Origin of the sequence: Streptomyces sp. NBC_00104 (assembly GCF_045160825.1) — a bacterium.
Lineage (GTDB): Bacteria > Actinomycetota > Actinomycetes > Streptomycetales > Streptomycetaceae > Streptomyces.
The window spans coordinates 7,523,737-7,638,802 of record NZ_CP108215.1; the positions used below are offsets into that span (position 1 = coordinate 7,523,737).

The window sequence follows — 115,066 nt, forward strand, 5'->3', positions numbered from 1 at the left end:
AGGGAAACAGCAAAACCGAGTGGGCACTAGGTTTTGGACAAGTGGCCACCATCACGCGGCACATGGCTTGAAAGGGAGGGGGTGATGACTCGTGTAACCGCCGGTTAGCGAGGGGCTTCGGGGCCGTGCGGCGAGGACTATGGTGACGGTCATGGTGCGGAACCGGAGGTCAGAGGGGCCCGGTGCGGGCGGGCCGGAAGGGGACGGGGGCCGGAGGCCGGAAAGCTCCGGTGCGCGCGGCTCGTACGCCGTCGGGGACGAGCGGCGGTCGCGCATCCTCGACGCGGCCGTCCAGCACTTCGCCCAGTGGGGCTTCCACGCCTCCTCGCTCGCCCGGATCGCCAAGGACGTCGGCATCACCCAGGGCGGGCTGCTGCACCACTTCCGCAGCAAGGAGGACCTCCTCGTCCAGGTGCTGGAACGCGTGGACGAGACCGATCGGCACCGGTTCTTCTCGCGCGAGTTCGAGTCGGTGGCCCAGATGTTCGAGGCGCTCGTGAAACTCGCCGAGTACAACTGCGCGCGGCTGGGCCGCACCCGGATGTTCAACATCCTGGCCGCCGAGGCCGGCGACCCCGGGCATCCCGCCCACGCGTACTTCGTCAAGCGGTACGCCGAGGTGGTGGGCACCATGTCCCGGGTGCTGCGGCGGGGCGTGGACACCGGTGAACTACGGGCCGACACGGATGTCGTGGCCGTCGCGCAGGAGTTGGCCGCCGTGATGGACGGGCTGCAGATCCAGTGGGTGCTGGATCCGAAGGGGTTCGACATGGCGGGCCGGTTCCGGGCGTATGCGGAGCGCGTCCTGCGGGGGATCGGCGCGGAGGTCCCGTAGAAGCCGTCGTGCTGGCGGGCTGGCGGGCTGGCAGGCTGCCGGGTCGCCGGGTCGCCGGGCTGCAGGACCGACGGGTCGTCGTGCTGTCGGGTTGCTGTGAATCGCGTCGGGGGTGGCGGGGGTCACAGACAAGGGCGTACCGGGGCGTCGAGGGTGAGGCGAAACGGAAGGAGCGCCTCGCCTTGGATGCCGCCAGGACCGTGGAGACCGCGGGGCCCGTCCTCGACGGCATCCCGCGGCAGCCGGGTGCGGCACCCGCGCCGGTGGCGGCACCCGCCCCGGTCGCGGAACAGGAGTCCGCGGGACCCGGACCAAGCGCGCCCGCCCGGTCCACCCGCTCCCCGTTCCCGCGCCCCTGGCGGCTGCTCCCCACCCCCGTCGGCACGCCCTTCACCTTCTGCTACGCCACCGTCCTGGTGATGACCTCGCTCGTCGCCGAGCACGCCGGCCCGGCCCTGGTCCACGCCCTGCACCAGGGCTCCAGTACGGATGTGGCGCACCTGGTCCGGTCCCCGGTGCTCGTGCTGCTCGCGAGCGCGCTGTGGCTGGCGGGCGGGGTCGGCTCCCCGTACGCGACCGGCTTTCTGCTGGTGCTGACCGCGTTGGAACGCCGTATCGGCGGTTGGCGCACGGCCGGTGTCTTCCTGCTGGGCCACATCCTCGCCACCCTCGCGACGGAGGTCCCGGTGGGCCTCGCCGTCCTGGCCGGCCACCTCCCCGCAAGCTCCCTCCACCGCCTCGACTACGGCGTCAGCTTCGGGGTGGCGGCGAGTGTGGGCGCGTTGGCGGGGCTGGTGTCGCCGTGGCTGCGGTGGCCGGTTCTGCTGGGGTTCGGCGGGATGCTGGTGGACGACCTGATCGCGTTCACGGACCCGATGACGAACTGGGGGCATCTGCTGGCCTTGGCGATCGGGGTGGCGACGTGGCCGGTCGTGCGGCGGTGGCGGCGCGCCGGCCCGGGCGGGCGGGGACTCCCGCGGGGCGGCGCGGGTCGGGCTCACGCCGCCACGACCGCCGCGTAGCCGCCGGCCGCGTCGAGGGCGTCGAGCGGGCCGTGGAAGGCGACGCGGCCGCGGGAGAGGACGGTCACGTCGTCGCAGGCGCCCTCCACGTCCTCCATGAGGTGCGTCGACACGACCACGCAGGCGGTCCGTCCCCGTCGCCGTACCAGGCTGTGGAAGTCCGACCGCTGCTGTGGATCGAGTCCGGCCGTCGGCTCGTCGAGCAGGAGCAGGGTGGGCGAGTTGACGATGGCCTGCGCGATGCCGACGCGCTGCTTCATCCCGCCGGAGAGCGTGCGGAGCCGGTGGCCCAGACGGTCCTGCAGGCCGACGGCCTCCGCCGCCCCGGCCACCGCCTCCGGGATACGGCCGCCCGGCATCTCACGCAGCCAGGCCGCGTACGACAGGAACTCCCGGACCGTGTAGCTGCGGAACACGCCGAACTCCTGGGGGAGGTAGCCGAGACGACGCCGGATCAAGTACTTCGCGCTCGTCAGCGGCGCATCCACCCTCCACCCCGGCGACCCGTACGGTGCCCGCCCGTCCGGTGTTCCACCCGGCACCCCTGCCTCCGCGCCCCGTGCGAGCGCCGCCCGTGTGAGGTTCCGCATGACGAGGGTGCCGAGGCCGCGGCGGCGGTGGGCCGGGGACGTCTCTGCCCGGTCGACGACCGCCGTAGCTCCCGGCGGGCCGATCTGGCCCCGCGCGGCCGGGGAGCCGTCCGGCGCGGCCACTATCACCCGGGTCACGCCCCCGCGCGACCAGGTGCGCAGCCGATAGCCATCGGGGACGGGGGCGACCCTCGACGACTCCGCGATGGCCCTTGAGCCATACGCCGGTGCGGTGCCTGTGACGGCCTCCGCGACCTTCCGGACCGTCGCCTCCTCCGCCCCCTCGTCGACCACCGAGAACCCCTTCTCCGTCCCCTGGTGTCCGGTGCCGTTTGTCGTTGCATCGCGACCGGTTGCTTAGGTGCGGGACGAAGAGATGGGCTGCGGTGTGGGCCCGGATTCTCTGCAGCTTGAGTCTGCGTTTTCCGTGCGTTGCTGCGTGGTTTCGTAGGCGAGAGTGGGCAAGGCTTGTCAGCGTGTAGCCACTCGTCGATCACTGCCTTGTGGCAGTGGCTGCATTTCAATGGTTGATGCCGCAACTCTCTTGCGTAGAAGATCCGTTCACGGCGCTGCCGCTGGCTGGCGTGCTTGACTTGCAGTATGTCGATGACTCTTGGCGTCTCTCGGCCTGATCGGGCTGCCCACATGCTGCGAGCTGCTGCGGGCGGATCTAGGCGCGCGTATAATCACCAACTGATCGATCTGCTCGACATCGGACACAACACGGAACGCGCTCAGCTCGCTTCGAGCGGCAAGTCGGTCCTCTCCGCCGTCGGCATCGGCGTGACATTTGGCCTCGTCTGTGGCTCCTACTCCATGACGACGGGGGCGTGATGGCGGACTTCGGCCGTACAGCGCGGCTGAGGCTCCTCGGTATCGGGGTCGCAGCCGGGGCCGTCCTTACCGCCGGCGGCGTCTTCGCCGTCACGTCGCTCGGCGACGGGAGCACTGAGCGTGGGACCGAAGCGAAGCCGTCCCCGAGCGTGTCCAGCACCACCGAGTCGCCGCGCAAGGTCAAGGAGTACACCCCAGCCACCGCTCCCCGCCTGTCGCTGCTCAAGCCCAAGTCGAACGCGGACGGTATCGGTACCGGTTTCGAATACTCCTCATTCGGCGCCACATCCGCCGCAGTCTCCTACTGGGAGGGCCTTGATCTGCTGGACGACGTGATCGCCCACAAGCAGTGGACAGCCATCGCCGCCAAAGACTCCCCGGAAACGATCGACCAGGGCGTCAGCGAGGTGAGGAAGCTCCGCGAAGGCGTGGGACTGCCGCCGTCAGGCGGAACCCCCGACGGCATCACCTTCAGCACCAACGTGAAGGCCGTCCTCACCCGCTCACTCGACAAGAGCGGAGACATTGTCGTCGTGTGGATGTCCTACGACCGGTTCGCGACTATCCGCGGCAAAGGCGCTGACGACGACCCACTGAGGGACGAGACCACCAACCTGATTCTCAAGTGGGATGGCAGTGACTGGAAGGTCACCACAGAGGCCAAGTACACGGCCAAGGTGACAGGACCACGCTCCTACGCCCCAGACAGCAAGTGGGCGTTCGCGGCCGGATGGCGGCAAGTCTCCGGTGGCTAGCCAGACAGCTGCAGACGGCGTTGACGACGTGGGTGATGTTGAAGCGGGTGAGGAAGTCCAGGCCGAAGAAGCCGAGGAAGTCCATGGCGAGCATCTTCGGTGTGGCGGCTGGCGGGACGGTGACGTAGAGGACCGGGAGCCGGGCGCGGGCGCGTGGGTGGCGTTTGCGGACGGCGATCTCGTGGGCCCGCCCGAGCTGGGAGAGGGCGGTGGTCTTGCCGGTGCCGGAGGCGCAGCTGATGATGCCCCGGCGTGCGGAGATCTGCTGGTGGCGGCTGGTGTGTGGGGCGGGGCGGTGTGCCGGTGGTGCGAGCGGCGCCCGCGCGCCGGTCAGGGGCGCGTGGAGGGTGCGTGCGCCTTTATGTGGTGCAGGAGGGCTGTTAGTTGGGGGTGGTGGGTGTGGAGTACGACGGTTGGGGCCTCGCTTTCGCGGAGGGCGAGGGTTACTTCCGCCGCCGCAAGTTCGACGCAGTTGTTGTCCCCCGACCCAGAGTAGGACGACTTCTGCCAGACGAACTTGGACATGTCCCCGCCTTCAGATGCTCTGTGCGATGAAGCGGATGAACTCACGTGACTCCTTCGCGGGAAGCGCCGCCTTGGTGATGCGCTCCATGAGCACACGGTAGTTCGACAACTGGGTCTGCGCATCGAGGAATTCCGTTGCGCTCGCGGTGTCGAGCTGCACTGTGTCGAGCTGGGGTACCGGTCCGGACGCGTATGACACGGTGAGCCCGGGTACTGGAAAGCCGCCTGCGCTGAAGGGGATGACGCGCACGGTGAGGTTCCGGCGGCGTGACGACTCGATCAGCTCCTTGAGCTGGGAGCGCATGACGTCCGGTCCACCGAAGTGCAGTCGCAACGCTGCCTCGTGGATGATGAACATGCACGTCGGTGGGTTGTCCCGATCCAGGATGTCGCGGCGTTTCATGCGGTGAGAGAGTCGTCGGCGCAGCTCGGCTCCGGGCCAGGCGGGCACCTTCTCCGCGAGTACGGCACGGGCGTACTCCTCCGTCTGGAGAAGTCCAGGCACGTGCATGGCGACGAATACGCGCAGGCTCGTCGCGTAGAACTCCAGCTCGGCGAGATCGAGTGCGCCGGTGGCGATGAGTCCCTGGTACTCCTCCCACCACCCGGGCTTGCGGTCTTGGGTCATGCCCACGAGCGCATCGACGTAAGCCTGGTCCGGGGTGTCGTAGATCGAGGCCAGGGTGCGCACGCGCTGCTCGCTCACCCCGAAGCGAGCCAGCTCCACATTGGTGATGTGCGTGCGGCTCACGCCGAGAGCGGCCGCCGCGTCGCTGATGCTGAACCCCGACTGCTCGCGCATGCGCCGCAGTTCGGTTCCCAGTCGCAGCTGTCGCACGGTCGGAGATGTCCTGGGTGGCATGGGTGACAGTCTTGCCCGTGACACACGATCGGGTCCACTTGTAAGAGAAATAATGTGAACTGGTAGCAGATGTTTCCCTGTTGTCCTACGGTGAGTGTCGGGCCGGTTACTGAGTCCTCAGCATCCATACGTCGTAAGAAGTTGCCGTGAACGAACGCCTGTTCGAACCCCCCTCCGAGTGGGAGTACACCCTGAACGTCCCCCACGACCCGCTCGCCCCCGCCATCGCCCGGGCCACCGGCCGGCTCGTACTCGACCGCCACGGACTCCACGAACTCACCGACACGACAGTCCTGTTGACCTCAGAGCTGCTCTCCAACTCCTGCCGCTACGCGCCGGGACCGGCTTCCGTGCGGCTGAGGTGGGCGGACAAGCGGCTCCGGGGCAGCGTCTGGGACACGGGCCCGCTCCTCCCGCGCCCCACGCGGTGCCCCGCGCCGGAAGCGGACGGCGGGCGAGGACTCGTCCTCGTCGACCTGTGTGCGGACGCATGGGGCAGCTTCGCGCTGGGGCGGGAGGCAGGCAGAGATCATGGGAAGGTCGTCTGGTTCGAGTTGGAGGCCGGAGGTGCGGAGCCAGGCGTACACGGCGACGTGGTCGGCGTAGTTCCCCCAAACTGCCGAGGGAGAGATCGTCACTCGCTCCGGGCCTGAAAAGCCGGGGCCTGCCCCAAATGGGGCAGGCCCAGAGTGTCCAGCTCAAGTCATCAGTGAATCGAGGTGAGTTCGATGACTACGTTTCATGCAGGTGAGCAGACCCACCCTGCCGTGCTTCCTCAGCGGCAGGCTCTGGAACCTGCGGTCGCAGACAACCCTGGGAGCAGGGACGAAACGGGCCGCAGGCGCACGACCCGCCAGGGTGGTGCAGCCGGTGTGGAACATGGGCGAGGGGAGACCGCAGGCACATCACCGTCCAGCCTGCGGCGACACGACCCCACCGCTTCGGCGTCCGGGGCAGTAACCGCTGCCGGTGACGGCAGCATCTACCCAGGCAAGAACGACACGACCGGGCAGCGCGCCGGGGCGCAGCTGGTGCCGGTTCTGGACAAGCGGGGCCGCCCGCTGATGCCGTGTCATCCGGCTCGGGCACGTGAAATGCTGCGCAAGGGCCGCGCGGTGGTCGCTCGCTACACGCCGTTCACGATCCGGATCAAAGATCGACTCCTCGATGACTCCGAGGTGGAGGGGGTCGCGATCCGGATCGATCCCGGTTCGAAGGGGACAGGGCTCGCCATCACTGCCGACAGCCCCGCGCTGGACCGGGCTACGGGTGGATTCTCGACGGTGCGGCGAGGCCTGTACGCGGTCGAGCTTCAGCACCGGGGCGCCACCATCCGTAAGGCCATGGAGCAGCGGGCAAACTACAGGCGCAGACGACGCACGGCGAACCTGCGCCATCGCGCCCCGCGTTTCGACAACCGCATCCGACCCGTGGGCTGGCTGGCACCGTCCCTACGCCATCGCGTGGACTCCACCGTCGGTCAGGTCACCCGTCTGATGCGCCTGTTCCCTATCAAGGAGGTGCATGTCGAGTCGGTTGCGTTCGACACTCATGCGCTGAGTCTGGGGGTGAAGGCGTTGGAAGGAGCCGAATACCAGCAGGGGACCCTGGCCGGCTACGAGGTCCGGCAGTACCTGCTGGAGAAATGGGGGCGGACCTGTGCGTACTGCGGGGCGGCGAACACCCCGTTGCAGATCGAGCACATCCAGCCCAGGGCACGTGGTGGCTCCGATCGCATCTCGAATCTGACCCTGGCCTGCGGTCCGTGCAACCGGGCCAAGGCAGCCCAACCACTCAAGGAGTTCCTGGCGAAGAAGCCTGCCCGGCTCGCGAAGTTGCTCGAGCAGGCGAAGGCTCCCCTGCGGGACGCGGCCGTCATGAACGCGACACGCTGGCAACTGGTATGCGAACTCAGGAGTTTGGGCATGCCCCTCTGTACTTGGTCCGGTGGCCGGACCAAGTACAACCGCGTCACCCAGCACCTGGCAAAGACCCACACTCTGGATGCCCTCGCGGTCGGCGAGATCGACGGCACCACGCGCATCGTCCGGCATCCCGATACTGTGCTCGTCGTGAAGGTGACCGGGCGCGGTAGCTACTCCCGCACCCGCACGGACAAGCACGGCTTCCCTCGGCTCCGGCTTCCCCGAAAGAAGCATCACTACGGTTTCGCCACCGGCGACCTCGTCGGCGCGTACATCCTCACGGGAAAGTATGCGGGCGTCCACATCGGCCGTGTCGCCGTACGTGCCACCGGACGCCACCGCGTTTCCGTTCCTGGCGGCTACGCCGACACGAGCCATGCAAACCTCCGCCTGCTCCAACGGGCCGACGGATACGGCTACACCACAAGGAGAGAGGAGATGCGGCCAGGATCTGAGCAGTTTTGAGGGGCGTGCGGCCACGGGGCAATACAGCCACCGGCTGTCCACCCTCATCGCTGGTGCAGGAGCCGGATCCTGGGTTGCTTCATCGCATGGTGGACCCTGGCCGTGTGCAGGATGGCTCTACGCGCCCAACGTCGTGCCGCCACGAGAAGTGTCAGTCCGTAGCTCTGCGTACATGGAGCGTCGGTCGCGTGGGCGCATGTCAACGGAAGTAGGGCATTGGGTGAACGGACATTTCAGGTCCTTGCCGGCGGACGGTTGATCTCCCTGTCCGGTATGACTTCCAATCGTGCGATTGGATGTGTCTCAAGTGCCTGAGCGTGGCTCACGCTGATCCGCGTTGTGCGTGGATCTCCGCTGCCTTCTCCCAGTCGCAAGCGGTGCATCGCTTGAGGTAGTAGTCGCCCACTTCTTCGAGTGCCTCGTACTCTGAGTGCTCGCCGAAGTTGCTGCGATCACGGACGCGGTCGCAGGTGGCGTCGGCCGAGTGGTAGACGGTCTGCCTCGGGCCTGGCGTGTTCCGGACCAGGCAAGACAGGGCGAGGCTGGTGTCCGCCAACAGAGCCATCTCTCGGTCGACTCCCGCCAGATCGGCTGTCAGCTTCTCGCGCCTCTTCATGTCCTCCTCGTAGTACTCGCTGAGGATCTTGAGCTTTCGCACTCTGAGCTCGTTGAACTTGCTGTCATCCATGACGACTCCTAAGAAGTGTTAGACCTTATTAATACTTCTTATCGGCTCATGGCCTCCCGCGTCATGCGTTCACGGAATCTGGGGCTGAGTTCAGCCGCGCTCGGTCAGCGGGATGACACCCTGGCTGTTTTGGTCTGATCAGCCGGAGGCTGGAGCCTTTGGTGAGGACGAGGTGCGCGAGTTGCAGAAGCCGGTCGACGGCTGCGGCCAACGTCTTAGGTATGAGCGAATCGAAGTCATCTGGGTGCAGGTTCGAGGCGACGATCACCGAGCGGTGTTCGTAGGCGGCGTCGATGGGGCGGTAGAACACCTCGGCGGCGGCTCGTACGGACGGCGGTATCCCGATGGCGTCGACGATGAGATCGCTTCGGGTGATCTTCGCGACGGCCATCTTCGCCCGCATTCTGGGGCGCCGGTGGCCGCCTTGATCAGCCAGGGCTGCGCCCTGAGTCCGGCGCGAGGAAGGCTTCCTCGGCGTCGTTGGCAAGCCTGGGTCTGGGGCGGCGTAGGGAGCCGTCCGTCTTCAGATCCTCGCGACGTTGAATCGGCCTCGCAAGGTTCGCTGTCAAAGGTAGCCGAGGCGTGATCGCTGATAGCGAACATTGCAAGGGAACATCGGGAGGCTCACATGCATTGAGTCCATGTAGCTCAAGTTGATTGTCGAGAGGGAGATCATGGCCACTGAGTACGCTCCGTCCGCACCGCTCACCCTGCCCGTGTTGCCGCTCGACGAGGAGGTCGTGCTGCCGGGAATGGTGGTGCCGCTGGACCTCAACGACACGGATGTTCGGGCCGCGGTGGAGGCCGCGCAGGCCGCGGCGCGGGCGGAGCCCGGGAAGCCGAAGGTGTTGCTGGTGCCGCGGATCGACGGCGCGTACGCGAGCACGGGTGTGCTCGGGACCGTCGAGCAGGTCGGACGGCTGGCCGACGGGGACCCCGGGGCGCTCATCCGCGCGCTCGGCCGCGTGCGGATCGGGGCCGGGACCACCGGGCCCGGCGCCGCCCTGTGGGTCGAGGGGACCAGGATCGACGAGAGCGTGCCGGAGCCGCTGCCCGGGCAGGTCGCCGAACTCGCCAAGGAGTACAAGGCACTTGCCACCAGCTGGCTGCGCAAGCGCGGCGCCTGGCAGGTCGTGGACCGGGTGCAGGCGATCGACGACGTCTCCGCGCTCGCCGACAACTCCGGTTACTCGCCCTTCCTCACCACCGATCAGAAGATCCAGCTCCTGGAGACCGGCGACCCGGTCGCCCGGCTGAAGCTCGCCACCCAGCAGCTGCGCGACCACCTCGCCGAGCAGGACGTCGCCGAGACCATCGCCAAGGACGTCCAGGAGGGCGTCGAGAAGCAGCAGCGCGAGTTCCTGCTGCGGCGGCAGCTCGAAGCCGTCCGCAAGGAGCTGCGCGAGCTGAACGGCGAGCAGGACGGCGAGGAGTCCGACGACTACCGGGCGCGCGTCGAGGCCGCCGATCTGCCGGAGGCGGTCCGGGAGGCCGCGCTCAAGGAGGTCGACAAGCTGGAGCGGTCGAGCGACCAGTCGCCCGAGGGCGGATGGATCCGGACCTGGCTCGACACCGTCCTCGAACTGCCGTGGAACGAGCGGACGGAGGACTCCTACGACATCCGGGGCGCCCAGCGGGTGCTCGACGCCGAGCACGCCGGGCTGGAGGACGTGAAGGAGCGCATCACCGAGTACCTCGCCGTGCGCAAGCGACGCGCGGACCGGGGGCTGGGCGTCGTCGGCGGGCGGCGCGGCGGTGCCGTGCTCGCGCTCGTCGGGCCGCCCGGTGTCGGCAAGACCAGCCTCGGTGAGTCCGTGGCGCACGCCATGGGGCGCAAGTTCGTCCGGGTCGCGCTCGGCGGCGTACGGGACGAGGCGGAGATCCGAGGGCACCGGCGTACGTATGTGGGCGCCCTGCCCGGTCGTATCGTCCGGGCCATCAAGGAGGCGGGTTCCATGAACCCCGTCGTCCTGCTCGACGAGATCGACAAGGTGGGCTCCGACTTCCGGGGCGACCCGGCCGCCGCGCTGCTCGAAGTCCTCGACCCCGCCCAGAACCACACCTTCCGGGACCACTACCTGGAGGTCGAGCTGGACCTGAGCGACGTCGTCTTCCTCGCCACGGCCAACGTGCTGGAGGCGATCCCCGAGGCCCTGCTCGACCGGATGGAGCTCGTCCGGCTGGACGGGTACACGGAGGACGAGAAGGTCGTCATCGCCCGGGACCACCTGCTGCCCCGGCAGCTGGACCGGGCCGGGCTCGGCGCCGACGAGGTCGTCCTCGACGAGAGCGCGCTGCGCAAGCTCGCCGGTGAGTACACGCGCGAGGCGGGTGTACGGAACCTGGAGCGGTCCGTCGCGCGGCTGCTGCGCAAGGTCGCGGCCCAGCACGAACTGGGGCAGCGGGAGCTGCCGTTCACCGTCACCGACGGGGACCTGCGCGGGCTCATCGGGCGACCGCACCACGTGCCCGAGGCGGCCCAGGACCCGGCGGAGCGGCGGACGGCCGTGCCGGGGGTCGCGACCGGGCTCGCGGTCACCGGCGCGGGCGGCGACGTGCTGTACGTCGAGGCGTCGCTCGCCGACCCGGAGACGGGCGCGGCGGGGCTGACCCTCACCGGCCAGCTGGGCGACGTGATGAAGGAGTCCGCGCAGATCGCCCTCTCCTTCCTCCGCTCGCACGGCGCGGAGCTGGAGCTGCCCGTCGCCGACCTGAAGGACCGGGGCGTGCACATCCACTTCCCCGCGGGCGCGGTGCCGAAGGACGGGCCGAGCGCAGGCGTCACCATGACGACGGCCCTCGCCTCGCTCCTGTCCGGCCGGCTCGTCCGCACGGACGTGGCCATGACGGGTGAGGTCTCGCTGACCGGGCGTGTGCTGCCCATCGGTGGCGTCAAGCAGAAGCTGCTCGCCGCGCACCGGGCCGGTGTCACGACCGTCATCATCCCCAAGCGCAACGAGGCCGACCTCGACGACGTCCCCGCCGAGGTCCTCGACAAGCTCGACGTCCACGCCGTCACCGACGTCCGCCAGGTCCTGGAGCTGGCGCTTGCCCCGGCGGGAGTGGAGGTGCCGGTGGCCGCGTGATCCCCGGACGGCGGTTCCCCAAGGCTCCGGCGGTGGTGTGACGGACGCCCGCCGGACGGGTGAAGGCCCGGGTCCCCGAGAGGGAGGCCCGGGCCTTTCCCGTGGACGGGCGAGGCGGGGCGGGGCGGGGAGGCGCGGGCGGTCGTGCGCGCCGTGCCGAAGCGCGCGGGGGCGAGGCGGTCGGTGTCGGCCCCCGCCTGCGAAATACTGAACGGCGTCACCCGCGACGGCGGCCCTGGCGGAAACTTTCAGTAACCCGGAATCGGAATCAGGAGCGCTGACGTGCACGACGAGGGCGGAAACGGTGACGGCGGCGAGGGCGGGACCGACGTGCCGGTGGGTGGTATGGACCAGGCGTTCCTGGCGCTGGAACGGGAGTTGACGGTCCTGCTGCGGCGGGCCCGCGCCAAGTCCGGGGAGATGGCCCGGGCCGTCCATCCCGACCTGGAGTCCGCCGCCTACGGCCTGCTCGCCCGCCTCGACGAGGCCGGCCGCCTCCGCGCCACCGAACTCGCCGCCTACATCGGCGTCGGCAAGGCCACCATGTCCCGTCAGCTCCGCGCCCTGGAACACCTCGGCCTCATCGCCCGCGAACCCGACCCCGCCGACGGCCGCGCCTGGCTCGTCCACCTCACCGAGGAGGGCCGGGCCCGCTTCCGGGCGGTCCGGGACGCCCGCCGGGTCGCGTACGTACGGCAGCTCGCGGGATGGGACCGGGACGAGGTGGCCCAACTGGCGCAGCTGTTGCACCAGTTGAACCGCGGGGTGGAGAGCTGAGCGGCGGCGGAGCCCTCACGGCTCCACGAACACCACACTCGCGTCGTCGTGCGTCTTGCTCCGGCCCAGGAACTCGCGTTCCACATCGGTGACTTCGAGTTCCCGCACCCGCCGCACCAGCCCCTGCGCCCCCGTCTTCCGTACGAAGGTGAAGCAGTCCGTCCAGTCGCCCTCGCGGAACGTCTCCACCCACCGGGTCGCCCCGTCCGTCAGCGCGACCAGCGACCGGACCTCCTCGCGGGGGAGGGTCCCCGTCACGGCGCGGGCGGCCACGGCGGGATCGGCGGCCGCCGTCCAGAAACCGCCCTCCTTGTTCCGGACGGTCGAGTCGGCGATGGCGGCCGTGGCCAACGAGGCCCGGGGCAGCAGGGAGAGGCGGTCGTCCAGTACGGCCGTCACCGCGCCGTCCGGTCGTTCGAACAACAGGGCCGAGTCCGACAACACCAGGTACTCCACGGCCGTTGACGACCAACGGGCGAGGGCCACTGTGGCCTGCGGGGTTCGCGGGTGAGAAAGGTCACAGGTTTGCACGTGCGCTCGGGCGGTACGAGAAATGGCCTGTGAGAGCACGTCGGGCAACGGCGAATCCCGTTCCGAAACGGACAGTTCGGTCAGGGTGCCGCCGAGGCGGGAAGTGAACCATGCGACTGAATGTCGACAGCCGTAGCCGTCGGGCGGCGGGGTCACGCCGTCGAGGAGGACGAGGGCGCCGCCCTGTCCTCCCGCGGGCAGGGCCACCGACGCGAAGTCCTCGTTGGGGCGAAGGGGGTCACCGGGCTCCGAGACGAGTTCCGTGCGCATTCGGCCAGTCTGCACGAGCCCTCCGCAAGATCCGCGAAAGGCCGACAACGGTCGCCGGACGACCCGGACCCTCCAGACGGGCCGCCGGGTTTGGCATGGAATGATCGTGAGCGGTGAAGCGCGGCGGCGAATACTGTCAAAGCGCGTCGCCGACGTCCAACCGGCCCCCCGCACGGGGCATCCGCGTGAGCCGGAGGAACTTGCCCGCCAACTCCCCGGGCATGTTCACTCCTTCGGGTGGCGGGACTGATGATGCGGGACCACTGCCCACCGGCACTGGGAGGGTCGGGAGCCGTACCGGGGGGACGGCTGAACGCGACACACGACATACGTCGTACGTCCTTCGCCTAGTCGACGGATCGTCACCCCGGCCCATGGGTACACGAGTCAGGAATGCGAGCACCGGTGCAGAAGACGCGGCCTCGGCGCGCAGGCAAGCAGGCAGCTTCGAAGGCCTCCGCGGCCTCCCCGAACCAGCAGGGGACGGCACAGGCGCAGGCCCCCGCTGTCGGCACCGGCCGGAAGACGCACGTACGCAACCGGCTCATCGTGGCCGTGGCCGTCGTGGCCGCCGCCATAGCGGGCGCCGGGTCACCCTCGATCCTCGCCGCCTCGGAGCAACTGCACGACACCCAGAGCCTGGTCACGCTCGCCGGGCAGACCCAGGAGACGCTCACCCTCGCGCACGCGCTGGCGGACGAGCGGGACGAGGTCACCGCGTACATCGCCGCCGGGCGGCCCAAGTCGGCCGCGCCCGGCAAGCAGCGCGGTGACCGCGTCGACACCCAGGTCGAGGAGCTGAGGGCGGACACCGGCACCTCCGCCGCGCTGCGGGAGGCCATCGAGAGCGCCGAGTCCATCGCCGGAGTACGGGAAGCGGCGCTCTCCGGAAAGAGCACCGCTCTCGAGGCGCACACGGCGTACACCGCGGTCGTCACCGAACTCCACGCCCTCGCCGAGGAACTGGCCGAGCGGCTGCCGCCCCGCGCGGGCGGCGGCGCGTACGCCCTCGCCGAACTCGACACCGCCGTCCAGCAGGCCGCCGCCGCCCGAGGGCTGCTCGTCGCCGCGCTCAGCGTCCCGACGACCACCGAGACGGTCATCGACCCCACCACCGGGCTGCCCACCACCACGACCGGCGCCTCGGCCGCCGACGCGAAACAGCGCGACGCGCTCACCGCCGCCGCCCAGCAGGCCCGCGTCCGCTCCGACGCCGCCCTCGCCCACTTCCGCGAGACCGCGCCCGCCGCCGGCCGTTCGTCCTACGACGCCACGGTCAGCGGCCCCGAGGCCGACACCGCCGAGAAGTACCTGACGGACCTCACCGACCAGCCCACGCTCTCCGACAGCGAGGCCGGCACCAGCGCGAAGACGGTCGGCGCGGCGCTCTCCGCCCGCGTGGACCTGATGCGCGGCGCCGAGTCCTCCCTCTACGACCGGCGCACCAAGGACCTCGCCGGGCTGCGCGACGAGGACGTCACCGCGCTGGAGATCCGGATCGCCGTCCTCGGCGCCCTGATGCTCCTCGCCGTCGGCGTCGCCACCGGCATGGCCCGCTCCCTCACCCGCCCGCTCGCGGTGCTGCGCATCGGCTCCGCCCGTGTCGCCGGCGACCCGGCCACCGAGGAACCGGTCAAGTTCACCGGCCGCAACGACGAGTTCGCCCAGGTCGTACGCTCCGTCAACGCGCTCCACGCGCACGCCCTGGCGCTGCACGAGCGGCTCGCGCCGTTGGAGGGCGACCGCAAGCACCTCATCGGCCAGCGCCGGACCATGGCCGACGACCGCGACCGGCTGCGTGCCGAACTGGCCGAGGCCACCGCCCACCTGACGAAGGTCCAGCACAGCGTCCACGCCACCTTCGTCAACCTGGCGCTGCGCACCCTCGGCCTCGTCGAGCGGCAACTCGCCGTCATCGAGTCCCTGGAGGAGCGCGAGCAGGACCCCGACCGGCTCTCCACCCTCTTCAAGCTCGACCACTTCGCGACCGTCATGCGCCGCCACAGCGAGAACCTCCTCGTGCTGGCCGGCCACGAGCACATCCAGCACCACGCCGGACCCGTCCCGCTCGTCGACGTCGTCCGCGCCGCGGTCAGCGAGATCGAGCGCTACGAACGGGTCCGTATCGCCGCGCTGCCGCCGGGCGCGCACGTCGCCGGGTTCGCCGCCGACGACCTCAGCCACCTCCTCGCCGAACTCCTGGAGAACGGCACGTCGTTCTCGCCGCCGGAGATGACCGTCGAGGTCTCCGGCTGGCTGATGGAGAACGGCGAGATCACCCTCTCCGTCCAGGACGGCGGCATCGGCGTCGCCTCCGACCGGCTCGCCAGGCTCAACTCCCGCCTCACCGACTTCGACCCCGAGGCGCCCTACGAGCAGGAGGACGGCGAGGGCCTCGGCCTCGGCCTGTACGTCGTGGCCCGCCTCGCCCACCGGCTCGGCACCCCGGTCCGGCTCCAGCAGCACGGTTCGGGCGGCACCGCGGCGGTCGTCGTCCTGCCCATGGGGCTGCTGGCCCCCACGCCCGCCGTACCCGTGGGCACCCCGGTCTCGATCACGCCCTCGCTCTCGCTGCCGGGCGTGGACGCCGAGGCCAACTCGAACGTCCTGCCCGGCCGTTCCGTCGCCGTACGCGAGCCCGAGGGCGACGGCGACCCTCTCATCGAGGCGGCCGAGCGGGCACTGCTGGCGAAGGAGGCCGTGGGGACGGCCACCGACGCCGCAGAGGCCGCAGAGGCCTCCGGGACCGTCGTACCGGAAGACGACGACCCCGGGACAGAGTCCGTGTCCGAGACGACGATGGAGCTCTTCGCTCCGGTGGCCCCGGGGAAGGGCGCCGACGAGGAGAGCGACGGGGACATCGCCGCCGACGTCACCGACGACCCGTACCCGAGCGAACCCGACACCCATGAGCGTGCCGCCGACGAGGGGAACGCGGCGCACACGTCGGAGGTGTCACGGGCCGGGACGGAGGGGGCACGGGCCGAGGAGACCCCGCGCCTCACCGACAAGGGCCTGCCCAAGCGCACGCCCAGGATCACCGCGCCCACGCCCACGACGCCCCGGCCACGGGTCGGGGGCGTGAACGCCGAGGAACTGCGCCGTCGGCTCGGCGGGTTCCACCAGGGGGCCAAGGAAGGGCGCCGCGACGTCGAGGCGGAGATCGCCGAGCAGTCGGGCGAGACGCGGATGCCCGTGACGCATGAGTACCGGACAGAGGCAGTTGACACCACGGGGGGCACTTCCGAGGAGGAAAGCAGTTGACCGCGCCCATTACCTTCGGACTGAGCAGTGAAGCCCGCAACCTGCACTGGCTTTTGACCAACCTCGTCGAGGAGGTGCCGGGACTGCTGTCGGTCGCGGTGGTCTCCTCCGACGGCCTGCTGCTGCTCTCCTCCGACCCCGGCAGAAACGCCGAGGCCCGCCAGGCCCGGGAAGAGCGGCCCCAGGGCCCCCGGGGCTCCGCCGCCGACCTGGCCACCATCGTCTCCGGCATCGGCAGCCTCACCATCGGCGCCGCCAAGCTGATGCAGTTCGGCGGAGTCAAGCAGACGATGGTCGCGATGGCCGAGGGCAGCCTCTTCGTGATGTCGATCAGCGACGGCTCGCTGCTCGGTGTGCACGGCGCCCCCGACTGCGACATGAGCGTGGTGGCGTACCACATGGCGCTCTTCGTCGGCCGCGCCGGCCACGTCCTCACCCCGGAACTCCGCAGCGAACTGCGCAAGTCCCTGGAGGCCGAGTCCCAGAAGGAGACCGAGGCGGCCGGGAGCCACCGATGAGCGGCCCGACGAAGAGCGGGGCACGTGTCCCCGAGCCCGGTCCGGCGAAGCGGCCGGCCACGCCGAAGGGCGCGAAGAAGCTCCCCGTGCGCGGCGGCGACCGCAAACCCGCCCGCGTACGCCCCTACTCGCTCACCGGTGGCCGTACCCGCTTCGGCCATGTCCTCCTCGTGGAGACGTTCGTCGCCGTACTCGAAGCCCCGGCCGAGCGGCCCCAGTTGGCGAATGGTTCACTCAACACCAAGGTGATGCCCGAGATGCGGGCCATCGTCGAACTCTGCCGCCGTATGCGGACGGTGGCGGAGATCGCCGCGCTGCTGAAGATGCCGCTCGGCGTGGTCCGCGTCCTCCTCAGTGATCTCGCGGACCAGGGAAAGATCCGTGTGTACGGAACAGGTCACGGACCGGGACAGCCGGACCGCGCTCTGCTGGAAAGGGTGCTGAGTGGACTCCGCCGTCTCTGACGCCGCCTCGGCCGGCGTCAACCCCGACGCCCCGGCCGGCGTCACCCCGGGCGTCGACGACGACGCCCCCCGCGTCGAGGTCGACGCGGACGCTCCCCGTCTCGACGCGGACGCCGTGCGTGTCGGGCTCGGCGCGCCCGGCGTCGACGTGGACGCGGCCCCGCCCGGGGGCTACGCCAGGGCCGCCTCCCGCGGTCTCGACCGGCTCGCCGACACCGCCGCGGCCGGGCCCGGGGCGGAGCCCGAGGAAGAACTGAAACCCTGGCAGTCCGACCTCAGCCGGGCCCCCATCGCCACGAAGATCGTCGTGGCGGGCGGCTTCGGTGTCGGCAAGACGACGTTCGTCGGCGCGGTCTCCGAGATCACCCCGCTGCGGACCGAGGCGCTGATGACCGAGGCCAGCGTCGGCACGGACGACCTCTCCGCGACGCCGGACAAGCTCACCACCACCGTGGCCATGGACTACGGCCGCATCACCCTCGACGACGACCTCGTCCTCTACCTGTTCGGCACGCCCGGCCAGGAGCGGTTCTGGTTCATGTGGGACGACATGGTGCGCGGTGCGATCGGCGCGGTCGTCCTCGCCGACACCCGCCGCCTCGGCGACTGCTTCCCCGCGCTCGACTACTTCGAGAGCTGCGGACTGCCGTACATCGTCGCGGTCAACGCCTTCGACGGCAGCGTGCGGTACGAACCCGAGGACGTACGGGACGCGCTGACCGTGCCCGACCATGTGCCTGTCATGATCATGGACGCACGCAAGCGGGCCTCCGCGATGGAGACCCTGCTGGCCCTGTGCTCGCACGCGATATCCCTCAGCCCCGAATAGTCCCCCCTCAGCGGGACGACACGGACGAACCAGGAGACCTGTCCGGATGCGGAAGATTCTCGTCGTCGGAGCCGGCCAGTCCGGGCTGCAACTGGCCCTCGGACTCCAGTCGCACGGGTACGAGGTCACACTGATGTCCAATCGGACCCCGGACGAGATACGCGCCGGCCGGATCATGTCCACCCAGTGCATGTTCGACTCGGCACTGCGCCACGAGCGCGATCTCGAACTGAACTTCTGGGAGTCCCAGGCCCCGAGGATCGAGGGCGTCGGCGTGTCCGTCGCCGGCCTCGACGGGGAGCGCGCCGTGGACTGGGTCGGCCGCCTGCGCGGGTACGCCCAGGCCGTGGACCAGCGGGTGAAGATGGCCGGCTGGATGGAGACGTTCGCCCGGCGGGGCGGACAGCTGGTCATCCACGGCGCCGCGGTCTCCGACCTCGACTACTTCTCCCGTGTGTACGACCTCGTGCTCGTCACCGCGGGCAAGGGCGAGCTGGTGCGGATGTTCCGCCGCGATGCCTCCCGCTCGCCCTACACCGAGCCGCAGCGCGCGCTCGCCGCCGTGTACGTGCACGGACTGGGCCCGCGTCCCGAGCACCCCGGGTTCCACGCGGCCCGCTGCAACCTGGTGCCCGGTCTCGGCGAACTCATCGTCCAGCCGGTCCTCACCACCTCCGGGCACGCCGACGCCCTGTTCTGGCTGGGCCTGCCCGGCGGCCCGCTCGACGTCTTCGACGGCGTCCGGGACGCCGAGGAGCAACTCGCCCTGACCCTGGAACTCATGGAGCGCCACACCCCCTGGGAGTACGCGCGCGCCACCGAGGCCGAGGTGACGGACCCGGGTGCCGCGCTGACCGGCCGCTACGCCCCGGTGGTCCGGCACCCCGTCGGACAACTTCCCGGCGGTGGGCTGGTGCTGGGCGCAGGGGACGTGGTCGTGGCCAACGATCCGCTCACCGGGCAGGGGGCGAACTCGGCGACCAAGTGCGCGGCCGTGTACCTCGCCGCGATCCTCGACCACGGGGACGCGGAGTTCGACGAGGCGTGGATGCGGCGGACGTTCGAGCGGTTCTGGCGGATCGTGGGGCCCGTCACCAAGTGGACCAACACGATGCTGGCCCCGCCGGCCGAGCACGTGCTGGAGTTGGTCGGGGCGGCCGAGGGGCTGCCGGTGGTGGCGGATCGTTTTGCCAATGGGTTCGACGATCCGGCGGACTTCGAGAGCTACTTCTACGACGCGGAGAAGACCCGGGCGTATCTGTCGGAGGTCGCCGGGGGGTAGGCGGGCCCTAAGATCCCGGCGTGCTCGGGAGCTTCGGGGGCGTCGGGAGCGTCGGGAGGTCGGACGTCCCGGGTTCCACCTCGGCCGTCGCCCTCTTCTCCGACTTCTTGAGGTCGGTGAGCTGCTCGGGCGTGAGGGAGGCCAGGAGTTTCTCCACCTCGTCGAGGCGGTCGCGTACGGTGTCGTGTTCTCTCCTGCGGCGCTCGGTGAGGGTGAGCTGACGGTCGAGGGCCGCGCGGGCCTTGCGGGCGAGGGTGTCGGTGTCCTGTTCGCTGCCGACCAGCCGCTCGACCGTGTCGGCCCGTTCCCGTGCGACCTGTCCGATCACATGGCCCTGCTCCAGCGCCCGGTGCGGGTCGTGGGTCATCAGCAGCCGTACGTACGGGGAGAGCGCGGTGCTGCTGTTCTGGTACTGCTGCCGGGCCAGTCGGCCGGCCGCGCTCCGGCTGTCGTGCAGGGAGAGGCGGGCCGCCGCGAGCCGCCGGTCGAGCCTCGCCACCTCGGTCCGCTGCTTCGTCAGCTCCTCGCCGGTCGAGTCGTACGCCTCGGTGGCCTCCTCGGCCTCGCGGTGGAGCCGCTGAAGGTCGGTGAGCAGGTCGGCGACCGAGCGCTCGTCGGGGGAGGGGGGCTCGGTGCTGGTGCTGGTGCTGGTGCTGGTTTCAGTGTCCGTGCCGGTTTCGGTGTTCGTGTCGGTGGCGTTCTCCGTCTCCGTCTCCGTCTCCGTCGGCGTCTTCGTCGCCGTGTCCGTGCCGTCGTCCGTCGCCTCCGCCTTTCTGCCCGCTCCCGTGCCGTCGGCGACGGGGGGTTCCGGTGCGGCCATGACCGGTGCGGGCGCCGTGGACAGGAGGGCGCCGGCCGTGAGGGCCGTGACCGTCGCCGTACCGACCAGGCGCAGAAGCCTTGCTGACACGTCATCACCTCCGGTGCGGGGGTGGGCCGTCCACCTCGCACCGGCAGGATCGGGGGACCGTGGGGCGGCCGCGCGCCGGGTGGACCGTCCGGCGCCCGGGTGTCACTCGTCGGTGCGGCGCGGCGTCGCGGGCGGCGTGGCGGATTGCCCGTCCGGCGTGTCCGGGGTCTCGGGGCCGGCCGGGGTGTCCGGCCTGGACCAGGGCCACTTCAGGCGGCGTGCGGGGTCCGCGTCCGGGGCGTACTCGTACTTCCACAGCTGGTGCAGGAAGCCGCCCCGGCCGGCGTCGACCCGGCGGTAGACGAGGACGGTCGGCGGGCCCCCGGCCGCGTCGGGCACCGGGACCCGGTACGTCTTCGGGGGGTGCCCGGTGATGCCGAGCAGCACGGGCAGGACGCGCCCGTCGAGGGGGCCGCCCACGAAGGGGGTGTCTTGGCTCTTCACCGGACCAGTGTCACAGCAGGTGGGCGGCGTCGCCGACCACGGGCAGGATGCGGCGGACCAGGGTGCCGACGGCCCCGGCGGAGGTCTCGACGGCCAGGGCGTGCCGTACGGCGGCGGCGGTCTGCGGGTCGCGGCCGGCGGTGGCGGTGAGACAGGCGACGAACTGCTCGACGAGCCAGTCGCGGAGCTCGTCGACGTCCGGCCGCTTGCCCTCGTCGAGCCAGATCAGGGAGGCCGCCTCCACGGAGGTGATCCACATCCGGACGGTCATCCGCAGCCGCAGGCTCGGCTCGGCCACCTCCAGATGCCGCAGGATGTGGTCGGCGGCGGCCCGCCGGACCCCGTCCACGATGGCCGTCGCCCGCGAGGTCTCCACGACGCTGCCGCCCTGGAGGAGGGCGCTGAAGCCGGTGTCGTGCTCGTCGACGAAGGCCAGATAGCGGTCGAGGGCGCGGGCCAGGCGGCTGGTGAGGGGGCCCTCGGCCGGCTCGTCGAAGCAGTGCTCCAGCTCCTCGGCGGCCGTGCGCAGGGCCGCCTCGTAGAGCTGCTGCTTGCCGCCGGGGAAGTAGCGGTAGACGAGGGGGCGGGAGACCCCGGCCGCCTCCGCCACGTCGTCGAGGGAGACGTCCTCCGGCGCGTGGTGCGCGAACAGCTCCAGGGCCGCGTCGAGCAGCTGGCTGCGCCGCTCTTCCACACTCAGTCGGCGGTACGCGCGGGTGGGAGCCTCGGACGTCATACCTCGCAGCGTAGTCGGGGGCGACGGTTGTTCCGCCGAGATCGCGTCAGGGGGTGGGGGTGTCCGTGCGTCGGCGGGTGCGGGTGGTGTGTGGTTGCTCGCGCAGTTCCCCGCGCCCCTGAAAGACACGGCCCCTGCGGGCCGAAAAGCACGGGGCGCAGCCCCTGCTTTTCAGGGGCGCGGGGAACTGCGCGACCAGCCCCCACCGACCCGCACCCGCCGATGCACAGGAGCCCCCACCCCCCTGACGCGCCCCGGCCAAAAAACTACGCCAGCAACCCCGACGACCTCCACATACGGCGCCCCACACCCTGGAGCACCCCGATGTCGTCCAGGAAGTCGGTCAACCGCTTCGCACCGGTCTGCATGACGTCGCGACGGTGCGCACTGGCCCGTACCTGGGCGACAGCCGCTCGCTGGTCGAGACCGACGTTCGAGTACACCTCGGGATTGACGAAGGCGACGGAGAAGACGCGGGCGAACTCGCCGGAGGTGATCCGGGTGAAGCCGCGGGACATCCGGGGGGCCGTCACCATCTGGCGGCGCAGCTCCTCACGGGCGTACCGGACGTGCCGGGCCTCCTCGACGACATGGATGCGGGTGACGCCCCGGACGAGCGGCTGGACCCGCTCGTCGGGGAAGGTCAGACGCTGCATCCAGTCGAGGATCTCCTCGCCGAGGAGGGTCGCGGTGAAGGAGCCCGGGGTCGTCGAGATCGTCTTGAAGACGCGCCCCAGGTTCTGGTGCAGCCGGCTCACCGGGTAGTACGGAGTGTCGCCCTTGCTGATCAGCCGGGCGAACATCTTCGAGTGCCGGCACTCGTCCTCGATCTCCGTCAGCGCGTAGCGGACGTGCGCGCTGGTCGCGGCCCTGTCGTAGATGTGCCGTACGAGCAGTTGCATGAGGATGATCTCGAACCAGATGCCGAGGGAGGCCAGCGCCGCCGCCTCGTGCTGGGAGAGCGCGATCCGCTGCTCCTCCGACATCTTGCGCCACATCGGCGTCCCGTACAGGGACACCAGCTCCGGCGGCCAGAACCACTTCCCCTCCTCGAAGGGGGCGTCCCAGTCCAGCTCCTTGTCCGGGTCGAAGGAGTGCTTCGCGGAGGACACGAGCAGCCGCTCGGCCACCTGCTCGCGGTCCTTGAGGAGCCCGAGCGCGTCGCGCAGCACCTCCGCCTCCGACACGGGGTTCGTCGCGTTCACCGAGGTCACCGTTGTCATGGTTGTCGCAGCTCCTCGTACGGGAGTTCAGGGAGTCACCAGCGGGGAGTTACCAGCGGTCACCGCTTATGAGACTACTTGTCAGCAAGGCCGTCAATCCTTTGTGCGCCACTTGTTGTCGCCCCGTGCGCCGGAGCGAGGTCGCGCTGGGCGGTGGCCGGTTCCCGACGGTTCCGTCACGTGCAGTAGCGTTCTGGCGTGTCCATGCCTCCACCGCCTCAGCAGCCTCAGCAGCCTCAGCAGCCTCAGCCGTACGGTCAACAGCCGCCGCACCAGGGGCCGTACGGTCAGCCGTACCCCGCCGGGCCGCAGCCGCAGCCTCAGCAGTACGGTCAGCAGCCGTACCCGCCTCAGCAGTACGGTCAGCCGTACCCCGCCGGGTGGCAGCCCGCGCCGCCCCCGAAGAGCCGGGTGGGGCTCGTCCTCGGGATCGTCGGCGGGGTCGTCGCTCTGCTCGTGGTCGGCACGGTGGGGTTGTGGGTCGTCGGGACGCGGGGCACGAGCGGTTTCCCGGAGGCCGAGTACCGGCTGGCGCTGCCCGAGACGGTGCTGGACGGCGAGTACAAGCTGGCCCAGGACCTCTCCGACACGGCGGGGCGGCAGGTGGAGGAGGAGGCGGAGGGCGCCTGGGACGCCCGCGACGTCACGGCCGCCGTCGCGCAGTACACCCCGTCGGCGGACGGGGCCGAGGGCGCCCTGATCGTCTCGGGCATGTATGGCCGGTTCAAGAACACCGACGCCGCCCGCGACAACATGCTGAAGGGCGCGGCCGAGGCCGGCACGATCACGGTGGTCGTGCCGCCCGAGGACTACACCCCGGATGGCTCCGGCCTCACCATCAGCTGCCAGGTCGTCACCCAGGAGCAGGCCGGCAGCGAGATCACGTACCCGATGTGCGCCTGGGCCGACGGCAACACCGGGGCGTCCGTCGCGGAGCTCAGCACGGCGAGCGTCGGGCAGGACCCCTCGGAGGTGGACGTGGAGGCCTTCGCGGAGCGAACCCTGCAGGTCCGCTCCGAGATCCGGCAGCGGATCAGCTGAGGACGCCGTCCGGCGCGGCGGGCTCCGCCGTCGGCTCCGCCGGTCCGGCCGGGAACGACGTGCGCAGGGTGAACGCGTACGGCGTCGCGCCGTGTGCGCGGAGGTGGAGGATCCGTTCCTCCGCCTCGGCCACCGTGGGGTGGTGACCGGCGGGGACCCACCACAGGGCGGTCGCGGCCTCGGCCAGCCGCTCGAACCACTCCCGCCTGCGGGACAGCAGTTCCCTGTGCTGTCCCTGGTACATGAAGGCCGTCAGGGCGTCGGTGTCGCGCCACACCGACATGTTGATGATCAGCCACTCGTCGCCGAGGACGGGGATGTCCGTCGCGTTGCCGGAGTCGCTCTGCAGGCGCCAGACGAAGCCGGCGGAGGTGTCCGCGACCGCGTTCACGGGGTCGAGTGCGTCCACGAAGTCCTTCAACTGCGGGGAATCCAGCGGGGCTTTGAGGCGGGCGATGTTGACCTGGGCGAGTTCGTACGCGGCGGAAGTCATGGACCGGACGATAGGACGGGTGGGTTCGGGGGGTGTACCGCTTATCTCAGCTGATGGTCATGGTTCGTCCGGCTCGCGCCGACTCGCGCCTGTGGGCGCCGGGCGCGCGGTACCCCGCGCCCCCTAGCGGGCGGCGGCCTTCAGTACCGCCCGCATCACCTCCCGCGCGATCGGTGCCGCGTCGCCGCCCCCGCTGATGTCGCCCCGGACCGCCTCCGCGTCCTCGACCACCACCGCCACCGCCACCTGGGGTTCCCTCGCGTCGTCGGACTGGGCCCAGCCGATGAACCAGGCGAACGGGGTACCGGAGTTGCCGATGCCGTGCTGGGCGGTGCCGGTCTTGCCGCCGACGGTGGCGTGGCGGAGGGCGGCGTTGGCGCCGGTGCCGTGCTCGACGACGCCCCGCATGAGGTCGCGCAGGTGCCTCGCGGTGGTGGGGCTCATGGCCTGGCGGAGGGGGTGTGCGCCCGGGGTGGCGACCGTGCGGCCGCTCGCCGTCGTGGTGCGTTCGACGAGGTACGGCGAGCGGACCGAGCCCCCGTTGGCGACGGCCGCCGTGACGAGCGCCATCTGGAGGGGGGTGGCCCGGGTGTCGTACTGGCCGATGGAGGAGAGGGCGAGCTGGGCCCGGTCCATCTCGGTGTCGAAGCTGCTGGGGGCGACCGAGAACGGGATCCGCAGGCCCGGGTCGTTGAAGCCGAAGGCGCGGGCCGTGTCCGTCATGGCGCCGAGGCCGACGTCCACGCCCAGCTTCGTGAACACCGTGTTGCAGGACCACTCGAAGGCATAGCGCAGGGAGGCGTTCTCGCAGCCCTCGACCTCGTTGGACAGAGAGGTCGTGGTGCCCGGCAGGGTGTACGGGTCGGGGGAGCGGGTGGGGGTGTCGAGGTCCGTGACCACCCCGGCGTCCAGCGCCGCCGCGGCGGTCACCACCTTGAAGGTCGAGCCCGGCGGATAGGTCTGCCGCACCGCCCGGTTGAGCATCGGCCTGCTCGTGTCCCCGTTCAGACGCGCCCACGCCTCGGCCACCTCGCGGCCGTTGCCGGAGAGCACGCCGGGGTCGTACGACGGCCGGGAGACCAGCGCCAGGACGCGCCCGGTGGCCGGTTCGAGCGCGGCGACCGCGCCCCGGCGGGCACCGAGCCCCAGGTAGGCAGCCCGCTGGGCCGCCTCCTGGAGGGTGGTGACGACCTCGCCGCCGGCGTTCCGGTCACGGGTGATGTCGTTCCACAGAGGGAGGAAGGACAGCATCGGGTCGCTGCCGTCGAGGACGGAGTCCTTCGCGTGCTCCAGGAACGTCGTCCCGTACACCTGTGAGGCGAAGCCCGTGACCGGTGCGTACAACGGGCCGTCCCGGTACGTCCGTTCGTAGCGGAGCTGCTCCCCCGTGTCCTTCGAGCCGGTGACCGGGCGCCCCTCGACCACGATGTTCCCGCGCGGCTGGCCCCAACGGGCGATCGTGGGGCGGCGGTTGGCGGGATTGGCGTCGTAGTCCCGGGCCTGGAGGACCTGGACGCGGGTGGCGTTGACGAGGAGGGCGAGCAGCAGCAGGGCACAGAGGGCGGCGGCGCGGCGGATGTACTTGGTCATGCGCCCCGGACCTCCGGGCCGCCGAGCGGGCCCCGGGGGAGGGGCCCGCGGTCGTACTGCCTCCTGGCGGAGTCGCTCATGCGCATCAGCAGGGCCACGATGATCCAGTTGGTGACGACGGAGGAGCCGCCCTGGGCGAGGAAGGGCATCGCCATGCCGGTGAGGGGGATGAGGCCGGTGACGCCGCCGGCGATGACGAAGACCTGGAGGGCGACGATCGAGGCGAGGCCGGTGGCCAGCAGGCGGCCGAAGGGGTCGCGCAGGGCGAGGCCGGTGCGGTAGCCGCGCTCCACCAGCAGGGCGTAGAGCAGGAAGATCGCGGCGAGGCCGGCGAGGCCCAGTTCCTCGCCCGCCGTGGCCAGGATGAAGTCCGACTTGACGGCGAAGCCGATCAGGACGGAGTGGCCGAGGCCGAGGCCGGTGCCGAGGAGGCCGCCGGCGGCGAACGCGAAGAGGGACTGGGCGAGTTGGCCCGGGCCCTGCCCCGCCTCGATCGACGCGAACGGGTGCAGCCAGTCCTCGACGCGGCTGTGGACATGCGGTTCGAGCCAGCCGACGGCCACCGCGCCCACACACGCCAGCAACAGCCCCACCGCGATCCAGCCGGTGCGGCCCGTGGCGACGTACAGCATGATCACGAACAGGCCGAAGAACAGCAGCGAGGTGCCGAGGTCCCGTTCCAGGACCAGGACGCCGACGCTCAGCAGCCAGATGGTGACGATCGGGCCGAGGACGCGCCCGGTGGGCAGTTGAAGGCGCTTGAACCGCCAGATCTGGCGCCCGGCGTACGCCAGCGCGTTGCGGTTCGCCGCGAGATAGCTGGCGAAGAACAGCGCGAGCAGCACCTTCGCGAACTCGCCCGGCTGGATGGAGAACCCGGCGATCCGCACCCAGATCCGGGCGCCGTTGACCGGCGGGAAGAGGATCGGCAGCGCGAGCAGCGCCAGCGCGGCCACCACCGAGACGTACGCGTACCGCTGGAGCACCCGGTGGTCGCGCAGCAGGGCCACGACCGTGATGAACAGCGCCACCCCGAGCGTCGACCAGTTCAGCTGCGCGGGCGCCGCCAGGTCGGCCGGCGTCTCCAGGTCGAGCCGGTGGATCAGCACCAGGCCCAGGCCGTTGAGCAGTACCGCGATCGGCAGCAGCAGCGGATCGGCGTACGGCGCCCGCAGCCGCACCACCAGATGGGCCAGCAGGGCGAGCGCGCCGAGCCCGGCGCCGTAATCGGCGGCGCCGGGTGGGACGGTGCCGTTCTTCGCCAGACCGACGGCGCAGTAGCCGTACACGGACAGCAGGACGGCCACGACGGTGAGGGTGAACTCGACGCCTCGGCGCCGGAGCAGGCGTACGGCGGGCGGGGACGGGTCCGAGGGATCCGCCGCCAGGGTCGTTCCGGCCTTGGTGTTCATGCCCGGAACTTACCTAAATGCAATGCTTGGTGCGTCTTGTCGCTCAGGCGCACAGGCGTGGTGTTCCGTAGGCCTCGATGTACTGGGCCGAGCCCCGGGCCCAGGTGCCGTCGACGAGCAGGTACCACTGCCGGTCGCCGCTGACGCTCTGACCCTCGGCCCGGCAGTAGATCTTGACGATCTCGCCGTAGGGCGCGACCCGGACGACCGTACCGCCGCGGGTCGGCGCGCTGCGCAGGACCAGACCGGCGCGGGCGATGACCTCACCCTTGACGATCTGCTTGCTCTCTCTGGGGTCCTCCTGGCCGGCGCCGGCGGCGGGAGTCGTCGCCGCGAACGCCAACAGGGCGCCACCGGCGGCGGCTATACCGAACCGCATGAGCAGAATCCGCAGGGACATCGGTGCTCCTCCACAAAAGGGGTCGAGGCTGACTATTCGCCACGTTAGGAGGAGGGAGGGCGGGGCGCCTTCTGCGATGGGCCATCAGGGAGGCGCGCCTTCGCGGAGGCGCGGGGGTGAATCCGATGTGCGGCTCCGGCCGGGGGTGTGAGTCCGATGCGCGGGTCCGGCCGGGGGGGAGTCCGTTGTGCGGCTCCGGTACGTGGGTGCGATCCGTTGTGCGGCTCCGGCGCGTGGGTGCGATCGGTTGTGCGGCTCCGGCATATGGGTGCGATCAGCCGCCACCGGCCGGCAGCCGCACCACAGCCGACGCACCCCCGTCCGGAGCGTTGTCGAATCTCAACCGCGCTCCCAGAACCTCCGCCTGCCCCACCGCGATCGTCAGCCCCAGCCCGTGCCCCTTGGCGGAGCCCTCCGTACGGAACCTCTGCGGCCCATCGGTCACCAGATAGCCCGGGAACCCGCCCCCGTGGTCCCGCACGGTCACCACGGCCCCCTCCACGGTCAACACCACCGGGGGTGCGCCGTGCTTGTGCGCGTTGGCCACCAGATTCCCCAACACCCGCTCCAGCCGCCGCCGGTCCGTCTCCACACAGGCGTCCTCCACCACCCGCACCTCCGTCTCGGCGCTCGCGTTCGCGGCCACCCGCTCCACCAGCGTCCCGAGCCGGATCGCGTCCAGGTCCAGCCGTTCGCTCCCCGCGTCCAGCCGCGAGATCTCCAGCAGATCCTCGGTCAGCGTCCGCAACGCGGCGACCCGGTCCCGCACCATCTCCGTCGGCCGGCCCGCCGGGAGCAGTTCCGCCGCAGCGTGCAGCCCGGTCAGCGGCGTACGCAGCTCGTGCGCGACGTCCGCGGTGAACCGCTGCTCGCCGATCAGCTTCCGCTGCAGCGTGGACGCCATGGTGTCGAGCGCGGCGGACACCGCGGCCACCTCGTCGCGGTGCCGCGCCGGGTCCGTCGTACGGGGATCGCCCACCCGCGCGTCCAGGTCGCCCGCGCTGATCCGCCGGGCCACCTGGGAGGTCGTGCGCAGCCGCCGGGTCACCCCGCTCACACCGAGCGCGCCGACGATCAGCGTCACCCCGATCGCCAGCGCGGAGGAGCCCAGGATGGCCCGGTCGAGGTTCTCGATCGTGGCCGCGCTCTGCGCGTAGTCGATCTGTACGGCGAGGGCCCGGCCGTCGGCGGGGGCGGCCGCCCACATCGTGGGGTACCCGTCGACGACGCCGACCATCGTGCCGCGCCGCCCGCTCACCGCCAGCTCGCGCAGCGACGTCGGCAGCCCCCGGGCGTCGATCCCCGAGTCGGGCGGCAGCCGGTTCCCGGCCTCGTACGCCCGTACCGCCTCGTCGAGCCGGACGAGGGCCCGGGAGCGGGCGTCGCTGACGGTCCGGTTGGTGACGGAGACATGCACGAGGGCGCCGAGCAGCGCGGCCAGCCCGCAGCACATGACCGTGATGAAGGCCAGCGCCTTCCAGGTGAGCGAGGAGGTCCAGCGACGCAGGCCGAACCGTTTCCGCGCAGGCCTCGCCGCGCTCATCGCGGACCGCCGGACGACGAGGCGGCGAGCGGGCCCGAAGACGACGACGCGGGCGACGGCGTGGTGGACGGCGGGCGCGAGGACGAGGGGGCGCCGACCGGCGGCGACCCGTCGCCGTGGGGGGAGGGCCGTGGCGATCGTCCGCCCACCCGCAGGATCTCGTCGCGGGTGAGCAGCATCGCCAGCTGGTCCTCGTCCCAGGTCCACTGCGTGCGGTACTCGTAGCCGACGATCGCCGCGGGGGAACGGATGATCACGGTACGGCCGGCCAGCTCGACCGCGAGCACCGCGTCGTCACTGGCCAGCACCTGCACCAGCCGGTCCGCCCGGAACGTGTACATCCGCACCGCCGTCTGGTTGCCGGGCAGCAGCCGGAAGCCGAGCACCAGGTCGTCGCGCCCGTCACCGGTGAGGTCCCGGTAGTAGGCCTTGAGGACGGGACACTCGGCGCGGTCCCCACCCTCGCCGCAGTCGGCCATACGCGCGGCCGTCCCGCCGTAGAGGGCCTGCGACCCGGAGTACACGTCGGGGTGCGCGGCGATCTCCGCGCGCACGACGGCCACCGGGTCCACCTTGTGGATGTCCTCGCCGGGGGCCTCGACGCCCTCGACGACCTCCGTCTCGGCCTCGCCGTAGTCGTAGGCGGGGGAGGAGGCAGGCGGCTCCCCGGGCCACAGCCGGGTCGGGCCGCTCGCGGTGGGCGTGGCGCCCGCGCTCACCAGGCCCCCGGAGTCGCCGCACGCACCCAGCAGCAGGACGGCGGCCACGACGGCCGAGGCGCCTCGGGCCGCACGCGCGGGGCGGCTGGGGAACACGGGACTCCTGGGTGTACGGGTACGGGGAGGAAGCGGCTGTGGTCCCGTACACCCTATTCGTGCCCGAGTTCTTCGTCGTGACGGCTCGGTCCCGCACACCGCCCTACTCGGCCAGCTCCTCCAGCTCCTCCAGGAACCGGACCGTCGCCAGCCCCGTGTGCAGGTACTCCACGAACAGCTCGTTGTGCAGCGCCCACGGTGAACGGCGGGTGCGGATCAGACGGATCGCCTCCTCGGCGGAGTGCCCGTCGCGGATCAGCGCGTGCGCCACGACCAGACCGGACCGGTTGTACCCGCTGTAACAGCGGACGAGGACCCGTTTGCCGTCCTCCAGCGCGTCGCACGCCGCCTGCCCGAGCCGCATCACGCCCGCCAGCTGCGTACCGTCCAACGGTCCGTCCGGGATCGGCCACACGTGGTGCTCGACGCCGTCGTCCGGCCCGTACCCCGGCAGCCGCAGCAGGGTCAGCACCAGGTCGAACTCATCGCGTACGACCGCGAGTTCGACGTCCCCGGTACCGGTCCGGCCCGCGAACTCGTGCCCGCCCATCCAGAGCCCGGGCACGATCTCGCTCCAGGGTTCGCCCGGAGCCGGGACATCGGCTTGTTTCCTGCGCGTCCGCAAGGGCGCCTCCCCTAGGCCGTAGCCCCCTGACGACGGGTCGTCACCCCAAAGGTAACCGGGTTCTTGCCGATGGAGCACCCCGCCTGTTCCCATGGTCGTGGGGTGATGGTGCATGAGCGGACTGCGCGTCATACCGACCCGGCGGCACGGACGGGACCGCCTGTACGTGTGCCGGACCGACGGGAGGAACATCGCCTGGTACGACCGTGAGGCCGGCCGGGTGAACCTTCTCAGCGAGGAGCTGAGAGAGGACGTGCTGGCCGTCCTCGGCCCCTTCCTCACCGGCCCGGTCGCCGTGGGCCCGCCGCCCGTGCCGACCCCCGCCGAGCTGGCCCGGCTGAGCCTCCCCCCGGACGACGACCTGGCCCCCAACCGCCCCGGCGAGGCCCTGCTGATCGCCCTCGACCGGGCCCCCGGCCCACCGCGCCGACTGCGCCCCGACCCGCGCCGCCGCGCCCTGGCCGCCGAGCAGAGGGTCGGCGACGCGCTGGACCGGCTGGAGGGCGCCGGCTGGCACACCCTGCACTCCGTGCCGCTGCCCGGCGGCGACCGCATCCACCACCTGGTCATCGGCCCCGGAGGACTGTTCTGCGTCCGCTCCCTCCAGGCCCGCAGACAGCGCGTCGTCGTCACCGATCCCGTGGTCGCCGTCGGCCGCCATGAGCCCCGCGCGCTGCTGCGCTGGCTCCGCGCCACCGCCGACCGCGCCTCCTACGCCCTCACCGCCGAGGTCCACCCCGTCCTCGCCCTCGCCGAACCCTCCGCCCTCGACGTCACCACGCCCCTGCGCGAGGTCCGCGTCCTGCGCGACACGGACCTGTCGGAACTCGCCCGCGCGGGTGGAGTGCTGAAGCCGGCGGACGTGGAGGGGCTGCACGCGATGGCGCGGGATCGGCGGACGTGGACGCGGGTGTAGGCCATCTGCTGGGCGCGGGGCGGTCGTGGTGAACGGTCTTGGGGCTGCGCCCTCGGGCCCTGTCGGCCTGCGCGTGCCGTCTGCGGCCCGTCGGCCTGCGGCCCGTCGGCCTGCGGCCTGCCGCTTGTGGCCTCCTCCTCGGACGCCGGACGCCGGACGCCGGACGCCGGACGCCGGACGCCGGACGCCGGACGCCGGACGGGCTGCGGGGCGGGCCGAATCATGGCAGTGGGTGTGTGGCCGCCGGGTCCAGGAGCGGTGCCAGCAGATCTCCGTGGTCCTGGAGGCGGGGGGCGATGTCCGGGGCGCGGAAGACCAGTCGGTCGGGGGAGGCGCACTCCTCGACCTCGGTCCAGGTCACCGGGGCGGAGACGGTCGGCTCGGGGCGGGCGCGCAGGGTGTAGGGCGTGGCGGTGGTCTTGCGGGCGGCGTTCTGGCTCCAGTCGACGAATACCTTGCCGGGGCGCAGGCTGCGGGTCATCCGGTGGACGACCCGGCGGGGCAGTGCCTTCTCCGCCTCGACGGCGAGTTCCTTGGCGTACTCCGTCACCCGCTCCGACGACGCCCCGCGCACCGCCGCCAGCAGATGCAGCCCCTTGGACCCGGACGTCTTCGCGTACGCCTCGATCCCGTCCGCCGCGAGCCTCTCCCGCAGCCAGCAGGCGACCTCGCAGCACTCGACGACGGTCGCGGGCGCCCCGGGGTCCAGGTCGAGGACCAGCCGGTCGGCCTCGTCGGAGGAGTTGACGGTCCACTGGGGGGTGTGGAACTCGACGACCAGGTTCGACGCCCACATCAGGCTCGGCAGGTCCTGGACCAGCACCATCCGGGCCGGGCCCTCCATCCGCCGCACCTCGGCGGTCGTGACCCAGTCGGGAGTGCCCGGTGGCACGTTCTTGGTGAAGAAGACCTGGCCGCCGGGTCCGTCCGGGTAGCGGAGGAAGGACACCGGGCGGTCGCGCAGATGCGGCAGCAGGGCGTCGGAGGTCGTGGCGTAGTAGTGCAGCAACTCGCCCTTGGTGAACCCCGTCGCCGGGTGGAGGACCTTCTCCAGGTTGGAGAGGGCGACCCTGCGGCCCTCCACCTCGGTGATCGGTGTCATGGGAGCCAGAATCCCACGATCAGGCGTGAAAGAAGATAAAGCACTCAAAGCGGGCGTAGCAGGTAAAGCAGGTAAAGCAGGTAAAGCAGGTGGAGCAGGTAAAGCGGGTGGAGCGGGTGGAGCGCCTGACGGTCAGGCGCCCACGTACGCGGCCAGGTGTTCGCCGGTGACGGTGGAGTGGGCCGCGACCAGATCGGCCGGGGTGCCCTCGAAGACGACACGGCCGCCGTCGTGACCGGCGCCGGGGCCGAGGTCGATGATCCAGTCGGCGTGCGCCATGACGGCCTGGTGGTGCTCGATGACGATCACCGACTCGCCGGCGTCGACGAGCCGGTCGAGCAGCCCGAGCAGCTGCTCCACGTCGGCGAGGTGGAGACCGGTGGTCGGCTCGTCGAGTACGAGGACGGAACGGCCCCTGCCCCTGTCGCCCATGCGGGTGGCCAGCTTCAGCCGCTGCCGCTCGCCGCCGGAGAGCGTGGTGAGCGGCTGGCCGAGGGTGAGGTAACCGAGTCCGACGTCCGCCATCCGCTCGATGATCCGGTGGGCCGCGGGGGTGCGCGCCTCGCCGTCGCCGAAGAACGCCTCGGCCTCGGCCACCGACATCGCGAGCACCTCGCTGATGTCGCGCCCGCCGAAGCGGTACTCCAGCACCGACGCCTCGAACCGCTTCCCCTCGCACTCCTCGCACGTGGTGGCGACGCTCTGCATGATGGCCAGGTCGGTGTAGATGACGCCGGCGCCGTTGCAGGTGGGGCAGGCGCCCTCGGAGTTGGCGCTGAAGAGCGCCGGCTTCACCCCGTTGGCCTTGGCGAAGGCCTTGCGGATCGGGTCGGCCAGCCCGGTGTACGTCGCCGGGTTGCTGCGCCGGGAGCCGCGGATCGCGGTCTGGTCGATCGACACCACGCCCTCGGCCCCTGCTTGCCGGGGCATCGAGCCGTGCACGAGCGAGCTCTTGCCGGAACCGGCGACGCCGGTGATGACGGTGAGCACGCCGAGCGGGATGTCGACGTCCACGTCCTGGAGGTTGTTCGCCTTCGCGCCGCGGACCGCCAGCGTGCCGGTGGGCTTGCGGACCGTCTCCTTCAGGGCGGCCCGGTCGCCGAGATGACGGCCGGTGACGGTGTCGCTCGCCCGCAGCCCCTCCAGGGTGCCCTCGAAACAGACCGTGCCGCCCGCCGTGCCGGCGCCGGGACCGAGGTCCACGACGTGGTCGGCGATGGCGATCGTCTCCGGCTTGTGCTCCACGACGAGCACGGTGTTGCCCTTGTCGCGCAGCCGCAGCAGCAGGTTGTTCATCCGCTGGATGTCATGGGGGTGCAGACCGATGGTCGGCTCGTCGAAGACGTACGTGACGTCGGTGAGCGAGGAGCCGAGGTGGCGGATCATCTTGGTGCGCTGCGCCTCACCGCCGGAGAGCGTGCCTGAGGCCCGGTCGAGCGAGAGATAGCCGAGGCCGATCTCCACGAACGAGTCGAGGGTGTAGTGGAGCTTGGCGAGCAGCGGCGCCACCGACGGATCCTCGATCCCCCGGGCCCATTCGGCCAGGTCGCGGATCTCCATCGCGCAGGCGTCGGCGATGTTGACCTTGCCGATCCGCGAGGAGCGCGCCAGCTCGCTGAGCCGGGTGCCGTCGCAGTCGGGACATTGGGCGAAGGTGACCGCCCGGTCCACGAAGGCCCGGATGTGCGGCTGCATCGACTCGCGGTCCTTGGCGAGGAAGGTCTTCTGAAGCTTCGGGATCAGCCCCTCGTAGGTGAGGTTGACGCCGTTGATCTTCACCTTGGTCGGCTCGCGGTAGAGGAAGTCGTGCCGTTCCTTCTTGGTGTAGCTGCGGATCGGCTTCTCCTTGTCGAAGAAGCCCGACTCGGCGATGACCCGCACCACCCAGCCGTCCCCGGTGTAGGTGGGGATGGTGAACGGGTCCTCGGAGAGCGACTTGGAGTCGTCGAACAGCTGGGTGAGGTCGATGTCGGAGACCGTGCCCCGGCCCTCGCAGTGGGTGCACATGCCGCCGGTGCGGCTGAAACTCACCTTCTCGGTCTTGGTCTTGTCGGCGCCGCGGTCGACCGTGAACCCGCCGCTCGCCGAGACCGAGGCGACATTGAAGGAGAACGCGCCGGGCGGCCCGATGTGCGGCCTGCCGAGCCGGCTGAAGAGGATGCGCAGCATCGCGTTGGCGTCGGTGGCGGTGCCGACGGTGGAGCGCGGGTCGGAGCCCATCCGCTGCTGGTCGACGGTGATCGCGGTGGTCAGCCCGTCGAGCACGTCCACCTCGGGTCGCGCCAGGTTCGGCATGAAACCCTGCAGGAAGGCGCTGTACGTCTCGTTGATCAGCCGCTGCGACTCCGCGGCGATCGTGTCGAACACCAGCGAGCTCTTCCCCGAGCCGGAGACCCCCGTGAACACCGTCAGCCGACGCTTCGGGATCTCGATGCTGACGTCCTTGAGATTGTTCTCCCGCGCCCCGTGCACACGGATCAGATCATGGCTGTCGGCGGCGTGCGGCTCGTAAGACCGCGTCTGCGCCTGCGTCGGCGTCGGCGTCGGCGTCCGCGCCTGCGCCTGCGCCTGCGCCTGTGTCTGCGCCTGCGTCGGCGTCCTCGTGGCCTTCGTCATCGTTCCTCCATCTGTCGGGCGGAGCCGCGTCCCACGGTCCCCGCAGGCGTCGCCTGACCTGATCCGATCCGCTGGGAACAGTGGGAACAGTACGTGCGGTGGTGCGTCTTCCGTGTGGCTACGGCGAAGGCCGGTGGTGCCGGGCGCGGGTCGTGCGCCCGCCCGATCGGCGTACGGTCGCCGGCCCCGGCCCCGCGGACCCCCTCCCCGGATCTCAGACCTCGTGCACGCGGATCAGGTTGCCCGCCGGCTCACGGAAGGCCGGGGGAAGCGCGCGTTGATGGTGAGGCGTGAGGCGTGAGGCCACGGCCTTCAGGCTAGGTGCGCCTCGCCCCTCCGCGCTTCTCGAATCCTGACCGGTCCGGTGACGGGGGCCTGTCGAGGGGCTCCACGGGGTGCCCCGCGGCCGACGGGCAGGGGCCACCGGTCGGAGTTACGGTGTGGACAAACCGGAAGCAGGGACCCGAAAGGTGCGTGCTGCCCCGTGCGATCGATCTGGAACGGCGCCATCTCCTTCGGCCTGGTCAGCATCCCGATCAAGCTGGTGAACGCGACCGAGAGCCACTCCGTCTCCTTCCGCCAGGTCCACCTGGAGGACGGCGGCCGCATCCGTTACCGCAAGGTCTGCGAGCTGGAGGACCGCGAGGTGACGCAGGGGGAGATCGGCAAGGCGTACGAGGACGCGGACGGCACGATGATCCCGATCACGGACGAGGATCTCGCGGCGCTGCCGATCCCCACCGCCAAGACCATCGAGATCGAGGGCTTCGTACCGGCCGAGAGCGTCGACCCGCTCCAGGTGGACGCCGCGTACTACCTCGCGGCGAACGGCGTCCCCGCCGCCAAGCCCTACACCCTCCTCCGCGAGGCGCTCAAGCGCAGCGGGAAGGTCGCCATCTGCAAGTTCGCGCTGCGCGGGCGCGAGCGGCTGGGGATGCTGCGGGTCGTGGACGACGTCCTCGCCATGCACGGGCTGCTCTGGCCGGACGAGATCCGTACGACGGACGGGGTCGCCCCCGACGCGAGCGTCACCGTCCGCGACAAGGAACTCGATCTCGCCGACGCCCTCATGGACACCCTCGGCGAGGTGGACCTCGACTCCCTCCACGACGACTACCGCGAGGCGGTCGAGGAGCTCATCGCCGCGAAGGCCTCCGGCGAGGAGCCGCCCGCCGCCCCCGCCCCCGCTCCGGGCGGCAAGGTCCTGGACCTCATGGCCGCCCTCGAGAAGAGCGTCCGCGAAGCCAAGGAGTCCCGAGGCGAGGACGTCGCCGACATCACTCCCCTCCCGTCCCGCCCCACCCCCAAACAACCCGCGGGCAAGAAATCCACCACGACCGCCAAGAAGACGGCCGCCTCCCCGAAGAAGTCGACGGCCGGATCGACCCAGCCCACGAAAACGACCCAGCCCACGAAGAAGACGGCCGCGAAGAAATCGCCGGCCAGGAAGACGACGGCGACAAAGGCCACGGCGACAAAGTCCACGGCCACGAAGTCCACGTCGGCACAGTCCACGTCGGCAAAGTCCGCAGCAGCGAAGAACACGGCGACGAAGGCCACCGCGAAAAAGCCACCGGCGAAGAAGACAACCGCGCGCAAGCGCTCCGCCTGACACCCCCCGCAGGCGCTCCCCTGACCACCGGGCGGACCACCGGGGACTGGGCCATGGCGGCTGCCCGCCGTCGCGACGGACATACGGACATAAGGTCCTGACGGAACCCGCGGCCACCGCCGACTCCTCACCCGCCGCCCAGCCCTTTCCGCTGTCCACCTCCGTCCCCGCGTTCCTGCCGCCGCGGTGACCCGCCACGACCGCGGAGGTCGGCGGTGCCGACGGCCGGAATGGGGGGGCGCCACTGTCACCGTTCCCCCTCGCTCCCGCTCCCGCTGCCGTCTGCAGCCGATGCCGTACGCCACCCCTCGCTCTCTGCGGCTCCCGCTCCCATGCATCTGTCCTGCTCCGCGCGTGCTGTGCCCTTGACCCCTCACCCGTCGACCCCTTCCCGCCGCAGCGGCGCCCAGCACGGTGGTGGGCGGCGGTGGGAGGCGGTGGGTGGCGGTGCTCAACCGGCCGGAGCGGCGTGGGCTATGGGGCGCGCCGTAGCGCGAGGACCGCGTTGTGGCCGCCGAAGCCGAAGGAGTTGGTGAGGGCGAGGTCGCCGTCGGGCGGGAGGGGACGGGGGCCGGTGGTGACGAGGTCGAGGGTGATGGCGTGGTCCTGGTCGGCGCAGCCGATGGTCGGCGGGATGAGGCCGTGGTGGAGAGTGAGCGCGGTGACGAGGGCCTCCACCGCCCCGGCGGCGCCCTGGAGATGTCCGAGACTCCCCTTGAGCGCCGTCACAGGCACCCGGCGCCCCGACAGCACCGCGGTCAGCGCGTTCGCCTCCGCGAGGTCGCCGTCGACCGTGGCGGTGGCGTGCGCGTTGACGTGGACCACGTCGGAGGGCGACGCCCCCGCGTCCCACAGCGCCCGGCGCAGCGCGAGCGCCACCCCCGAGCCCGACGGATCAGGCGCCGCCATGTGATGCGCGTCGGCGGAGAGTCCCCAGCCCGCCGCCTCGCAGTAGATCCGGGCCCCGCGAGCCCTCGCCCGGTCCTCCGCCTCCAGCAGCAGAAAACCCGCCCCCTCGCCGTTCACGAACCCGTCCCGGTCCTTCGCGAACGGCCGGGACGGGCTCTCCCCGCCGCCGGTCAGCCCATGCCGCGACAGCGCCCTCATCGCCGCGAACGACGCCATGATCGCCGGGGTCACCACGGCCTCGGCCCCGCCCGCGAGTGCCACGTCCACGCGGCCGTACCGGATACGGTCGACCGCCTGCCCGATCGCCTCGGTGCCGGAGGCGCACGCACTGGTGACGGTCCGTGCCTCCCCGGTGATCCCGAGGTCGAGGGAGATCTGCGAGGCTGCCTGCGAGGGCACACACATCGGCGTGGTGAGCGGAGAGACACTCCGGGGCCCCCGGTCCCGTAACTGCCGGTCGCCGGCCACGAGTACCGACGCGTCACCTAGGATCGCCCCGGCGGACACCCCCACCCGCTCCGGATCGAGACCGCTCTCGGCCGCACCAGCGGCATCGAACCCCCCGTCCCGCCACGCCTCGCGCGCCGCCAGTACGGCGAACCGCGCGGCCCGGTTCATCCGCCGGGCCCGGGGCCGGGGGAGCAGGCCGGCGGGATCCACCGGCACCGTCCCCGCGACCCGTACGGGTAACTCCGCGAACTCCTCGCCCTCCAGCTCCCGTATTCCGCAACGCCCTTCCAACAACCCCTGCCACAGTTCGCCCACGCCCACCCCGAGCGGCGTGACAGCCCCCAGCCCCGTGACAACCACCCGCCGCGTCACCGCGTACGCCATGACCCATCCCCCAGCCCGTCCAGCCCCCGCCGATTCCTCCTGCCCCAGAGATTGTTCCCGCTTCAACTGCTTGCTGCACCCCGCGACGGCATGCCGACACCGGGCCCGCCGCCCGAGGGCCACCCGGTGCCCGCACCCGAACGTCGGCCCCGCTCAGAGCACCTTCGCGCGCACCAACGCCGAGAGGACGAGCGTGCCCGGGAGGAGGGGGAGCCAGACGGTGAGGACGCGGTAGCCGATGACGGTGGTGGTGGCCAGGGTCGCCGGCGCGCCGAAGGCGACGAGGGTGAAGACGAGCGCCGCGTCCATCGGGCCCAGTCCGCCCGGCGCGGGGACGGCACCGGCGGCCGTGCTGGCGACGAGGTAGGCGAACAGCATCTGCGTCCAGGACACCTGCAGCCCGAGCGAGGACCCGACCGAGGCGAGCACCGCCCCCTGGCACAGGGGGAAGGCGGCGGCCCCGCCCCACAGGGCGAGCGCGCGGACGGGACGGCTGTGCACGACCCGGGTGTCGGTGAGGGCGGTGCGCAGCCCTCCGATGAGGGGGCGCCGCAACGGTCGTACGGTCGTGATCAGGGTGACCACGGCGGCGAGGCTGACGCCGGTGATCGCGCCGACCAGCGCGAGGGTCTCGCCCTTCGGGAGGAGCGCGGTCAGGCGCAGTGTGCCGGGGAAGGCGACGACGAAGGCGAGGATCACCAGGGTCTTGGCCACCGGTTTGACCGCCGAGTACAGGGCGAGCGACGAGGTGGCCCGGGAGAGGGGTATGCCGCGGCGCCGCAGGAAGCGCAGGACGACCGCGTGGGCGCCGATGTTGCCCGGCAACGCGTGTCCGGCCGCCCCGGCGGCGAACTGCGTCGCCAGCAGCTGCCCCGGCGGCAGCCGCTCCGGCACCGCGCCCTGCCGTACGCACGCTGAGGCCACCGAGCACAGGGCCGTGAAGAAGACCCCGGCCAGCAGCCACCGGAGGTCGGCCGACGCCAGCCGCACCGCCCCCTCGTGCACCGTCCGCCAGTCCACCGCGGCCCACACCGCGAGCAACACCAACGGCAACAACGTGAGAGCGAACCGCAGTCGTCGGCCGTTGACGGGCGAACGGGACGGGAGCAGTGCCCGCAGCCTCGCGGGAAGAAACGCCGCGAGCCGAGCCGGGTGGGCGCCCGCGGCCTGGCCACAGGGAGGGTCGCAGAGGGCGGTGGGGGAGGCGACGACGGGGTCGGACGCCGCTGCGGTGGGGGAGGGGACGGGGGCGATCGCCGCTGCGGCGGAGCCGGGCATCGGGTCGGTGGCCGTGGTGCGGCCGGGGAGTGGGGCGGTGGCCGTGGTGCGGCCAGGGAGTGGGTCGGTGGCCGTGGTGCGGCCGGGGAGTGGGTCGGTGGCCGTGGGGAGGTGGGGGAGCGGGTCGGCGGCGGTGGTGGTGCCGGGGGTGGGAACGGGGGGCGGGCCCGAACCGGCGGCGATGGCGGGACCGCTGGCCGGATCGGGGGCTGGGGTGGGATCTAGGGCTGGGTCGCAGGCGCAGGCGCTGGCACAGGCCGCGGTGGGGCACGGGGGCTTCACCGCGCCAGGAACCGGAGCGTGGCCGTAAGCGGGCTCGATGGTCGCGGTGAGGTCAGGGGCCGGGGCAGGCGCGCAGACCGTGGCGATGGAGGGGACCGGCGTCGATCCCGGGACAGGAGCGAGGGCGCACGGCGAGTCGGAGTGCGCCCTGCGTTCGGTGCTGGTGGTGCCGGTGGTGCCAGAGGTGCCGGTGGTGCTGGCGGTGGTGGTGGCCTGGCTCGGGACTTGGGTGAGGTCCCTGGGCTGGGCCGGGCTGGGTATCAGGGTGATGGGGTCGGGGACCGGGGGCGGGGTGGGCCGCGAGGGGGGCGGCGCGTCGAGCGGGAGCGGGAACAATGGGCACGTCGTCCTTCCGCGTCGCGTCGGTACGGCGGGGGACCGCACCGACGGAGGCAGGGCAAGTCAAGAACGAAGGGAACCTCAGGACCGTTCCCACCCCAAATGACTCCCCGGTATGCACCATCCGAACTCCTGCCACCGTGGGAACGACGACACCGCTTCCGAACAGCGACTCCGCCGCCGAAGCCCACCCGAACCCCACCGCCCCACATGAGACACAAGTCACCTCCCGGCCGCCCCGCACCCGGGCCCACGGACGGCCCACCCTCGCCACCCGCCGACGGGTTCGACGCACGCGCGCAACGATGACCGCCGGACCCCACGAACGCCGAGACGACCACGACGGAACCGAAACCGCCGATGCCCACGCAGCCGCTGGGCCGCTGGGCCGCTGGGCCGCTTGGTCGCTGGGCCGATGGGTCGGCGGGGGCCGCTGGGGCGTCGGGTTGCCGGGCCGCTGGGCCGGCAGGCGGCCGGGTCGTCGGGCCGCCGAACCGGCCTGGCTCCGAGCCGCCGGATGCACCTGCTTCCCGGCCTCGCCCCCGCACGCTGGGTCGCCGAGCCCCACCGCTTCCCGTCTGTTGTGATGTGTGTCACCCGAGGTCTAGGGTTGTAGCGCCTGGCAGGCGGCCCCCGGGGGCACGTCGGGTGGCGGTGTGCGGCGGGGCCGTCCGCAGGTCAGGGAAGTGATCCCGTTGTCCGTCTCCTGGGACGACATCGGCGGTCTCGTCGATGCGCATGAGCGCTTCCTCGCGGGCGCGCGGGTCGACTCGGATGTCCGGGATCCGGTGCTCGACTCGTGGAAGCGTTGCCGTTCCGCCGGCCTCGAACCCCACCGGCTGCTGATCCCCTACGCACCCGACCTCGCCATGGAGGACCCCTTCCTGCGCGCCGCCGACCCGGTGCTCGCGCAGCTCACCACCTCCCTCGCGAACGTCAGCATGAGCATCGTGCTCTGCGACGGACAGGCCCGCATGGTCCAGCGGCACGGCGGCGACCGACAGCTCCTCACCCGCCTCGACGAGGTGAACTTCGCCCCCGGCTTCTGCGCCTCCGAGGCCGCCGCCGGTACCAACGGCGTCGGCACGGCCCTCGCCGAACGCCAGCCCGTCTTCGTCCTGGGCCGGGAACACTTCGCCGACTGCCTCTCCCCTTTCGCCTGCGCCGGCGCCCCCGTCCGCAACCCGCTCAGCGGCCGGGTCGAGGCCGTCCTCGACCTGACCTGTCTGCGCGACGACGGCGACCCCACGATGCTGCGGCTCGTCCGCGAGGCGGCCCACGACATCGAGGCTGGCCTCCTGGAACAGGCCACGGAACGGGAACGGGCCCTGCTCGCCGCGTACCGCCGGGCCGCCCGTACCGCCGCCCGCCACGACACCTGGCCCCGCCAGCCCGAGCACCCGCCCTGGGCGCGGGGCGACGACGGCCGGTACGGCGAGCCCCTCGGCCGCGTGGACCTGGCCGTTCTCCGTGAGAAGGCGGAGGAGCTCATCGCTTCCCCGCACCGCACCCTCGACGAGATCACCCTCTCCGGCGGCCGCGTCGCCACGCTCCTCCGCCGCCCGATCATGAGCGAGTCGGGCGAAACCGGGGTGGTCATCGAGGCCCGCGTCCTGGGCGGCCCTCACCTGCGCCACACGGAACTGACACCCCCGCCCGCGTTCCCGGCAGGGCAGCCGACGACCACCCCGACCCTGCCGCCATCCCGGACACCGCCCGCGCAGCCGCCGACGACACCACCCGCCACCTCCGCCACCACCCCAGACCTCACCACCACCCCAGACCTCACCACCACCCCGCCCGGCACATCCCCGGCCGCGCCCGCCCCACTCCCCACTGCCCCACCCCCGACCGTCGCCCTCCGCACGGTCGTCCCCGCCTCCCCCCACGCCCGCCCGACGCCGGCGCAACCCCCACCACCCGACCCCACCCCGTACGAAACCGACGCGACCACCGGCACCCCCACTACCCCCACTACCCCCACCACGACCGGCACCCCCACCACGACCGGCACCCACCGCCCCACCGACGCCACCCACCGCCCCGCCCCGTCGGCCCCTCCCACCCCACACCCCGACTCCGCCACCGACGCCTGGCTCCTCCTGGTCGGTGAACCCGGTGTCGGTCGGCTCGCCGTGCTCGCGCGCCGGCGTCTGGAGTTGCTGCACGACGCCGGAGTCCGGATCGGAACGACCCTGGACGTCACCCGCACCGCGGAGGAACTCGCGGAGGTGGCCGTCCCCCGGTTCGCCGACTTCGCGGCCGTGGATCTGCCGGTCTCCGTACTGCTCGGGGACGAGCCGGAACCCCTCGGCCCCGGCATGCGGCTGCGCCGGGTCGCGCTGGGCGCCGTACACGAGGAGTCGCATCTGTACGAGGTCGGGGACCCCGTGCGCTTCGTGCCCTCCACCCCGCAGGCCCGCAGCTGGGAGACCGGGCGGTCGGTGCTGGAGCCCGTGCTGGCGGAGGCCGGCGGCTGGCTCGCCCAGGACCCGGCCCGGCTGGAGCGCGCCCTCGCGGCCGGCATCCACTCCCTGATCACCGTCCCGCTGCGGGCGCGCGGCGTGACCCTCGGCGTGGTCAGCTTCTACCGGTCCGAGCAGCCCGCCCCGTTCGAGGACGACGACCTGTCACTGGCCCAGGAACTGGTCGTACGCGCGGCGATCTGCATCGACAACGCCCGCCGCTACACCCGCGAGCACAACACCGCCCTCGCCCTGCAACGCAGCCTGCTGCCCCGAGGCCGGTCCGAGCAGAGCGCGGTCGAGGTCGCCTACCGCTACCTCCCCGCCCAGGCGGGCGTCGGCGGCGACTGGTTCGACGTCATCCCGCTCTCCGGCGCCCGGGTGGCACTCGTCGTCGGTGACGTGGTCGGTCACGGGCTGCACGCCGCCGCGACCATGGGGCGGCTGCGCACCGCCGTGCACAACTTCTGCGCCCTCGACCTGCCCCCGGACGACCTGCTCACCCACCTCGACGACCTGGTCGGCCGCCTCGACCGGGGCGAGGGCTGGGCGGTGGAGAACACCCACCAGGACTCCGGCATCATCGGCGCGACCTGCCTGTACGCCGTCTACGACCCGGTGTCCCGGCGCTGCGCCCTCACCCGCGCCGGGCACCCGCTGCCCGCGGTCGTCGCCCCGGACGGGACGGTGGAGTTCCTCGATCTGCCCTCCGGACCGCCGCTGGGCCTCGGCGGCATGCCCTTCGAGACCGTCGAACTCGAACTGGCCGAGGGCAGCCAGCTGGTCCTCTACACCGACGGCCTGGTCGAGGACCGGCACCGCGACATCGACACCGGCCTCGACAAGCTCCGTACCGTCCTGGCCTGCCCCGACCGTGCCCCCGAGGACACCTGCGAGGCGGTCCTCGACGCCCTGCTGCCGGCCCGGCCGGGCGACGACGTGGCCCTGCTCGTCGCCCGTACGCACACCCTGGGCCCGGAACGGGTCGCCCGATGGGACCTGCCCGGCGACCCGGCCGTCGTCTCCCGCGCCCGCACGGCCGTCACCGAGCGACTCGCCGCCTGGGGCCTGGACGAACTGGCCTTCACCACCGAGCTGGTGGCCAGCGAACTCGTCACCAACGCCATCCGCCACGCCACCGGCCCGGTCCAGCTCCGCCTCCTCCGCGACCGCGCCCTGATCTGCGAGGTCTACGACGGCAGCGGCACCTCGCCCCGCCTGCGCCGCGCCCGCACCGAGGACGAGGGCGGCCGCGGCCTCTTCCTCGTGGCGCAGCTCACCGAACGCTGGGGCACCCGCTACACCCCCGAAGGCAAGACCATCTGGACCGAACAGCCCCTGCCCCGGCGGTGATCCGGCCAGGGCCCCGGGGCGCCCTCAGTCGTCGTCCGGGACACGCGTCCCGCCCAGCGCCGGGAAAATGCCGATCGCGTCGGTGCCGGACCGTCGCCCGTCGGCGAACCGGTCGGTCTCGATGACCGGGTACCCGAGGAGGACGGCGCCGAAGACCGAAGCGGCGTACGGCGACGTGGTGTCGACCGGCACAGCGTTCGTCGATGCCGTGCTCATCGGCGGCCCGCCAGGAAGTCCGCGCACAGCGCGTTTGGAACAGGGGCCGCACGGTCTTCCCCCGGGGCCGCACGGTCCTCCTCCAGGTCCGCGACATCGCGAGCCGCAGAATCGCGGACATCGTCACCGAACTCTTCCCGGACCTGGACGACGACTCCGTGCGCGTCCTCACCACGTACGCGGTGGCCGGCGCCGACGGCCTGTTCGTCCAGCGCGAGATCCACGGCGACGCAGCGGCCTCGGGGGCGCGCTCGCCGGGGACGGTGATCACTGGGGATTGTCTCCTTCGTGCGCTCCGCCAGGTGCCGGTGCGTGGAAGCGGCCCGGATCGGCGTCGTAGGCCGCGGCGCAGCGGGCGGAGCAGAAGTAGAGGCTGCCGGCGTCGGTGTCGCGCCGTTCGGCAGCGGTTGCCCGGTTCAGGCGCATGCCGCACACCGGGTCGACCACGGTCGTGTCGTCGCCGTGCCCGTGCCCGTGCCCGTCATGGTGCGCGGGTTCCGGCTGGGGCTCGGTCCGGTCGGCTGCGGATTCGACCCGGAGTTCGACCGCGGCCGGTGCGGCGGGCGGCGGTGGTGCGGGGTGCCAGCGGCGCAGGCGGGAGGAGTTGGTGACCACGGACAGGGAGGACAGGGCCATCGCGGCGGCGGCGATGATCGGGCTGAGGCGGATGCCCCAGAAGGGGTAGAGGGCGCCTGCCGCGAGCGGGACGCCGATGGCGTTGTAGATCAGGGCGAAGAACAGGTTCTGCCTGATGTTGCGCATGGTGGCGCGGGAGAGCCGGATGGCGGTGACGACGCCGGTCAGGGAGCCGGAGATGAGGGTGATGTCCGCGGCTTCGATGGCGACGTCGGTGCCGGTACCGATGGCGAGCCCGACGTCGGCGGCGGCCAGGGCGGGGGCGTCGTTGATGCCGTCGCCGACCATGCCGACGGTGCGGCCCTCGGCCTGGAGGTGGCGGATCTCGTCGGCCTTGTGCTCGGGCAGCACCTCGGCCAGCACCCGCTCCACCCCGACCTGGGCGGCAATGGCCGCGGCGGTTCGGGGATTGTCTCCGGTGATGATGACTGTCTCGATGCCGAGCCGGTGCAGGGCTGCGATGGCCTGGGTCGAGTCGGCCTTGACCGTGTCGGCGACGGCGAGCACGCCGGCCGCCCGGCCGTCGACGGCGGCGAGTACGGGAGTCTTGCCCTGCGCGGACAACTCCGCCGCGACCGGGGTCACGGAGCTGGTGTCGATACCCACGTCCGCGAGCAGGCGCGCGGTGCCGACCAGCACGGCTCGTCCGTCGACGGTGGCCTGGACGCCCTTGCCGGTGACCGAGTCGAAGCTGCTCGCGAGGGGGACGGCGAGTTTCCGCTCCCGGGCGCCGGTGACGATCGCGCCTGCCAGCGGATGTTCGCTGTCGGCCTCGGCCGCCGCCACCAGGGCGAGCAGCGCTGCCTCGGTGAAGCCTCCGGTCGCCTCGACGTCGGTCAGTACGGGCCTGCCCGCGGTGACCGTGCCGGTCTTGTCCAGCACGACGGTGTCGAGTTTGTGGGCGGTCTCCAGGGCCTCGGCGGAGCGGATGAGGATGCCCGCCTGGGCACCCTTGCCGGTTCCGACCATGACGGACAGCGGGGTCGCCAGGCCCAGCGCACACGGGCAGGCGATGATCAGCACCGCGACCGCGGAGACCAGTGCCAGGGTGAGCGCCGGGGCGGGGCCGACCGTGTACCAGAGCGCGAAGGCGGCGATCGCGATGGCGATGACGGCGGGCACGAAGTAGGCGGATACCGCGTCGGCGAGCCGCTGGATCGGCGCCTTGGACGCCTGGGCCTGCTGCACCAGGCGGATGATCTGGGCCAGCATCGTGTCGGCGCCGACCTTGCTCGCCCGTACCCGCAGGGAACCGGTGGTGTTCACCGTGGCGCCGATGACCGTGTCGCCCGCCCGCTTGGTGACCGGCATGGGTTCGCCGGTGACCATTGATTCGTCCACCGCCGAGGAGCCCGACAGGACCTCGGAGTCGACGGGGACCTTCTCTCCGGGCCGGATCACGATCTCGTCATCCACGACGACGTCCTCGACGAGGACATCGGCCTCAGCCCCGTCCCGTATCACCCGGGCGGTACGGGCCCGCAGCCCGAGCAGAGCCCGGATCGCCTCCCCGGTGCCGGCCTTGGCACGAGCCTCCAGCAACCGCCCGAGGAGGATCAGGGTGAGGATCACCCCGACGGCCTCGTAGTACACCTCGCGCACGTCCTCGGGCAGCAGCGAGGGTGCCAGCGTGACCAGCAGGCTGTAGCCGTACGCGGCCGACGTGCCGAGCGTGATCAGGGAGTTCATGTCCGCGCCGCGATGGCGCAGGGTCAGCCAGCCCGTCGAGTGGATCGGCCACCCGGTGTAGAACATGACCGGTGTGACCAGGGCCAGTTGGAACCAGTGGTTGAGCATCCAGCCCGGCACCCAGTCGGCGCCGAAGAGCTCGTGCGCCATCACGGCGAACAGCACCGGCGCGGTGAGAACGGCGCCGAGCGTCACCCGGCGGGTCAGGTCCTCGATCTCCGCCTGCCGCTCGGCGGCTTCCGCAGCCTCCGCCTCGGCCGCCCCCCGCTCCTCCCCGCCCGGGGGCGCGCCGACGGCCGGTGCCGGAGGCATGATCGCGCCGACGTGCCCGTCGGGCGAGGACGGCGCAGTTGCGGAGTCCTCGGCGGGTTCGACGAGCAGGGTTCCGTGGATCATGTTCATTCCGCAGGCGAACCCGAAGGTCCCGGCCCTGGGCGGATCGACCCGCACGGTGGTGCGGGCATACGCCGGAAGGCCGGCGCTGACGCGCAGGTCGGGGAAGACGACCCGGTTGGTGCACTCCCCGCTCTCCTGCCGGTCGAAGACCAACTCCAGCGGAATGCCCTGGCGGATCCGGATGACGTCGGGGCTGTAGCCGCCGCGCACCGTCACCTCGACTCGTTGGACCCCGCCCTCCAGCCGCGCGCTGCGGGCCCGGTGCGGGCCGAAGAAGAACCAGCCGAGACCGGCGATCAACACGACGGCCAGCGTGACAACAGCAACATCGACGGCATCCATGGCAGACCGTCCCTCCTGCGGGATCACCCAGGCTCAGCGTCAGCCCGCCTACCCCTACGGGGCAAGGGCTGAACGGCTCCGGAGGGGACCGAACAGCCCCGGAGGGGACCGAACGGCCCTGTGCCGAGCGACCCGGCCGGCGCGTACCGTGGCAGGAGAACGCGACAGTGGACCTGTGAGCCTTCTGTCCGCGGCCCCGCAAGCCGGGAAGGTGTGACTCGCGATGATGTTCTGGTACGACCACGATGTCAGCGGGTGGGGCTGGTTCGCCATGTCGGCCAGCATGATTCTGTTCTGGGCGCTGATCATCACCGCCGCCGTCCTGCTCTTCCGGGCCCTGAACCGTGCCCCCGAGCACCCGCACACCCACGTCTCCACCGGGCCCTCGCCCGAGCAGCTGCTCGCTGAGCGGTTCGCCCGCGGTGACATAGATGAAGAGGAGTACCGGCAGCGCCTCGCCGCCTTGCGCTCCTCCGGCCCTCTGACCAAACACCGACCTGACCGAACACCGACCTGACCGAACACCGACCTGACCGAACACCGACCTGACCGAACGCTGAACTGACCTAACCCTGACGCGCCTCCCAAAGAGGAGGACCGGTCATGAAGAACAACAGGAATTACGGCCTGTACGCGGTCGCCGTCGCCATGGTCGGCGCACTCGCGCTCGGCGTGCCGCTGGGCGACCTCGCCCTCCTCCTCATCGTGCTCGCCTGCCCGCTGATGATGTTCTTCATGATGCGCGGCATGCACGGCGGCGATGACACGCACGGCCCGGGTCGGGACCACCACGACACGGCCAAGAAGCTCGACCCGCACGACCACATGCCGTTCCGCTGAGCCCCCCGCACCGGTACAGGCAGAGAATGGTGCCCGCGATGTACACGCTGACGGCGATCCTGATCGGCACCCGGCTCCTGGCCGCCCCGGCCCAGGACATCCTGCGCCGGATCACGCCGCACGAGAGCCGCTGCCCGCCCCCGGCACAACTTCGGGGGCGGCGAGTCGTCCTGAGCAACCGCCCGCGCGGACCCGGCCGGAGGTGACCGGGCATGGAAGCTGTTGCCTGGACCCTTGTCGCGCTCGGTGCCGCGACCACCGCTGCCTGCGCCGCCCATCTCACCCGGCGCCACCGGCGCGACGCCCCCGGCCCGGTTCGCTCCATCCATCGCACGGCTCCCGCCCTCCTCGCGGCCGGCCTGCTTCCCCTCCCCGCCCTCCTGGCCACCGCCATGCCCGCAGCGGCCTGGGGCCTGTGGGGCGCCGTCACCATCGCCGCCGCCCTGGTCCATGCCATCGCCGACGCGATGCGCGACATCCCCGGCCCGCACGGGTCGGCCCGAGCCGGGAGCGGGCCGTGAGCCGCCGCCGGACACTATCCGAGTGCCGGGCCAGGAACGGAGCCGGACAATGGAAGAGGCACAGTCCGAGCAGCGGCGGCCGGAGGTGTCCGTGAACTCGACGGAGCCGTGACCTCAGGCGCGAGGGATGTCACCGACAGGCCCGGCGCGACGGGGCCGGTCACTTTCGGACGGCGGACCGTGCCGGCATCGAGAGGAAGGCGGTCGCCATGACCAGCATCACTCACCGCATCGCCACCCTGTTCCGCGTCAAGGCGAACAAGGCACTGGACAAGGCCGAGGATCCACGCGAGGTCCTGGACTACTCCTACGAGCAGCAGCGGGAGATGCTGCAGCGGGTCCGGCGCGGCGTGGCCGATGTGGCGACCAGCCGCAAGCGGGTCGAGCTACAGGTGAGCCAGCTGAGCCGGTCCACGGACAAACTGCGGGACCAGGCGCAGCAGGCGCTCGCCGCGGGGCGTGAGGACCTGGCCCGCGAGGCGCTCTCCCGGCGTACGGCCGTGGCCGAGCAGATCACCGATCTGGAGGGCCAGCAGGCGTCGCTGAAGGACCAGGAGGAGAAGCTGACCGTGGCCGCCCAGCGGCTGGAGGCGAAGGTGGACGCGTTCCGTACCCGCAAGGAGACGATCAAGGCCACCTACACCGCCGCCGAGGCGCAGACCGGCATCACCGAGGCCGTCACCGGCATCGGTGAGGAGATGGGCGATGTGGGCCTTGCCATGCAGCGGGCCCAGGACAAGACCGAACAACTCCAGGCGCGTGCGGGTGCGCTCGACGAGCTCATCGCCTCCGGCGCGCTGGAGGACGCCACCTTGCCGACCGGGCGTGACGACATCCAGGCCGAGCTCGAACGGGTGACCGCGGGAAGCGACGTGGAAAACGAGCTGGCCCGGATGAAAGCCCAGCTACCGGCCTCTTCCGCCCCGCCAGCGGTGGAGGGCCCCGGGCGGAGGGAGACGTCATGATCATGCGGATTCTCGGCGAAGGCCAGTACGAGATCGCCGAAGGCCACCTGGCCCGGCTCAACGCACTGGACTCCACCCTGCAGGCGGCCGCCGACACGGACGACGACGCGGCCTTCGCCGCCGCCCTGTCCGCCTTGCTGGACGCGGTGCGCAGCCTCGGCACTCCGCTGCCCGACGAGACGATCACACCGTCCGAACTTGTACTGCCCGACGAGGGCACCAGCCTCGCGCAGGTGCGGGAGCTGCTGTCCGACGAGGGCCTGATCCCGGGGTGATGGCGGTGCGCAGTCGTTTCGAGCCCGACCGGCAGCTGACGGCCCGCATGGTGGTGACGATGTTCCTGCTCGGGCTGGTGTACGTGGCGTTCATCGCCGCGCTGATCGCGCTGCTCAAGTCCGTCGTCCTGGTCGTCGTCATCGCCGCCGCCCTGCTGGGCGCGCAGTACTGGTACTCCGACCGGATCGCCCTGTACGCCATGCACGGCCACCTCGTATCGCCCGAGGAACAGCCCCGGCTGCACGGTGTCATCGACCGGCTGTGCGCCACCGCGGACATGCCCAAACCCCGGGTCGCCGTCTCGGACATGGACCTGCCCAACGCCTTCGCGACCGGCCGCAACGCCGACAACGCCGTGGTCTGCGTGACCACCGGTCTGCTGCGCCGCCTGGAAACCGAAGAACTCGAAGGCGTCCTGGCCCACGAGCTCTCCCACGTCGCGCACCGCGACGTCGCGGTGATCACCATCGCCTCGTTCCTGGGCGTGATCGCCGGGCTCGTCGTCCGCTTCGCGTTCTACTCCCAGCTGTTCGGGGGACGCGACCAGCGTGACCAGAACACCGCCGTCGTCTTCATGGCCGTGATGGCGGTCTCCGCCCTCGTCTACGCGGTCAGCTTCCTGCTCATCCGTGCCCTGTCCCGCTACCGCGAACTGGCCGCCGACCGCGCCGCCGCCATGCTCACCGCGAAACCCTCCGCCCTGGCCTCGGCACTGACCAAGGTCAGCGGAGACATCGCCCGGATCCCGACCCAGGACCTGCGCACCGCCCAGGCGTTCAACGCGTTCTTCTTCACCCCCGCACTCGGACCCGGCACGGCAGTGGCGAACCTGTTCTCCACCCACCCCAGCCTGGAACGCCGCCTGGAGGCGCTCGAAGACATCGCCGACGAGCTGAGCGGGCCGGGCGGTCGGCGGGAATGACGAGGAGCTGATGCCCCGTGGGCTTCCTGGATGTCCTGTTCGGCCGGAGCAGACCGGTCAAGCCCGACCTGGACCAGCTCTTCGGCCTGCCCTCGGCCGCGATCACGCTCCAGGCGGCCATCGGCTTCACCCCGACCGGAGCGGGCTCCGTGTGCTTCGCCGCCATCGAAGGCGGGGCCTTCGCCCAAGTCCAGCAGGAAGTACGAGACCTCCTCGACACGGACACCGAACGAGCCGGCTCGCCCGTAGAGTTCAGCCGGGATGAGTACGGGTACTCGTGGCTGCTGTCCCGCCGAGACCCCGACGAGCTGCCCGCCCTGGTCAACGACTTGCACGCGGTGAACGCCGCTCTGCAGGACAGCGGCTTCGGCCCACAGCTCCTGTGTTCCCTGGTCACCTTCCACGACGCCGAACTGCGCTCGCTCGCCCTCGTCTACCTCTACAAGCGCGGCACCTTCTACCCCTTCGCCCCACTGCCCGGCCACAAACGCGACAACCCGCTGGAACTCCAGGTCAAGGGCACCGTCAAGGACGACCTGCGCATCGAGGAGGACCTGGGCCGCTGGTTCCCGCTATGGGGCGCCCCCGGCCTGTGACGAGGTGACGCCGTGACAGCCCGGCGCGGACGGCGTCCAATGCCGCACGGTAGGAAGACTCGGCTTGAGCGAAACCCGCCTCACTGGTGGCCCCTGCCGTGCGCAATGCGGCTTTCATCTGCCATCGGCCCATGAGCACTGTGGCGGGCATCCCGATCAGCGCCACTCCGGCCGCGGAGAGCGCGCCCATCACCTCAAGATCCATGCCCGTCATGGCCCCGCAACCCAGGGAGCCGGCCGACCACGAGACCTGGCCACGCAAGCCGCAGTCGTGTCCCCACACGCCCCTCACACGAGATCAGTGCGCAACAACGACAAAGAGCGGGAGCCAGCAAAACGGGCCTTGGGTCAAGGCCCGTTCCGTCCTCCACCTACTACCGCGTCTGGCAGGAGGCTCGGCTCCTCGCTCTGCCGCCTGCCGCCTGCCGCCTGCCGCCTGCCGCCTGCCGCCTGCCGCCGCGGCCTCGCCGCTCGCAAGCCGGCCGTACGACCTTCGGCACTCGGCGCTGTCTACGTGGCTCAACGCCGGGGTCGACCCCACCGAGGTCGCCGAGCGCGCCGGCAACAGCGTTGAGGTCCTGCTGACCCGCTACGCGAAGTGCCTCGACGGACGGCAGGACGTCGCCAACCCGGCGTATCGAGGACCTGCTTCGCGAGTACGAGTGACTGAGGGCACGATCCTGTGTCTACCGCCTCCGTACCCACCGGCTTCCCAGCCGTCTTCGGCCTGTGCCGCCACCGCTGCGCGCCCGCCGACGTGCCGACCGCGCATGCCGGCTGGCGCGCGTCGATACCTGACCGCCGGTCCTGCCTGTGCCGCGAATGACAGGTTGCGAGCTCGCAGAAAACTGGTCATGGTCGCTGAAGGTGATCAATTGATCACGTACTGCGATATGGAGAAGAAATGCTCAGACGTCAACTAAGCGCCGTGGTCTTGGCTGTGCCGATTGTTGCTGTGCTCGGCATGGGAAGCGTGGCAAGCGCGGAACCCCAGGTGTCCATCCCGTGTGATGTGACTGCGCTCAACAATGCGATCGTCGCCGCGAACAACAACACCGGGCCGCACACCATCCGGCTCGCGCCCAAATGCGTCTACAACGTCACGACTCCAGCGTCGACCGGCGGGCTTGGGGCCAACGCTCTGCCGCAAATCACGGGCACTGTCACCCTGCTGGGTCACAACACCACCATCCGACGGGACCCCGAAGCTGCCGTTGGCTTCCGCATCGCGGAGATCGACGGTCCCAATGGGCGCCTGACCGTGGACGGTGTCACGGCGACCGGTGGCGGCTACCTCGATTACGCCGGCACCTACCTGCCCACCGACGGAGGGACGCTCATCCTCCGGCACAGCACGGTGACCAACAGCACGGCGAACCAAGGGGGTGCCATTTTCGTCAACCAGGGCAGCACCCTCGAAGTCCATGACAGCGTTCTGCGGGACAGCGCGGCACAGCAGGGAGGCGCCATCTACAACGGGCCGCGCAGCACCACCCTGCTCGACAACACCAAAGTGGAGCGGAACCAGGCTACGCAATTCGGGGGTGGCATCTTCACCGCCGGGGTCTCTCTGACCATCAAGAAGTCGTACATCGGCGGCAATCGCGCCTTCGAGCAGGGCGGCGGAATCTACAACGACCGCGCCCCGATGACCATCTCCTCGACGGCCATCGCCGACAATCGCGCAGGCCAGATTGGCGGCGGTATCGCCAACTACGGCACCAGCACGCTGACGAAAACAGTGGTGCGGCACAACAGTGCGCTCAACGGCGGCGGCATCTGGCAAGCGCCGTCCCCCAGCGTCCTGAACCTCGTCAACAGCCGGATCGTCGACAACACCCCCAATAACTGCCGGCCTGTCGGCTCGGTCCCCGGCTGTACGTCCTGACCGCGGAGCGGGCCCATCGACGGTGCGGCCCTCGGTGATCGGTGACCCGGGGGAGGGGATGGAGGGGTCGGAGCTGTGGGCCCCGCCCTTTGCGCCCGATGAACTGGGCCGATGCCTCAAGATCCCATCCACGCCTCGTCCACAGCCCTCGACATAGAGCCGCTTCGGGCTGCATCCGCCTGCACATACGCGAAGACCCCGTTCTCAGCGAAAGCGCTGATGGCGGGGTCTTTGGGCACCTCATGCAAGGTGCCCCCGGCAGGATTCGAACCTGCGCACACGGCTCCGGAGGCCCCGTGGGTCCTGGGCAACATAGCCGGTCACGGGCCTGTACGTCACAGATCAGAGGGGGCAAGTCCACGGATAGTCCACGGCCGACTTAAGTAGAGAATGATCGAGTATGACCCATTTGTCACACTGCGATCAGATATCGTCCATGGATTTCCTGGACTGTACCGCTAAACCGTGAAGATGATGCCAAAGTCCTCTTAACATCGCAGGCTCAGATGAGCCGGGTCCAATGGGGAGCACCACATGTGGCCGCATCGTGTGCGCTGGGCTGCTTGGAGAGCACTGTCGTTATTGGCGCTCGTTTTCATGATCATGGCCGTCTTCTGGCACCGCGAGGTGGTGGCACCGCCCGTCAAGTTGGTCGTCCCGCCGTACACCACACCAGCCGTCGAGCAGAAGCTCCTTGCCACCTCGGATCTGTCTTCGATTGGGCGCAGCTTCTGGCTCCCCATGCAGGACGGCCCTCCAGACGGAGGGCTGTTTGTCGGGTCCGGCCGACTGAGAGCCGACTTCCGGCGCCTGACGGTCGTCGGGGCGTGGCAGCGCACCTGGGAAAGTGCTGACGCCAAAGACGTGGTGCAGATCCGGGCTCTTGAGATGCGGCAAGCCACCTACGCCCAGATGCAGGCGACACAGTCCTGTTCTCCAACCAGTGAAGTACAGGTGCCAAAAGCCGACCGGGCGGGCTTCATTAAACGTGGTGCTGGCTACGCCTCTGCATGCGCGGCGCTGGTGCGGGGGCGGACGGCAGTGGTATTTCTCGTTCAAACCAGCCGAGCTGAAGCGCCGCAGGCCACCGAGGAAATGCTTAGCGATCTCGTCCGACTACAGCAGCCCCGTATGACGGTGCTGCCTGACCTGTCTACCGTAAGTTGGCGCGACAGTGACACCCGCACGGCGCTCAACGCAGAGGCAATGAGCGCAGCCATCGGTCTACCCTTGTTACTCGGGCTGTTGGCTCTCCTGCGTGATCCCGCCAGCTGGCGTCGGCTTCGATCGTTCTTCAGTCGCCCCGTTAGAGACGGCGTCTTTCGTGTGGACCGTCTCGTGAACATGCGGCTGGCCAGCAGTACAGCAGCGGTCCTTGTACGGTTTTGCGTGTACGCCTGGGCTATACGCCTGACCGAGACGCTCTACATGGGCGTCTGGGCCACAATGGCTTTCGCCGTCGCCGCGGTGGTGGGTGTCCTGGTCGTCGAGAGGCTGCTACACAGACGGCATGCCGACCGGTGGAGACCGGCTGTCTTCAAGGGGTATGGGCGTATCCTGGCTGCACTTGGCTCATTCTTCACCGCAGTGATCGCTGGCGGTGGAGTGCTCTTGATCGTGCTGGGTTCAGACCTACAAGCAATGGGAGTCAGCCCCGGTTCGTCGGACTACGTAGCCACTGGCTTCGGGTCTCTCATCAGAGTAATTGGCGTAGTGGTCGTGTTGCTCGCCTTGGTGCCCTTCATTCTGATGAGGCGTCTGGGAATGCGATACCTGCGTCAACAGGTCGAGCAGGATCAGCGCCGCCCAACCCTCATGTTGCGGTCCTTCGCCGATGACCGCCGCACCCTCCGGGCCCGCCGATTGGACCGTGCATCAGTAGTCGAGCGGCTCTTCATGCGCCGCTTCGAGCGCTTCGAGGAAGTCGCAGCTTCCGCGCTAGCAGTGCACGGACCGGTTGAAACACTCAGCCAGGTGGGCGAGAAGTTGCCACCACCCCTGGGAGCGGCACGCCGCAGTTTCTCGATGGCTGACTGGAAAGACGGGGTTCGCGAACTGATCGGTCGATCACAGCTCATCTGTGTAACTGTCGGCCGCTCAGAGTCCCTGCTGTGGGAGATCCGCCAGATCAGAGCAGCTGGCGCCTTGGGACGGACCATCTTCCTACTGCCACCGACTCGCCGTCGTGAACAGCGTCTACGGCTAGCGGTACTCGGTCACGCGCTGGGAATTGAGTGGAGCGAACTCGACCGGGCGCGCGCCGGCACGGAAGTTCTGGCAGTCACCCTTCCCTTCGACTCTCCGGTGATCGTCGTCGGACGTGCGCCAAACGACGTGAGCTACGAAGCAGCTGTTGAGATCGCCGCGCTGGCCGTGACCGGCACGAAGCCAGCATCGGCAGCTGACGTCCGCGAAACCGTTGGCGAATATCTCGTATATGCACGGCGAGTCAGAGGTAAAGGCGGGCAGCATTCCACCCACGCTACGCAGCCAGCCCCCCCGGTATTGATCCACGCACCTGGTGAGGCTCCCGTCTTCCGCCCGTGGTGGCGCCGGTGGTGGCACGTATGGCCCTGGGTGGCCGCAAGCGTCATTCCCGCGGTCTTCGCGCTGGCCTTCGGCACTTCTCGTGACAACGACTCGGATACGGTGAGTTACAACTCCCCAGTCACGGGCATCACGCAGGATGAAGCGTCAAACACCACCTATGCCGTGGTCAGCGGCCACTTCCTATCCAGGTTGGACTTTGGTCAGCACACTGGCCACACGGTCGCGCGCGTCAACGACTACATGGACCAGGTCATCGTCCGAGGCACTGCCGCCTACTACCTGTCTGTGGAGGCGGGCCGCATAGGTCGAGTCGATCTGCATACCGGACACACCCTGTGGACGCAGTCCGCTGGTGGCGGTGCTCGCTCCTTCGTCTTGGCCAACGACCGTGTAGTAGTCGCGTCACCCGCCGTCGGCCGAGTCGACGCGCTCGCTGTGAAGGACGGTCAAAGGTTGGCAAGGCTATCCGTCACAGGTGCTCCGTACGGCATCGCCAAAGCTAGGGGGCGCATTTTCGTCAGCCTCGCTCAACGCAACCAGGTGGTCGAACTAGCTGCGGATGACCTGCGACCAGTGGCCCGCCTGAAAGTCCCCCGAGGCCCGCTTCAGCTGACCACGCGAGGCGAGCAAGTTTGGGTACGCTCGGCATTGGGCCATGTCCTCCAGGTCGCTTGGCCGCAACCCAGCGGCACAGATGCCGGAAATAGGCTGCTGTTGAGCGACCAGAATGCTCGCGTTTCAAGCAGCGGTACATGGTTGGCTGTACAGGGGATGGAGAGGGTGACAGTAATACAGCCAGACGGGAATCGGCGGCGGATTCCCATGCCGGACCCTTCATTCCTCGCCTTGCTTGTCCAACACGATGGGGCGGTAGTTGTAGCGTACGATTCGGGCCGGGTGACTCGAATTCGTTACGCAGATTGAATCCGCGAGATCCGGTGCGTTGATCAGTCCGTCGAGGTCACTGAGAGACCCGGCAGCTTTCGCACGAGCACCTTTCAGAGGGCGGTAGCCTCGATCGGTCATGCGGGCCCGTCAGTAAGCTGGCGAGCTCGCATGACCGATCGAGGCTAGTTCTATAAGATGACCGTGGAAGGTGATGAGAATCTTTGGTTCCACATCACGTTGGATGACCGTTAGGGAGTCTGCTCATGGTCGAGAAGCCCAAGGCGCCCCAGGAGGGGGGCCGTAACCAGCCGCAAAGCAAGCCCTCTTCAGGGGGTAGCCGTGGCCATAAGCCTACGAAACAGCCGGGGCGGACGCCTGCGTCGCCCCCTCCTCCCCCTCCTCCTGCTCAGGGGCAAGGGAGTAGCTGACAAACATCGTGACGATCCGGCGCGCTGAGATACATGCCGCTCCCCACGGAAAGTCATGCGTCTCGGTTGCGCCGGGGGCCCGGTACTTCAGCGGCTGGATCAGCACCAAGTCTCTGTCTGGCAAATCGTCAGAACTTATGTTGAACGATGCCTGTCGCCCCTCGATGTACGAACCGTCATCCAGGATGCACCCCACGAGCGGGTTTTCTCCCGGAAACCATTTCTCAAACATGACCCACCACGCTGACATCGCAGATGAATGTGGTTTGCGCCCTGCGATGGCTGCCATTACCGCAGCCAGAACGCATGCAAGCGCTAGCATGCCTCCCGCCCACCACACCAGCTCGGCATAGTGGGCCCGTGCGTAGGTGGCGCCCTCCCGGATCAGCCGTCCGATATCCGGCGTCAGATCGGGCCTAAGCCCGCGCAGTGCCGCGAAGAGCACCAGTGCAGCAAGCTCGGTCAGAATGCTGCAGAACACCACTGCGCCAGTCTCCCGAAAGGGCGTTGGACGACGTTCACTCCCCTTACGTTCCCGGACGATGACAAACGTGAGGCCCGGCAGCAGCAGGACAACGAGCAGAACCAAACCTGTGATGGTGGTGGGCACAACGGGTCCCTTTGTGCGTAGAGAGGTGGGCAGGCTGTACACCGTACAGTGCCCGCACGGCCGCGCACGGTGCTCATTGACTTGCATGATCGCAATCCGCGCGTCACCCGCCTGCGGGCGCCATGCGCTCAGCCGCCGGCCGGTGGCGTCGTCAATCTGATCAAACCCCACCCCAACGTCGGGGGGCCCTAGTAACCTGAACGATCAAGCCGGATACATCGGCGGCTCACTTGCAAGGAGGTCCTCCTTCGCAGTGCAGCCCGCCAAGCTTAGGGAGACGCAGTGGCAGACAAAAAGGTGGTCTTCGTGGCGTTCGCCATCGAGGATGAGCGCCAGAGAGACTTCCTGAAGGGACAGTCCCTGCACCCGCGAGCTCCTTTCGAGTTCATCGACATGTCGGTGAAGGAGCCCTATGACAGCAACTGGAAAGATCGAGTGCGCACTCGAATTCGGCGCTCTCATGGAGTCATTGTTTTGGTCAGCAAGAACTCCCTGACGTCGAGCGGGCAAAGGTGGGAAATTCAATGCGCCAAAGAAGAGGGAAAGTCAATTCGAGGCATCTGGGCTTACGCTAATGACCGTACGGCAATTCCTGGTGTGAGTACAGTAACGTGGACTGACGTGAACATTGCTAACTTCATCGACTCCCTGTAGGTGTTATGCGTAAGGCCCTTATCGTCGGAATCGACCACTATGAAAACCTCGAAAATCTAACTGGATGCGTAAACGATGCCTTCGCAGTCAAGGCCGCGATCGAGCGTAATTCAGACGGAACACTTAACTTTCCCTCCCCTCATGTCATGACGGGAACAAGCGTTACGCAGTGCGTCACCAAAAGGAGCCTCAAGGAGGAGGTTAGGCGGCTTTTCGCAGATGACTCGGAGATTGCCCTATTCTACTTCGCGGGGCACGGATACATCGAAGACACCGGCGGTTTCCTGTGCGCGAGTGATTCCGAGACCGGGGACGATGGGCTCGCTTTGTCTGAGGTTATGAAACTAGCGAATAGTTCGCAGGCAAGAAACAAGGTGATCATTCTCGATAGCTGTCACAGCGGCGTGGTGGGAAATAATTCGATGACCACAGGCCTTGCTGAAATTTCAGACGGCGTCACCATCTTGACTGCCTCGACGGCCGAGCAGTACTCCTACGAGACGTCCGGTGGCGGCGCGGGTGTATTCACAAGCTTATTCGTTGATGCACTCAATGGGGCAGCGGCGAATCTAGTGGGGGACATTACACCCGGAAGTGTTTACGCTCATATTGATCAATCGCTTGGCCCATGGGCGCAGCGGCCAGTCTTCAAGACAAACGTCAAGACCTTTGTCTCTCTGCGGAAGGCTGAGCCGCCGATCTCCCTTGCTGACCTCCAAGCGCTGACGAAGCACTTCCCGGCACCGGACCACAACCTCCAATTGGACCCGTCGTTTGAACCGGAGCGATCTGCGGAACAGCGGACGGATGCGTCGATTCCGTCACCTGACCCCGTAAACACGGCAAACTTTGCCGTACTACAGAAGTACGTCAAGGTCAACCTTGTTCGGCCTGTAGATGCGCCCCACATGTGGCACGCTGCTATGCAAAGTAAGTCATGTGAACTAACGGTGCTAGGGCAGCATTATTGGGCGCTTGTAAGCAAAGGGTTGATCTAGAGTGACTGACCTCCCAGAAGGCTCACTAAATTCCCGCAAGATGGAAAGAATGGTGGAGGAGCTTGCAAATGTCGAACATGAACGATGGGCGCATTGGCAACGTTATCTCCACTCGAAATGCGTACGCGATGATGATGGTTCGCTGACTATTCCCGCTGAGCTCGTGCGGCGGTGGGAATTGCAGATGAATACGCCGTACTCCGAGCTGTCGGAGGAAGAAAAAGAGAGCGATCGAGAGCAGGTTCGGCGCTATTTGCCGATCGTCTCCAGAATGCTTGAACCTCCTGCCTCCTAGGGGCCAATGATGCATCGGCAGTTCCAGACCGGGCCCTATGCGGTACTCCACCTCGGGAGTTCATGAAAGAGAAGGTCGGTGGAGCGGGTTTGGCCGGTGTCCTGCCCGGTTTGGGGTCGAGCATGACCAGGGGGCCGTACGCTGGTCGGCAACTCGGGCAGGCTTTGCACCTGCCCGGAATTTGAACGAGTGGCCCCCTGGTCTTGCTCGACGCGGGACCCGAATTGGGGAGGTGGCTAAAGCCGTGGAGCCGACCGCCCCAGCCACAGAGGGTGTCTCCCACTTCATGCCCGCAGCCGCCGAGCGCGCCGCCGTGCGCGGCCAGCCGGGGCGCAGACAGGAGGCAGGCCGCGCCGCAGAGGCGGCGCGCGCCCGCGCCGTGCGCGGGCCTTGAACCAGTAGAGAAAGTTTGAATCACGCTCTGCCGACGGCCTGTGTCCGATCCCGGGTGATGCTTGACAGTTCGATCCCAGCTGATGGTTGACGGTGGCCGTGATCGGCTTTTCTGTGCACGTCGTTGCGGCGTGTGGCAGGAGGCCGGGATTGGCGCTGGTGGAGTTGTCGGTTGTCGAGCAGAGATACCGGGCTGTGTTGGCAGTGCTGGCGGGCGCGACGGTGACCGAGGTCGCTGCGTCGCTCGGGGTGTCGCGGCAGACGGTCAGCGGGTGGAAGTCCCGGTATGAGGCCGAGGGGCTGGCGGGTCTGGCGGACCGGTCACGCAGGCCGGCGTCGTGTCCGCATCAGGCATCCGCCGAGGTGGAGACGGCGGTGTGTGAGCTGCGGCGTCAACATCCTCGGTGGGGTCCGCGGCGGATCGCTCATGTGCTGGAGCGGTCCGGGGCGGTGGCGCCGGTGCCGTCGCGGATGACGGTGTATCGGATCCTGGTCCGTCATGGTCTGGTGGAGCCGGGGGTGCGGCGCCGGAAGCGGTCGGATTACAAGCGCTGGCAGCGCGATCGAGCGATGCAGTTGTGGCAGATGGACATCGTCGGTGGGGTGATGCTGGTCAACCCGGTCACTGGCGAGCTGACCGAGGCGAAGATCGTGACCGGTGTGGACGATCATTCCCGGTTCTGCGTGATCGCGTCGGTGGTGGAGCGGGCGACCGGGCGGGCGGTCTGCGCGGCCTTCGTCCGGGCCTTGCAGGCGTTCGGGGTGCCGGAGGAGGTGCTCACCGACAACGGCAAGCAGTTCACCGACCGGTTCGGGCATGGCGGTGAGGTGTTGTTCGACCGGATCTGCCGGGAGAACGGGATCGCGCACCGGCTCACCCAGCCGGCCTCGCCGACCACGACGGGCAAGGTCGAGCGGTTCCATCAGACGCTGCGACGTGAACTTCTCGACGATTGCGGTGCGTTCGAGAGCATCCAGGCGGCGCAGTCGGCGCTGGACGCGTGGGTGCAGGAGTACAACTCCGTCCGGCCGCATCAGGCGCTGGACATGCACTCTCCGGGTGATCGGTTCACGCCGGTTCCCGAGGAGGAGCGGGATGTGCTGGGGCTGAGGGTGCCGGGGGTGCTGGCTCTGGTGCCGCAGCAGCGGACTGCGCCTGCGGAGCGGGGTCCGGCTGAGGCGATGGCCGTCCGTGCCGGGCTGCCCGAGGAGGTCCCGGCATCGGCGGCGATGGAGCCCGGTGGGCCGGTGGAGTTCGAGCGGGTGGTGCCTGCGAGTGGAAATCTGCAGGTCGCGGGGAAGCAGTTCTGGCTGGGGCCGTCCCGTTCGGGGCTGACGGTGACGTTCTGGGCGGACACATCGGTGATCCATCTGCTGGTCGCCGGGGCGCGGATCAAGAGTGTGCGGTCGCACCTGTCGGTGGCGGATCTCGTGCAGCTGGCCGCCCGGGGAGGTCGCGCGGCCGGTCCCTCTCCACTGCCTGCCGGGGACGGGGAGGCGTTCGAGGTGGACCGGGTGGTGAACAACAGCGGGCTGGTGAACCTGGGCGGGCGCCAGGTGCTTGCGGCGGAGATCCTCGGCGGCCGTCAGGTGGGCATCCGGATCGACGAGGAGACGCTGTCGTTCTTCGATCCCTCGTCGCGGGAGCTGCTGCGGGTGCGGCCCAACCCGCTCACCAGCGAGAAGGTGCAGCGGTTGCACGGCCTGCGGCCCGCGGGTCCGCCGCCCCGGCCCCGGGTGGAGCCGGTCCGCGTGCAGCGGCGGGTCAGCGCGGTGGGCACGGTCATGGTCTGCCGCCAGACTGTCTCCCTCGGCCGCCCCTACGCAGGCCAGACGGTGACCGTGCATGTGTCGGACACGACGATCACCGTCGAGCTGGACGGGCAGATCCGGGTCATCCGGCGCACGACCGACGTCCCGGTCCGTAACGTGAAAGCGAACAAGCCCCACGGGGCTTCCCAAGTTGTCTAGGCCCACCGTCAAACAACAGCTGGGACCAGAACGTCAGCCATCAACTGGGACCCGACATCTGCCGACGGCCTGTTGTTCCCGGTCGTTGCTCCTGCGCTGGTTGGCGTGCCCTCGTGGTGTAGAACCCTTGGTATGGGGAGTGAGCGGCGGGAGCGGATGAATGCGCTTGGGGCGCGTCTTCGTGCTCTTCGGGCGGATGCCGGTCTGACGGGTGCTGTTCTGGCGCGACGAGCCGGTGTTGGGCAACCGACCGTGTCCAAGGTCGAGACCGGGCGGATGGTCCCCAGCTCCGATGTGCTCAACCGGCTCTCTCGGGCCCTCGGTCTCGATGAGACGACTTCGGGTGAGGTACGGGAGCTCCTGGTCGCTGTGGAGGCGGCTGTTGACGCTGCTCCGCAGCCCGAAGCGAGTGCACTCCCTGGCGTCGCCCTGGATGATGCGATCCGCGGGGCCCGGCTCGTGCGGTCGTTTCAGTGTGTGGTGCTGCCGGCCATGCTTCAGAGTGCCGAGTACGCCCGTCACGTCTTTGCGAGCGCTCCTGACGCTGAACCTGAGGCCGTTGGCCGTGCCGTCGCCGCCCGTGTGGAGCGCCAGAGTGCTTTGTATGAGCCGGGACGGGAGTCCGTGTTCGTCGTCACCGAGGGCGTGTTGAGGACCTGGCCCGGCACTCCGTCGCTCATGCTCGCCCAGCTTGACCGTCTGCTGGCTGTCGAGAGTCTGACCACCGTGCGGCTCGGAGTGATCCCGTGGGATCGGCCGGTGCCGGTCATGCCTCGGCATGGCTTCACCCTGTGCGACCGGAGTGCGGTCGTGGTTGAAGCGCTCCGGGACGAGCAGGTCTCGGACGGCGGGGACGAAGTCGCCTCGTACGAGGAGGTGTTCGGTTCCTTCGAGGGTGTGGCCGTCTTCGGTGGTGAGGTGCGGGAACTGCTGTTGCGGGTGATGAAGGAGTTTCGCGACCTGGCGGACACCGTCACTCCATAGAGGAATAATTCCTCTAGATGCCTTGGTGTGTGGCTGGCTGGGGGAATACTCTGCCCTTCGTGCTGTCTAGCCCTCTAGACAAGGAGTCTTCCCATGTTCACCAAGTGGTGCCGTGCCTTCCCTGGGCTGCCGGATCAGGTGGCCGAAGCCCGTCACTTCGTCGCCGCCCTTCTCCAGGAGTCGAGCGTTGTCGATGACGCGGTCCTGGTTGTCAGTGAGCTCGCGACCAACGCAGTCCGGCACACCCTCAGTGGCTCGGCGGGCGGCTGGTTTCTCGTAGTCGTCGTCTTCCGGGCGGACTGCGTGCGGCTCGAAGTGGTCGACATGGGCGGCGACCGCGCCCCTCGGATGCGTGACGAGGCAAGCCAAGACGACGGCGGTCGTGGCCTGGTGCTCGTCGCAGCCTGTGCAAAGGACTGGGGTGTGAAGGGTGTACCGAGCGGGCGCACCGTGTGGGCCGACTTGGTCCGGGATGGCGTGTGATGGCAGTTGGTGCGGCTCCCGCTGTCGGCTGCCATGCCGGTGGTGGCGGGTGAGCCCTCGGGGTGTACCTCGGCGTAGATCCGGCTTCTATGTGATCGGCGCTCGCTCGGGCCGCCTGCTTCCGTCTTTTCTGTCTAGGGGCCTAGACTTCGGGGGAGGTCTAGGAGGTGAAGGCATGTCGGACGAGTTGCAGCGGATTATGTCGATTGATGATCCGTACCTGCTCCTGCGTGAGGTCACGACCCGGTTGGCAGACGCTCAGCAGGAAGTGACGGAGCTGGCGCGGCTTCGCCGGCGTGTGGTTCAGGATCTCCATGCGCAGGGGCTTTCGTACGCGCAGATCGCCGAAAAGGCTGGTCTGAGCCGTGGCCGGATTCACCAGATCCGCCACACTGGCCCGGCCCCCGAAGGTGCCTTCTTCGGTGCGGGCGTCGTCACGGTGGTCACTCCGCTTCGGGCGGACGACGTGAAGAAGCGCACGGTCGTCGCCATGGACGACATGAACTCGGGCAAGCGTCTCGAAGACCTGGCGAAGTCGTACAGCCTCGATGTCGCCACCGGCAATGTGCTCGTGAGCGGTGAAGTCAACCTCAACCGAGACGGTCTGATCGTCGTCTGCGGTCCGGGCATGTCCGAGGACATGTGGAACCTGTACGCCCAGGACCCGGTTCTCAGCTGGCAGCACGAGGACGGCGAACCCTGGACACTGCTGGACCGGCGCACCGGTACCGTTCACCGCTCAGGCCAGGACGGCGATCCGGCTCGCCCGCACGACGTGGGATACCTCGGCAGACTGCCCCGTCCGGACGGCAAGGGTTCGGTACTCGCCATTGCCGGTATTCACACGCAAGGCTCTCTCGGCGCTGTCCAGTTGCTGGCTTCGGATCTCAATGCCCTGTGGGGGCAGGTGGGGGAGCGTCGGTTCTCCACGCTGGTCGGCGTCGAGTACGACCCGGAGACCAGTGAGCCACAGTCCGTTGAGCTGGTCTGCCCGCTGTACCTGCACGACGAGGAGACCGCGGCGTGAGAGTCGCGCTCGGCTCTCTTCCCTCCGAACCCGGCCAGGAGAACGAGGACTTCGCCGCTGTCGCCCCCGGTGCTGCCGTCCTCCTGGACGGCGCCGGGGTTGCGGGGGCTGAGACCGGATGCGTGCACAGCATCGCCTGGTTCTCCGGGACCCTGGGGGCGCTGTTGCTGCGTGCCGTCACGGCTCATCCCCGCCGACCGCTCGCCGACTGCTTGGCCGACTCCATCGCCTCGGTTCGAGCCATGCACAGTGACAGTTGCGACCTGACCTATCGGGCGAGTCCGACCAGCACGGTCGTGGCGGTCCGGGCCGGTGACCAGGAGCTGGAATATCTCGTCCTCGGTGACTCCTCCCTCCTGCTCGACGAGCGCCACGGGGGTTGCGCGGTCATTACTGACCGGCGCCTGGACGAGGTCGGCAAGCCGTTCCGCGGCCCGGTCGACACCTTTCCCACCGGCTCACCCGAACACGCTGCCGCGCTGGCCGAGTACCGCGACGCGCTGACCGGACTGCGCAACCGGCCGGGCGGCTTCTGGATCGCCGGCCCCGACCCGCGGGCGGCTGAGCATGCACTGACCGGGTCCGTGCCGCTCGACTCCGTGGACTCCGTGAGTCTGCTGAGTGACGGGGCCACGCGGCTCGTGGACCGCTTCGAACTTTCCGACTGGGCAACGGTGTTGGGCATCCTCAACAAGTCCGGGCCGGATGAGCTGATCCGCCTGGTCCGAGATGCCGAGATCGGGGATCCGCACGGTCGGCGCTGGCCGCGCGGCAAAGCCCAGGATGACGCGACGGCCCTTCACTGGGTGCTGCCGTAGGGCCGTTCGGGCCTGGCTGTAGCCCTGCTCGTATACCCCCCTAGACAGTTGATGGGGCGTCGGGTTACTGTTGGCGTCAACCCCCCTAGACAGTTCGGGTGGGGCTCCCCCTTGCTGTCTAGGGGGGTATCCAATCCGGATCGGCGCCGAGAGAGGCGCCATCAACAAGTGAGGTTCAACGAATGCGTGTCATCCCCGTAGACACTTCCGCCGCGACGTTGCTGGTCACCAAGCTGCCCGAGACCAAGGTGAAGGACCGTCAGACCGGTGAGATCGCCGTGGACCCGGTGACCAACGCCCGGCTCATGGTGGTGGAGCTGGTGTTCATCGCGGCGGGCGGCTCCGACATGATCAAGGTGACGGTGCCTGAGCCGGGCATCGGTGACGGCCTGGTGATGGGAACTCCGGTCTTCCTGTCCGGCCTGGTGGCCCGGCCCTGGGAGAGCGAGTTCGGCGGCCGGGCCCGCCACGGCATCGCCTACCGGGCCGACGCCGTCATGGTCGGCACCCCGGCGCCGGTACAGGGCTGAACGCCATGACCGATTCCGTCTGGACACTGCTCCTGGTGCTGCTGGCGCTGGCTGCGCTGCTCATGATGCGTCGGCGGACGCCGGCCCTGTTCTGGTGGCTCGTCGGGTACCCGGCCGTCACCCTGCGCGTCCTCGTCTCGTACCGGGCGACCATGGACGCCTGCGGCCTGACGGTTCCGGCTTCGGCCGTCCGTCGGGCCACGGCCCGGATGATGGGGAGGGAAGCGGCCCCGGTGCCGCCTCGCCGGTCCCTGCCGCGGCCGACCGGGTCCGGCCTCGTGATGCAGTTGCGCATGGCGGCCGGGCAGGCACCCGAGGACTTCACTGCCTCGGCCGACCGGCTACGGCACGCCTGGGGTGCCCACGCCGTGCACATTCGCCCCACAAAGCCGGGACGGCTCGAACTGCGTCTGATCGGCTGGGATGTGCTCGCCGACGTGCGCCCCGCCCGCCGCTGGCGGGGGAGTGGGCCGCTCACTCTCCCGTTGGCCCTGCGTGAAGACGGTCACTGGCACGTACGGGACTTCCGCACCGTGCCGCACGAACTGATCCTCGGCGCCACGCAGTCCGGCAAGTCCGTATACCTGCGCAACCTGCTGTGCGGCCTCGCCCGGCAACCCGTCGCCCTCGTCGGCATCGACTGCAAATGGGGCGTCGAACTGGCGCCGTTCGCGCCCCGCCTGTCGGCCCTCGCCGATACCGCTGACCGCGCGAACGACGTCCTTGACGCCCTGCTGGAGGAAATGGAGGCACGGTTCCGACTCATCGGCCTGTCGAGCGTGGCCGGTCCGGACGCCGTGCTCACCTCCGACGTGTGGGGGCTGCCGGATGACGTGCGGCCGGTGCCGGTCGTGGTCGTCGTCGACGAGGTCGCGGAACTCTTCCTCGCCGCGAGCCGCGACGACGAGAAACGACGCGACGCCATGGTCACCAAGCTCATCCGCCTTGCCCAGCTCGGCCGCGCGGCCGGCATCTACCTGGAAGTCTGCGGACAGCGCTTCGGCTCCGAACTCGGCAAGGGCGCGACCATGCTGCGCGCTCAGCTCACCGGGCGCGTCTGCCATCGCGTCAACGACGAGACCTCGGCGAACATGGCGCTCGCCGACATCGCCCCCGAAGCGGCACTGGCCGCCACGTCCATCCCGGCCGAACGGCCCGGCGTCGCGATCGTCGGCGACTCCTCCGGCGGCTGGTCCCGCGTCCGCTCGCCTCACCTCACCCTCGACGAAGCGGCGGCCGTCTGCCGCGACACCTCCGGCCTCGTCCCGGACCTGGCCCGGCTCGCCGCCTTCCGCCCCTCCGACGTCGTGAAGCCTGTCGAGTCGGCCCCGGCCGCTGCCCCTGTCGCGCCCTCGGCTCGCCCGGTCGCCGAGTAGCCGCGTCCTTCCCTCCCACGGTCGGCGTGACCGCCTCACGCCAAGGTCCCTACCCCTCCCATGCCTGAAGCAGGAAGGAAGACGAGCCGATGCGCGCCCAACTCGCCCGCCTGGACGCCGTGATCATCCAAGCTGTCATCGCGGGCGCCCTGTCCTTCTCCCACCTCCACGACCTCGCCGAAGCGGCTGGCCAAGGCGGCTGGAAGGCGTGGGCCTACCCGATCAGCGTTGACCTTCTGCTGGTCGCCGCCTGGCGCCGGATGCGCGAACAGCAGCGGGCCGGACAACCGTCCGGGGGTCCCCGCCTGTGGTTCCTCGTCGCGCTCGCCGCATCCCTCGGCGCCAACGTCGCCACCGCCGGGCTCCTCGACCTGGACCACGTACCCGCGTGGCTCCGCGTCGTGGTGGCCGGCTGGCCCGCCGTCGCCTTCTTCGGCGGCACGCTCCTGGCGCACACCTCGCACACCCCACGCACGCCAGAAGCACCCTCGGCCCCTGCCCCGATGACCATCGACACCATCCGGGACAGCGAGTCGGCCGACTCAGGCCGTGACGCACTCCCCGCGGCTCCCCTCGACTCGGCCCCCGTCGGCAGGGCCACCGAGGAACCGCCTCCCGCACCCGACCCGGAGACCCCGACCGACCCGGTGACCGTGCCGGTTCCGTCACCCGTTCCCACCGTCTCCCTGCCACCCGCCCTCGTCGACCGCGTCCGGGCCCTGGCCGAGGAGCACCGCGCAACGACCGGCCACCCGGCCGACCCCGACCACGTACGCGCCCGGCTCGGCCTGCCCCCGACCATGACCGCCGCCGTCGCCGCCCACCTCTGACAGAAGAAAGGGAGACCTCAAGACATGCGTCCGTGCATCCGCATCGCCCTGGAGCACTCCGCCGAACTGACCCGAAGCAACCGGCTCGTGGATGCCCTCGCCCTCGGTGAGGCCGCGCTCAGCGAGGCCACCGACGACGAACGCGCCGAGATCCGCCAGTGGCTCACCGACCACACCCGTGACTTCACCGGAGAGGACGACTCGTGATGTCCAGCCCCAAGCGCTTCCGCAACGTCCGCCGCATCGGCCCCGTACAGGTCGGCTCCTACATCGCCCGTGGCCGCAACCGCCACCTGGCCGCCTGTACCGCCCCGAACTGCGACTTCTCGGCCGACTACGGCAGCCGCACCGCCGCCGAACTCGCCGCCCGCACCCACCGCTGCAAGCCCTGACAGGAGACCACCGCCATGCACGTACCGCTCTGGTTCGTCGTGCTCGTCGTCGCCGTCCTCGGCGTCCAGCTCGCCCGGCCGCCGTGGTGGCTGGTCGCCCTGCTCCTCCTGGGCGGCTACCTCATCGCCCACAGTTTCCTCGCCCCGGCCGTTGCCACCCTCCTCGACTGACAGCAGAAGGGATCACCCACGTGTTCACGCCGAAGTACCCGCCGCAGGACACCGCCCCGCTTCCCACCACCACGACCCCGACCGCCATGAGCCCGGCCACGCACGTCCCGGCTCCGGCCCCGGTTCCGTCCGCCTCGGTCTTCGGCCGGCCGACCGTCCAACTCACCCCCGGCAGCACCCTCGCCCTGGCCGCCGCCGGGGGCGCCCTGGTCCTCGTCGTCGGCGCGGTCCTGGTCTCCATGCTCCTCGCCGTCGCGATCACCGCCGCCTCGGTCGCCGTGTGCGCCGTCGTCGTCCGCTCGATCCTCAAGAGCGACCGCCGCTGACCTCTCCAACTCATGGGCCTCGGCTTGCCCGTGCTGTCTAGCCCCCTGGACAAGCCGGGGCCCGGCTCCGAACTCCTCACCGCTCCAAGGAGGAACCCGCACATGCAGCCCCCGGCTCCCGACGGAGCCATCCGCCAACTGCTCACCCTCGCCCGACACGGCGACCTCGGCGCCTACGCCCGACAGATCCAGCGACTCGGCGGCTGCCAGCAGCCGGTACGGATGGAGGGCCACCGCCTCGACGTCCACGCCGAGACCGGCGAAATCGTCCGCGAACTCCTCGACCGCACCCTTCCCGCCGGACAACTCCTCGTCCGCTGCAACAACCGCCGCGCCACCCGCTGCGCGGCCTGCGCCGAGATCTACCGCAAAGACACCTTCCACCTCGTCACCGCCGGACTCAGCGGCGGCAAGGGCATCGGCCCGACCGTCGCCGAACACCCCCGCGTCTTCGCCACCTTCACCGCTCCGTCCTTCGGCCCCGTGCACAACCGCCCCGGCGGCGGCCGGTGCCGCTGCGGCCGACTCCACCCGGACGACGACCCAGCCCTCGGCACACCCCTGAACCCTGACCGCTACGACTACCGCGCGGCCGTCCTCTGGAACGCCCACGCGGGAGCTCTGTGGGCCCGCTTTACCACCTACCTGCGCCAGCAACTCGCCTCCCGCGCGGGCCTCACCCGCTCGGAACTCCGCCACTCGCTCAAGGTCTCGTACGCCAAGGTCGCCGAGTACCAGCGGCGCGGGGCTGTCCACTTTCACGCCGTGATCCGCCTGGACGGTCCCGACGGTGCCGAGGACACCCCACCCGCCTGGGCCACGACCGAACTCCTTACTGATGCCATCCGCACAGCCGCCGGCCTCGCCGAAACCCCCGGCCCGGACCTCGACGGACACACCCACACCTTCCGCTTCGGCGTACAACTCGACATTCGCCCAATCCGCTCAGCCGACTTCAAGGGCACCTCAGACCTGAACAGCCGCGCCGTGGCGTCCTACATCGCCAAGTACGCCACCAAGGGCGCCGAGACTGCGACCGGCACCCTGGACCGCCCGATCCGCAACCCCATCACCGACCTCATCGGCGCCGAAGTCACCGACCACGCCAGGCAGATGATCCTCACCTGCTGGCACCTCGGCGCCCGCCCGGAACTCGAAGACCTGCGCCTGCGCAAGTGGGCGCACATGCTCGGCTTCCGCGGCCACTTCTCCACGAAGTCCCGCGCCTACTCCGTCACCCTCGGCGCCCTCCGCCAGGAACGCGCCGACCACAACGAAGCACTGGCCCGAGAACGCGCGGCTGAGGCAGGGCACCCCCTGCCTGACCCGGACACCGTCCTTGTCCTCTCTCACTGGCGCTTCGCCGGTACCGGCATGACAGCCGCAGAGCACTTCATCGCGCACGGCACTCCACCGCCCTCGGCATCACCCACGACCTCAGCAGACGACGACACGGAAGGAGACTCGGCGTGGACCGCCGACGCGACGAACTGATGACCGTTCCGCAGATCCTCGCCGAACTGGGCGGCGTATCCCGTCGCACCTTCTACCGCTGGCGCGAACTGGGGCAGGCCCCCGAAGCGATGAAGCTGCCGAACGGCGAACTCCGGTTCTGGCGAAGCGACTTCACTGCATGGCTGCACGGACTCGGGGAGGCGGCATGAAGTCGCATGACGTGCGGGTGTGGGGCATCCGCAAGCGGCCGTACAAGACACCGTCGTATGACGTGCGGTGGAAGGTCGCCGACACGCCACCGTTCTCCGAGACCTTCCGGACCAAGGCGCTCGCCGACAACTTCAGGGCCAAGCTGCTTGGGGCGGTGCAGAAGGGGGAGGCGTTCGACTCCGAAACGGGCCTGCCGGACTCCATGGCTACGGCGAAGCCATCTCTCACCTGGTACGACTTCGCGCGCAGCTACATCGCCATGAAGTGGCCCCACGCCGCGCCGAACTCCCGGGACAGCACGAACGAGACCATGACCCTGGTCACGACGCAGCTCCTTGCCGACCGGCCCGGTCGGCCCGCTGACGACGTGTTGCGGCGGGCACTCCGCGGCTGGGCCTTCGTCGTCCACGCTCCCGACGAGGAGCCACCGACCGACGTGGCGAACGCCCTCCGCTGGGTCGCCAAGGCGTCGCTTCCCCTGGCGACCCTCAAGAACCCGGCGGACATCCGCCGCGTCCTCGACTCGCTCAAGCTCACCCTTAGCGGGGCTCCGGCGGCTGCCGAGACGGTACGGCGTAAGCGGGCGGTCGTCTTCAACGCCCTCGCGTATGCGGTGGAGTTGGGGGAGCTCCCCGAGAACCCGGTCACGCTCGTGAAGTGGAAGCCACCGAAGGTCACCAAAGAGGTCGACCGCCGGGTTGTGGTGAACCCTCGACAGGCCGGGGAGCTCCTGGCCGCCGTCTCGTACGTCGGCGGGTACCGCCGGGCCCGCGGGCGTCGCCTCGTCGCGCTCTTCGCCTGCATGTACTTCGGTGGACTGCGTCCGGCCGAGGCGGTGGCGCTGCGCCGTCAGGACTGCGCCCTTCCGGACACCGGGTGGGGCTCGCTGATCCTGGAGAAGAGTCGTCCGACCGTGGGTAAGCGTTGGACCGGAACGGGTGAGGTGCACGACAGCCGGGGCCTCAAGAACCGCGCCGCGAACGAGACGCGCATCGTTCCGATTCCGCCGCGCCTGGTGCGCATGCTCCTCGCGCACATCAAGACGTTCGGCACGGCCAAGGACGGCCGGCTGTTCGCCAACGAACGCGGGGGAGTGGTCGCCTCCACTACGTACTGGCGCGTCTGGGACGAGGCCCGGCACCTGGCGCTCACCCCGGAACAGGCGGCGTCGCCCCTCGCCGCACGACCGTACGACCTGCGGCACGCCGCGCTCTCCTCCTGGCTCAACGCTGGTGTGGACCCCACCGAGGTGGCGGAGCGCGCGGGCAACAGCGTTGAAGTGCTCTTGAGCCGGTACGCCAAGTGCCTCGACGGTCGGCAGGACGTTGCCAATCGGCGGATCGCCGAACTCCTCGGCGAGGATGACGGACAGGAGGACGGGCCCGGCGCCGGGCCCTGATCCACGCACTCCTCACGCACACCTACGGCATGATGGCCCCTGGACTCCGGTCCAGGGGCCTCGGCGTTTTCCGGGGATGACCTGCGGATTCGTGCCCTGCGGCCAGTCCACACATAGTCCACAGCACCCGACATACGGCCGCTCCGAGCGGCATACGGCTGCACATACGCGAAGACCCCGGCCTCAGCGTTTCCGCTGGTGACGGGGTCTTTGGGCACCTCATACAAGGTGCCCCCGGCAGGATTCGAACCTGCGCACACGGCTCCGGAGGCCGTTGCTCTATCCCCTGAGCTACGGGGGCGTGTCGGGCGCCTTGTTCGGCGGCGACGGGTAGAACCCTACCAGCTCTCCGAGGGAGATCATGAACGGGTTTTGCGGGGTGTCAGGGCGGGGTTGAGCTTGGGGGAGACCGCCCGCAGAGGGTGGAAGTGGGGAAAACCCGGACGCGGTGGTGGGAGCGGACCTACTCTCGAGTTGTGCCAGGCGCGTCCGGCCGGGTGCTTGTTGTGGACGACAACAAGGTCATCCGGCAGCTGATCAGGGTCAACCTCGAGCTGGAGGGCTTCGAGGTGGTGACCGCGGCCGATGGTGCCGAGTGCCTGGACGTCGTTCACCAGGTGCGGCCCGACCTAATCACCCTCGACGTCGTGATGCCACGGCTCGACGGTCTCCGTACCGCCGCCCGGCTCCGCGGCGACCCCCTGACGCGGCGTCTCCCGCTCGCCATCGTCAGTGCCTGTAACCAGTACGAGGTCGAGGCCGGGCTCGACGTCGGCGTCGACGCGTTCCTCGCCAAGCCCTTCGAGCCGAGCGAACTCGTCGCTCTCGTACGGCGGTTGGTGGAGCGAGCGCATGCCGGGGGCGACGGTGCCGCGGCGTACGGGAGCGGAGTCGACGGCCCCGCTCCCGCCGGCGCCCCGGCCGGAGGGACCGGCAGCGGGAGTGATCACACCGAGTGTGCGGAGCGGGCGGGCCGTACCGGAAGCTGATCTCGGGCCCGGAAGCGGCGCCGCGAGGGCCCGGCCGGGCGCACCGGGGATGATCATGGCCGCCGTCCTGCCGTGTGCGGCCCTTGCCCAGAGGTTTCAGCACCCGGAGTCCGGCCCGGGGGAGTCCGGCCCCGAAGCTCGCCGGAACACGCGGCTCCGGCCTGGCCCCACGATGCAGACCGGCTCGCCCTGCACACACGGCCCGAAGGGCCCTCGGTCGCCCGTGCGGATGCCTCGCCCATACGGACGCCGGTCCACCCCGGCGCCCCGCCGACCCCCGCCCCGCAGACCCTCGCCCCTCCACATACCCCGGCCCCCTGCCGACTCCCGCCCCTCCACATACCCCGGCCCCCTGTCGGCCCCCACCACCCCCCACATCTCGTCCACATCCCGGACCCCGGGGTAAACCGGCTCGCATACCCACCCCCCTCCTCCCCTACGCTTGTCCCCGTGACCCCCGTCGAGCTCTCCCGCACCGTGCTGCGCGCGGTGCGTCGTGCTGTGGACGAGGGGGAGCTGAGCGTGCCGGTGCCCGCACGGGCCGTGGTCACGCCGCCGGGGCCCGGGGGCAGCGGGGACTACGCGACGAACATCGCCCTGCAATTGGCCCGGCCCGCCGGACGACCGCCCCTGCAGGTCGCCGAGATACTGCGGCCCCATCTCAGCCGCACCGAGGGCGTCGTCGCCGTCGAGATCACCGGCCCCGGCTTCCTCAACATCCACCTCGACCGGGCGGCCGTCACCGCCCTGGTACGCCGGATCCAGGGAGCCCAGGGAGCCCAGGGAGCCCAGGGAGCCCAGGGAGCCGCGGACGGCCAGGGCCCCGATCCCCTCCCGTACGGCCACAGCGACACCCTCGCCGGGCAGGTCGTCCGGCTGCGGATCCCGTACGACATCCGAGCCGAGGTCGTCGCGGACGCGCTCGTCCGGATCGTCGCCAGCCAGGGAGGCCGCGTCGAGGTCGAGCACGCCCGGCCCCGGCCCCGACCCCGGCCCTCCGACGAGCCCGGCGCCCCCGGTCGGCCCGGCAAGGTCGCCGAACCCGATCGGCCCGGTGCCCCGGACGAGGCCACCACCGACGTACCCGTCGACCTGCGCCCCGTCCCCGCCCCGGAAGACCCCACCCCCCTCGGTCCGGACGCCCTCCGCTGGGCCCTCCTGCACCCGGCCGCGCACGACCGTCCCCGGATCACCGCGGACCTCCTGGTGCAGCGGGCCGGCAACCCCCTCTTCCGGGTCCGTTACGCCCATGCCCGAGCCCGCGCGCTCACCCGCAACGCCGCGGCCCTCGGCTTCACCGGCACCCCGGTGACCCCGAACCCACTTCCCGCGCCCCTCACCACCCCCGACGTGACAACCCCTCTCGTCACCGCCCTCACCGAATACCCCTCCGCCCTCGCCCGAGCGGCCACGCACCGCGCTCCCGACCGTCTCGCCCGGCACCTGGTCGTCCTCGCCGACGCCCTGCTCGCTTTCCAGCACACGGTGCTGCCGCGCGGCGACGAGAAACCCTCGGCCGCCCACCGGGCCCGGCTGGCACTTGCCGAAGCCGCCGGGACGGTGCTGGCCGGCGGCCTGTCCCTGCTCGGCATCGACGCACCCGCATACCTCTGAGCGAGCCCGCGGAGCCCAAGGAGCAGACAGCGAAGAGCGGAAGCCGACCCCCGTCGGCCGGAGCCGACACCCGACACCCGACACAACGTCAGCCGTCACCCGTCAGCCGGAGCCCCAAGCCTCCAAGCTCGAAGCCCCGAAGCCCCCTCCAAGCCCCCGCGCGCAAAGCCCGGAGTCCACAGAAAGCCGTACAGACATGAGCCGTTCCGCACACCCCGCCGGGCCCCGTCACGCCGACGTGTTTCCCGAGGGGCACTACGCCGCCCCGCCCGCCGACCTGAACACGCTGGACCCGAAGGTGTGGGCGCAGACCGTCACCCGCACGGACGACGGAGTCGTCAGTGTCGGCGGGATCGATGTGAAGGCGCTCGCGGAGGAGTTCGGCACGCCGGCGTACTTCGTCGACGAGGCCGACTTCCGGGCCCGGGCGCGCGCCTGGCGCACGGCGTTCGGGCAGGACGCCGACGTGTTCTACGCGGGCAAGGCGTTCCTGTCCCGGGCCATCGTGCGCTGGCTGCACGAGGAGGGGCTCAACCTCGACGTCTGCTCCGGCGGCGAGCTCGCGACCGCCCTCTCCGCCGGTATGCCCGCCGACCGCATCGCCTTCCACGGCAACAACAAGTCCACCGACGAGATCCACCGAGCCATCGAGGCCGGTGTCGGCCGTATCGTGCTCGACTCCTTCCAGGAGATCGTGCGGGTCGCGCACATCGCGCAGTCGCTCGGCAGGCGGCAGAAGGTGCAGATCCGCGTCACCGTCGGCGTCGAGGCCCACACGCACGAGTTCATCGCCACCGCCCACGAGGACCAGAAGTTCGGGATCCCGCTCGCCGGCGGGCAGGCCGCGGAGGCCGTGCGGCGGGCCCTCAAGCTCGACGGGCTCGAACTCATCGGAATCCACTCCCACATCGGGTCGCAGATCTTCGACACCTCCGGCTTCGAGGTCGCCGCCCACCGTGTCGTCGGACTGCTCAAGGACATCCGTGACGAGCACGGTGTCGAACTGCCCGAGATCGACCTCGGCGGCGGTCTCGGTATCGCCTACACCAGCGACGACGACCCCCGTGAGCCGCACGAGATCGCCAAGGCGCTGACCGAGATCGTCAACCGTGAGTGTGACGCCGCCAGGCTCCGCGCTCCTCGTATCTCCGTCGAGCCGGGCCGCGCCATCGTCGGCCCCACCGCCTTCACGCTCTACGAGGTCGGCACCGTCAAGCCGTTGGACGGGCTGCGCACTTACGTGTCCGTGGACGGGGGGATGTCCGACAACATCCGGACCGCGTTGTACGACGCCGAGTACAGCGTCGCGCTGGTGTCCCGGACCTCCGACGCCGAGCCGATGCTCGCGCGGGTGGTCGGCAAGCACTGCGAGAGTGGTGACATCGTGGTGAAGGACGCGTTTCTGCCGGCGGACCTGGCACCGGGTGACCTGATCGCCGTACCGGCGACCGGCGCGTACTGCCGTTCCATGGCGAGCAACTACAACCACGTACTGCGGCCGCCGGTCGTCGCCGTCAAGGAGGGAGAGGCCCGTGTCATCGTCCGCCGGGAGACGGAGGAGGATCTTCTCCGTCTCGACGTCGGATGACCCGACCGGTGATCCGTCGATGACCTGACCCGCGGTCCATGGACTGCGTGACCCGCGGTCCATGGACTGCGTGACCCGCGGTCCATGGACTGCGTGACCCGCGGTCCATGGACTGCGTGACGGGTGGTCCATGGATGACGTGACGGGTGATCCGCGCGCAAAAGAAATTCCGGGCCGAAAGATCTCCGTCTTCCGGCCCGGTGGAAATGAAATAGATGTCTCACGATCCGGACGAGGGATAGAAACCCCCGTCCGGTGAGTGAGACTGGTCCCACCGTATTCGGTATGTGAGGAAACGAGGTCGGATGATGCGTACGCGTCCGCTGAAGGTGGCGCTGCTGGGCTGTGGGGTCGTCGGCTCAGAGGTGGCGCGCATCATGACGACGCACGCCGACGATCTCGCCGCGCGCATCGGCGCCCCGGTCGAGCTCGCGGGTGTGGCGGTCCGGCGGCCCTCCCGGGTGCGTGAGGGCATCGACCCGGCGCTCGTCACCACCGACGCGACCGCCCTGGTCAAACGGGGGGACATCGACGTCGTCGTCGAGGTCATCGGCGGTATCGAGCCCGCCCGCTCCCTCATCACCACCGCGTTCGAGTACGGCGCCTCCGTCGTCTCCGCCAACAAGGCCCTCCTCGCCCAGGAGGGCGCCGCGCTGCACGCCGCCGCCGGGGACCACGACGCGGACCTCTACTACGAGGCCGCCGTCGCCGGCGCCATCCCCCTGATCCGGCCGCTGCGCGAGTCCCTCGCCGGCGACAAGATCAACCGGGTGATGGGCATCGTCAACGGCACCACCAATTTCATCCTCGACAAGATGGATTCCACGGGCGCCGGGTATCAGGAGGCCCTCGACGAGGCCACCGCCCTGGGATACGCCGAGGCCGATCCGACCGCCGATGTCGAGGGCTTCGACGCCGCCGCCAAGGCCGCGATCCTCGCCGGTATCGCCTTCCACTCGCGGGTACGTCTCGACGACGTGTACCGCGAGGGCATGACCGAGGTGACGGCGGCCGACTTCGCCTCCGCCAGGAACATGGGCTGCACCATCAAGCTGCTCGCCATCTGCGAGCGGGCCGCGGACGGCGGCTCCGTCACCGCGCGCGTGCACCCCGCGATGATCCCGCTGACCCACCCGCTCGCCTCCGTGCGCGGCGCCTACAACGCCGTGTTCGTGGAGTCGGACGCCGCCGGGCAGCTGATGTTCTACGGTCCGGGCGCGGGCGGTGCCCCCACCGCCTCCGCGGTGCTCGGCGACCTCGTCGCCGTGTGCCGCAACCGGCTCGCGGGCGCCACCGGGCCCGGCGAGTCCGCGTACGCCGCCCTGCCGGTCTCGCCGATGGGCGAGGTCGTCACGCGCTACCACATCAGCCTTGACGTCGCCGACAAACCGGGAGTTCTCGCCCAGGTGGCGACCGTGTTCGCGGAGCACGGTGTGTCGATCGATACGGTTCGGCAGACGGGCAAGGACGGCGAGGCCTCTCTCGTCGTCGTCACCCACCGCGCCTCCGACGCCTCCCTCACCGGGACCGTCGAGGCGCTGCGCAACCTCGACACCGTGCGGGGTGTCGCCAGCATCATGCGGGTTGAAGGAGAGTAACCAGCAATGACCCACCAATGGCGCGGAATCATCGAGGAGTACCGGGACCGGTTGCCCGTCTCCGACACCACGCCGGTCGTGACGCTCCGCGAGGGCGGCACGCCCCTCGTACCCGCGCAGGTGCTCTCCGAGCGCACGGGCTGCGAGGTCCACCTCAAGGTGGAGGGCGCCAACCCGACCGGATCCTTCAAGGACCGCGGTATGACCATGGCCATCTCGCGCGCGAAGGAAGAGGGCGCGAAGGCAGTCATCTGTGCCTCCACGGGCAACACCTCTGCCTCCGCGGCCGCCTACGCCGTCCGCGCGGGCATGGTCTCGGCCGTGCTCGTCCCGCGCGGCAAGATCGCGCTGGGCAAGATGGGCCAGGCTCTCGTGCACGGCGCGAAGATCCTCCAGGTCGACGGCAACTTCGACGACTGCCTCACCCTCGCGCGTGAACTGAGCGACAACTACCCGGTGGCGCTGGTGAATTCAGTGAACCCGGTACGCATCGAGGGCCAGAAGACCGCCGCCTTCGAGATCGTGGACATGCTCGGCGACGCGCCGGACATCCACGTCCTGCCGGTGGGCAACGCGGGCAACATCACGGCGTACTGGAAGGGCTACAAGGAGTACGCCGCCGACGGCATCGCCGCGAAGACCCCCCGGATGTGGGGCTTCCAGGCCTCCGGCTCCGCCCCGATCGTGCGCGGCGAGGTCGTCAAGGACCCGTCGACGATCGCCACCGCGATCCGTATCGGCAACCCCGCGTCCTGGCAGTACGCCCTGGCCGCGCGGGACGAGTCGGGCGGCTTCATCGACGAGGTGACGGACCGTGAGATCCTGCGCGCCTACCGGCTGTTGGCCGCTCAGGAGGGTGTCTTCGTGGAGCCCGCCTCCGCCGCCTCCGTGGCCGGTCTGCTGAAGGCCGCAGAGGCCGGCAAGGTCGACCCGGGCCAGACCATCGTCTGCACGGTCACCGGCAACGGCCTCAAGGACCCCGACTGGGCCGTCGCGGGCGCCCCGCAGCCCGTCACGGTCCCGGTGGACGCGGCGACGGCGGCCGAGCGCCTCGGCCTCGCGTAAGCTCTCGCCCAGCCGTTCGAAAAGACCTGGGAGTCGCGCGTAGACGCCGGTTCTCGGGGGATAACCCTGACAGCACCCGACAGGGGGTGCACAGGGGGCTTACGACACGCATCGTGCGCCTCCTGTGCGCCCTATGTCGCCACAGAACCTTCCTTCGATAGGCTGTAGTGAACCCGCCCGCCGCATATGCCCCGCAAGGGTGCGGCGCCGCGCCGTCCTGAGCGGCCGCTGGGTCCTCACATACGCATCACTTACGTATCGAATGTCATTCGACACTCGTCAGTCCCGCAGCTCAAGGAGAGTCATCGAGCGATGGCCGGTCCAGCGTTCCGCGCCGCCGCCGTACGGGTGCGCGTCCCCGCCACCAGCGCCAACCTCGGTCCGGGCTTCGACGCCCTGGGCCTGTCGCTGGGGCTCTACGACGACGTGGTCGTCCGGGTGGCCGACTCCGGACTGCACGTCGACATCGCGGGGGAGGGCAGCGAGACCCTCCCGCGCGACGAGCGGCACCTGCTCGTCCGCTCTCTGCGCACCGCCTTCGACCTGCTGGGCGGACAGCCCCGCGGCCTCGAGATCGTGTGCGCCAACCGCATTCCGCACGGCCGCGGCCTCGGCTCCTCCTCCGCCGCCATCTGCGCCGGCATCGTCGCCGCCCGCGCCGTGACCATAGGCGGCGACAACCGGCTCGACGACGCCGCGCTGCTCGAACTGGCCACGGAGATCGAGGGCCACCCCGACAACGTCGCGGCCTGCCTTCTCGGCGGTTTCACGCTCTCCTGGATGGAGGGCGGCGCCGCGCGCGCGATCAGGATGGATCCCGCGGATTCCATCGTTCCGGTGGTTTTCGTCCCCGGAAAGCCGGTTCTCACGGAGACGGCGCGCGGACTGCTTCCGCGCAACGTCCCGCACGTCGACGCAGCCACCAACGCGGGCCGGGCGGCCCTCCTCGTGGAAGCCCTGACCAGGCGCCCCGAGCTGCTGCTGCCCGCCACCGAGGACCGGCTGCACCAGGAGTACCGGGCGCCCGCCATGCCGGAGAGCACGGCCCTGGTCGAGCGGCTGCGGGCCGACGGCGTCCCGGCAGTCATCTCCGGCGCCGGACCCACGGTCCTGGCCCTGGTCGACGAGGCCAGTGCCGACAAGGTGGCCGATCTCGCGGGTGCGGGCTGGGCCGCCAACCGGCTGGACCTCGACGCCCGAGGGGCGTGCGTCCTGCCGCTCACCACCGCCGTCACCGAAGTCGGCGCCGTCAGCGGCGACGAGTAGGGGCGTTCGGTTGCCGGATTTCGAGAGGGGGAATGTTTGTTGGATCCGGTAGTGTTAACCTCAAGTCTGCACCTGCCCCAGCCATGGCGAGGTGCTTATCGTCCCCGTCAGGGACAACCATTCTTCCGGGAGTCTCCCCAGCCGCACTGTGCTTCGTACGTCAAGCTGTACGCCGTACGCAGGCACTGAGCGGTCTGCCGAGCAGGCCCCGGAACAGGCGTGGCCGAGCCGCGTGACACAGACATTCAGTGCCACGGCCCGGATAGCGCCGAATCACCAGAAATTTCCTCCGCCGCCTCTTTGGCGGACCACCGCCCCGGCACGGTCCACCCGAACAGGGCCGAAGCCGGACAGCACAAACGGTCGCCGAGCCAGAAGGCCGACGTCCGCTCCAGGGAAGGACCCTTCGTGAGCGACACCACCGATCTGATGGGCGCACGTGTCGAGGACACCGCTGCCGCGCCCGCCACGGACGCCGCGCCTGCCAGCGGTGCCGGCTCCCGGCGGCGCCGTGGCACCGGCCTTGAGGGCATGGTGCTGGCCGAGCTGCAGCAGGTCGCATCCGGCCTCGGCATCAGGGGCACCGCGCGTATGCGCAAGAGCCAGCTGATCGAGGTCATCAAGGAGGCGCAGGCGGGCGGGGGTGCCCCGGCGAAGGCCGAGGCAGCCACCGAGACCAAGCCGAAGCGCCGTGCCACCTCGAAGGCGCGCACGGGCGACGACGCCGCCCCGGCCGAGAAGGCCACCGCCAAGAAGGCCGAGGCGCCCGCCGAGAAGGCCGAGAAGGCCGTGGCCCAGCAGCAGATCGAGATCCCCGGCCAGCCGGCCGGTGGCGACGAGGCGCCCACCGAGCGCCGTCGGCGCCGTGCCACCGCCGACGCGGGCAGCCCCGATGCGCAGGCCGCCACGGTCACCGAGCCGAAGAGCGAGCCCAGGGCCGAGACCCCGGCCGCTTCGGCCGAGCCCAAGGGCGACGCCGGTGACCAGGGCGGCGAGGGCCGCCAGGGCCGCCGTGAGCGTGGCCGTGACCGCGGTGAGCGCACCGACCGTGGCGACCGCACCGACCGCGGTGAGCGGGGCGACCGCAGCCGTCGGGGCAAGGGCGACGAGCAGCAGGGCGGCGGCCAGCAGCAGCGTGACCGCGGCCAGCAGGGCCAGCAGCAGGGCGGCGGCCGTCAGGACCGTCAGCGTGACAACGGCCCGCAGGACGACGACGACTTCGACGGCGGACGCCGTGGCCGTCGCGGCCGCTACCGGGACCGTCGTGGCCGTCGCGGCCGTGACGAGATCGGCACCCCCGAGCCGCAGCTCGCCGACGACGACGTCCTGATCCCCGTCGCGGGCATCCTCGACATCCTCGACAACTACGCCTTCATCCGTACGTCGGGCTACCTGCCGGGCCCGAACGACGTGTACGTGTCGCTCGCCCAGGTCCGCAAGAACGGCCTGCGCAAGGGTGACCACGTCACCGGCGCGGTCCGTCAGCCCAAGGACGGCGAGCGCCGCGAGAAGTTCAACGCGCTGGTCCGCCTGGACTCCGCGAACGGCATGGCCGCCGAATCAGGCCGTGGCCGCCCGGAGTTCAACAAGCTGACGCCGCTCTACCCGCAGGACCGGCTCCGTCTGGAGACCGACCCGGGCGTCCTCACCACCCGCATCATCGACCTCGTCGCGCCGATCGGTAAGGGCCAGCGCGGTCTGATCGTGGCCCCGCCGAAGACCGGCAAGACCATGATCATGCAGGCGATCGCCAACGCGATCACGCACAACAACCCCGAGTGCCACCTGATGGTCGTCCTCGTCGACGAGCGTCCGGAAGAGGTCACCGACATGCAGCGGTCGGTGAAGGGCGAGGTCATCTCCTCGACCTTCGACCGCCCGGCCGAGGACCACACGACGGTCGCCGAGCTCGCCATCGAGCGTGCCAAGCGGCTCGTCGAGCTGGGCCACGACGTGGTCGTGCTGCTCGACTCGATCACGCGTCTGGGCCGTGCGTACAACCTGGCGGCGCCGGCCTCCGGCCGCATCCTGTCCGGTGGTGTCGACTCGACCGCGCTGTACCCGCCGAAGCGCTTCTTCGGTGCGGCCCGGAACATCGAGGACGGCGGCTCGCTGACCATCCTCGCCACCGCGCTGGTGGACACCGGGTCCCGCATGGACGAGGTGATCTTCGAGGAGTTCAAGGGCACGGGCAACGCCGAGCTGAAGCTCGACCGGAAGCTCGCGGACAAGCGGATCTTCCCCGCGGTGGACGTGGACGCGTCCGGTACCCGTAAGGAAGAGATCCTGCTCGCCCCCGACGAACTCGCCGTCGTCTGGAAGCTGCGCCGGGTGCTGCACGCCCTCGACCAGCAGCAGGCGGTCGAGCTGCTTCTCGACAAGATGAAGCAGACGAAGTCGAACGCCGAGTTCCTGATGCAGATCCAGAAGACGACGCCGGGCAACGGCGGCGACTAGTCCGCTAGTCCGCACAGCAGAGCGCTGGGGCCACCCTCTTTGTGAGGGTGGCCCCAGTTTTCTGTAGGGCACACGTGTACGATCACGGTCTTCATGCTCTGATCAACCATTGCACTCCCAGGGGGGAATTGAGTGGCTAGACCCTTGTCCGGAGCCATAGCCGCCGCGATAGCCGGGACGCTTCTGATGTCGTCCGCGAGCGGGGCAACCGCCGACACCGGCCCGACGCCCAGCGAAGCGGACGTACGGATCGCCAAGGCGATGGCGGCGGACGACACAGCGGATGTGGCCGAGCGGGAACCGTCGTCGAGCGCGAGTTCGGACGGTGGCCTGGAGCCGTCCGCCCAGATCATCGGCGGCTCGACGACCACGATCGCCTCGGCGCCGTGGATGGCCCAGCTCTGGTACTACGACCCGACCCAGGACCTTGGCTTCTTCTGCGGCGGCACGGTCGTCTCACCGACGAAGATCCTCACGGCCGCGCACTGCGTCGACAAGGCCTACTACGACTGGGTCAAGTACGGCGAGATCGTCACCGGCACCGACCAGCTGCCCACGGCCGTCTACAACGACGACGGCACCCTGAACCACGTGGACTACCACGGCGGTACCGCCACCCCGCTCTCACGTCAGTGGAACCACTCCTCGTGGAACGCGGACACGATCGACAACGACGTCGCCGTCCTGACACTGGCGAAGCCGGTCAAGGCGACGCCGATCAAGATGACGACGTCGGGCGACACCGCCTCGTACGCGGCCGGCACCCAGGCCAAGGTCTACGGGTGGGGCCGTACCAGTTCCAAGACCCAGGACATCTCGCAGACACTGAAGACGGCCACGCTGCCGATCGTCAGCGACACGACCTGCGCGAACACCTGGAGCCCCCACTTCATCAAGGGGCACATGGTCTGCGCGGGCAAGCCCGCCGGCGGCACCGACGCCACGACCACCGCCACCTGCAACGGTGACTCCGGCGGCCCGCTCGTCGTCGGCAACAAGGTCATCGGTGTCGTCTCGTGGGGCGTCGAGAACTGTGTGTACAAGGGTGCCTACCCGGTCTTCGCCAAGGTCAGCAAGTACGTCGGTGCGACCTACCCGCGCGTCGACGACACCGCCATCACCCGTGACGGCAAGGCCGACGTCTTCCTGCGCAACAAGGAGACCGGCACGGGCTACGTCCGCGCCTCCACGGGGTCCAAGCTCGGCGACCGCCAGGCCCTGCCCTCCGAGGCGGGCACCTGGACGGGGTACAACCTCGTCCAGCAGACCGACCTGAACCGGGACGGCCACCAGGACTTCGTCCTGCGCCGCTCCTCCGACGGTGACGTCTTCTGGCGGCGGTACGCGCCCTCGTCCAACACCTGGACGACCACGCAGATCTTCGACAACTGGGCGACCCGCACCCGGATCCTCACCCCCGGCGACGTCACCGGCGACGCCCTGCCCGACCTGCTCTCGGTCGACTCGGCGGGCGCCCTGTGGATCTACCCGGGCAAGGGGACCGGTTCCTTCGGTGCCCGCGTCAAGGTCGGCACGGGCTGGAACACGTACAACGCGGTGCTCGGTCACGGCGACTTCACCGGCGACGGCAAGGCCGACCTGATCGCGCGCACCAAGACCGGCTCGAACGTCTACCTCTACAAGGGCACCGGCAAGTCTGGCACGGGCGCCTTCGCCACCCGGATCAAGGTCCGCTCGGACTGGAGCGCCTACAACACGCTCATCACTCCCGGTGACGTGAGCGGCGACGGCAGGGCGGACCTCCTGGCCCGTACGCCGGCCGGCACGCTGTACCTCTACAAGGGCACCGGCAAGGCCACGAGCGAGATCTTCAGCACACGGGTCTCGGTCGGCACCAGCTACGCCCAGTACGACCTGCTCGGCTGAAACACCAGGTGAGCCCGGTCCCGCCGGGCTCATCCCGCACACACGGTGCCCATCGCGCTTTACGCGATGGGCACCGTTCGTCGTGCAACCCTTTCCCGGATTATCCCGTCTGACCGGACGGAGTGACCATGGAGCGCCATGGCCGCATCCGACCCGACAGGCCTGGGCCTGAGCGCAGGGGGTAACCGACCGGAAAGAGAACGAGGAGCAGATGTCCGCGGAGAGCACGCCGGACCCCGGCATAGCAGGGAAGACCGGTACCACCGGCCCGCGCCACCGCGCGGCCAAGGGCCGCCGCCGCACGTCACGCGACGGGCACAGCAGAGCGGCGCTCGCCGTCGTCTGGACCGCCGCGGGCGTCCTGGTGCTCGGCGGCACCGGAATCGGCTACCTGTACTTCAAGCTCAACGGCAACATCAAGAGCGTCGACATCAACCAGGTCCTCGGCTCCGACCGGCCCATGGACGTCGACAACGGCTCGCAGGACATCCTCGTCCTCGGCTCCGACACCCGCTCGGGCAGCAACAAGAAGCTGGGCGGCGGCACGGACGACGGCAGCGCCCGCTCCGACACGGCGATGGTCGTGCACGTCTACGAGGGCCACAAGCGGGCCAGCGTGGTCTCCATACCCCGGGACACCCTGGTCGAGCGGCCCGAGTGCACCGACGCGAACGGCAAGACGTATCCGGCCGCCTCGTACGCGATGTTCAACTCCGCGTACTCCACGGGGGGCGCCGCGTGTGCGGTGAAGACCGTCGAGTCCATGAGCGGGATCCGCATGGACCACTACGTCGAGGTCGACTTCGCCGGCTTCGAGAAGCTGATCAACGTCCTCGGCGGGGTCGACATCACCACGACGAAGGACATCAAGGACCCCGACAGCCATCTGAACCTGAAGGCCGGGGAGCACACACTCTCGGGCAAGCAGGCGCTCGGGCTCGTCCGCACCCGGCACGGGGTCGGCGACGGGTCCGACCTCGGGCGCATCCAGCTCCAGCAGGCGTTCATCAAGGCCCTCATCGAGCAGGTCAAGTCCGTCGGGATCCTCAGCAGTCCCACGAAGCTCTACGACCTCGCCGAAACCGCCACCGACGCCGTCACCACCGACTCCGAGCTCGACTCCGTCAAGAACCTCGCGTCCTTCGCAGGCGGCCTCAAGGGCATCAGCCCCAAGAACATGACGATGGTCACGATGCCGGTCCAGTACGACCCCGACGACCTCAACCGTGTCCTGGTGGACGAGGACAAGTCCCAGCAGGTCTGGGCCGCCCTGAAGGCCGACAGGACGATCCCGAAGTCCGCGACGAAGGGCACGGCGTCGGGCGCGGCCGACGGGGTCGTGGCTGCTTCCTGAGGGTGCCTGCGGGCTTTGTGGCTTTCAGGGGCGCGGGGTACCACGCGACCAGCCACACACGGCCCGCAGCCGCGAACGGCGATCACGAGCACCACGTACCGTGGGCCGGCCGGTGGCGGTCACCCGGCCCGGCGCCCGGGGCGCTCGTCGGGCCCCGGGAATACCTGAGCGCACCCCCTGGTTTGGGGAGATGGCACCAGTGCTGGCAGACTGGTACGTCGGCTCCGGTTCACGCTCCCGCATCCCGCGGATGCGACCCGGCGCCCTCCCGAAACTAGGAGACACCTTGAAGCGCGACATCCACCCCGAGTACGTCGAGACGCAGGTCAGCTGCACCTGTGGCGCGTCGTTCACCACCCGTAGCACGATCGAGAGCGGCAGCATCCGTGCCGAGGTCTGCTCCGAGTGCCACCCGTTCTACACGGGCAAGCAGAAGATCCTCGACACCGGTGGCCGCGTGGCCCGCTTCGAGGCCCGCTTCGGCAAGGCTGCCGCTGCCAAGAAGTAGCGAGCCCCCAGCGCCGGTCCGCGGCGCCCCCATCGGGGGCGCCGGGACCGGCGCTTTGCGGTGCAGCCCATGGGCGCGGCCCACGGGGCGCGGCCCACTCACAACGTCGTACAGGGAGCCGGAGAGATGTTCGAGGCGGTCGAGGAACTGGTCGGGGAACACGCCGACCTGGAGAAGAAGCTCGCCGACCCGTCGGTCCACGCGGACCAGGCCAACGCGCGCAAGCTGAACAAGCGCTACGCGGAGCTGACCCCGATCGTCGGCACGTTCCGCTCCTGGAAGCAGACCGGCGAGGACATCGACACGGCCCGCGAGTTCGCCGCGGACGACCCGGACTTCATCGCCGAGGTCAAGGAGCTGGAGAAGCAGCGCGAGGAGCTGACGGAGAAGCTGCGGCTGCTCCTCGTTCCGCGCGACCCCAGCGACGACAAGGACGTGATCCTGGAGATCAAGGCGGGCGCCGGCGGCGACGAGTCCGCGCTCTTCGCCGGTGACCTCCTGCGCATGTACCTCCGGTACGCCGAGCGCGTCGGCTGGAAGACCGAGATCATCGACTCCACCGAGTCCGAGCTGGGCGGCTACAAGGACGTCCAGGTCGCCGTGAAGACCAAGGGCGGCCAGGGCGCCACCGAGCCCGGCCAGGGCGTCTGGGCCCGGCTGAAGTACGAGGGCGGGGTGCACCGCGTGCAGCGCGTGCCCGCGACCGAGTCCCAGGGCCGTATCCACACCTCAGCGGCCGGCGTGCTCGTCACCCCCGAGGCCGAGGAGGTCGACGTCGAGATCAACGCGAACGACCTGCGGATCGACGTCTACCGCTCCTCCGGGCCCGGCGGCCAGTCCGTCAACACGACCGACTCCGCCGTGCGGATCACGCACATTCCCACCGGAGTCGTCGCCTCCTGCCAGAACGAGAAGAGCCAGCTGCAGAACAAGGAGCAGGCGATGCGTATCCTGCGCTCCAGGCTGCTCGCCGCGGCGCAGGAGGAGGCGGAGAAGAATGCCGCCGACGCCCGCCGCAGCCAGGTCCGTACCGTCGACCGCTCCGAGAAGATCCGCACGTACAACTTCCCGGAGAACCGCATCTCGGACCACCGCGTCGGCTTCAAGTCGTACAACCTGGACCAGGTCCTGGACGGTGAACTCGACGCGGTGATCCAGGCCTGCGTCGACGCGGACTCGGCCGCGAAGCTGGCAGCCGCGTAAGGCACGTACGAAACGCGAATGACGACGGAGGACTTGCGTGAACCTGCTGCTCGCGGAAGTGGCCCAGGCCACCCAGCGCCTGGCCGACGCCGGCGTGCCCTCGCCGCGCAACGACGCGGAGGAGCTCGCCGCGTTCGTGCACGGCGTCAAGCGGGGCGAGCTGCACACCGTCAAGGACTCCGACTTCGACGCCCGGTACTGGGAGGTCATCGCCCGGCGCGAGCAGCGTGAGCCGCTCCAGCACATCACCGGGCGCGCGTACTTCCGCTACCTCGAACTTCAGGTCGGGCCAGGGGTGTTCGTGCCCCGGCCGGAGACCGAGTCGGTGGTCGGCTGGGCCATAGACGCCGTCCGCGCGATGGACGTCGTCGAGCCGCTCATCGTCGATCTGTGCACCGGCTCCGGTGCCATCGCCCTCGCCCTCGCCCAGGAGGTGCCGCGCTCGCGCGTGCACGCCGTGGAGCTGTCCGAGGACGCCCTGAAGTGGACCCGCAAGAACATGGCGGGCTCCAGGGTCGACCTGCGCCAGGGCAACGCCCTCGACGCCTTCCGCGACCTCGACGGCCAGGTCGACCTGGTCGTCTGCAATCCGCCGTACATCCCGCTCACGGAGTGGGAGTACGTGGCGCCGGAGGCCCGCGACTACGATCCCGAACTCGCCCTGTTCTCAGGGGAGGACGGCCTGGATCTCATCCGGGGCATCGAACGCACAGCGCATCGGCTCCTCCGCCCCGGCGGTGTCGTCGTCATCGAGCACGCCGACACCCAGGGCGGCCAGGTGCCGTGGATCTTCACCGAGGAGCGGGGCTGGGCCGACGCGGCCGACCACCCGGACCTCAACAACCGGCCGCGGTTCGCGACCGCCCGCAAGGCGCTGCCCTGATGAGCGCGCGCCCGACGAGAACCCCCCAGCAGCAGTACGTGTACGAGGAGGCCCGCTAGATGGCACGGCGATACGACACCAACGACGCGACCGACCGCGCCACCGGTCTGCGCGAGGCCGCGTCCGCCATTCGCCGGGGCGAGCTCGTGGTGCTGCCGACGGACACCGTGTACGGCATCGGCGCGGACGCCTTCACCTCCGAGGCCGTGGCCGACCTCCTGGAGGCCAAGGGCCGGGGCCGCACCATGCCCACACCCGTGCTCATCGGCTCCCCGAACACCCTGCACGGCCTCGTCACGGACTTCTCCGAGATGGCCTGGGAGCTGGTCGACGCCTTCTGGCCGGGCGCGCTCACCCTCGTCGCCAAGCACCAGCCGTCGCTGCAGTGGGACCTCGGCGACACCCGGGGCACGGTCGCCGTGCGCATGCCGCTGCACCCGGTCGCCATCGAGCTGCTGACCGAGGTCGGCCCCATGGCGGTCTCCTCGGCCAACCTGACCGGTCACCCGGCGCCGGAGAACTGCGACGCCGCCGAGGCGATGCTCGGCGACTCCGTCTCCGTCTACCTGGACGGCGGTCCGACGCCCGGCAACGAGCCGTCCTCGATCGTCGACGTCACGGGCAAGATCCCGGTGCTGCTGCGCGCGGGCGCCCTGTCGGCGGAGGAGCTCCGCAAGGTCGTACCCGACCTTGAGGTGGCGAATTGACGGCCCCTGACGCGGGGCGTGGCATATGGGACGGGGAAGAGACACGGACCTTCACGGGTCTGCCGCGTGACACCTTCCGCATCCTCCACGTCAGCACCGGCAACGTGTGCCGCTCGCCGATCACCGAGCGGCTGACCCGGCATGCCCTGGCGGACCGTCTCGGGGACCCGCTGTGGGGCGGTCTGGTCGTCGAGAGCGCGGGGACCTGGGGGCACGAGGGGGCGCCCATGGAGGCGAACGCGGAGGCGGTCCTCGCGGACTTCGGCGCGGACGCCTCCGGCTTCACGGGGCGTGAGCTGCTGGACGAGCACGTCATCCGCGCCGACCTCGTGCTGACGGCCACCCGCGATCACCGGGCCCAGGTCATCTCCATGGGGCACTCCGCCGGGCTGCGCACCTTCACCCTGAAGGAGTTCACCCGCCTCGTCCGCGCCATCGACCCCACCACCCTCCCTCCCCTGGAGGAGGGCATGGTCGTCCGCGCACGGGCCCTGGTCCGCGCCGCCGCCGCTCTACGCGGGTGGCTCCTGGCCCCCACCGCCGAGGCCGACGAGGTCTACGACCCCTACGGGGCGCCGCTGCCGTTCTTCCAGTCGGTGGGTGACGAGATACATCAGGCGTTGGATCCGGTGGTGACGGCGTTGACCGGGGTGCCCGCGCGGGCTTGATCCCGGGCGTGGGGTGGGTCGGCGGGCGGAGTCCGGCGCAGCGTCCCGATGCCGGGAGGCCCGCCGGGGCCGAGCGTCGCGAGGGGCGCGTGGGGGATCGGGTCCGGTGGTGACGGCGTTGACCGGGGTGCCTGCGCGGGCGTAGCGCAGGGCGCGCGTCCGGGCCTGCGGGCCTACATTGGTCCTACGTCACCGTCGACGCCCCGGAGTCCATCATGTCGGTCACCCCTGTCCTAGAGGCCGATGTCCTGCGGCGGCAGGACCCTGAGCTGGCCGACGTGCTGCTCGGTGAGTTCGATCGGCAGGCGACGACGCTGCAGCTCGTCGCCGCCGAGAACTTCACCTCGCCGGCGGTCCTCGCCGCGCTGGGGTCGCCGCTGGCGAACAAGTACGCGGAGGGCTATCCGGGGGCCCGGTACCACGGCGGCTGCGAGATGGTGGACGTCGCCGAGCGGCTGGCCGTGGAACGGGCCAAGGCGCTGTTCGGGGCCGAGCACGCCAACGTGCAGTCCCATTCCGGGTCTTCGGCCGTACTCGCCGCGTACGCCGCCCTGCTGCGCCCCGGCGACACCGTGCTGGCGATGGGCCTGCACTTCGGCGGGCATCTCACGCACGGGTCGCCCGCCAACTTCTCCGGGCGCTGGTTCGACTTCGTCGGGTACGGAGTGGAGGCCGAGTCGGGGCTGATCGACCACGAGCAGGTGCGCACCCTGGCCCGTACGCGCCGCCCCAAGGCGATCGTGTGCGGGTCGATCTCGTACCCCCGGCACATCGACTACGCGTTCTTCCGCGAGGTCGCCGACGAGGTGGGCGCCTATCTCATCGCCGACGCGGCCCATCCGATCGGGCTGGTCGCCGGGGGAGCGGCGCCCAATCCGGTGCCGTACGCCGACATCGTGTGCGCCACCACGCACAAGGTGCTGCGGGGGCCGCGCGGCGGGATGCTGCTGTGCGGGAGCGAGCTGGCCGAGCGGGTGGACCGGGCGGTGTTCCCGTTCACCCAGGGCGGCGCGCAGATGCACACCATCGCCGCGAAGGCCATCGCGTTCGGGGAGGCGGCAACACCGGCGTTCACCGCGTACGCCCATCAGGTGGTCGCCAACGCCCGCGTACTGGCCCAGGGGCTGGCCGAGGAGGGTCTTGTGATCATCACCGGCGGCACCGACACCCATCTGCTCACCGTCGATCCCGCGCCATTGGGCGTCGACGGCCGCACCGCGCGCGGACGGCTCGCGGCCGCCGGGATCGTCCTCGACTGCTGTGCGCTGCCCCACGGCGATGCCCGTGGCCTGCGGCTGGGCACGGCGGCGCTGACCACGCAGGGCATGGGCGAGGTGGAGATGGCACGGCTCGCCAGGCTGTTCGCGGGGGCCCTGCGGGACGGCGTGGACGCCAGGCGGACGCGTGAAGAAGTGCGGGACCTGGCCGGAAGATTTCCGCCGTATCCGCGCTGAGGTGGGGTAGACGCACCACCAGGCACAGCATCACGTGCAACCATCGTCGCTACCCGGAAGTCCCCAACCATATGCGCGCATCGCTAGGGTGTGGGGCTGTGATGGCCAGCGAGACCTGTGGGGAAGCCCGTGCGTGAATACCTCCTGACGCTCTGTGTCACGGCCGCGGTGACGTACCTGCTGACAGGGCCGGTGCGGAAGTTCGCGATCGTGGCCGGAGCCATGCCGGAGATCCGTGCGCGCGACGTCCACCGTGAGCCGACGCCCCGCCTCGGCGGCATCGCGATGTTCTTCGGACTGTGCGCCGGTCTGCTGGTCGCCGACCATCTGACCAACCTCAGCCAGGTCTTCGCCGAATCGAACGAGCCACGCGCGCTGCTCTCCGGGGCCGCGCTGATCTGGCTGATCGGCGTCCTGGACGACAAGTTCGAGATCGACGCCCTGATCAAGCTCGGCGGCCAGATGATCGCCGCGGGCGTGATGGTCATGCAGGGTCTGACGATCCTGTGGCTGCCCATCCCGAGTGTCGGCATCGTCGCGCTGACCCAGTGGCAGGGCACCCTGCTCACGGTCGCCCTGGTCGTGATCACCATCAACGCGGTCAACTTCGTCGACGGCCTCGACGGTCTCGCGGCCGGCATGGTCTGCATCGCCTCCGCCGCGTTCTTCATGTACGCCTACCGCCTCTGGTACAGCTACGGCATCGAGGCGGCGGCCCCCGCCACCCTGTTCGCGGCCGTGCTGATGGGCATGTGCCTGGGCTTCCTGCCGCACAACATGCATCCGGCGCGGGTCTTCATGGGCGACTCCGGCTCGATGATGATCGGCCTGGTGCTGGCGGCCGGCGCGATCTCCATCACGGGGCAGGTCGACCCGGACGTGATGAACCTGTACGGCTCGGAGCGCAGCACGGTCTACTCGATGGTCCCGGTCTACATCCCGCTGCTGATGCCGCTGTCGATCCTCGCGATCCCGGCGGCCGACCTGATCCTCGCGATCGTGCGCCGTACCTGGCGCGGCCAGTCGCCGTTCGCCGCCGACCGGGGGCACCTGCACCACCGGCTCCTGGAGGTCGGGCACTCGCACAGCCGGGCCGTGCTGATCATGTACTTCTGGTCCGCGGTCATCGCCTTCGGCACCCTGGCGTACACCGTGAACTCGGCGTCCATGTGGATCGTCCTGGCCATCGCCATGCTCAGCGGCGTCGGCCTCTTCCTGCTCCTGCTGCCCCGCTTCACCCCGCGCGCCCCGCGCTGGGCGGAACGCTTCGTACCGCCCCGCTACCGCCGCCGCGCGGTCCCGGCCGTCGCCGCCGAGCCCGTCGCCGACTGGACCCCGTCCCTCAACGGCGCGACGGCGATCGGTGGCCGTACACACGAAGCGGAACGCAGCCCGGCGGGTGCGCGCCGCTGAGGCGCGACCGTCTCGCGCGCGCCCTCGTCACTGCATCGAGAACCGGCCGGGGGCCGTGTGCGGAACACCGCACACGGCCCCCGGCCGTCCGTCGTGAGGGCGCCAGGGCGGGGCCTCGCGCTGACGGGAAGGTAAGAATCTGACTAACGCTTTGCCGATGCCATGCACGACCCTGGCGGTGCAAACGGCCTTATACCAGACAAGTCGGCATGGATTTTGCACAGACGGGCAGCTTCACTCTCATGTGTGACACCTGGCACACCATTCAGGTAAAGACCTCATCAAATAGTTTGTGATACGGTTCACGAGAACCCGGGACAGAGTCGAAGGACCGCATTGCGACGGTCCAGCGGCCGGAGATTTCCGCTCGACCCCGGGGTCTACGCTCGTCCATGACGACACCCTGCCCCCTCAGCAAGCGGAGTTGCCGCCATGCCGTCCAATGACGTCCGGACCCTCCTTCAGGCTGCCGTACCCACGGCAGCCGCCGGCGCGATCGCCGCTGTCATCAGCGGTGTGGTCGTCGGAGGCAAGGGGGCTCTCGGTGCCGTCGTCGCGGCGGTGATCACGATTCTCTTCATGGGAATCGGGCTCTACGTTCTGCAGCGCACTGCCAAATCGCTTCCTCATCTGTTCCAGATGATGGGGCTGATGCTCTACGCGGCACAGATTCTGCTGTTGTTCATCTTTCTGTCCGCGTTCAAGAACACCACTCTGTTCCACCCCAGGGCCTTCGCGTTCACGCTCGTCGCCACCACGCTCGTGTGGATCGCCGCACAGACGCGCGCGCATATGAAGGCCAAGATCCTCTACGTCGAACCCGATGCGTCGACGGGCAACAAGCCCGAAAAATCGGGGCACTCGTCGTGAGGAGTAGGGCCGGGATAAGGGCGTGTGCGAACTACTGCTATCGTCCGGTGCCAACTGCGGCATCGCGGGCGCGGGCATCTGAGCTGACGCCTGCTCAATCGCGAGGCTTGATGCCCCCCAGCCGCCCCCACATCCGTAACACCAGTCCAGTGCCGACCCGCGGCTGCGCGCCGCGCCGACACAACGAGGTTGCCGTACCCATGCGTCACGCCGAAGGAGCCCGTGGTGAGTGCTGACCGGACCCAGCTCGCCTTTGACTGGAGCTGTCGGATCATGTCCGACAACGGCTGTGGCTTCCCGGCTCCGGGCCTGCACTCGTTCCTCTTCAAGCCGATCGCCACGGTCGGCGGGTTCGAGTTCAACAAGGTGATGCTGCTCGCGCTCATCACCACCCTCCTGGTGATCACCTTCTTCACGCTCGCCTTCGGCAAGGCGAAGGTGGTCCCGGGCAAGCTGCAGATGATCGGCGAGGCGGGATACGACTTCGTACGCCGCGGAATCGTCTACGAGACCATTGGCAAGAAGGACGGGGAGAAGTTCGTCCCCTTCATGGTCTCGCTGTTCTTCTTCATCTGGATCATGAACATCTGGTCCGTGATCCCGCTGGCACAGTTCCCGGTGTCCTCGGTCATCGCCTACCCGATGGTGCTGGCCGCCATCGTCTACGTGGTGTGGGTGTCGCTGACCTTCAAGAAGCACGGTTTCGTGGGCTTCTTCAAGAACGTCACCGGCTACGACAAGTCGCTCGGCCCGGTCCTGCCGCTGGTCATGGTCATCGAGTTCTTCTCGAACCTGCTGGTCCGTCCCTTCACGCACGCGGTGCGACTGTTCGCCAACATGTTCGCCGGTCACCTGATGCTGGTCATGTTCACGGTCGCCTCTTGGTACCTGCTCAACAGCTGGATGATTCCGGCCGCCGGTGTCTCCTTCGTGATGGCCGTGGCCATGGTCGGTTTCGAGCTCTTCGTCCAGGCCGTTCAGGCATACGTGTTCGTGCTGCTGGCCTGCACCTACGTTCAGGGCGCTCTCGCAAAGCACCACTGAGCCGCAACCACCCCCAGCCCCAGAACGTCCGGTGGCCAACCCCCACCGGTCCTGAAAGAGAAGGAAGAATCAGCATGGCTGCCCTTGAGACCCTCGCCGCTGTCGACGGCAACATCGGCTCCATCGGCTATGGCCTCGCCGCCATCGGCCCCGGCGTCGGCGTCGGCATCATCTTCGGCAACGGCACCCAGGCCCTGGCCCGCCAGCCCGAAGCGGCCGGTCTGATCCGTGCCAACCAGATCCTCGGCTTCGCGTTCTGTGAGGCGCTCGCCCTCATCGGCATCGTCATGCCGTTCGTCTACTAGACCGACGCATCGACGATCGAAACCTTTCAAGGAAAGGCACTGATGTGATCGCCAACCTGGTACAGCTGGCGGCCGAGGAGGAGCAGAACCCGCTCATCCCGCCGGGCCCCGAGCTGCTCGTGGGCGCCATCGCCTTCGCCATCGTGTTCTTCTTCTTCTGGAAGAAGCTTCTCCCGAACATCAACAAGGTTCTGGAAGAGCGCCGTGACGCGATCGAGGGCGGTATCGAAGAGGCCGAGGCCATGAAGGTCGAGGCCCAGAGCGTTCTTGAGCAGTACAAGGCTCAGCTCGCCGAGGCCCGGCACGAGGCCGCGCGTCTGCGCCAGGAGGCGCAGGAGCAGGGCGCCACGCTCATCGCCGAGATGCGTGCAGAGGGCCAGCGGCAGCGCGAGGAGATCATCGCCGCCGGTCACTCGCAGCTCGTGGCCGACCGCAAGGCCGCCTCTTCGGCCCTGCGTCAGGACGTGGGCAAGCTCGCCACCGACCTGGCCGGCAAGCTCGTCGGTGAGTCCCTTGAGGACCACGCCCGGCAGAGCCGTGTGATCGACCGGTTCCTCGACGACCTCGAGGAGAAGGCCGAGGCCACGCGATGAACGGAGCGAGCCGCGAGGCCCTGGCAGCCGCACGGACGCGTCTCGACGCGCTGACGGACTCCACGTCCGTGGACGCGGCGGTCCTCGCCGACGAGCTGGCCGCCGTCACCGCGCTGCTCGACCGCGAGGTGTCGCTGCGTCGGGTCCTCACCGACCCGGCGCAGTCCGGCGAGGCCAAGGCCGAGCTGGCCGGCCGCATCCTCGGCGGCCAGGTCGGCGCGACCACCGTCGACCTGGTGTCCGGTCTGGTGCGTTCCCGCTGGTCGCAGTCCCGCGACCTGGTGGACGCGCTGGAGCAGCTGGCCGCCGTCGCCGACCTCACCGCCGCGCAGCGGTCGGGCACGCTCGACGACGTCGAGGACGAGCTGTTCCGGTTCGGCCGGATCGTCGCCTCGAACACCGAGCTGCGGGCCGCGCTGACCGACCGTGCCGCAGGCGCCTCGGCCAAGAGCGAGCTGCTGCGCAGCCTGCTCGGCGGCCGCGCCAAGGCCACCACCGAGCGTCTGGTGACGCGCCTCGTGACCGCGCCGCGTGGACGTAGCCTGGAAGCGGGACTCGAGTCCCTGTCCAAGCTCGCCGCCGAGCGCCGGGACCGCATGGTCGCCGTCGTCACCTCGGCGGTCCCGCTGAGCGACCCGCAGAAGCGACGCCTCGGCGCCGCCCTCGCGAAGCTCTACGGCCGCGCCATGCACCTCAACCTCGACGTGGACCCAGGCGTCCTCGGCGGGATCCGGGTCCAGGTCGGCGACGAGGTCATCAACGGCTCGATCGCGGACCGACTCGAGGACGCCGGCCGCCGCCTGGCGAGCTAGCACAAACTTCATAGCAGTACGTACGTATGTCTGCGGCCCGGTTGGGCCGTGCAGAGGATTCACCTCGTTCAGGGGGGAGTCCCCATCCCCCCAAGTGAAACTTCGGGCCCAACAAGGAGAGCAGGGAACCCAGATGGCGGAGCTCACGATCCGGCCGGAGGAGATCCGGGACGCGCTGGAGAACTTCGTCCAGTCGTACAAGCCGGACGCGGCCTCGCGCGAGGAGGTCGGTACGGTCACCCTTGCCGGCGACGGCATCGCGAAGGTCGAGGGACTTCCCTCGGCCATGGCCAACGAACTGCTGAAGTTCGAGGACGGCACCCTCGGCCTCGCGCTGAACCTGGAAGAGCGCGAGATCGGCGCCATCGTCCTCGGTGAGTTCAGCGGCATCGAGGAGGGCCAGCCGGTCACCCGTACCGGCGAGGTCCTGTCGGTCGCCGTGGGCGAGGGCTACCTCGGCCGCGTCGTCGACCCGCTCGGCAACCCGATCGACGGCCTCGGCGAGATCGAGACGTCCGGCCGCCGTGCCCTGGAGCTGCAGGCTCCCGGCGTCATGGCCCGTAAGTCGGTGCACGAGCCGATGGAGACCGGCTACAAGGCCGTCGACGCGATGACCCCGGTCGGCCGCGGCCAGCGTCAGCTGATCATCGGTGACCGCCAGACCGGCAAGACCGCCCTGGCCGTCGACACGATCATCAACCAGCGCGACAACTGGCGCTCCGGCGACCCGAAGAAGCAGGTCCGCTGCGTCTACGTCGCCATCGGCCAGAAGGGCTCGACCATCGCCTCCGTGCGTGGCGCCCTCGAAGAGGCCGGCGCGCTGGAGTACACGACCATCGTCGCCGCCCCGGCGTCCGACCCGGCCGGCTTCAAGTACCTGGCGCCGTACACCGGTTCGGCCATCGGTCAGCAGTGGATGTACGAGGGCAAGCACGTCCTCATCATCTTCGACGACCTCTCGAAGCAGGCCGACGCCTACCGCGCCGTGTCGCTGCTGCTGCGCCGCCCGCCGGGCCGCGAGGCCTACCCGGGTGACGTCTTCTACCTGCACTCCCGTCTGCTGGAGCGCTGCGCGAAGCTCTCCGACGAGCTGGGCGCGGGCTCGATGACCGGTCTGCCGATCGTCGAGACGAAGGCCAACGACGTCTCGGCGTTCATCCCGACCAACGTCATCTCCATCACCGACGGCCAGTGCTTCCTGGAGTCGGACCTCTTCAACGCCGGTCAGCGCCCCGCGCTGAACGTCGGTATCTCCGTCTCCCGAGTCGGTGGTTCCGCGCAGCACAAGGCGATGAAGCAGGTCTCCGGCCGTCTGCGCCTCGACCTCGCCCAGTACCGTGAGCTGGAGGCGTTCGCCGCCTTCGGTTCCGACCTGGACGCCGCGTCGAAGTCGCAGCTGGAGCGCGGTCAGCGCCTGGTCGAGCTGCTCAAGCAGCCGCAGTACCAGCCGATGCCGACCGAGGACCAGGTCGTCTCCGTGTGGGCCGGTACCACCGGCAAGATGGACGATGTCCCGGTCTCCGACGTCCGCCGCTTCGAGAAGGAGCTGCTGGAGTACCTGCACCGCAAGGAGCAGGGCCTCATGACCTCCATCAAGGAGGGCGGCAAGATGTCGGACGACACCCTCACCGCTGTTGCCGACGCGATCGCCGAGTTCAAGAAGCAGTTCGAGACCTCGGACGGCAAGCTTCTCGGCGAGGACGCCCCGGCCACGGCCAAGTGACGTAAGGAAGGGACCTGACTCATGGGAGCCCAGCTCCGGGTCTACAAGCGTCGCATCCGATCCGTCACCGCGACCAAGAAGATCACCAAGGCGATGGAGATGATCGCCGCCTCGCGCGTCGTCAAGGCGCAGCGCAAGGTGGCGGCCTCCGCGCCGTACGCGACCGAGCTCACCCGCGCGGTCACGGCGGTCGGTACCGGTTCGAACACCAAGCATCCGCTGACCACGGAGGCGGAGACGGCGACCCGCTCCGCGGTGCTGCTCCTCACGAGCGACCGCGGACTGGCCGGCGCCTTCAACTCCAACGCCATCAAGGTCGCCGAGCAGCTGACGGCGCGCCTCGAGGCGGAGGGCAAGGAGGTCGACACGTACATCGTCGGCCGCCGCGGTCTGGCCCACTACAACTTCCGCGAGCGCAAGGTCGTGGAGTCGTGGTCGGGCTTCACCGACGAGCCCACCTACGCGGACGCGAAGAAGGTCGCGGGTCCGCTGATCGAGGCGATCGAGAAGGAGACGGCGGACGGCGGCGTGGACGAACTCCACATCGTCTTCACCGAGTTCGTCTCGATGATGACGCAGACGGCGCTCAACGCCCGTTTGCTGCCGCTCAGCCTCGACAAGGTGGCCGAGGAGTCCGCGCCGAAGGGCGAGATCCTTCCGCTGTACGACTTCGAGCCGTCGGCGGAGGACGTCCTCGACGCCCTGCTGCCGCGCTACGTCGAGAGCCGTATCTACAACGCGCTGCTCCAGTCGGCTGCCTCCAAGCACGCCGCCACGCGCCGTGCGATGAAGTCGGCGACCGACAACGCGGGAGACTTGATCAACACGCTCTCCCGCCTTGCCAACGCGGCCCGCCAGGCCGAAATCACCCAGGAAATCAGCGAGATCGTCGGTGGCTCCGCAGCCCTGGCCGACGCGACCGCGGGGAGTGACAGGTAATGACGACGACAGTTGAGACGGCCGTTGCCACGGGCCGCGTCGCCCGGGTCATCGGCCCGGTCGTCGACGTGGAATTCCCCGTCGACGCCATGCCGGAGATCTACAACGCCCTTCACGTCGAGGTGGCCGACCCGGCCCAGGACGGCGCGAAGAAGACGCTGACCCTGGAGGTCGCCCAGCACCTGGGTGACGGCCTGGTCCGCACGATCTCGATGCAGCCCACCGACGGTCTGGTCCGCCAGGCCGCGGTCACCGACACCGGCACGGGCATCTCCGTCCCGGTCGGTGACTTCACCAAGGGCAAGGTGTTCAACACCCTCGGTGAGGTACTGAACACCGACGAGCAGTACGACGGCGAGCGCTGGACCATCCACCGCAAGGCCCCCAACTTCGACGAGCTCGAGTCGAAGACCGAGATGTTCGAGACCGGCGTCAAGGTCATCGACCTTCTCACCCCGTACGTCAAGGGTGGAAAGATCGGCCTGTTCGGCGGTGCCGGCGTCGGCAAGACGGTGCTCATCCAGGAGATGATCTACCGCGTCGCCAACAACCACGACGGTGTCTCCGTGTTCGCCGGTGTCGGTGAGCGCACCCGTGAGGGCAACGACCTCATCGAGGAGATGGCGGAGTCGGGCGTCATCGACAAGACCGCCCTGGTCTTCGGCCAGATGGACGAGCCCCCGGGCACCCGTCTGCGCGTGGCCCTGGCCGGTCTGACCATGGCGGAGTACTTCCGCGATGTGCAGAAGCAGGACGTGCTGTTCTTCATCGACAACATCTTCCGCTTCACCCAGGCCGGTTCCGAGGTGTCGACCCTGCTCGGCCGGATGCCCTCCGCGGTGGGTTACCAGCCGAACCTGGCCGACGAGATGGGTCTCCTCCAGGAGCGCATCACCTCGACCCGTGGTCACTCGATCACCTCGATGCAGGCGATCTACGTCCCCGCGGACGACCTGACCGACCCGGCCCCGGCCACCACCTTCGCCCACCTCGACGCGACGACGGTTCTCTCCCGTCCGATCTCCGAGAAGGGCATCTACCCGGCCGTGGACCCGCTGGACTCCACGTCCCGCATCCTGGACCCCCGCTACATCGCGGCGGACCACTACAACACCGCCATGCGCGTCAAGACGGTGCTGCAGAAGTACAAGGACCTCCAGGACATCATCGCGATCCTCGGTATCGACGAGCTCGGCGAGGAGGACAAGCTCACCGTCCACCGCGCCCGTCGCGTGGAGCGCTTCCTGTCCCAGAACACCCACGTCGCCAAGCAGTTCACCGGCGTCGACGGGTCGGACGTCCCGCTGGAGGAGTCGATCACCGCGTTCAACGCGATCATCGACGGTGAGTACGACCACTTCCCGGAGCAGGCGTTCTTCCTCTGCGGTGGTATCGAGGACCTGAAGAAGAACGCGAAGGAGCTCGGCGTCTCCTGACGCCCGGCGACTCGTGAACAGTGGGGGGCGAGGCCACACCTCATGGGGTGCGTCCCGCCCCTCTCTGCACTCCCTCTAGAATTGAACCCAACACCCGGCCGAGGCGCCGGGTGGTGACCCGAGGAGCCACCTTGGCTGCTGAGCTGCACGTCGCGCTGGTCGCGGCCGACCGAGAGGTCTGGTCGGGCCAGGCCACCCTGGTCGTCGCCCGTACCACGTCCGGCGACATCGGCGTCATGCCCGGTCACCAGCCGCTGCTCGGTGTGCTGGAGTCGGGCCCGGTGACCATCCGTACGAGTGAGGGCGGCACCGTCGTCGTCGCCGTGCACGGCGGTTTCATCTCGTTCGCGGACAACAAGCTGTCCCTGCTGGCCGAGGTCGCCGAGCTGGCCGACGAGATCGACGTCCAGGGCGCGGAGCGAGAGCTGGAGCGCGCGAAGGCGGCGGGCGACGCCGCCGCCGAGCGCCGCGCGGATGTACGACTGCGTACGGCGGCGGCGCGCTGAGCCCGCACGTCGTGTGATGCTGTACCTCAGCCGCGGCTGGGTCTGGATGTCTTCATCCTGATCCGGCCGCGGCTGAGGCAAATGTGGGTGTTTTTTACGTTCCATTACCTGGCAGTCGCATTACCTAGGAGACGAGGAGGTCGGTGTCGATGGTCCTCGCTCTGACTGTGTGCGGGTCGGTGATCGCGCTCGTGGTGGTGGGGCTTTTCGTCTTCGGACTGCGCCGGCGCCTCATCCAGCGCTCCGGCGGCACCTTCGACTGCAGTCTCCGCTGGGAGGCCCCGGAGAAACCCGGCAGCGACGAGAACGGCAAGGGCTGGGGCTACGGAGTCGCCCGCTACAACGGTGACCGCATCGAGTGGTACCGCGTCTTCTCGTACTCGCCCCGCCCCCGCCGCGTCCTGGAGCGCTCGGCGATCGAGGTGGCCGGGCGCCGCACCCCCGAGGGTGAGGAGGAGCTGGCGCTTCTCTCCGACGCCGTGATCCTCGCGTGCCTGCACCGCGGGACCCGTCTCGAACTGGCGATGAGCGAGGACGCGCTGACCGGTTTCCTCGCGTGGCTGGAGGCAGCCCCGCCCGGTCAGCGCGTCAATGTCGCCTAGACGCTCATCGCAGTCGCTACTTGAGTCCGTTACTGATCGCGTTCACCAGCTCACCGCTCGTGGTGTCGCCGCTGAACTCCCAGAAGAAGGCGCCGCCCAGGCCCTGGTTCTTGGCCCAGGTCATCTTGGTGCCGATGGTGGCGGGGGTGTCGTAGCTCCACCAGTTGGTGCCGCAGTGCGCGTACGCCGTGCCCGCGATGGTGCCGGTGGCCGGGCAGGAGTTCTTGAGCACCTTGTAGTCCTCGATGCCCGCCTCGTAGGTGCCGGTGGCCGCGCCGGTCGCCGTGCCGCCGGGGGCGGACTGGGTGACGCCGGTCCAGCCGCGGCCGTAGAAGCCGATGCCGAGCAGGAGCTTGGCGGACGGGACGCCCTTCGCCTTCAGCTTGGCGATCGCGTCGGCCGAGTTGAAGCCGGCGGTCGGGATGCCGGAGTACGAGGTCAGCGGGGAGTGCGGGGCGGTCGGGCCGGTGTTCGCCCAGGCGCCGAAGTAGTCGTACGTCATCACGTTGTACCAGTTCAGCGAGGTGGCGGCGCCGCCGTAGTCGGCCGCGTCGATCTTGCCGCCGGAGGAGCCGTCGGCGGTGATGGCCGCGGTGACCAGGTAGTTCGGGCCGAACTCGGTACGGAGTGCGGACATCAGGTTCTTGAACGCTGCGGGGCCCGAGGTGTCGCAGGTCAGACCGCAGGCGTTCGGGTACTCCCAGTCGATGTCGATGCCGTCGAAGACGTCGGCCCAGCGCGGGTCCTCCACGACGGCTTTGCAGGACTTGGCGAACGCGGCCGGGTTCTGCGCGGCCTGGCCGAAGCCGCCGGAGTAGGTCCAGCCGCCGAAGGAGTACAGCACCTTGATGTGCGGGTACTTGGCCTTGAGCTGGCGGAGCTGGTTGAAGTTGCCGCGCAGCGGCTGGTCCCAGGTGTCGGCGGTGCCGCTGACGGACTGGTCGGCGGTGTACGCCTTGTCGGTGGCCGCGTAGGCGTCGTCCAGCACGCACTGGCCGTTCTTGACGTTGCCGAAGGCGTAGTTGATGTGGGTGATCTTCGCGGCGGAGCCCGAGGTCACCAGGTTCTTCACGTGGTAGTTGCGGCCGTAGACGCCCCACTCGGTGAAGTAGCCGAGGTTGACCTTCGCGCCGGGGTTCGGGTTCGTGCCGCCCGTGGTCCGTACGGCGGCGGCGCCGCTCACCGGGCCGGTCTGGTCGGCGGTGTCGCGGGCCTGGACGGTGTACGAGTAGTCGGTTCCGGCGGTCAGGCCGGTGTCCGTGTAGGTCGTGCCGGTGACTGTGGCGATCTTGGTGCCGTCGCGCAGGACGTCGTAGTTCTTGATCCCCTTGTCGTCGGTGGCCGCGCTCCAGCCGAGCTTCACCGAGGTGGTGGTGACGTCCGAGGTGGTCGGGGTGCCGGGGGCGGAGGGTGCCGCGTCACCGGGGACGGACGGGCCGCCGTCACAACTTCCGCCGTTCAGCTTGCAGTTGGCCGGGGAGCCTGAGCCGCTCCCGTTGAAACCGAAGGAGACGGAGGCGCCCGGTGCGAGGGTGCCGTTCCAGGACTTGTTCCTGGCGGTCCAGTGGGTGCCGGACGAGGTGACATCCGCGTCCCAGGCGGAGGTGACGGACGTGCCGGAGGGGAAGTCCCACTCGACGGTCCAGGAGCTGATCGTGGTCGTCCCGGTGTTCTTGACGGTCCACTTGCCTTCGAAGCCGGTGCCCCAGTCCTGGGGCTTGGCGTAGGTGGCGGTGGCCGATGAAGCCGCGGTGGCCGCCTGTGCGGGGGTCGCGAGGCCGGCCAGGCCGGCGAGGGGGAGGAGAAGGGCGGCGAGACCCGCTATGGCTCTGTGCCTGAAGCGCATGTGCGCCTCCTTGTGGGGTGTCGTGAGCATGAGCATGACGTGGCGCAGTGCGGCCGAGAATAGAAAGGTCTGGACCATAGGTCAATGGGTCTGGACCAGTACGCTCACGCCGGACACCCCGACGGATCAGAACGGGGCCGGAAACCGGCTCAGACCCCCAACTCCTGCGCCAGTACGGCCGCTTGCACCCGGCTGCGCAGATCCAGCTTCCCCAGCAGGCGGCTGACGTGTGTCTTCGCCGTCGCCTCGGCCATGTCCAGCCGCCGGGCGATCTCCGCGTTCGACAGCCCTTCGCCCAGACAGGAGAGGACTTCCCGTTCGCGCCGGGTGAGGGAGCCGAGGACCGTCGGATCGGCCGTGGGCTCGCGTACGGGCTTGGCGGCGAACTCGGCGATCAGCCGCCGGGTGACGGCCGGGGCGATCAGACCCTCGCCGCGCCCCACCGCCCGTACGGCCTCGATGAGGTCCTTGGCCTCCGTGTTCTTCAGCAGGAACCCGGCGGCACCGGCCCGCAGCGCCCCGAAGACGTATTCGTCGAGGTCGAAGGTGGTGAGCACGAGCACGTCGGCCAGCCCCTCGGAGACGACCTGGCGGGTCGCGGAGACCCCGTCCAGCCGCGGCATCTGCACGTCCATGAGCACCAGGTCCGGCCGAAGCTCCCGCGCGAGCGCCACCGCCCGCTCGCCGTCCGCCACCTCACCGATCACCTCGATGTCCGGCGCGCTGCCCAGGATGAGCACCAGTCCGGCCCGTACGGCGGACTGGTCCTCGGCGACGAGCACACGGATCATGCGGGGTCTCCTTCGACTGCGGCGACGGGTGCGGGTGCGGGGGCGGCGGTCAAGCGGGCTCCCCCTCGGTGACGGGGAGGGAGGCGCGGACGCTCCAGATCTTGCCGTGTCCCGAGCTCTCGGGGCCCGCCTCGAAGGTGCCGCCCAGCAGGGCGACCCGCTCCCGCATCCCCACCAGACCGGCGCCGGAACCGGGCGCGCTCGGGCCGTCGCGGTCACCGAACGGACTGGTCACGGCGATGGCGAGGGAGCTGTCCGTCTGGCGCAGCGCGACGGTGACCCGGCCGGGGGAGGCGTGCTTGAGGACGTTCGTCAACGACTCCTGGACGATGCGGTACGCCGCCAGTTCGACGGGGGCGGGGAGGGAGTCGCCGTGATAGGCGTCGAGGGTCACGTCGAGCCCGTTGGTGCGGGCTCCCTCGACGAGCGAGCCGACCCCGTCGAGCGTGGGCGCGGCGGACGGTTCGGCGTCGTCGCTCGTGTCCCGCAGGATGCCGATCAGCCGGCGCATCTCGGTCAGCCCCTCGACGCTGTTCTCGCGGATGACCCCGAGGGCCTGTCGGGAGGTGTCCGGGTCGTCGATCGAGAGCGCGGCCGTGGAGTGGATCGCGATCGCCGAGAGGTGGTTGGCGACCATGTCGTGCAACTCCCGTGCCATGCGGGCCCGTTCGGACACGACGGCCTGGGCGCGGTCCATCTCCGCCAGCAGGGCCGTCTGCTCGGCACGCAGGTCGGCGGCCTCGGCGGCGTCGCGGTGGTTGCGGACGATCCAGCCGGTGGCGGCGGGCATGAGGGAGACCAGTCCGACGACCAGGCCGATCAGCAGGGCCTCCGGCTTCCGGAAGGCCGCGAGGGGCACCACCGTGAAGGCCACGGTGACCAGGCCGGCGATCCAGGGCACCCGGCGAGCCGTGGCGGGCCGGCCGTAGAGCACGGCCGCGTACACCAGGTCGGTGAACATCAGCACCGTGAGCAGGTTGCCCTGGGTGATGGTGTCCAGCGTCAGGGCGGCCCAGCCGATCAGCAGGGCGGTGCGCGGCATGGTGCGGCGCAGCGCTTCGCAGCCGGCGGTCACGACCAGGGGCAGCAGGATCCACCAGCGGCCGTCGAGCACCACGAGCCCGTCGCGGGCCGTGCGCGTGCCGAGGTCCAGGACCCACAGCAGCAGACCGCCGAGGAGTCCGGCGACGGCGATGTACACGTCCATGCGGTGCGGGCGGGGCAGTCGTACGGCCATGACTCCATCCAACACGGGACGGGATCCCGGCGCCTGATCCCCGCGAACGGTCCTGGACTGCATCGTTCGGTGTACCGCGACTTCGTCACCGGTGACGACGAATCGGGGGCCGGCCGCCGGGAGCCTGGAAGGGTGACCGAAAGGAGCGCATCGTGATCGTCGCGTTGATCATCGCCTGTGAGGTCGGCTTCTGGGTGCTGCTGGCACTGGCCCTGGCCGTCCGCTATCTGCTGAAGTGGCGCCGGACGAGCGTGGTGCTGCTGTTGTGCGAGCCCGTGCTGGAACTGGTGCTCTTCGTCGTGAGCGCGATCGATCTGAAGAACGGCGCCGAGCCGAGCTGGGAGCACGGCGTGGCGGCGCTCTACATCGGCTTCACCGTGGGGTACGGCCACTACACGATCCGCTGGCTGGACGGCCATGCCGCGCATCGCCTGGGCGGCGGGTCCAAGCCGGTGGGGCCGCCGAAGTACGGCCTGGCGAGGGCCCGGTACGAGGGCGGCCTCTGGCTCCGCACGGTGGTGGCGGCAGCCGTCGCGCTGGCGCTGCTCCAGGGTGCCGTCTGGTACGTCGGCGACGAGGGGAACGTCGATTCGCTGCGGTCGTTCCAGTGGGCGGCGCTCCGGGCCGCGGGTATCCACGGACTGGTGGCTCTCGCCTATCTGATCTGGCCGAAGAAGGAGCCGGACGCCCCGGAGGGCGAGCACCGGGGCACGTACTCGAAAGAGGGTGTCGGGCGATGAGCGGCACGACGGGCAAGCCGATGAAGAACCTGGTGGAAGGGGTCGGCACCTTTGTGGTCGGCCTGGTCCTGTGGCTCTTCACCGACGGAGTGGAGGTCCCGGTCGTCACCCTCACCAAGGTCGGCGTGGTGATGATGTGCGTCGGCGGCGTACTCGTCGCGACGGGCCTGTACCAGGCCGCACGCGGAACGACGGGGGACCGCTAGCGTTCCCCGCCCGGCACCCACAGCACGTCTCCGACCTCCTTGTTCGCCGTCCTCGCGAGGATGAACAGGAGGTCGGAGAGGCGGTTGAGGTAGGTAGCGGTGAGGGGGTTCATCTCCTCGCCGTGGGCCTCCAGGGCCGCCCACGTCGAGCGCTCGGCCCGGCGGGCGACCGTGCAGGCCTGGTGGAGCAGGGCCGCGCCCGGGGTACCGCCCGGCAGGATGAAGGAGCGGAGCTTCTCCAACCGCTCGTTGAAGCGGTCGCAGTCCGCCTCCAGCTTGTCGATGTAGAACTGCTCGACCCGCAGGGGCGGGAACTGGGGGTTCTCGACGACGGGGGTGGAGAGGTCGGCGCCGACGTCGAAGAGGTCGTTCTGCACACGGGTGAGGACCTTGACGACCTCCTCGTCCAGCCCGCCCAGCGCGATCGCCGTCCCGATCACCGCGTTGGCCTCGTTGGCGTCCGCGTACGCCGAGATCCGCAGGTCGGTCTTGGGCACCCGGCTCATGTCGCCGAGGTTGGTGGTGCCCTTGTCGCCGGTCCTGGTGTAGATGCGCGTCAGATTGACCATGTGACCAGCGTAGTTACGCTCCGGCCGTCCGGAAGACCCGTGTGCCCACCGTCACGGCGAGCGCCGTGAGGCCGAGGGCCACCAGGACCCCGTACAGCATGGCCGAAGTGGCGTACGCGCCGACGTACGCGTCCCGCATAGCGTCCACCAGATAGCGGAACGGGATGAAGTGGGACAGGACGTCGAGCCAGCCCGGGGCCAGTGACATCGGCAGCATCAGGCCCGACAGGAGCATCGACGGCATCGTCAGCGCGTTCACCGCCGGGCCGAACTCGTGCTGGGAGCGGGCCTTCATGGCGAGCGCGTACGACAGCGAGGCGAGCGAGACCGTCAGCAGGGCCACGAAGACGAAGCCGATCAGGATGCCGGCGAGGGGCGCGCGCAGGCCCATGAGCAGGGCCGCGAGGACGAGCAGTACCGCCTGGAAGACGAAGACCGCCGCGTCACGCAGCACCCGGCCCAGCAGCAGGGCGAGCCGGCTCACCGGGGTGACCCGCATGCGCTCGATCACCCCCGTCTGCTTCTCGAGGATGACCATGAAGCCCGCGAACGAGGCGCCGAACAACCCCAGTTGGAGAAGCAGCCCCGGGACGAGCACCTGCCAGGAGCTGCCCCGCGAGTCGAGCGGGACGTCGGTGAGCAGCGGGCCGAAGAAGAGCAGATACAGCAGCGGCATCAGTACGCCGAACAGCATCGCGAAGCGGGAGCGCAGGGTCTGGCGGGCATACCGCCCGAAGATCAGCGCGGTGTCGTGAAGAAGCATCGGAGTCCTCGGACCGGGTCTAGACGGCTACGGGGGCGGTGTCGGCGGGGGAGGGCCCTCGCCCGGTGATGGCCAGGAAGGCGTCCTGGAGCGTGGCGTCGATCGAGCCGCCGTGCCGCAGCTTGAGCGCGCTCGGGGTGTCGTCCGCCACGACCAGGCCCTGGTCGACGACGACGATCCGGTCGGCGAGGGCGTCCGCCTCGTCGAGGTAGTGCGTCGTCAGGAAGACCGTGGTGCCGTGCTCGTCGCGCAGTCGGCGCACCAGCTTCCACAGATCGGCTCGGCTGGCGGGGTCGAGACCCGTCGTCGGCTCGTCGAGGAAGAGGACACGGGGACGGTGGGTGAGCGCCATCGCGATGTCGAGGCGGCGCCGTTGGCCGCCGGAGAGCGCGGCGCACCTGCGGTCCAGTAGATCGGTGAGGTCCAGGTCGCGGGCCAACTCGGCCGCGCGCTCGACGGCCTGGCTCTTCGTCAGACGGTAGAGCCGCCCTTGGGTGACCAGCTCCTCCCGCACCGTGATCTGCGGGTCCACCCCGCCCGACTGCGCCACGTAGCCGCAGGCCCGGCGTACTCCGGCGGGGTCGGTCGCCAGGTCGTGCCCCGCGACCGTGGCCGCGCCGCCGGTCGGGGGCAGCAGGGTCGTGAGCATGCGCAGTGTCGTCGTCTTCCCGGCGCCGTTCGGGCCGAGGAACCCGAGGATCTCGCCGGAGCGGACGGTGAGGTCGATTCCGCGCACGGCCTCCACGGGGCCGCGCTTCGTCTGGAAGGTACGGGCCAGACCGGCCGTACTGATGATGGGCATGACCTCAGAAAAACAGACTCACTGAAATTTTGCAATGGCTTCAAAGTTTAAGAGGCTCCAGTGAAACCCCCGACAGTCGGCGGGGCGACCTACGATGTGCCCATGGCAGAAGGGCTCAGGGAGCGCAAGAAACGCGAGACGAGGCAGCGGATCTCGGACATCGCCACCGGGCTGTTCCTGGAGCACGGCTTCGTGACCGTCACCATCGCGGAGGTGGCCGACGCGGCCGACGTCTCCGTGAACACCGTCTACAACTACTTCCCCGCCAAGGAGGACCTCTTCTTCGACCGCAGCGCGGGCATCGTCGAACGGCTCGCCCGCTGGGTGCGCGCCCGCGACCGGGGCGAGTCGGCCGTCGCCGCCGTCCTCCGTGAACTGCGCTCCGAGGTCGAGGCGGTCTCGCCGCACGTCGGCCTGATGGAGGGCTACGACCGCTTCATGAAGGCCATCCACGAGGCGCCCGCCCTGCGCTCCAGGCTGTGGAGCATCCAGCAGGAGGTCCAGGACAACCTGGAGGCGGCCCTCCGTGAGGAGACCGGCGCCGTCGCTGGTGACTCCCTGCCCACCCTGATCGCCGGTCAGATCAACTGGGTCCACCAGACGGTGATGGCCGTCATCGGACGCGAGATGCTCGCCGGGCGCGATCCGGACGAAGTGTCACGAGAGGTACTTCTTCTCCTGGACGACATGGAGGGCCTGTTGAGCGAGAAGGTGCTCAACTACGCCGTCCGACCCTCCGAGTGAGCGCTGCCGGTGTGACGTCCGCCCATTGAGACGTGACTCGCGTTACTAAGCGGTCACACGGCCCCTCACGAGCGCTAGTGTCCGCCCGAGAGGTAACCCATCGACAGCGCGTACCAGGGGAGTCGCACAGTGGCACGGAAGCTCGCCGTCATCGGAGCCGGACTCATGGGGTCCGGCATCGCCCAGGTGTCCGCGCAGGCGGGCTGGGACGTCGTCCTGCGCGACGTCACCGACGAGGCGCTGAACCGTGGCATCGGCGGCATCACGGCGTCGTACGACAAGTTCGTGAGCAAGGGGAAGTTGGCGGCCGAGGACGCCGAGGCGGCGCTGGGGCGGATCACCGCCACCACGGACCTCGACGCGGCGGCCGACGCGGACATCGTCGTCGAGGCCGTGTTCGAGAAGCTCGAAGTGAAGCACGAGATCTTCCGGGCGCTCGACAAGGTCGTCCGCGAGGACACCGTGCTCGCCTCGAACACCTCCGCCATCCCGATCACCAAGATCGCGGCGGCCACCGAGCGGCCCGAGCGGGTCGTCGGGGTGCACTTCTTCTCGCCGGTGCCGATGATGCAGCTGTGCGAACTGGTGCGGGGCTACAAGACGAGTGACGAGACGCTCGCCACCGCACGGCAGTTCGCCGAGTCGGTCGGCAAGACCTGCATCGTCGTCAACCGCGACGTCGCCGGTTTCGTGACCACCCGGCTCATCTCCGCCCTCGTCGTCGAGGCCGCGAAGCTGTACGAGTCGGGCGTCGCGACGGCCGAGGACATCGACCTCGCCTGCAAGCTGGGCTTCGGTCACGCGATGGGACCGCTGGCCACGGCCGACCTGACGGGCGTCGACATCCTGCTGCACGCCACGAGCAACATCTACACCGAGTCCCAGGACGAGAAGTTCGCTCCTCCGGAGCTGATGCGCCGGATGGTTGACGCCGGTGACATCGGACGCAAGAGCGGGCAGGGCTTCTACGCCTACTGACGTCGGCATGCGCGTCACGGGCGGCACTTCCCACGCATGTGAACGCATGAGCCTCTCCGGCCTCACCCCTTGAGGTGAATTCGGTATCGGTTCGCTCACAGACGGCAACCTGGCGGTGTCAAACACCGTCAGACGTTGCATCACCCACATCACGGAGTACGAGACGCACTCACGGGGAGCGCTTATGTACATCAGGGGCGACCACGCCGAGCTGGTCGTCGGGGGCCGCCTCGACGTACGCAGCGCGGCGGACGCCCGTACGGTCCTGCACTCGGCCGTCGACGACGGAGCCGGCGACCTGGTGCTCGACCTGTCAGAGCTGGACTCCTGGGACGCCACCGGACTCGGGGTGATCATGGGAGCCCACCGGCGGGCGGGACGGTGCGGACGGCGGCTGGTGCTGCGCGATGTGCCACCGCAGATGCAGCGACTGCTCGTGGCGACACGGCTGCACCGCATCCTGGCGATCGAGGGCGGCATCGGTCTGGAGTCACTGCCCCGCGTGTGAACGCGTGTACGGGCCCGTACGTATGGGTCGGTGTGCGCGGGACACCCGGTCGGCATGACCTCTCCGGTCGGCATGGGACCTTGAGGGCTTCGGCATGGGGACCATGAGGACTATGGGGGCGAAACGCACCACGCTCGCAATCCTCACGAGACTGTGATGTCTCGGACGGCGCGGGACCCCGGACTGTCGGAGATACTGTGCGAAGGTTTAGGGTTCGGCTGCCCGCTGCCAGCTACCCTCGAGCGGGTTCCGGACCAGAAGCGACAGCGCGGTGTGCGGCAAGGCCGGGAGGGGCTCCAGCACACGAGACGCTTTTGGGGGGCTAGAACCGATGGACCCGAACAACCGGGGACCCGAAGAGTACGGCCACGACGACGGACAGGCGCAGAGCAAGCGTCCACCACGTGACGCGCTGACGCAGGACTTCGACCGGCACGCCCCGGCACTCGCCCGCACCGTCCAGCTCGTCTCGGGCGACTTCCTGCTCACCGTCAACCCCGTCGACGGCAGCGAGATAGAGAACTGCCCGCCCGGCGAACTGCCTGGTCCGCCCGTGAAGCACCCGCCCGCCGAGCGCGCCGCGATCGACCGCGCCGCCCGGCCGCCGGTGCCCCCGGGCCCCTCGCTGCCCAGGCTGCCCCTGCTCCAGCGCGACGAGGAGAGGGAGCGGCTCGTACGGCTCCTCGCGCGCGGCCGCTCCGTCCGGCTCACCGGCGCCCCCGGCTCCGGCCGCACCACGCTCCTCGACGCGGTCGCCGAGGACTGCGCGGAGCTGGCACCCGACGGCGTCGTCCGGCTGAGCGGCTTCCGGCGCACGGTCGACGACCTGCTGTACGAACTGTTCGCAGCCGTGTACAGCACACCGCTGTTCCGGCCCGCGCGTCAGCAGATCCTCGACATCGTGCGGGACATCGGCGCGGTCGTCGTCCTGGACGACCTGGAGTTCGGCGGAATCGCGCTCGACGAACTGCTCGACGCCACCCCCGAGTGCGCCTTCCTGATCGGTGCCACCCCCGACGTCCCGCTGCCGTCCGCCGACGCGCCCCTGGAGGAGATCGTGCTCGGCGGCCTCGACCGGGCCGGCAGCGAGCGGCTGCTGGAGCGTGCCGTCGGGCGGGTGCTCACCGAGGACGAGTCGAACTGGGCCGGTGACCTCTGGTTCGAGTCCGAGGGACTGCCGCTGCGCTTCACCCAGGCCGGGGCGCTGCTCAGGCAGCGGGACCGGCAGCGGGCCGGTGCGGACGCCGTGGACGAGTTCGGGGTCTTCCAGGACGCGCCGTCACTGGTCGACGCGTCGTTCGGGCCGGCCACGGACGAGCACGACATCCCCCTGCCGTCGCTCGCCGAGGGAGCCGCGCCCGCCGCGCTGCTGGCGTCCCGGCTGAGCGCCTCGGCCCGCGAGACCCTCAGGTTCGCGGTCGCGCTCGGCGGCGAGGTCCCGCACCAGGCACACCTGCCCGCCCTCGTGGGCGACACCCACGCCGACGCGGCCCTCGGCGAGCTGGTCGGCTGCGCGCTGGTGACACCTGTCGGTGCCCGCCACCGGCTCGCCGCCGGAGTGCGGACCCAGCTGGAGGCCGCCGGGTACGCCGACGACGCCGAGACGCGTGCCCGCACCGCCGCCCAGCACTACGCCTGGTGGGCCGGGCACCCGTCGGTCACCCCCGAGCGGGTCTCGGCCGAGGCGGACGCCGTCCTGGCCGCCCTCACCGCGCTCGTGCCCACGACCGCCCCCGTCGGCGAGGACGAGGAGAGCGCCGCCGTGGTGCTGGCCCGGCAGGCGGCGCCGGCGTTCGCCGCGGGGCTGCGCTGGAGCGCCTGGGAGCGGGCGCTCCGGGCCGGCGCGGAGGCGGCCGGCCTCGTCGGCGAGACCGGCGAGCAGGCCTACTTCCACCATGAGCTGGGTGTCCTCGCGCTCTGCTCAGGGCACCTGGAGCGGGCCCGCGCCGACCTGGAGGCGTCGATCGGGCTGCGCAACGTCCTCGCCGACAAGCGCGGCACCGTCGCCGGCCGCAGGGCCCTCGCCCTGGTCGCCGACCGCTCCGGGGCGACACCGCCCGGTGGGCGCACGGCGGCGGGGGAGGAGGTGCCGGACGCCCGGCACGAGGAGTCGGCCCCACCGCCCGGGGGCGTGCCGTCCGCGTACACGCCGACGGGCTTCGGCGCGGTCGGCTTCGGGGCGACGGGCTCGGGATCGGCGGCCGCGAACGCGGGTCAGGCCGTGCCGACCTCGACCAGCGAATCGACGCTCGTCACACAGCGGCCCGGCGGGTCGCCCGCGCACAAGCTCAGCGGCCTCAAGAGCCTCGTCGGCGGCGCCCGGCGCAACGTGGTCGCCGCGGGTGCGGGTGCGCTGCTCGCCGCCGTCCTGGGCACCGTCGTGACGCTCGGCGCGACCTCCGACGGCAACGGCGACACTCCGGCCGAGCGGGTCGGCGTCAATCCCTCCGCCAGCGAGGGCGTCGACGACGGCGGACTCGTCGCGGACCGCCCCAAGACCGGCGACGACGACAACGCCCCGGGCACCCTGCCCGAACCCACCGACCCCGGCGCCGACGGCACGTACGGCACGTCGGACGACCCGACACCCACGGACAGCGCGGGGCCGACGGACGACCCGAGCGGTACGGAGGGGCCGACGGGCAAGCCGACGACGTCCCCGACGAAGAACTCCCCGAAGCCGACGCCGTCCGACAGCGAGGACGAGTCGGGGTCGCCCACCCCGACGCCGACACCCACGCCGACGCCGACTCCGACACCCACCCCGACACCGACCGGGGGAGGGACGGAGGACCCGCCGCCACCGGACGGCACGAACAGCGCCAGTGCGTCGACCTCCGGTGGGCCCGTCGAGTCCAGCAGCGCGGCAGGGGCCCCGGCGACCACCGCCGACTCCCCGAGCGGGACGGTGGCCTGAGGTTCCGTCCAGCCCGTTCGACGCCCTCCGTCCGACACGAGAGGGCCGGGTCCGTTCCTCGGACCCGGCCCTCTTTCGTGGAAAGGCTCAGAACAGCCGGAGCTTGTCGTCCTCGATGCCGCGCAGGGCGTTGTAGTCGAGGACCGCGCAGCCGATGCCGCGGTCGGTGGCGAGGACGCGGGCCTGGGGCTTGATCTCCTGGGCGGCGAAGATGCCGCGGACCGGCGCGAGGTGGGGGTCGCGGTTCAACAGCTCCAGGTAGCGCGTGAGTTGCTCGACGCCGTCGATCTCACCGCGCCGCTTGATCTCGACCGCGACGGTCTTGCCCTCGGCGTCCCGGCACAGGATGTCGACGGGGCCGATGGCGGTCATGTACTCACGGCGGATGAGGGTGTACCCCTCGCCGAGGGTCTCGATGCGGTCGGCGAGCAGCTCCTGCAGGTGTGCCTCGACGCCGTCCTTGATCAGGCCGGGGTCGACGCCCAGTTCGTGCGAGGAGTCGTGGAGGACCTCCTCCATCGTGATGATGAGCTTCTCGCCCGCCTTGTTGATGACGGTCCAGACGCCCTCCTCGTCCCCGGAACCCTCCTTCAGGGTGCAGGGCGGCGACATCCAGTTGAGGGGCTTGTAGGCCCGGTCGTCCGCGTGGATCGAGACGCTGCCGTCCGCCTTCACCAGGATCAGGCGGGGAGCCGAGGGGAGATGGGCGGTGAGCCGGCCCGCGTAGTCGACGGAGCAGCGGGCAATGACGAGACGCATGGTCGGCAACGCTACTCGACGCCGACGGGTGCGCGCGATTCGACCGCCGGAAGTGCCCCGGCCGGGAGCCCGTCCGCGGTCGGCGCGTCCCGCCGGGAACCGTTCGACTGCTCGCGAGCACCGCGCGGTGACTGTCGCCCTCCGTCACGTTCCCCGAGCCCCTCAGGGACGCCTCCGTCGTCCCCCG

Annotated in this window: 106 protein-coding genes, 1 tRNA gene and 2 pseudogenes; 77 read left to right on the top strand and 32 right to left on the bottom strand. The window is 70.0% G+C overall.

The window, feature by feature from the left end:
• Positions 1-151 precede the first annotated feature (151 nt).
• Both OG272_RS33175 and OG272_RS33180 read left to right on the top strand, forming a co-directional pair.
• Entirely contained in the window at positions 152-835 is a 684-nt protein-coding gene (locus tag OG272_RS33175; RefSeq protein ID WP_327727846.1) for a TetR/AcrR family transcriptional regulator, read from the top strand.
• Between the two features lie 182 nt (positions 836-1,017).
• The gene (locus OG272_RS33180; RefSeq protein WP_405895388.1) at positions 1,018-1,857 is read left to right on the top strand and encodes a rhomboid-like protein; all 840 of its coding nucleotides are present in this window, start codon (positions 1,018-1,020) and stop codon (positions 1,855-1,857) included.
• Here OG272_RS33180 and OG272_RS33185 read toward each other — a convergent pair.
• Positions 1,833-2,741: a GNAT family N-acetyltransferase gene (locus tag OG272_RS33185; RefSeq protein WP_326577551.1), complete on the bottom strand. Its 909-nt coding sequence runs from the start codon at positions 2,739-2,741 to the stop codon at positions 1,833-1,835. The two genes, OG272_RS33180 and OG272_RS33185, sit on opposite strands and share 25 nt — an antisense overlap.
• 539 nt (positions 2,742-3,280) lie before the next feature.
• On the opposite strand from OG272_RS33185, the gene OG272_RS33190 reads away from it, so the two are divergent.
• On the top strand, positions 3,281-4,036 hold the full coding sequence (locus OG272_RS33190) for a hypothetical protein (protein ID WP_328224002.1): 756 nt from the start codon (positions 3,281-3,283) through the stop codon (positions 4,034-4,036).
• A 330-nt stretch (positions 4,037-4,366) separates the two neighbouring features.
• On the opposite strand, the gene OG272_RS33195 is transcribed toward OG272_RS33190, so the two are convergent.
• A complete protein-coding gene (locus OG272_RS33195; RefSeq protein WP_328224003.1) occupies positions 4,367-4,684 on the bottom strand; it encodes a DUF397 domain-containing protein in 318 nt (105 codons plus the stop codon).
• Positions 4,572-5,423, bottom strand: coding sequence for a helix-turn-helix transcriptional regulator (locus OG272_RS33200; protein WP_326577545.1), 852 nt, complete (start codon positions 5,421-5,423; stop codon positions 4,572-4,574). The genes OG272_RS33195 and OG272_RS33200 overlap by 113 nt, the downstream gene beginning before the upstream one ends.
• Positions 5,424-5,569: 146 nt before the next feature.
• Between OG272_RS33200 and OG272_RS33205 the strand changes: the two genes are divergently transcribed.
• Positions 5,570-6,076, top strand: coding sequence for an ATP-binding protein (locus OG272_RS33205; protein WP_328506137.1), 507 nt, complete (start codon positions 5,570-5,572; stop codon positions 6,074-6,076).
• A 75-nt stretch (positions 6,077-6,151) separates the two neighbouring features.
• Positions 6,152-7,813, top strand: a complete 1,662-nt coding sequence (gene iscB / locus OG272_RS33210; RefSeq protein ID WP_327727841.1) for an RNA-guided endonuclease IscB — start codon at positions 6,152-6,154, stop codon at positions 7,811-7,813.
• A gap of 322 nt (positions 7,814-8,135) precedes the next feature.
• Here iscB and OG272_RS33215 read toward each other — a convergent pair whose 3' ends face one another.
• Both OG272_RS33215 and OG272_RS33220 read right to left on the bottom strand, forming a co-directional pair.
• The gene (locus OG272_RS33215) at positions 8,136-8,501 is read right to left on the bottom strand and encodes a hypothetical protein (RefSeq protein ID WP_326577541.1); all 366 of its coding nucleotides are present in this window, start codon (positions 8,499-8,501) and stop codon (positions 8,136-8,138) included.
• 61 nt (positions 8,502-8,562) lie between these two features.
• On the bottom strand, positions 8,563-8,892 hold the full coding sequence (locus OG272_RS33220) for an ATP-binding protein (RefSeq protein ID WP_326577539.1): 330 nt from the start codon (positions 8,890-8,892) through the stop codon (positions 8,563-8,565).
• A gap of 283 nt (positions 8,893-9,175) precedes the next feature.
• Here OG272_RS33220 and lon point away from each other — a divergent pair, with 283 nt between their 5' ends.
• On the top strand, positions 9,176-11,587 hold the full coding sequence (gene lon / locus OG272_RS33225; RefSeq protein ID WP_327727840.1) for an endopeptidase La: 2,412 nt from the start codon (positions 9,176-9,178) through the stop codon (positions 11,585-11,587).
• Positions 11,588-11,869: 282 nt separating this feature from the next.
• Positions 11,870-12,364: a MarR family transcriptional regulator gene (locus tag OG272_RS33230; protein ID WP_326577530.1), complete on the top strand. Its 495-nt coding sequence runs from the start codon at positions 11,870-11,872 to the stop codon at positions 12,362-12,364.
• A 15-nt stretch (positions 12,365-12,379) separates the two neighbouring features.
• Here OG272_RS33230 and OG272_RS33235 read toward each other — a convergent pair whose 3' ends face one another.
• Positions 12,380-13,165, bottom strand: coding sequence for a protein phosphatase 2C domain-containing protein (locus OG272_RS33235; RefSeq protein ID WP_326577528.1), 786 nt, complete (start codon positions 13,163-13,165; stop codon positions 12,380-12,382).
• A 405-nt stretch (positions 13,166-13,570) separates the two neighbouring features.
• Between OG272_RS33235 and OG272_RS33240 the strand changes: the two genes are divergently transcribed.
• The 5 genes from OG272_RS33240 (at position 13,571) to OG272_RS33260 (ending at position 19,522) form a co-directional block, all read left to right on the top strand.
• Complete coding sequence (locus OG272_RS33240; RefSeq protein ID WP_405895389.1) at positions 13,571-16,429, top strand: nitrate- and nitrite sensing domain-containing protein; 2,859 nt, start codon at positions 13,571-13,573, stop codon at positions 16,427-16,429.
• On the top strand, positions 16,426-16,947 hold the full coding sequence (locus OG272_RS33245) for a roadblock/LC7 domain-containing protein (RefSeq protein WP_326577524.1): 522 nt from the start codon (positions 16,426-16,428) through the stop codon (positions 16,945-16,947). Before OG272_RS33240 ends, OG272_RS33245 begins: the two co-directional genes overlap by 4 nt.
• On the top strand, positions 16,944-17,411 hold the full coding sequence (locus tag OG272_RS33250; RefSeq protein WP_326577522.1) for a DUF742 domain-containing protein: 468 nt from the start codon (positions 16,944-16,946) through the stop codon (positions 17,409-17,411). Before OG272_RS33245 ends, OG272_RS33250 begins: the two co-directional genes overlap by 4 nt.
• A 253-nt stretch (positions 17,412-17,664) precedes the next feature.
• Positions 17,665-18,240 (top strand): ATP/GTP-binding protein, encoded by a 576-nt coding sequence (locus tag OG272_RS33255; protein ID WP_326585623.1) that lies wholly within the window; start codon positions 17,665-17,667, stop codon positions 18,238-18,240.
• Between the two features lie 46 nt (positions 18,241-18,286).
• Entirely contained in the window at positions 18,287-19,522 is a 1,236-nt protein-coding gene (locus OG272_RS33260) for a styrene monooxygenase/indole monooxygenase family protein (protein WP_405895390.1), read from the top strand.
• A 7-nt stretch (positions 19,523-19,529) separates the two neighbouring features.
• Here OG272_RS33260 and OG272_RS33265 read toward each other — a convergent pair whose 3' ends face one another.
• The 4 genes from OG272_RS33265 to OG272_RS33280 all read right to left on the bottom strand — a co-directional run bounded on the left by OG272_RS33265 (position 19,530) and on the right by OG272_RS33280 (position 22,835).
• Positions 19,530-20,432 carry a coiled-coil domain-containing protein gene (locus OG272_RS33265; RefSeq protein WP_405895391.1) on the bottom strand — a complete coding sequence of 301 codons (903 nt, stop codon included), beginning with the start codon at positions 20,430-20,432 and terminating at the stop codon, positions 19,530-19,532.
• Between the two features lie 102 nt (positions 20,433-20,534).
• Complete coding sequence (locus OG272_RS33270) at positions 20,535-20,876, bottom strand: hypothetical protein (RefSeq protein WP_327727836.1); 342 nt, start codon at positions 20,874-20,876, stop codon at positions 20,535-20,537.
• Positions 20,877-20,886: 10 nt separating this feature from the next.
• On the bottom strand, positions 20,887-21,612 hold the full coding sequence (locus tag OG272_RS33275; protein ID WP_327727835.1) for a helix-turn-helix domain-containing protein: 726 nt from the start codon (positions 21,610-21,612) through the stop codon (positions 20,887-20,889).
• Positions 21,613-21,878: 266 nt separating this feature from the next.
• Positions 21,879-22,835 carry a diiron oxygenase gene (locus OG272_RS33280; RefSeq protein ID WP_327727834.1) on the bottom strand — a complete coding sequence of 319 codons (957 nt, stop codon included), beginning with the start codon at positions 22,833-22,835 and terminating at the stop codon, positions 21,879-21,881.
• Positions 22,836-23,039: 204 nt separating this feature from the next.
• Here OG272_RS33280 and OG272_RS33285 point away from each other — a divergent pair, with 204 nt between their 5' ends.
• Positions 23,040-23,876 (top strand): hypothetical protein, encoded by an 837-nt coding sequence (locus OG272_RS33285; RefSeq protein WP_405896105.1) that lies wholly within the window; start codon positions 23,040-23,042, stop codon positions 23,874-23,876.
• On the opposite strand, the gene OG272_RS33290 is transcribed toward OG272_RS33285, so the two are convergent.
• From OG272_RS33290 to OG272_RS33320, 7 genes are all read right to left on the bottom strand, one after another.
• A complete protein-coding gene (locus tag OG272_RS33290; protein ID WP_405895392.1) occupies positions 23,869-24,369 on the bottom strand; it encodes a DUF3291 domain-containing protein in 501 nt (166 codons plus the stop codon). The two genes, OG272_RS33285 and OG272_RS33290, sit on opposite strands and share 8 nt — an antisense overlap.
• A 123-nt stretch (positions 24,370-24,492) precedes the next feature.
• Positions 24,493-25,959, bottom strand: coding sequence for a penicillin-binding transpeptidase domain-containing protein (locus OG272_RS33295; protein WP_405895393.1), 1,467 nt, complete (start codon positions 25,957-25,959; stop codon positions 24,493-24,495).
• Positions 25,956-27,371 (bottom strand): FtsW/RodA/SpoVE family cell cycle protein, encoded by a 1,416-nt coding sequence (locus tag OG272_RS33300; RefSeq protein ID WP_405895394.1) that lies wholly within the window; start codon positions 27,369-27,371, stop codon positions 25,956-25,958. The genes OG272_RS33295 and OG272_RS33300 overlap by 4 nt, the downstream gene beginning before the upstream one ends.
• A 43-nt stretch (positions 27,372-27,414) precedes the next feature.
• Positions 27,415-27,771, bottom strand: a complete 357-nt coding sequence (locus OG272_RS33305) for an SH3 domain-containing protein (protein ID WP_405895395.1) — start codon at positions 27,769-27,771, stop codon at positions 27,415-27,417.
• Positions 27,772-28,045: 274 nt separating this feature from the next.
• Positions 28,046-29,314 carry an ATP-binding protein gene (locus tag OG272_RS33310; RefSeq protein WP_405895396.1) on the bottom strand — a complete coding sequence of 423 codons (1,269 nt, stop codon included), beginning with the start codon at positions 29,312-29,314 and terminating at the stop codon, positions 28,046-28,048.
• A complete protein-coding gene (locus OG272_RS33315; RefSeq protein ID WP_405895397.1) occupies positions 29,311-30,129 on the bottom strand; it encodes a hypothetical protein in 819 nt (272 codons plus the stop codon). The genes OG272_RS33310 and OG272_RS33315 overlap by 4 nt, the downstream gene beginning before the upstream one ends.
• Positions 30,130-30,232: 103 nt before the next feature.
• Positions 30,233-30,754 carry a dual specificity protein phosphatase family protein gene (locus tag OG272_RS33320; RefSeq protein ID WP_326577501.1) on the bottom strand — a complete coding sequence of 174 codons (522 nt, stop codon included), beginning with the start codon at positions 30,752-30,754 and terminating at the stop codon, positions 30,233-30,235.
• A 112-nt stretch (positions 30,755-30,866) separates the two neighbouring features.
• Between OG272_RS33320 and OG272_RS33325 the strand changes: the two genes are divergently transcribed.
• On the top strand, positions 30,867-31,670 hold the full coding sequence (locus OG272_RS33325; protein WP_328224005.1) for a nuclease-related domain-containing protein: 804 nt from the start codon (positions 30,867-30,869) through the stop codon (positions 31,668-31,670).
• A 220-nt stretch (positions 31,671-31,890) separates the two neighbouring features.
• On the opposite strand, the gene ligD is transcribed toward OG272_RS33325, so the two are convergent.
• Both ligD and OG272_RS33335 read right to left on the bottom strand, forming a co-directional pair.
• The gene (gene ligD / locus OG272_RS33330; protein ID WP_326577497.1) at positions 31,891-32,772 is read right to left on the bottom strand and encodes a non-homologous end-joining DNA ligase; all 882 of its coding nucleotides are present in this window, start codon (positions 32,770-32,772) and stop codon (positions 31,891-31,893) included.
• Between the two features lie 132 nt (positions 32,773-32,904).
• Positions 32,905-35,388, bottom strand: coding sequence for an ATP-binding cassette domain-containing protein (locus OG272_RS33335; protein WP_405895398.1), 2,484 nt, complete (start codon positions 35,386-35,388; stop codon positions 32,905-32,907).
• A 484-nt stretch (positions 35,389-35,872) separates the two neighbouring features.
• On the opposite strand from OG272_RS33335, the gene OG272_RS33340 reads away from it, so the two are divergent.
• Complete coding sequence (locus OG272_RS33340) at positions 35,873-37,000, top strand: Ku protein (protein ID WP_327727827.1); 1,128 nt, start codon at positions 35,873-35,875, stop codon at positions 36,998-37,000.
• 474 nt (positions 37,001-37,474) lie between these two features.
• Here OG272_RS33340 and OG272_RS33345 read toward each other — a convergent pair.
• Both OG272_RS33345 and OG272_RS33350 read right to left on the bottom strand, forming a co-directional pair.
• Positions 37,475-38,728 (bottom strand): annotated as a pseudogene (locus OG272_RS33345) (beta-ketoacyl-[acyl-carrier-protein] synthase family protein); the annotation flags it as partial.
• 168 nt (positions 38,729-38,896) lie between these two features.
• The gene (locus tag OG272_RS33350; RefSeq protein ID WP_405895399.1) at positions 38,897-40,639 is read right to left on the bottom strand and encodes a lysylphosphatidylglycerol synthase domain-containing protein; all 1,743 of its coding nucleotides are present in this window, start codon (positions 40,637-40,639) and stop codon (positions 38,897-38,899) included.
• A gap of 689 nt (positions 40,640-41,328) precedes the next feature.
• Between OG272_RS33350 and OG272_RS33355 the strand changes: the two genes are divergently transcribed.
• On the top strand, positions 41,329-44,460 hold the full coding sequence (locus OG272_RS33355; RefSeq protein ID WP_405895400.1) for a SpoIIE family protein phosphatase: 3,132 nt from the start codon (positions 41,329-41,331) through the stop codon (positions 44,458-44,460).
• Positions 44,461-44,484: 24 nt separating this feature from the next.
• Here the strand turns inward: OG272_RS33355 and OG272_RS33360 are convergent, their stop codons facing one another.
• Positions 44,485-44,676, bottom strand: a complete 192-nt coding sequence (locus OG272_RS33360; protein WP_327732391.1) for a hypothetical protein — start codon at positions 44,674-44,676, stop codon at positions 44,485-44,487.
• Between the two features lie 267 nt (positions 44,677-44,943).
• Entirely contained in the window at positions 44,944-47,739 is a 2,796-nt protein-coding gene (locus OG272_RS33365; RefSeq protein ID WP_405895401.1) for a heavy metal translocating P-type ATPase, read from the bottom strand.
• A gap of 223 nt (positions 47,740-47,962) precedes the next feature.
• Here OG272_RS33365 and OG272_RS33370 point away from each other — a divergent pair, with 223 nt between their 5' ends.
• From OG272_RS33370 to OG272_RS33420, 11 genes and pseudogenes are all read left to right on the top strand, one after another.
• Positions 47,963-48,256: an SHOCT domain-containing protein gene (locus OG272_RS33370; protein WP_327727822.1), complete on the top strand. Its 294-nt coding sequence runs from the start codon at positions 47,963-47,965 to the stop codon at positions 48,254-48,256.
• An 86-nt stretch (positions 48,257-48,342) separates the two neighbouring features.
• Positions 48,343-48,579 carry a DUF2933 domain-containing protein gene (locus tag OG272_RS33375; RefSeq protein ID WP_327727821.1) on the top strand — a complete coding sequence of 79 codons (237 nt, stop codon included), beginning with the start codon at positions 48,343-48,345 and terminating at the stop codon, positions 48,577-48,579.
• Positions 48,580-48,605: 26 nt separating this feature from the next.
• The gene (locus OG272_RS33380; RefSeq protein ID WP_328224010.1) at positions 48,606-48,785 is read left to right on the top strand and encodes a hypothetical protein; all 180 of its coding nucleotides are present in this window, start codon (positions 48,606-48,608) and stop codon (positions 48,783-48,785) included.
• 6 nt (positions 48,786-48,791) lie between these two features.
• Positions 48,792-49,100, top strand: a complete 309-nt coding sequence (locus OG272_RS33385; RefSeq protein WP_327727819.1) for a hypothetical protein — start codon at positions 48,792-48,794, stop codon at positions 49,098-49,100.
• Between the two features lie 209 nt (positions 49,101-49,309).
• The gene (locus tag OG272_RS33390; RefSeq protein ID WP_327727818.1) at positions 49,310-50,065 is read left to right on the top strand and encodes a PspA/IM30 family protein; all 756 of its coding nucleotides are present in this window, start codon (positions 49,310-49,312) and stop codon (positions 50,063-50,065) included.
• Positions 50,062-50,340 (top strand): PspA-associated protein PspAA, encoded by a 279-nt coding sequence (locus OG272_RS33395; protein WP_326577487.1) that lies wholly within the window; start codon positions 50,062-50,064, stop codon positions 50,338-50,340. The genes OG272_RS33390 and OG272_RS33395 overlap by 4 nt, the downstream gene beginning before the upstream one ends.
• Positions 50,341-50,345: 5 nt before the next feature.
• Complete coding sequence (htpX, locus tag OG272_RS33400; RefSeq protein ID WP_327727817.1) at positions 50,346-51,263, top strand: zinc metalloprotease HtpX; 918 nt, start codon at positions 50,346-50,348, stop codon at positions 51,261-51,263.
• A 17-nt stretch (positions 51,264-51,280) separates the two neighbouring features.
• Entirely contained in the window at positions 51,281-51,859 is a 579-nt protein-coding gene (locus OG272_RS33405) for a PspA-associated protein PspAB (protein ID WP_326577484.1), read from the top strand.
• 357 nt (positions 51,860-52,216) lie between these two features.
• Positions 52,217-52,525 (top strand): annotated as a pseudogene (locus OG272_RS33410) (hypothetical protein); the annotation flags it as partial.
• A 238-nt stretch (positions 52,526-52,763) separates the two neighbouring features.
• Positions 52,764-53,747, top strand: coding sequence for a hypothetical protein (locus OG272_RS33415; RefSeq protein ID WP_405895402.1), 984 nt, complete (start codon positions 52,764-52,766; stop codon positions 53,745-53,747).
• Between the two features lie 534 nt (positions 53,748-54,281).
• On the top strand, positions 54,282-57,221 hold the full coding sequence (locus OG272_RS33420) for a YncE family protein (protein ID WP_405895403.1): 2,940 nt from the start codon (positions 54,282-54,284) through the stop codon (positions 57,219-57,221).
• Positions 57,222-57,536: 315 nt separating this feature from the next.
• On the opposite strand, the gene OG272_RS33425 is transcribed toward OG272_RS33420, so the two are convergent.
• Entirely contained in the window at positions 57,537-58,223 is a 687-nt protein-coding gene (locus tag OG272_RS33425) for a DUF6338 family protein (RefSeq protein ID WP_328224015.1), read from the bottom strand.
• 282 nt (positions 58,224-58,505) lie between these two features.
• Here OG272_RS33425 and OG272_RS33430 point away from each other — a divergent pair, with 282 nt between their 5' ends.
• The 18 genes from OG272_RS33430 to OG272_RS33515 all read left to right on the top strand — a co-directional run bounded on the left by OG272_RS33430 (position 58,506) and on the right by OG272_RS33515 (position 72,535).
• Entirely contained in the window at positions 58,506-58,877 is a 372-nt protein-coding gene (locus tag OG272_RS33430) for a TIR domain-containing protein (protein ID WP_328224016.1), read from the top strand.
• A 5-nt stretch (positions 58,878-58,882) separates the two neighbouring features.
• On the top strand, positions 58,883-59,875 hold the full coding sequence (locus OG272_RS33435) for a caspase family protein (RefSeq protein WP_328224017.1): 993 nt from the start codon (positions 58,883-58,885) through the stop codon (positions 59,873-59,875).
• 49 nt (positions 59,876-59,924) lie between these two features.
• A complete protein-coding gene (locus tag OG272_RS33440) occupies positions 59,925-60,170 on the top strand; it encodes a hypothetical protein (RefSeq protein WP_328224018.1) in 246 nt (81 codons plus the stop codon).
• A 558-nt stretch (positions 60,171-60,728) separates the two neighbouring features.
• Positions 60,729-62,534 carry an IS481 family transposase gene (locus OG272_RS33445; protein WP_405896081.1) on the top strand — a complete coding sequence of 602 codons (1,806 nt, stop codon included), beginning with the start codon at positions 60,729-60,731 and terminating at the stop codon, positions 62,532-62,534.
• A 132-nt stretch (positions 62,535-62,666) separates the two neighbouring features.
• Entirely contained in the window at positions 62,667-63,518 is an 852-nt protein-coding gene (locus tag OG272_RS33450; protein WP_405895404.1) for a helix-turn-helix domain-containing protein, read from the top strand.
• A 93-nt stretch (positions 63,519-63,611) separates the two neighbouring features.
• A complete protein-coding gene (locus OG272_RS33455) occupies positions 63,612-64,001 on the top strand; it encodes an ATP-binding protein (protein WP_405895405.1) in 390 nt (129 codons plus the stop codon).
• Between the two features lie 175 nt (positions 64,002-64,176).
• Entirely contained in the window at positions 64,177-65,028 is an 852-nt protein-coding gene (locus OG272_RS33460) for a sigma factor-like helix-turn-helix DNA-binding protein (RefSeq protein ID WP_405895406.1), read from the top strand.
• On the top strand, positions 65,025-65,846 hold the full coding sequence (locus tag OG272_RS33465; RefSeq protein ID WP_405895407.1) for an integrase: 822 nt from the start codon (positions 65,025-65,027) through the stop codon (positions 65,844-65,846). Before OG272_RS33460 ends, OG272_RS33465 begins: the two co-directional genes overlap by 4 nt.
• Before the next feature lie 182 nt (positions 65,847-66,028).
• Positions 66,029-66,376 carry a hypothetical protein gene (locus OG272_RS33470; RefSeq protein ID WP_086748239.1) on the top strand — a complete coding sequence of 116 codons (348 nt, stop codon included), beginning with the start codon at positions 66,029-66,031 and terminating at the stop codon, positions 66,374-66,376.
• 5 nt (positions 66,377-66,381) lie between these two features.
• Entirely contained in the window at positions 66,382-67,752 is a 1,371-nt protein-coding gene (locus tag OG272_RS33475; RefSeq protein ID WP_405895408.1) for an FtsK/SpoIIIE domain-containing protein, read from the top strand.
• A gap of 89 nt (positions 67,753-67,841) precedes the next feature.
• A complete protein-coding gene (locus OG272_RS33480; protein WP_405895409.1) occupies positions 67,842-68,582 on the top strand; it encodes a DUF2637 domain-containing protein in 741 nt (246 codons plus the stop codon).
• 24 nt (positions 68,583-68,606) lie between these two features.
• Positions 68,607-68,789 carry a hypothetical protein gene (locus OG272_RS33485; protein ID WP_405895410.1) on the top strand — a complete coding sequence of 61 codons (183 nt, stop codon included), beginning with the start codon at positions 68,607-68,609 and terminating at the stop codon, positions 68,787-68,789.
• Positions 68,789-68,974, top strand: a complete 186-nt coding sequence (locus tag OG272_RS33490) for a mobile element transfer protein (RefSeq protein ID WP_086748235.1) — start codon at positions 68,789-68,791, stop codon at positions 68,972-68,974. The genes OG272_RS33485 and OG272_RS33490 overlap by 1 nt, the downstream gene beginning before the upstream one ends.
• Before the next feature lie 15 nt (positions 68,975-68,989).
• On the top strand, positions 68,990-69,145 hold the full coding sequence (locus OG272_RS33495) for a hypothetical protein (protein WP_086748234.1): 156 nt from the start codon (positions 68,990-68,992) through the stop codon (positions 69,143-69,145).
• A 20-nt stretch (positions 69,146-69,165) separates the two neighbouring features.
• Positions 69,166-69,471, top strand: coding sequence for a SpdD protein (locus OG272_RS33500; RefSeq protein ID WP_326577457.1), 306 nt, complete (start codon positions 69,166-69,168; stop codon positions 69,469-69,471).
• A gap of 102 nt (positions 69,472-69,573) precedes the next feature.
• Positions 69,574-70,965, top strand: a complete 1,392-nt coding sequence (locus tag OG272_RS33505) for a replication initiator (RefSeq protein ID WP_405895411.1) — start codon at positions 69,574-69,576, stop codon at positions 70,963-70,965.
• A complete protein-coding gene (locus OG272_RS33510) occupies positions 70,965-71,135 on the top strand; it encodes an AlpA family transcriptional regulator (protein ID WP_086753560.1) in 171 nt (56 codons plus the stop codon). The genes OG272_RS33505 and OG272_RS33510 overlap by 1 nt, the downstream gene beginning before the upstream one ends.
• Entirely contained in the window at positions 71,132-72,535 is a 1,404-nt protein-coding gene (locus OG272_RS33515) for a tyrosine-type recombinase/integrase (RefSeq protein WP_405895412.1), read from the top strand. The genes OG272_RS33510 and OG272_RS33515 overlap by 4 nt, the downstream gene beginning before the upstream one ends.
• A 229-nt stretch (positions 72,536-72,764) precedes the next feature.
• Here OG272_RS33515 and OG272_RS33520 read toward each other — a convergent pair.
• Positions 72,765-72,836 (bottom strand) — tRNA-Arg (locus OG272_RS33520).
• A gap of 175 nt (positions 72,837-73,011) precedes the next feature.
• Between OG272_RS33520 and OG272_RS33525 the strand changes: the two genes are divergently transcribed.
• The 26 genes from OG272_RS33525 to OG272_RS33650 all read left to right on the top strand — a co-directional run bounded on the left by OG272_RS33525 (position 73,012) and on the right by OG272_RS33650 (position 102,019).
• Positions 73,012-73,524: a response regulator gene (locus OG272_RS33525; protein WP_327727800.1), complete on the top strand. Its 513-nt coding sequence runs from the start codon at positions 73,012-73,014 to the stop codon at positions 73,522-73,524.
• A gap of 450 nt (positions 73,525-73,974) precedes the next feature.
• A complete protein-coding gene (gene nrtL / locus OG272_RS33530; protein WP_405895413.1) occupies positions 73,975-75,138 on the top strand; it encodes an ArgS-related anticodon-binding protein NrtL in 1,164 nt (387 codons plus the stop codon).
• A 196-nt stretch (positions 75,139-75,334) separates the two neighbouring features.
• Positions 75,335-76,726 (top strand): diaminopimelate decarboxylase, encoded by a 1,392-nt coding sequence (lysA, locus tag OG272_RS33535; protein ID WP_326577444.1) that lies wholly within the window; start codon positions 75,335-75,337, stop codon positions 76,724-76,726.
• A 305-nt stretch (positions 76,727-77,031) separates the two neighbouring features.
• A complete protein-coding gene (locus OG272_RS33540; RefSeq protein WP_326577442.1) occupies positions 77,032-78,324 on the top strand; it encodes a homoserine dehydrogenase in 1,293 nt (430 codons plus the stop codon).
• A 6-nt stretch (positions 78,325-78,330) separates the two neighbouring features.
• On the top strand, positions 78,331-79,389 hold the full coding sequence (gene thrC, locus OG272_RS33545; RefSeq protein ID WP_327727798.1) for a threonine synthase: 1,059 nt from the start codon (positions 78,331-78,333) through the stop codon (positions 79,387-79,389).
• Positions 79,390-79,701: 312 nt separating this feature from the next.
• Positions 79,702-80,655, top strand: a complete 954-nt coding sequence (thrB, locus tag OG272_RS33550; RefSeq protein WP_327727797.1) for a homoserine kinase — start codon at positions 79,702-79,704, stop codon at positions 80,653-80,655.
• 408 nt (positions 80,656-81,063) lie between these two features.
• Positions 81,064-83,112, top strand: a complete 2,049-nt coding sequence (gene rho / locus OG272_RS33555) for a transcription termination factor Rho (protein WP_326577436.1) — start codon at positions 81,064-81,066, stop codon at positions 83,110-83,112.
• 186 nt (positions 83,113-83,298) lie between these two features.
• Positions 83,299-84,999: a trypsin-like serine protease gene (locus OG272_RS33560; protein ID WP_327732117.1), complete on the top strand. Its 1,701-nt coding sequence runs from the start codon at positions 83,299-83,301 to the stop codon at positions 84,997-84,999.
• A 211-nt stretch (positions 85,000-85,210) separates the two neighbouring features.
• On the top strand, positions 85,211-86,353 hold the full coding sequence (locus OG272_RS33565) for an LCP family protein (protein ID WP_405895414.1): 1,143 nt from the start codon (positions 85,211-85,213) through the stop codon (positions 86,351-86,353).
• Positions 86,354-86,639: 286 nt separating this feature from the next.
• Positions 86,640-86,861 carry a 50S ribosomal protein L31 gene (gene rpmE, locus OG272_RS33570; RefSeq protein ID WP_326577430.1) on the top strand — a complete coding sequence of 74 codons (222 nt, stop codon included), beginning with the start codon at positions 86,640-86,642 and terminating at the stop codon, positions 86,859-86,861.
• A gap of 126 nt (positions 86,862-86,987) precedes the next feature.
• A complete protein-coding gene (gene prfA, locus OG272_RS33575) occupies positions 86,988-88,064 on the top strand; it encodes a peptide chain release factor 1 (protein ID WP_405895415.1) in 1,077 nt (358 codons plus the stop codon).
• 37 nt (positions 88,065-88,101) lie between these two features.
• The gene (gene prmC / locus OG272_RS33580) at positions 88,102-88,947 is read left to right on the top strand and encodes a peptide chain release factor N(5)-glutamine methyltransferase (RefSeq protein WP_326577428.1); all 846 of its coding nucleotides are present in this window, start codon (positions 88,102-88,104) and stop codon (positions 88,945-88,947) included.
• A gap of 59 nt (positions 88,948-89,006) precedes the next feature.
• Positions 89,007-89,654: an L-threonylcarbamoyladenylate synthase gene (locus OG272_RS33585; protein WP_326577426.1), complete on the top strand. Its 648-nt coding sequence runs from the start codon at positions 89,007-89,009 to the stop codon at positions 89,652-89,654.
• Positions 89,651-90,322 carry a protein-tyrosine-phosphatase gene (locus tag OG272_RS33590; protein ID WP_152171688.1) on the top strand — a complete coding sequence of 224 codons (672 nt, stop codon included), beginning with the start codon at positions 89,651-89,653 and terminating at the stop codon, positions 90,320-90,322. Before OG272_RS33585 ends, OG272_RS33590 begins: the two co-directional genes overlap by 4 nt.
• A 215-nt stretch (positions 90,323-90,537) precedes the next feature.
• Complete coding sequence (gene glyA / locus OG272_RS33595; protein WP_327727795.1) at positions 90,538-91,776, top strand: serine hydroxymethyltransferase; 1,239 nt, start codon at positions 90,538-90,540, stop codon at positions 91,774-91,776.
• A gap of 129 nt (positions 91,777-91,905) precedes the next feature.
• Entirely contained in the window at positions 91,906-93,189 is a 1,284-nt protein-coding gene (locus tag OG272_RS33600) for an MraY family glycosyltransferase (RefSeq protein ID WP_326577420.1), read from the top strand.
• A 432-nt stretch (positions 93,190-93,621) separates the two neighbouring features.
• Positions 93,622-94,059 (top strand): hypothetical protein, encoded by a 438-nt coding sequence (locus OG272_RS33605; RefSeq protein ID WP_013000662.1) that lies wholly within the window; start codon positions 93,622-93,624, stop codon positions 94,057-94,059.
• Positions 94,060-94,332: 273 nt separating this feature from the next.
• Positions 94,333-95,103, top strand: a complete 771-nt coding sequence (atpB, locus tag OG272_RS33610; RefSeq protein WP_326585619.1) for a F0F1 ATP synthase subunit A — start codon at positions 94,333-94,335, stop codon at positions 95,101-95,103.
• Between the two features lie 74 nt (positions 95,104-95,177).
• Positions 95,178-95,408, top strand: coding sequence for an ATP synthase F0 subunit C (gene atpE / locus OG272_RS33615; protein WP_326577418.1), 231 nt, complete (start codon positions 95,178-95,180; stop codon positions 95,406-95,408).
• 44 nt (positions 95,409-95,452) lie between these two features.
• Positions 95,453-96,001, top strand: a complete 549-nt coding sequence (locus tag OG272_RS33620; RefSeq protein WP_327727794.1) for a F0F1 ATP synthase subunit B — start codon at positions 95,453-95,455, stop codon at positions 95,999-96,001.
• Entirely contained in the window at positions 95,998-96,813 is an 816-nt protein-coding gene (locus tag OG272_RS33625; RefSeq protein ID WP_327727793.1) for a F0F1 ATP synthase subunit delta, read from the top strand. Before OG272_RS33620 ends, OG272_RS33625 begins: the two co-directional genes overlap by 4 nt.
• Positions 96,814-96,946: 133 nt before the next feature.
• The gene (atpA, locus tag OG272_RS33630) at positions 96,947-98,536 is read left to right on the top strand and encodes a F0F1 ATP synthase subunit alpha (RefSeq protein WP_326577414.1); all 1,590 of its coding nucleotides are present in this window, start codon (positions 96,947-96,949) and stop codon (positions 98,534-98,536) included.
• A gap of 21 nt (positions 98,537-98,557) precedes the next feature.
• Positions 98,558-99,475: a F0F1 ATP synthase subunit gamma gene (locus tag OG272_RS33635; protein ID WP_326577413.1), complete on the top strand. Its 918-nt coding sequence runs from the start codon at positions 98,558-98,560 to the stop codon at positions 99,473-99,475.
• Positions 99,475-100,911 (top strand): F0F1 ATP synthase subunit beta, encoded by a 1,437-nt coding sequence (atpD, locus tag OG272_RS33640; protein WP_326577410.1) that lies wholly within the window; start codon positions 99,475-99,477, stop codon positions 100,909-100,911. The genes OG272_RS33635 and atpD overlap by 1 nt, the downstream gene beginning before the upstream one ends.
• Positions 100,912-101,042: 131 nt before the next feature.
• Entirely contained in the window at positions 101,043-101,417 is a 375-nt protein-coding gene (locus tag OG272_RS33645; protein ID WP_326577405.1) for a F0F1 ATP synthase subunit epsilon, read from the top strand.
• Between the two features lie 149 nt (positions 101,418-101,566).
• Positions 101,567-102,019 (top strand): DUF2550 domain-containing protein, encoded by a 453-nt coding sequence (locus OG272_RS33650; protein WP_326577403.1) that lies wholly within the window; start codon positions 101,567-101,569, stop codon positions 102,017-102,019.
• A 16-nt stretch (positions 102,020-102,035) separates the two neighbouring features.
• On the opposite strand, the gene OG272_RS33655 is transcribed toward OG272_RS33650, so the two are convergent.
• From OG272_RS33655 to OG272_RS33665, 3 genes are all read right to left on the bottom strand, one after another.
• On the bottom strand, positions 102,036-103,865 hold the full coding sequence (locus OG272_RS33655) for a glycosyl hydrolase family 18 protein (protein WP_405895416.1): 1,830 nt from the start codon (positions 103,863-103,865) through the stop codon (positions 102,036-102,038).
• A gap of 149 nt (positions 103,866-104,014) precedes the next feature.
• Positions 104,015-104,656, bottom strand: coding sequence for a response regulator transcription factor (locus OG272_RS33660; protein WP_327727791.1), 642 nt, complete (start codon positions 104,654-104,656; stop codon positions 104,015-104,017).
• Between the two features lie 49 nt (positions 104,657-104,705).
• Positions 104,706-105,893 carry a sensor histidine kinase gene (locus OG272_RS33665; RefSeq protein WP_405895417.1) on the bottom strand — a complete coding sequence of 396 codons (1,188 nt, stop codon included), beginning with the start codon at positions 105,891-105,893 and terminating at the stop codon, positions 104,706-104,708.
• A 152-nt stretch (positions 105,894-106,045) separates the two neighbouring features.
• Between OG272_RS33665 and OG272_RS33670 the strand changes: the two genes are divergently transcribed.
• Both OG272_RS33670 and OG272_RS33675 read left to right on the top strand, forming a co-directional pair.
• Positions 106,046-106,633, top strand: a complete 588-nt coding sequence (locus tag OG272_RS33670; RefSeq protein WP_326577395.1) for a hypothetical protein — start codon at positions 106,046-106,048, stop codon at positions 106,631-106,633.
• Complete coding sequence (locus tag OG272_RS33675) at positions 106,630-106,839, top strand: DUF5708 family protein (protein WP_326577393.1); 210 nt, start codon at positions 106,630-106,632, stop codon at positions 106,837-106,839. Before OG272_RS33670 ends, OG272_RS33675 begins: the two co-directional genes overlap by 4 nt.
• Here the strand turns inward: OG272_RS33675 and OG272_RS33680 are convergent.
• From OG272_RS33680 to OG272_RS33690, 3 genes are read right to left on the bottom strand one after another with little or no spacing between them, the layout of a single operon-like run.
• On the bottom strand, positions 106,836-107,408 hold the full coding sequence (locus OG272_RS33680; RefSeq protein WP_326577391.1) for a cob(I)yrinic acid a,c-diamide adenosyltransferase: 573 nt from the start codon (positions 107,406-107,408) through the stop codon (positions 106,836-106,838). The two genes, OG272_RS33675 and OG272_RS33680, sit on opposite strands and share 4 nt — an antisense overlap.
• Before the next feature lie 13 nt (positions 107,409-107,421).
• Positions 107,422-108,171: an ABC transporter permease gene (locus OG272_RS33685; protein ID WP_327727788.1), complete on the bottom strand. Its 750-nt coding sequence runs from the start codon at positions 108,169-108,171 to the stop codon at positions 107,422-107,424.
• A gap of 19 nt (positions 108,172-108,190) precedes the next feature.
• Positions 108,191-108,973, bottom strand: coding sequence for an ATP-binding cassette domain-containing protein (locus OG272_RS33690; RefSeq protein WP_327727787.1), 783 nt, complete (start codon positions 108,971-108,973; stop codon positions 108,191-108,193).
• 102 nt (positions 108,974-109,075) lie between these two features.
• Between OG272_RS33690 and OG272_RS33695 the strand changes: the two genes are divergently transcribed.
• The 4 genes from OG272_RS33695 to OG272_RS33710 all read left to right on the top strand — a co-directional run bounded on the left by OG272_RS33695 (position 109,076) and on the right by OG272_RS33710 (position 114,120).
• A complete protein-coding gene (locus OG272_RS33695) occupies positions 109,076-109,717 on the top strand; it encodes a TetR/AcrR family transcriptional regulator (protein WP_327727786.1) in 642 nt (213 codons plus the stop codon).
• 129 nt (positions 109,718-109,846) lie between these two features.
• Positions 109,847-110,695 (top strand): 3-hydroxyacyl-CoA dehydrogenase family protein, encoded by an 849-nt coding sequence (locus tag OG272_RS33700; protein ID WP_326577383.1) that lies wholly within the window; start codon positions 109,847-109,849, stop codon positions 110,693-110,695.
• A gap of 184 nt (positions 110,696-110,879) precedes the next feature.
• Positions 110,880-111,203, top strand: a complete 324-nt coding sequence (locus tag OG272_RS33705) for an STAS domain-containing protein (protein WP_033526497.1) — start codon at positions 110,880-110,882, stop codon at positions 111,201-111,203.
• 331 nt (positions 111,204-111,534) lie between these two features.
• Complete coding sequence (locus OG272_RS33710; protein WP_405895418.1) at positions 111,535-114,120, top strand: ATP-binding protein; 2,586 nt, start codon at positions 111,535-111,537, stop codon at positions 114,118-114,120.
• A gap of 87 nt (positions 114,121-114,207) precedes the next feature.
• Here OG272_RS33710 and nucS read toward each other — a convergent pair whose 3' ends face one another.
• Positions 114,208-114,879, bottom strand: coding sequence for an endonuclease NucS (nucS, locus tag OG272_RS33715; RefSeq protein WP_326577376.1), 672 nt, complete (start codon positions 114,877-114,879; stop codon positions 114,208-114,210).
• Between the last annotated feature and the right edge of the window lie 187 nt (positions 114,880-115,066).

Excerpts from the sequence above, each read along its gene's own strand:
- OG272_RS33175 (WP_327727846.1), top strand. The coding sequence starts at position 152 with ATGGTGCGGAACCGGAGGTCAGAGGGGCCCGGTGCGGGCGGGCCGGAA.
- OG272_RS33190 (WP_328224002.1), top strand. The coding sequence starts at position 3,281 with ATGGCGGACTTCGGCCGTACAGCGCGGCTGAGGCTCCTCGGTATCGGG.
- OG272_RS33195 (WP_328224003.1), bottom strand. The coding sequence starts at position 4,684 with ATGCGCAGACCCAGTTGTCGAACTACCGTGTGCTCATGGAGCGCATCA.
- OG272_RS33200 (WP_326577545.1), bottom strand. The coding sequence starts at position 5,423 with ATGCCACCCAGGACATCTCCGACCGTGCGACAGCTGCGACTGGGAACC.
- iscB (WP_327727841.1), top strand. The coding sequence starts at position 6,152 with ATGACTACGTTTCATGCAGGTGAGCAGACCCACCCTGCCGTGCTTCCT.
- OG272_RS33215 (WP_326577541.1), bottom strand. The coding sequence starts at position 8,501 with ATGGATGACAGCAAGTTCAACGAGCTCAGAGTGCGAAAGCTCAAGATC.
- OG272_RS33220 (WP_326577539.1), bottom strand. The coding sequence starts at position 8,892 with ATGGCCGTCGCGAAGATCACCCGAAGCGATCTCATCGTCGACGCCATC.
- lon (WP_327727840.1), top strand. The coding sequence starts at position 9,176 with ATGGCCACTGAGTACGCTCCGTCCGCACCGCTCACCCTGCCCGTGTTG.
- OG272_RS33235 (WP_326577528.1), bottom strand. The coding sequence starts at position 13,165 with ATGCGCACGGAACTCGTCTCGGAGCCCGGTGACCCCCTTCGCCCCAAC.
- OG272_RS33250 (WP_326577522.1), top strand. The coding sequence starts at position 16,944 with ATGAGCGGCCCGACGAAGAGCGGGGCACGTGTCCCCGAGCCCGGTCCG.
- OG272_RS33260 (WP_405895390.1), top strand. The coding sequence starts at position 18,287 with ATGCGGAAGATTCTCGTCGTCGGAGCCGGCCAGTCCGGGCTGCAACTG.
- OG272_RS33275 (WP_327727835.1), bottom strand. The coding sequence starts at position 21,612 with ATGACGTCCGAGGCTCCCACCCGCGCGTACCGCCGACTGAGTGTGGAA.
- OG272_RS33280 (WP_327727834.1), bottom strand. The coding sequence starts at position 22,835 with ATGACAACGGTGACCTCGGTGAACGCGACGAACCCCGTGTCGGAGGCG.
- OG272_RS33285 (WP_405896105.1), top strand. The coding sequence starts at position 23,040 with ATGCCTCCACCGCCTCAGCAGCCTCAGCAGCCTCAGCAGCCTCAGCCG.
- OG272_RS33290 (WP_405895392.1), bottom strand. The coding sequence starts at position 24,369 with ATGACTTCCGCCGCGTACGAACTCGCCCAGGTCAACATCGCCCGCCTC.
- OG272_RS33295 (WP_405895393.1), bottom strand. The coding sequence starts at position 25,959 with ATGACCAAGTACATCCGCCGCGCCGCCGCCCTCTGTGCCCTGCTGCTG.
- OG272_RS33300 (WP_405895394.1), bottom strand. The coding sequence starts at position 27,371 with ATGAACACCAAGGCCGGAACGACCCTGGCGGCGGATCCCTCGGACCCG.
- OG272_RS33305 (WP_405895395.1), bottom strand. The coding sequence starts at position 27,771 with ATGTCCCTGCGGATTCTGCTCATGCGGTTCGGTATAGCCGCCGCCGGT.
- OG272_RS33310 (WP_405895396.1), bottom strand. The coding sequence starts at position 29,314 with ATGAGCGCGGCGAGGCCTGCGCGGAAACGGTTCGGCCTGCGTCGCTGG.
- OG272_RS33325 (WP_328224005.1), top strand. The coding sequence starts at position 30,867 with ATGAGCGGACTGCGCGTCATACCGACCCGGCGGCACGGACGGGACCGC.
- ligD (WP_326577497.1), bottom strand. The coding sequence starts at position 32,772 with ATGACACCGATCACCGAGGTGGAGGGCCGCAGGGTCGCCCTCTCCAAC.
- OG272_RS33335 (WP_405895398.1), bottom strand. The coding sequence starts at position 35,388 with ATGACGAAGGCCACGAGGACGCCGACGCAGGCGCAGACACAGGCGCAG.
- OG272_RS33360 (WP_327732391.1), bottom strand. The coding sequence starts at position 44,676 with ATGAGCACGGCATCGACGAACGCTGTGCCGGTCGACACCACGTCGCCG.
- OG272_RS33365 (WP_405895401.1), bottom strand. The coding sequence starts at position 47,739 with ATGGATGCCGTCGATGTTGCTGTTGTCACGCTGGCCGTCGTGTTGATC.
- OG272_RS33370 (WP_327727822.1), top strand. The coding sequence starts at position 47,963 with ATGATGTTCTGGTACGACCACGATGTCAGCGGGTGGGGCTGGTTCGCC.
- OG272_RS33375 (WP_327727821.1), top strand. The coding sequence starts at position 48,343 with ATGAAGAACAACAGGAATTACGGCCTGTACGCGGTCGCCGTCGCCATG.
- OG272_RS33380 (WP_328224010.1), top strand. The coding sequence starts at position 48,606 with ATGGTGCCCGCGATGTACACGCTGACGGCGATCCTGATCGGCACCCGG.
- OG272_RS33385 (WP_327727819.1), top strand. The coding sequence starts at position 48,792 with ATGGAAGCTGTTGCCTGGACCCTTGTCGCGCTCGGTGCCGCGACCACC.
- OG272_RS33390 (WP_327727818.1), top strand. The coding sequence starts at position 49,310 with ATGACCAGCATCACTCACCGCATCGCCACCCTGTTCCGCGTCAAGGCG.
- OG272_RS33395 (WP_326577487.1), top strand. The coding sequence starts at position 50,062 with ATGATCATGCGGATTCTCGGCGAAGGCCAGTACGAGATCGCCGAAGGC.
- OG272_RS33415 (WP_405895402.1), top strand. The coding sequence starts at position 52,764 with ATGCTCAGACGTCAACTAAGCGCCGTGGTCTTGGCTGTGCCGATTGTT.
- OG272_RS33420 (WP_405895403.1), top strand. The coding sequence starts at position 54,282 with ATGTGGCCGCATCGTGTGCGCTGGGCTGCTTGGAGAGCACTGTCGTTA.
- OG272_RS33435 (WP_328224017.1), top strand. The coding sequence starts at position 58,883 with ATGCGTAAGGCCCTTATCGTCGGAATCGACCACTATGAAAACCTCGAA.
- OG272_RS33440 (WP_328224018.1), top strand. The coding sequence starts at position 59,925 with ATGGTGGAGGAGCTTGCAAATGTCGAACATGAACGATGGGCGCATTGG.
- OG272_RS33450 (WP_405895404.1), top strand. The coding sequence starts at position 62,667 with ATGGGGAGTGAGCGGCGGGAGCGGATGAATGCGCTTGGGGCGCGTCTT.
- OG272_RS33455 (WP_405895405.1), top strand. The coding sequence starts at position 63,612 with ATGTTCACCAAGTGGTGCCGTGCCTTCCCTGGGCTGCCGGATCAGGTG.
- OG272_RS33460 (WP_405895406.1), top strand. The coding sequence starts at position 64,177 with ATGTCGGACGAGTTGCAGCGGATTATGTCGATTGATGATCCGTACCTG.
- OG272_RS33470 (WP_086748239.1), top strand. The coding sequence starts at position 66,029 with ATGCGTGTCATCCCCGTAGACACTTCCGCCGCGACGTTGCTGGTCACC.
- OG272_RS33475 (WP_405895408.1), top strand. The coding sequence starts at position 66,382 with ATGACCGATTCCGTCTGGACACTGCTCCTGGTGCTGCTGGCGCTGGCT.
- OG272_RS33480 (WP_405895409.1), top strand. The coding sequence starts at position 67,842 with ATGCGCGCCCAACTCGCCCGCCTGGACGCCGTGATCATCCAAGCTGTC.
- OG272_RS33485 (WP_405895410.1), top strand. The coding sequence starts at position 68,607 with ATGCGTCCGTGCATCCGCATCGCCCTGGAGCACTCCGCCGAACTGACC.
- OG272_RS33490 (WP_086748235.1), top strand. The coding sequence starts at position 68,789 with ATGTCCAGCCCCAAGCGCTTCCGCAACGTCCGCCGCATCGGCCCCGTA.
- OG272_RS33495 (WP_086748234.1), top strand. The coding sequence starts at position 68,990 with ATGCACGTACCGCTCTGGTTCGTCGTGCTCGTCGTCGCCGTCCTCGGC.
- OG272_RS33505 (WP_405895411.1), top strand. The coding sequence starts at position 69,574 with ATGCAGCCCCCGGCTCCCGACGGAGCCATCCGCCAACTGCTCACCCTC.
- OG272_RS33510 (WP_086753560.1), top strand. The coding sequence starts at position 70,965 with ATGACCGTTCCGCAGATCCTCGCCGAACTGGGCGGCGTATCCCGTCGC.
- OG272_RS33515 (WP_405895412.1), top strand. The coding sequence starts at position 71,132 with ATGAAGTCGCATGACGTGCGGGTGTGGGGCATCCGCAAGCGGCCGTAC.
- lysA (WP_326577444.1), top strand. The coding sequence starts at position 75,335 with ATGAGCCGTTCCGCACACCCCGCCGGGCCCCGTCACGCCGACGTGTTT.
- OG272_RS33540 (WP_326577442.1), top strand. The coding sequence starts at position 77,032 with ATGATGCGTACGCGTCCGCTGAAGGTGGCGCTGCTGGGCTGTGGGGTC.
- thrC (WP_327727798.1), top strand. The coding sequence starts at position 78,331 with ATGACCCACCAATGGCGCGGAATCATCGAGGAGTACCGGGACCGGTTG.
- thrB (WP_327727797.1), top strand. The coding sequence starts at position 79,702 with ATGGCCGGTCCAGCGTTCCGCGCCGCCGCCGTACGGGTGCGCGTCCCC.
- OG272_RS33560 (WP_327732117.1), top strand. The coding sequence starts at position 83,299 with ATGTCGTCCGCGAGCGGGGCAACCGCCGACACCGGCCCGACGCCCAGC.
- OG272_RS33565 (WP_405895414.1), top strand. The coding sequence starts at position 85,211 with ATGTCCGCGGAGAGCACGCCGGACCCCGGCATAGCAGGGAAGACCGGT.
- prfA (WP_405895415.1), top strand. The coding sequence starts at position 86,988 with ATGTTCGAGGCGGTCGAGGAACTGGTCGGGGAACACGCCGACCTGGAG.
- OG272_RS33585 (WP_326577426.1), top strand. The coding sequence starts at position 89,007 with ATGGCACGGCGATACGACACCAACGACGCGACCGACCGCGCCACCGGT.
- glyA (WP_327727795.1), top strand. The coding sequence starts at position 90,538 with ATGTCGGTCACCCCTGTCCTAGAGGCCGATGTCCTGCGGCGGCAGGAC.
- OG272_RS33605 (WP_013000662.1), top strand. The coding sequence starts at position 93,622 with ATGCCGTCCAATGACGTCCGGACCCTCCTTCAGGCTGCCGTACCCACG.
- atpB (WP_326585619.1), top strand. The coding sequence starts at position 94,333 with ATGTCCGACAACGGCTGTGGCTTCCCGGCTCCGGGCCTGCACTCGTTC.
- atpE (WP_326577418.1), top strand. The coding sequence starts at position 95,178 with ATGGCTGCCCTTGAGACCCTCGCCGCTGTCGACGGCAACATCGGCTCC.
- OG272_RS33625 (WP_327727793.1), top strand. The coding sequence starts at position 95,998 with ATGAACGGAGCGAGCCGCGAGGCCCTGGCAGCCGCACGGACGCGTCTC.
- atpA (WP_326577414.1), top strand. The coding sequence starts at position 96,947 with ATGGCGGAGCTCACGATCCGGCCGGAGGAGATCCGGGACGCGCTGGAG.
- OG272_RS33635 (WP_326577413.1), top strand. The coding sequence starts at position 98,558 with ATGGGAGCCCAGCTCCGGGTCTACAAGCGTCGCATCCGATCCGTCACC.
- atpD (WP_326577410.1), top strand. The coding sequence starts at position 99,475 with ATGACGACGACAGTTGAGACGGCCGTTGCCACGGGCCGCGTCGCCCGG.
- OG272_RS33650 (WP_326577403.1), top strand. The coding sequence starts at position 101,567 with ATGGTCCTCGCTCTGACTGTGTGCGGGTCGGTGATCGCGCTCGTGGTG.
- OG272_RS33655 (WP_405895416.1), bottom strand. The coding sequence starts at position 103,865 with ATGCGCTTCAGGCACAGAGCCATAGCGGGTCTCGCCGCCCTTCTCCTC.
- OG272_RS33660 (WP_327727791.1), bottom strand. The coding sequence starts at position 104,656 with ATGATCCGTGTGCTCGTCGCCGAGGACCAGTCCGCCGTACGGGCCGGA.
- OG272_RS33665 (WP_405895417.1), bottom strand. The coding sequence starts at position 105,893 with ATGGCCGTACGACTGCCCCGCCCGCACCGCATGGACGTGTACATCGCC.
- OG272_RS33675 (WP_326577393.1), top strand. The coding sequence starts at position 106,630 with ATGAGCGGCACGACGGGCAAGCCGATGAAGAACCTGGTGGAAGGGGTC.
- OG272_RS33680 (WP_326577391.1), bottom strand. The coding sequence starts at position 107,408 with ATGGTCAATCTGACGCGCATCTACACCAGGACCGGCGACAAGGGCACC.
- OG272_RS33685 (WP_327727788.1), bottom strand. The coding sequence starts at position 108,171 with ATGCTTCTTCACGACACCGCGCTGATCTTCGGGCGGTATGCCCGCCAG.
- OG272_RS33690 (WP_327727787.1), bottom strand. The coding sequence starts at position 108,973 with ATGCCCATCATCAGTACGGCCGGTCTGGCCCGTACCTTCCAGACGAAG.
- OG272_RS33695 (WP_327727786.1), top strand. The coding sequence starts at position 109,076 with ATGGCAGAAGGGCTCAGGGAGCGCAAGAAACGCGAGACGAGGCAGCGG.
- OG272_RS33705 (WP_033526497.1), top strand. The coding sequence starts at position 110,880 with ATGTACATCAGGGGCGACCACGCCGAGCTGGTCGTCGGGGGCCGCCTC.
- OG272_RS33710 (WP_405895418.1), top strand. The coding sequence starts at position 111,535 with ATGGACCCGAACAACCGGGGACCCGAAGAGTACGGCCACGACGACGGA.
- nucS (WP_326577376.1), bottom strand. The coding sequence starts at position 114,879 with ATGCGTCTCGTCATTGCCCGCTGCTCCGTCGACTACGCGGGCCGGCTC.